We start from the raw sequence: 112,309 nt of genomic DNA on the forward strand, positions 1-112,309 counted from the left end.
CCGCACAACCACACGGGAGGACGCCGTGACCCGCGAAGCCGCCCCAGCCGTCTACACCACAGCCCCGCACTCCCCCTGGCGGGAGATCCTCAAGCACCGCTGGTCCGGCCGGCGCGACCGGGCACTCGTCCTGGAGACCAGGGGCGGCGCGTACCGCGTGCTCGGATCCCGGCGACGGCAGGACAGAGTGGAGACGGTGCTGGCCTCTCTGTCGGCGACGCGGGAGCCGGTCGCGGGGGAGTCGGCTGCCGCGGTCAGGCGGCTCGGCGGGTATGAGCGCGCCTTCCACGTGCAGCTCACCGAGCGGTCGGACGTCCTCCCCGTAGGCCTTCCGACGTCCTACGGCGCGGAGCCGGTCGATGCCCATGTGCTGTGGTGGGTGCACGATCCTGCCGAGGTCGTACGCAGCCGCACGGCCAACGGCTGGAATGCCGTACGCAGAGACCTCGAGCGGCGACTGCACCACCTGGAGGAGGCCCACGCCGCCCAGGGGCACAGCGTCGGGGCACCCGAGATGATGCACCACCTGGCTGCCCCGCATGCCTTGGAGGACAGCGGGATCACGTACCGGGTCACCGACGTCTGCGCCCGGGACAGGGGGGAGGAGTTCCTGTTCGGCCGCCAAGCGGACGGCGGCACGCCATACACCTGGTCGTCCGTCCGGAAGGAGGAGTACGACTTCTGCCTCCAGGCGGTACGCAGCGGACCGGTCTCCCTCGCCGCTCTCTGGCTGCTCACGCAGCCCGATCAGGTCAGCGACGTACTGAACTGGGTCGCGGGAAACTCGAACCTCCTCCGGGAGGAGACCACCTGGCAGGACGAGATGGCCGGTCTGCTCGGCAAGCTCACCGAGGAGGAGCAGACGGAACTCTCCCGGCTGCTGCGGGACCGGCTCGCCGCGCTCGGCCGGCCGGTGCCCGGCCAGGGACCGCTCCGCGCGGACATCCCGCAGCCGCCTGCCGGACTCAACGGCCGGCCGAGCGAGATGCCCAAGGGCTGGCCGCTATGACGCCGAGGACGCATCTGCAGCTCCACAGAGTGCGACGCGATCACCGTCGCCGCTCCACGGAGACTCCCCCCGCGGTTACCGGCCCCGAGCCGGAGACGGTGGCGGCCATGGAGCGCTTCCTGGCCGCGAACGGTGTCGAGATCGCCCGCGCGGACACGAAGGCCGCTGTGCTGCTCGGCTTCCTGGGCGCCGTGCTGGGTGCGTTCCTCACGGTCACCCACAAAGCAGGCGACGGAGCGGTCACCCAGCTGGGGAGGAGCGAAGTCCTCTGGTGGAGTGCCGTCGTCACCTCGCTGCTGGCCATCGTCTGCTTCGTCTGCGCCATCGCTCCCCGGCGACGGGGCGGCAGGCGCCACAGTACGGCCGGCCCCGGTTACTTCGAGCACATCGCGTCGGACATGGACGGTGACCGGCTCAGCCACGCGTTCGCACGCGTGGCGCACGATCCGACCCGCCCACTGCTGGCGTCCTTGCAGAAGACCAGTGAAATCATCCGCGCCAAGTACCGATGGATCGAGATGGGAACCGCGTTCCTGCTGGTCGCGCTTCCCCAGTTCGCTGCTGCCCTGCGGATGGGCTGACGGATGGAGGAGACAGGGATGACAGCTCACGTCAACGGCATCGACGTGCGATACCGGGTGGCCGGGGACGGGCCCGCCGTCGTGCTGGTGCACGGGCTGGGGGAGGACGGTGGGGCGTGGGAGCGGCAGCAGAGGGAGATGGCGGGGTGGCGGACGTACGCGTATGACCTGCGGGGGCACGGTGGGAGTGGGAGAGGGAACGGCGAGGGGAGTCTCGACCAACTCCGGGAGGACTTGCTGGAGTTCCTGCGGCAGGTGTCAGGTCCCGCTGTGTGTGTTGGGTTTTCGTTGGGTGGTGCGGTCGTGTTGGCTGCTGCGGCGGTCGCGCCGGATCTCGTCACGGGGGCCGTGGTGTTCGGTACTTCCACGGTGGTGGGGAAGGCCGCGGTGGAGTTCTATGAGGAGCGGATCCGGCTGGTGCGGAACGGTGACCGGCAGCGGCTGGCGGAGGTGATGCGGGCGGACACGGTGGCCGCGCTGCACCGCACGGACGTGGATGTCGACGCGGTGACCGCGCGGCGGATGGCGGCCGTCGGGGACGGGGCCGGGTATGCCAACGCGGCCGCCGCGATGGCCGGGCTGCGGGAGCGCCCGCTGACCCCGGCGCTTGCCGACATCACGTGTCCTGTTGTGGTCGTCGGGGCCGCGGAAGACGCCTTCTGTCCGCGCAAGGCTGCCGAGATCATGCTCGATGGGCTGCGGGGTGCGGCGTGCGAGGTGCGGTACGAGGAGATTCCGGGGGCGGGGCATTTGATGAATGTCGAGCGGCCGGGGGAGGTCACGGATCGGCTGGTGGCGGCGCTGGAGTCGATGGGGAGCGGAACCGGGTGACGGCCGCGCACCGGCCCCGCGTGACGAACGCGCACCGGCCCCGGGTGCCGGTGACGGCGCCCGGGGCCGGTGCAAGGGAACACGACAGCCGTGTGATCTGCGAGATCTACGAGATCTACGAGATCTTCGGCATGTCCCCCTTCGTCGTCCCCATGTCGATCACCGAGAAGCCCGCGCCCTGCTGGTCCGAGACGGCGGCGAAGCGGCCGAAGGGGCTGTCGTGCGGACCGAAGTGGACCTGGCCGCCAAGCTTGGTGATCTTGGCGATGGCCGCGTCGCAGTCGTCCACGGCGAAGTACGGGTTGATGTGCGAGGGCAGCCCGGCGGGGAAATCCTCGGTCATCTTCATCCGGCCGAGGGTGGTGTCCTCGCCGAGCTGGTAGAGCTTGAAGTCGACGGCCTCGTCCTGCATCTTCTTCGTGTCGTACGAGAAGAGCGCGGGGAAGAACGCGTCCGCCTGCTCGGCCTCGCGGGTGGTGATCTCGGCCCAGCAGTACGAGCCGGGCTCGCCCTGCTTCTCGAAGCCCTGGTGGGTGCCGGGCTGCCAGAGGGCGAAGGTGACGCCGGCGGGGTCGGTGGCGACCGTCATGTGCCCGAAGTCGGCGACGGCCATGGGGTCGATGACGATCCGGCCGCCGAGGTCACGGATCTTGTTCGTGGCGGCCTGGAGGTCGGCCGAGGCGAAGTACAGGCACCAGGCGGTGGGCCAGTCCTGGCCGGGCATCTTGGGCGCGAGGCCCGCGACCGCCTTGCCGTCGGAGAACGCCTGGGTGTAGTTGCCGTGCTCCGCCGAGCTCTCGCCGAAGGTCCAGCCCAGCACTTCGCCGTAGAAGGTCTTCGCTGCCTCCAGGTCGGGGAACGAAGCGTCGATCCAGATGGGTGTGCCCTCAGGTTTAACGGCCATGGCCTGCCTTCCTCCGTTTTCCGTCATGAGGTGCCTCTGTGTGCCTCTGGGGAGGTCTTGTCCGGCTTGCCACGGTATCCAGTGATCTTGGGTCCGTCCGGAGAAATATTCGAACGTATGGTCAATTCTCGAATTCACTCAGGCGGATCACTCGGGAGGATCACCCAGGAGGGTGCGTCCTAGCCCAGTTCCAGGCTCGTCACTCCGAAGATGTTCGCCGTGGCCACGGGGCGAGTGGGGCCGGTGTACATACGGGCGGTGGCGAAGGACGGGGTGAGGCCGAGGGAGGTGGCCAGTGCGGTGGCCTCCGGGTTGGCCTCGGGAACGTCGATCGCGAAGGGGGCGCCGTCCAGGTCGGCGGTGAGCCCGTCGAGCAGGGCCCGGGCGTCGTCGGCGGTGTCGGCGTAGAGCGGGCCGACGCGGTGTGCGTCGCGGCCGGGGCGGATCACGCCGTAGCCGGTCACTCGCCCGTCGACGACGCGGGTGAGCGCGCGATGGCCCTCGGCGGTGAGCCAGTTGCGCAGGAAGTGCGGACGGTCGGCGGGGTAGCGGGCGCTGTCGTACGCGATGACCGCGTCCAGTCCGGCGGCCTCGGCCGGGACGACGTGCGCGGGGGCCGGGTGGCCGGTCGGTCCGGAGCCGCCGTACCGGCTGGTGCGGTAGGCGAGTTCGAAGCCGGAGCGGCGGTAGTTGTCCTGCTGGGCCGGTACGCCGTCCAGGCCGACGGTGCGTTCGCCGGCGTGCGCGAGCGCGGTCTTCCAGGTGGTGAGGCCGTGGCCGCGGCCACGCTGGTCAGGGCGGACCAGGTAGAAGCCCAGGAAGGCGTAGTCCGGGCTGTAGTTGACGACCGAGATGGCGGAGACCGGTTCGCCGTCGATGCGGCCGAGGAAGAAGCCGTTGGGGTCCTGGGTGAAGAAGCAGGCGGCGTCGGCAAGTCCCGGGTTCCAGCCCTCGGCCGCTGCCCACTCGCTCACGAGCTTCCAGTCCTCCGGCGTGGCTCGCGTGACGATGAGCTGATCAGGGGCCTGACGGGGCATTGCGCATGTCCTTTCCGGCGGAGAACGGGCCGCGTGGCGGCCCACGGTGCGGGCCATCCTTCCCGATCCGTACGCCCGTATCCAGCGAGGGAGGTGGCCGTCGCCCTGCGCGAAAGAAGGGTCAAGTAGGGGAACGAGTAAGGAAAAGAAAGGGAAAGAGGGGGTCAAGTGCCTGGATTGGAGGGATTGCGATGTGCGGCGGGGCGGGGGTGAGCGCTAGCATGGGAATTGGTTGTCTGGGGCAACCAAATTCCCGGGGCGGGGGACGCTTGTGCCGGGTGCGGCGCCCTGCGCCGGACCGGCCCTGGGCACCCACCGACCGATGGAGTACCACCACCGGGGCGCGGGGACGAGCGCGCCGGTGTCAGGAGGACATTCATGCCTGCCGAGGCAGCCGCATCCCAGACCACCCCCACAACCCCCCACGAGAACGAGGGAAGTTCGAGCGACAGGCCCCTTCCCCCCACCGAAGACGCCGTGCCGGACACCGAATTCCGCACCTACGTCGAGGACATCCTCGACGCGCTGGCGGCCGACCCGGACCGTGAGCTCCTGGTGTACGGCGACCAGCGGCTGACTGCCGGTCAGTTCCACGACCTGGTGCACCGCACCGCGCACGCCATGGCCGCGCAGGGCATCGAGCGCGGTACCACCGTCACACTGCTCAGTGGCAACCTCCCCGAGGCCATCGCGGCCCGCTACGCCGCCAACCTGGCCGGCTGCCGGGTCAACCACCTCTACAACAAGCTCTCCGCCGATGTGCAGGCCAACATCGTGCGCGACGTCGAGACCCGCGCGCTGATCGTCGACCCGCGGCTGGCCGACCGCGCCGCCGAGCTGATCGAGCGCGCGCCCGTGCCGACCGTGCTCACCCTCGGCGAGGCCAAGCGCGAGATAGGCCGGGACGTGCTGGCGCTCGGCGCCGAGCAGCCCGCCGAGCCGTTCGCGACCCGGGCGCTGCCGGACGACATCTGCACCATCCGGCACACCGGCGGCACCACCGGCCACCCCAAGGGCATCGTCACCACCTTCGAGCAGTTCAACCGCATGCGCCGGATGATGCACGACGCGCAGGAGCCGGAGCACGCGCCGAAGCAGCTCGTGTGCACCACCATCGCGCACGCCGCCGGAATGCTGGCCGATGTCATGTTCCTCAGCGGCGGAACGGTCGTGCTGCACGACGACTTCGACCCGGCCGAGGCGCTCGCCACCATCGAGCGGGAGGGCATCACGCACCTCTTCCTGCTCCCGCCGCTGGTCTACCGGCTGATGGACCACCCGGACTCCGAGCGCCGCGACCTGTCCAGCCTGCGCGCCCTGACCTACGGCGGCTGCCAGTCCTCGCCCGCGCGCATCGCGGACGCGGTCCGCCGCTTCGGCAAGGTGCTCGTGCAGTTCTACGGGCAGAACGAGGCCGGCGGCATCAGCGTGCTGCCCGCCGAGGAGCACGACCCGGACAACCCGGAGCGGCTCCGCTCGGCCGGCAAGATCCTGCCCGGCGTCGAGGTGGCCATCCGCGACACCGACGGCAACGACCTGCCCGCCGGCGAGCTGGGCGAGATCTGCGTCCGCTCCGCCGGCACGATGACCGGGTACTGGAAGCAGCCCGAGCTGACCGCCGAGGTGCTGCGGGACGGCTGGCTGCACACCGGTGACGTGGGCTTCGTCGACGAGGAGAACTACATCACCGTCGTCGACCGGATCAAGGACATGATCGTGGTCGTCGGCGGCCATGTGTACACCACCGAGCTGGAGGACCTGCTCAACTCGCACCCGAAGGTGCTGCAGAGCGCGGTCTTCGGCGTGCGGGACGCGGACAACATGGAGCAGGTGCACGCCGCTGTCGTCGCCGCGCCGGACAGTGGCCTGGAGGCCGAGGAGCTGCGCGCGTCGGTACGCGAGGCGCGCGGCGCGATGTACGAGCCGGCCGCGATCACCTTCGTCGACGCGCTGCCGCTGACGGACGCGGGCAAGCCGGACAAGAAGCTGCTGCGGCAGCAGGCGGAGGCCGCCTAGGGGACCGCGCGGGCGGGTGCCGAGGCGTCCGCCCGCGCGGCTCTCACGCGTCCGGGTACACCGCCACCCGCACCGCGCGCGGCCCGTGCATTCCCTGGATCATCGCCGACTCGATGTCACCGGACCGGCTCGGCCCGGTGACCAGCTGCATGCCGGACGGCATCGGGTCGAGGCGGCCGAGCGCCGCGATCAGCTCGGCGTAGTCCGCGTACAGCCGCGAGAGCGGCACGACCGCGAGGTGGGTGCCGGGCAGGACGGCCGTGCCGCGCGGGCGGCCGGGCGCGGGGCCGAGCGCGAGGGTCCCGGTGTCCGCCGCCGCGCCGAGCACGCCGGTGATGCCGACCTCGGCGTCCCACGGGTCGGCGGGCCGCGCCCCGGCCACCTCCAGGCCCTTCAGGTCCGGGTGATCGTCGACGAGTACGGGGCGGTCGCCCGACCAGTGCCGGATCAGCGACAGCGCCTCGTCGTGCGAGGCGGCGAGCTCGGCCAGGCCGCCCGCCGCGGCCAGCCGGTCCCGGAAGAGCTCCGCCAACTCCCGCTTCATGCCTGCCTCCTGTCGCGGGCGCGGTTCTCTTTCCGGTCCCGGGTCTCTTCCCGACGCCGGAACCATCTGCGGAAGGCGCCAGCCTCCCGCAACGGCGGCAGTGTGCGGCCACCGGCCCACCCGCGGCCCGGCCCCGGCAGCCGGGCCAGCAAGCGCTCGGGGAGCAGCCGGCCCGCCAGCCGGGCCGCCGCCAGCGTGACGCGGAAGCCGGTCTCCGTACGCCACACAAGTGACCAGGCGCGCCAGCCGGCGCGGGCCGTCCGGGCATCGGGCCGCGCGCGTTCGTGCTCGGCGCGCAGGTTCACCAGCAGGTCGGGGATCGGGATCTTGACGGGGCAGGCGTCGAAGCAGGCACCGCAGAGCGAGGAGAGGAAGGGCAGGTCGGAGTCCTGGTTCGGCCGCTCGCCGAGCAGCGGGCCGAGGACGGCGCCGATCGGGCCGCCGTACACCGCGCTGTACGGGTGTCCGCCGCCCACCGTCCGGTACACCGGGCAGGCGATCTGGCAGTTGCCGCAGCGGATACACGCGAGGACTTCTTCCTGCGGTGTGCCGAGCGCCTTCGTACGGCCGTTGTCGAGGATGACCAGATGCAGCTGCTCCGGGCCGTCGGTCTCGCCCTCCCGGCGCGGCCCGTTGACGAGCGTCTGGTAGACGGAGACGCGCTGTTTGGTGGCGGCGTCGCAGAGCAGCGGGACGAGGACGCCGAGGTCGGCGAAGCGCGGGATCACCTTCTCCACGGTCATCACGGCGACGTGGATGCGCGGCTGGGAGGTCACCATGTCGGCGTTGCCCTCGTTGGTGACGATCGCGAGGGTGCCGGTGTCGGCGGCCGCGAAGTTGACGCCGCTGATGCCCATGCCGGCGGCCTTGAAGTCGGCGCGCAGCCGGGTACGCGCGAACGCCGCCAGGTCGTCCGGCTCTCCTGACACCACGTCACCGGCGAGCTGTCCGAAGAGGTCCGCCACGTCCTGCCGGGACTTGTGCAGCGCGGGCCCGACGATATGGCTGGGCCGCTCGTCGGCCAGTTGCACGATGTACTCGCCCAGGTCCGTCTCGACCACTTCGATGCCGTGCGCGGTGAGATGGGAGTTGAGGTGGATCTCCTCGGTGGCCATCGACTTGGACTTCACCACGAGGCGTACGCCGTTCTCGCGGGCGATCCGCTCGATGGCGGCACGCGCGTCGGCGGGGGTGGCGGCCCGGTGCACCACGCCGCCGTTGCGTTCGACGTTCCCGGTCAGCTGCCGGAGGTACTTCTCCAGGTCGGGCAGGGTCTCGCGGCGGATGGCCGCACCGCGTTCGCGCAGCTCGGCCACCTCGGGGGACCAGGTGCCGACGTGCCGTTGCTCGTTCAGGGCGGCGAGGCGGTCGTGGGTGGGGCGGGCGGTGGGGACGGTCAGCGCGTCGCGGGTGATGAGGGGGAGTGGGCGGCGGTGCGGCGGGATGTCGCCGGCCGCCCACTCGGGGCGGTCGGGGCGGATGCGCTCGCGGCCTGCGAGCGCCGAGGAGTGCTGCTCGGTCATGCGGGCACCTCCGTCGCGGCGCCCGGTCCCGCGGGCACCTCCGCCGGGACCAGCGCGTCGCGCACGATCTCCGCGAGGTGCCGGGTGTGGACCGGTGGCCCCGCCTTCCGTGCCCGGCCGCTCAGGTGCAGCAGACAGCCCGGGTCCGCCGAGACCAGCCAGTCGGCGCCGCTCGCCGCCGCCGTGCCGAGCTTGGTGTCGGCCATCGCCACCGACACGTCGGGGAACTTCGCCGCGAAGGTACCGCCGAAGCCGCAGCAGGTGTCGCAGCCCGCCATCTCCCTGACCTTCAACTCCTCGATGCGGGCGAGCAGTTCACGCGGTGCGCGACGCTCGCCGAGCGTGCGGGCCATATGGCAGGAGTCGTGGTACGTGACCGAGCCGCGCAGCCGGAGCCGCAGCCCGGCGCCGTACGCCACGACGAACTGGCTGAACTCGTAAGTGCGTTGGATGAGCGCGCGCTGCCCCGGGGTGGGCTCGCGGAGCCGGCCGAGGTGGTGGTGGAGGAAAGCGGCGCAGGAGCCGGCGGGGGTGACCACCGCGTCGTACGGTGCGAAGATCCGCAGCCAGCGGTCGAGCAGTGCGCCGGCCTCCGCCGGATACCCGGAATTCAGCGCGGGCTGGCCGCAGCACGTCTGGCCGCGCGGCAGCTCCACCGTGCAGCCCATCGCCTCCAGCACCTCCACCGTGGCCCGCGCCGGTCCGCCCGCCGCCAGGTCGCCCATGCACGAGGTGAACAGCGCGACCCGCGCGGGGCGAGGCCGGGCGCTCGTGTCCGCTTCCGTCATACGACTCCTCCAGTTCCGTACCGGTCGAGCTCAGGCCATCACCGACTCCACCCGCCGGGCCGTGTCCCGTACCGCGTCCGCCAGCGCCAGCACCTCGTCGCGGCTGATGACGAAGGTCACCGTGGAGACGCTGACCGCACCGACCGTGCGGCCGTCGGGGGTGTGGACGGGCGCCGCGAGGCAGCGCACGTTGGGTTCGTTCTCCTCGTCGTCCAGGGCGTAGCCCCGCTCCCGGACAGTGGCGAGGTCGGCGGCGAGCGCGTCGAGGGTGGTACGGGTGTGCTCCGTACGCCGCTCCAGGCCGGTGCGGCCCACCAGCTCAGCCAGGTCCTGCGCGTCGAGCCCGGCGAGGATGCACTTGCCGATGGCGGTGGAGTGCAGGGGCTGCTGCATGCCGACGCGGGACAGCATCGCGAACGGCTGCACGCCCTCGACCTTGTGGGTGTAGACGACGCGGTCACCGCTGCGCAGGCCCATGTGCAGGGTCTGGCCGATCTGCGACTGCAGCTCGACGAGGACCGCCTCGACGGTGGTGTGCCGGCGGCCCTGGCTCACCGCCGCGCCGATGCCGCTGGCGGTCGGGCCGATGCCGTACCGCCCGCCCGCGTACGCCACCGCCCAGCCCTCGGCGACCAGGGTGCCCAGCAGCCGGTGGGCCGTGGGCTTGGACACGGCGGCGCCCGCCGCCAGTTCGGCCAGCCGGAGGGGGCCCGGCGCGTGGCAGAGCACCTCGATGAGCCGCAGCGCCTTGCGCGGGCCCGCGCCGTCGTTGGCTTTGCCGGAACCCGTCCGTGCGGAACTCGCTGACGTTCGTGCAGAACTCGTTGATGTCCGTGCGGAACTCGTTGACACCTCTCCGAGGCTAGGGCTAGCTTCCCCCGTTGTTCCAGCCCCCTGAACGACGTTTCGCCAGGCTGAACGGCGGAACATTCCCCCCTGCCTGGACCATTCGTGCCGACGTCAGGAGAATCCATGACGACTCAGGCGGAGATCAGACAGCTTTCCGACCGCGCAGCGCAGCACGTCCTCAGCAAACAGGGCACCGACGCGGGGCGTCGCACCGGCTGGCTGATGATCTCTACGATCCTGATCGAGGCATGGGATCTGTACGCGATCTCCTTCCTGCTGCTGTTCGTCAAGAACGACCTGCACCCCAGCGCCGCGATGCTCGGACTCGCCTCCGGCGCCGTGCAGTTGGGCGCGCTCATCGGGGCGCTGGGCGGCGGCTGGGTGGCCGACCGGATCGGCCGGCGCAAGGTCTTCATCATCACGATGGCGCTGTTCGTGGTGCTCGCGCTGAGCCAGTCCTTCGTGACCAGCATGTGGCAGCTCGTGGCGGTCCGGTTCCTGCTCGGCATCCCGCTGGGCAGCGACATCTCGACGGGCTACGCGTACATCATGGAGACGATGCCGAAGGGTAAGCGGGAGGTGATGGGCAACCGCTGGCAGGGCATGTTCGGGCTCGGCGAGATCGCCGCCATCGCGGTCATCACGGTGATGTACCTCAGCGGCATGGACCACGGCCTGCTGTGGCGGATCGGCCTCGGCCTCGGCGCGCTGCCCGCGCTCGCGCTGCTCATCGGCCGGCTGGACGTGCCGGACACCGCGCTGTGGCTGGTGCAGCGCGGCAAGTTCAAGCAGGCCAAGGTCGTCGCGAAGAAGATGTTCAACGACGACCTGGACATGCTGCCAAACGAGGACTTCGTCATCGCGCGGCCGCGCACCCGTGACTTCCTCGCCGGCATCTGGCAGGACCCCATCCGCCGCAAGGCCAGCGTCTTCGCCTGGATCTCCAACGCCATGCAGGGCGCGGAGTTCGCCGCCTTCGCCTTCTACCTGCCCGTGATCCTCGTACTCACCGGGGTCTCCGGCATCGGCGCCACCAACTTCGTCACCGGCGCGATCTATATCATCGCCACCATCAGCGGCTTCGTGGCGCCGATGGTGACACCGAAGCTGGGCCACCGCGGCGTGTCCCGCTGGGGCTTCGGCATGGCCTTCGTGTCGCTGCTGCTGGCCGCGCTGTTTCTGCAGTTGGAGTGGCATGTGCTGGTGCCGCTGGCCGCCGCTGGTCTGATGTGGGGCCACTACTGGGACGCCTCGAACGGCATGACCATCGCCTCGATGGTCGCGCCGAGCCGGTACAAGGCCACCGCCTCCGGCTTCGGCTACCTCTTCGTCAAGCTCGCCGCGTTCGTGACCATCTTCTTCTTTCCGATCCTCTTCACCGAGCTGGGCGTGCCGCTGGCGACCGTGATCGTCTCGCTGCTGTCCCTGACCGGATACCTCGCGGCCACGTACATCCTCCCCGAGGTCTACGGCTACGTGGAGCAGGAGGAGGGTGCGGGCGTCAACTCCGGTACGGGGGCCGCCTGTTATGACTCCCGGGAGTCGGTCACGGACATATAACGGGAGAGCGTACAGCAGGTGAACGACTCGCGCTTCGTGCTATTGCGCCCGTATTTGCGCAGGTCAGTGCATGGGGCCGAGTGGGTAGCACGGCGCGGCGCATGAAATCGTGGGCACAGGGACGGTCCTGGTCACCGTCACCCCCCTCTCCCACGACCCCGCCCAGGGGTCTTGTTGACATGCACCGCGAAGAAAGGTGATGGCATGCCCATCGCACTGCTCCGGAGGAAGCGGGCCGGCCGTGGCCCGCGCGGAGCCGGCCTCCTGCACCCCGTCCCCCCGGGTGCGGGTGCCTTCAACTGTGAGGTGCTCGACCCGCTCGGAGAGCCGCTGCCCCAGGCCGAGGTCACCATCACCTCGGCACACGGCGGGCAGGTGGTGGCGAAGCTGACGACAGACCCGTACGGTCTGTTCTTCGTGACGCTGCCCGTCGGCCGGTACAGCGTTCTGATCTCCTCCGACGGTCTGCAGCCGAACCGGCAGACCATCGACGTCCGGGAGGGCGAGACCCTGCCGCTCTCGTCGATCCGGCTGGACTCCTCCGCACCCTTGGAGCTGCCCCAGCCCGGCACCTGGCTCTTCGACCCGCCGCACACCGCGATCCGGTTCGTCGCCAAGCACGTCGGCATGGCCAATGTGCACGGCCGGTTCACCCGCTTCCAGGGCGGCATCCGGATCGCCCCGGACATGGCCGACTCCCGCATCGAGGTACGCATCGAGGCGGCGAGCATCAACACCGGTAACAACACGCGCGACGGGCACCTGCGCTCGGCGGACTTCCTGGACGTCGAGAACTACCCGTACCTGCACTTCGCCTCCACCCGCTTCATCCACAAGGGTGGTCAGAAGTGGACCGTGCAGGGCGTCCTGGAGATGCACGGCGTCAGCCGTACCGTCAACCTGGACACCAACTACCTCGGCGCCGTCAACGGCGGCTACGGCGAGGAGCTGCGCTGCGCCGCCCGCGCCACGGCCGAGCTGCACCGCGAGGACTACACCCTGAACTGGCGCAACATGCTCGCCCGCGGCATCGCCATCGTCGGCCCCACCGTTCAGCTGGAGTTCGACATGCAGGCCATGTACCGCTGCGAGGACACCCCGACCCCGCCGGAATAGGCGGACGGGACATCCGTGCTGAAGGCCGCCTCCGCGCTGCGGGGGCGGCCTTTCGCGTACGGCGCCACGGCGCGGCCGCGCGCCGTGTACCGAGTTGCCCGCACACCCTTGCGGCCGGGGGCCGTGCTCGGAGATCGTTCCGCCATGAGGCAGAACGCGTACCCGACGGCCGAGCGCGATGCCGGGGGACCGGCCGCAGCCGCGCGCATCGGCGGGCCCGGCACGGTCCTCAGCGAGACGCAGGTGACGGAGTTCATCGCCGGACAGCTCGCCGGCGCGGAACTCGACGGCCGCAGCGTCTGTGTCGTCGTCCCCGACGGCACCCGCAGCTGTCCGCTGCCGCTGCTGCTCTCCGCGGTGCACGGCGCGCTCGCCGGACGGGTGAGCCGGCTGACCGTACTGATCGCGCTCGGCACCCACGCCGCGATGGAGGAGCCGCGGCTGGCCCGGCACCTGGGCTACCCGGAGGGTGGACTCGCGGCCCACTACCCGGGCATGACCGTACGGAACCACGAGTGGTGGGACCCGGACACCTTCGTCTCGCTCGGCACCATCTTCGCCGACCGGGTCGGCGAGCTGTCCGGCGGGCTGCTGCACCAGGCCGTCGACGTCCGGCTGAACCGCGCCGTCGTCGACCACGACGTCACCCTCGTGCTCGGCCCGGTCTTCCCGCACGAGGTCGTCGGCTTCTCCGGCGGCAACAAGTACTTCTTCCCCGGCGTCGCGGGCGCGGAGATCATCGACCTCTCGCACTGGCTCGGTGCTCTGATCAGCAGTGCGGAGATCATCGGCACCCGCGGCATCACGCCCGTACGCGCCCTCATCGACGAGGCCGCCGCGCTGATCCCCGGCCGCCGCCTCGCCCTCTGCGTCGTCGCGCAGTCCGGCACCGCGGGCGGGCTGCACTCCGTCGCGTACGGCACCCCGGAAGCCGCCTGGGCCGCGGCCGCCGAGGTCTCCGCCGAGACCCACGTCCGCTACCTCGACGCACCGGTGCAACGCGTGCTGTCGGTCATGCCCGAGAAGTACGAGGACATCTGGACCGCCGCAAAGGGCTTCTACAAGCTGGAGCCGGTCGTCGCGGACGGCGGCGAGGTCGTCCTCTACGCGCCGCACATCACACAGCTCTCCGCCATGCACCCGGAGATCGCCGACATCGGCTACCACTGCCGGGACTACTTCACCGAGCAGTGGGACCGCTTCCGGCACCTGCACTGGGGCGTACTGGCCCACTCCACGCACCTGCGCGGCGCGGGCACGTACGACGCGGCGACGGGCGAGGAACGGTGCCGCCTCACGGTCACCCTCGCCACCGGCATCCCCGAGGACGTCGTACGCGCCGCGAACCTGAACCACCTCGACCCGGCCGAGGTCGACCCCGACGCCTTCGCCGCCGACCCGGAGACCCTGGTGGTGCCGCACGCGGGCGAGATCCTCCACCGGCTGCGCACCCACTGAGGAGCCGCACATGACACTCCCGCACCTGCCTGTGCTGACCGGCCGGGATGCCGCCGCTGCCGATGAGGTGGCCGTACTGTTGCGCGGCGCCGCGCCGCTGGGCGTCGCCTTCTCCGGCGGCGTGGACTCCTCGCTGCTGCTGGCGCTGGCCGTACGTGCGCTCGGTGCCGAGCAGGTCGTCGCGGTACTCGGCGTCTCGCCCAGCCTCGCCGCCGACGAACGCGCCGGGGCCCACGAGGTGGCCGCCTTCATCGGCGCCCGGGTCGTCGAAGTCGCCACGTACGAGGGGGAGTCGGCCGCCTACCGCGCCAACGGACCGGACCGCTGCTTCCACTGCAAGGACGAGCTGTTCACCCGGATCTCGGACGAGGTCGCCGCTGAACACGGCCTCGCGGCGGTCGCGTACGGCGAGAACGCCGACGACGCCCGCCGCCCGGACCGGCCCGGCAGCCGCGCCGCCACCGAGCACCGCGTGCTGCGGCCGCTCGCCGACGCGGGCCTGGACAAGGCAGCCGTCCGCCGCCTCGCCCGCGCCCTCGGACTGCCCAGCGCCGACAAGCCCGCCGCGCCCTGCCTGGCCTCCCGCATTCCGCACTTCGAAGAGGTCTCGCCCGCCAAGCTCGGCCAGATCGAACGGGCCGAGAAGGCGTTGCGGGGGCTGGGGTTCGGCGACTGCCGGGTGCGGCACCACGGGGAGGTGGCGCGCGTCGAGCTGCCGGCCGAGGACATCGCGCGGGCCGCCTCCGGGGAGCTGCGCGAGGCGGTACTGAACGCGGTGCGCGCGGCCGGCTTCCGTATGGTCGCGGTCGACCTGGCGGGCATCCAGTCGGGCGCCTTCACACTGCCGCTGGTGAGTGCGACGGGGGGCGGCCGCCATGGCTGAGCCGGACCTCGCGGGCCTCGCCGAGCTGGACCACGGCCGGGCCGCCCGGCGCGGCTACCCGGAGGCCGTCTACTGCGAGGGGAAGACGCCGGACCAGGTCGCCGCCATCGCCACCGCCGTACGGGAGAAGGGCGCCGGCCCGGCCACCCTCTTCACCCGCGCGGACGACGGCCACGCCAAGGCCGTACTGGCCGAACTCCCCGAAGCCCGCCACGACACGGAGGCCCGGCTGCTCGCCTGGCCACCGGCGCCGCCCCCGCCGGCCGGCGGCAAGGTCGCCGTGGTCTGCGCCGGTACCTCCGACCTTCCCGTGGCCCGGGAGGCCCTGCTCACCGCCTCCTACCTCGGCCGGGAGACCGACCTCGTGGTGGACGTCGGCGTCGCCGGGCTGCACCGCGTTCTCGGCAAGCTGGACCTGCTGCGCGCCGCGCGGGCCGTCGTGGTCGTCGCCGGCATGGACGGCGCCCTCCCCAGCGTCGTGGCCGGCCTGATCGCCGCGCCGGTCGTCGCCGTCCCGACCTCCGTCGGCTACGGCGCCGCCTTCGGCGGCCTCGCTCCGCTGCTGACCATGCTCAACGCCTGTGCCCCGGGCGTCGCGGTGGTCAACATCGACAACGGGTACGGGGCGGGCCATCTGGCGGCCCAGATCGCGGCACCCGTCTGAGCACGGTCAGCCCCGGTCGGTCGGAAGTTCGGCGCCCGGTACCAGACCGTTCGCCACCGCCGCCGCGGCCGCCGCGTCCAGCACCGTGACGACCGGCTGACCCCGCGCCGCGGCGAGTGCCGCCACGTCCTCGAACTCGGGGGTGGCCCGCACGATCACCCCGCCGCGGTGGGCGACCTTGACCGGGACCTCTTCGTCGTCCGCCACGGGGACGCGTATCCACGTCCGCTCCAGCGCGGTCTTCCGTACGGCCGACTCGCGCACCCCGATCGTGCTGGTCTCCCGGAAGACCAGGTCGCGCAGCGCGTCGGCGCGCTGCCGCGGCGCCAGCACGCGGAGGGTGTGCGCCGGGCGGCCCTTCTTCATCAGGATCGGGACCAGCCAGGCGTCCGCGGCGCCGGCCGCCAGGAGCGAGGCGAGCACGCCGGGCCACAGCCGCGGGTCCAGGTCGTCGACATTGGCCTCCAGGACGACGGCGGTGGTCTCCTCGTCCGTCCCGGACGCGGCATCCGCCGGGGTGCCGATCACCACCCGTACGACGTTCGGGCGTCCGGGGGTGTCCTTCGTACCGGCACCCACCCCGGTCGCCTCGGCCCGCAGCCGCGGCAGGGCGCCGCACTCCGCGGCCAGCGCGGTCACCAGCGCCATGCCGGTCGGGGTGGCCAGCTCGCCCGTGCCCCCGCCCACCACGTCCCAGCCCGCGGCCAGTTCGAGCACGGCGGGCACCGGCACCGGGAGTTCGCCGTGTGCCGTGCGCACCCGCCCGGAGCCGAGCGCGACCGCGCTCGCGGTGAGGTGCGCGATCCCGAGGTCGTGCAGCGCGGCACAGACCCCCACCACATCCGCTATCGAGTCCCACGCGCCGACCTCGTGGAAGTGCACCTCCTCGACCGGCACGCCGTGCACCCGCGCCTCCGCCGCCGCGAGCCGGCCGAAGACCGCCAGGGCCCGGTCGGCCACCGGCGCAGGCAGCCCGGCCTCCTCGATACGGACCCTGATGGAGCGCCAGGTACGGTGCGGATGGTCCTCGGCCAGCGGCTCGACGCCGACCTTGGTGGCCCGCAGCCCGGCGCGGGTGACGGCCGCCTGCGTCAGCCGCACCGCGCCAGGTACTACGGCGTCGATCGCCTGCTGCACGGCCTCCGGCGCGGCACCGGCGTCGACCAGCGCGCCGAGCAGCATGTCGCCCGCGACGCCGGAGGTCACATCGAGCCAGGCCAGCCGGTGCGGATCGGTCATGCGGGGCTCTCCTGCGGTGCTGCGGGACGGGCGTGCGGACGCAACTCCTGATCCTAGGATCAGGAGTTGCGCGGCGTCTCGTCAGTGAAGATCTTGGTGACGAACGTCCCTTCCCCGGTGACCGCCGGGCGTGCGGCGCAGCGCCGCGGCCGCGTGGTCAGGATGCGGGGCAGCGCACGTCCGGGTTGAACGCCGCCAGCAGCCCGTCGGGATTGTGCTTGTACAGCCAGACGTGCAGGTCGTAGTGGATCGGCATCTCCGGCGCGTGGCCGGCCATCGGGCCGTCGAACCCGCGGCCGAACATCCGCGGCCGGTCGTCGTCGGTGTTCACATTCTTGTCGCGGTCCATGACGACGTACTCCAGGGCGCCCAGCTGACGCTTGCCGTCCTTGCCCGGGACGTAGACGAGCACCGCGGGCTTCGCAGGGTCGGTGGAGCCGATGTACGCCTCCTTGACGTAGTGGTACCCCATGCCGCCCTCTGTGGCACTGACGCACTCGTCGGTGCGCTTGTAGCCCGCCTTGAGGGCCTTCCGCTCGTCGGTGAACCGGGCGGTGGCCTTCCGGGCCTTCGCCAGGTCGTGCTTGACGTGCTCCGGGTGGTCGGAGTCCAGTCGTTCCTGGGCGGTGGCCGGGCCGGGGGCGGCGGCCAGCGAGGTGAGCGTGGAGAGGGTGAGCGTGGTGAGGGCGAGTGTCGCGGCCAGTCGGCGTGCGCGCATGGAGCGGTCCTGTCCGTAGGTGAGAAGACGTCAGATGTGACGTCAGACAGGAGCCTGCACGCGCTCCCACGGGACCGCACCCGGGGCTGGGCCGTTAGGGAAACACGCGGACAAAAGTCCAAGTCCTGCCCGACTCGACGGCATTGACGTACGTTCCCGCATGTCCGAGGCTTGCGGACGGTTCAGGCCCCCGTTCCGGTTCCCCCTGGGCCGTCCGCGTTCCGCTGTCCGTCCGCACCCCGGAGGCCACGTGACCGTCCTCTCCAGATCCCGCACCGGCGCGCTCGCCGTCCTGCTCGCCGCCGCCACGCTCGGCACGGCGCCCTCGGCGGGCGCGGCCCCGGAGCCCGCGGCCGCGCAGCCGCTGCCCGCGATCTCGCCGACACCCCAGCACATGTCCCGCGTCTCGGCCGACGTCCGGCTCGGCGGCCGCGCCGAGATCGTCGCCGGCAAGGACACCGACGCGGCCGCCCGGAAGCTGCTCACCGAGACGCTGCGCGCGCACGGCGTCCGTGACATCGATGTCACCGCCCGCGCCACGGGCCACGCCCCGCTCACCGTGCTGCTCGGCCCGGCCGGCCGCCCGGACGTGGCGGCGGCCCTGCGCGGCACCGACGTACCGACGCACGACGAGGGGTACGCGCTGCGGGTCGTTACGGCCCGTCAGGACCGCGCCACCGTCGCGCTCGGCGGCACCGACGCCGCAGGCCAGTACTACGCCGTCCAGACCCTGCGCGGCCTGATCACCAAGGGCCGGATCGCCGGGGCCGCCGTCTCCGACTTCCCGTCCATGCCGCTGCGGGGCTCCATCGAGGGCTTCTACGGCTCCCCGTGGACCAACGAAGAGCGCCTGGACCAGCTGGACTTCCTCGGCGAGGTCAAATCCAACACCTATGTCTACGCGCCGAAGGACGACCCGTACCACCGCGAGAAGTGGCGCGACCCCTACCCCGCCGACAAGCTCAACGAGCTCGGCGCCCTGGTGAAGCGCGCGACCGGCAACCACGTCCGCTTCACCTTCGCCGTCTCGCCCGGCAACTCCATCTGTTACTCCGACCCGGCCGACGTCAAGGCGCTCACCGCCAAGCTCCAGTCGCTGTACGACCTGGGCGTGCGCTCCTTCTCCGTCCCGCTGGACGACATCAGCTACACCAAGTGGAACTGCGTGGGGGACGAGCAGAAATTCGGCGCCCCGGGCCGCGGCCCCGCCGCCGAGGCACAGGTGGGCCTGCTCAACACCGTCCAGCGCGACTTCATCGCCACCCACGAGGGCACCAATCCGCTCCAGATGGTCCCCACCGAGTACGGCGACCTCACCGACACCGCGTACAAGCAGAAGCTGCGCTCGGCGCTGGACAAGGACGTCGAGGTGATGTGGACCGGCACCGAGGTCGTGCCGTCGGAGATCACCAACGACCAGGCTTCCAAGGCCGCCGAGCTGTTCGGCCGCAAGGTCTTCGTCTGGGACAACTACCCCGTCAACGACTACGGCCAGACCGCCGGCCGGCTGCTGCTCGCCCCGTACGACAAGCGCGAGGCGGGCCTCTCCGACCACCTCAGCGGCGTCGTCTCCAACCCGATGAACCAGGAAGCGGCCAGCAAGCTCGCCGTCTTCACCATCGCCGACTTCGCCTGGAACGACCGCGGCTACGACAAGGCCCGCTCGGCCCGGCAGTCCGCGCTGCACCTCGCGGGCGGCGACCCGCGCGTCGCCGACGCCGTACAGACCTTCGTGGACCTCAACCACATGGCGCCCACCTTCGGGGAGACGCCGTGGCAGCCGCAGGCACCGGTGCTCAGCGCCCGGCTGGCGGAGTTCTGGAAGGCGTACGACACCGACCCGGCGGCCGCCGTGAAGAAGCTGCGCCCGACGGTCGAGGGCATCGCGCGGACGCCGGGCGTGCTCCGCGCCGGCGTGCCCGACAAGCTCTTCCTGCACGACGCCGACCGCTGGCTGGACGCCACGGAGCTGTGGGGCTCGGCGATGCGGCACGGCCTCGCCACCCTGACGGCGGTACAGGACGGGGACACGGCGCGCGCCGCGAAGGAACGTGCCGCCATGGACCGCGATGCGGTCGCCGCCGGGAAGATCACCTCTGATCCCGAGGAGACCCGCCCGCACGGCCCGGTGAAGATCGGTGACCCGTTCATCGGTGACTTTCTCACCAAGGTGCGCGAGCTCCAGGACGCGGCTGAGTGAGTGGCGCGCGGGGGCCGCTCCCGCACGGGAGCGGCCCCCGCGCCGCCCTACTTCAGATACTCATTGGTATACGTCTTCTTCAGATCCACGTCCGCCTTCGCGATCTCCGGCGTGAAGGCGGCCAGCACCTTGTGCACCGCCTCCGCGCCGTCGGGCCGGATCAGCCCGTCCTTGGCGTAGGCGTCCTTGGCCTGCGCGATGGCCTGCTCATAGACCGCCGGGTCGTCACCGGCGTACTCGCGCGGCATCTTGGCCGCGATCTCCTTGGCGGAGTGCGTGTCGATGTACCGCAGCGCCCGGACGATCGCCTTGGCGAGCTTACGTGCCTGGTCGGGGTGGTCCTTCAGCCAGCCGCGGTCCGAGTACAGGACGGCGGCTGGGTAGGTGGACACACCGAAGTCCTCCTTGACGCCCCGCTCGCTACGGGTGTCGGTGAGGATCTTCACCCGCTTCGCCCCGGCCCGCTTCTGGAGCTGGGAGACGGCCGGGTCGAGCATGACGGCCGCGTCCACCCGGCCCTGCTCCATGGCCGCGACCGCGGTCGAGTCGCCCCCGATGCCCTGGACGCTCGCCGCGTCGGCCTTCATGCCGTGATCGGCCAGCAGCTTCTTGAGGAAGAAGTCCGTGGAGGAACCGGGCGCGGTCACGCCCACCTTGGCGCCCTTGAGGTCGTCGACCGAGTCGATCTTCTTGCTCGCCTTGGGCGAGACCGCCAGCACCAGCGACGGATAGCGCAGCATGTTCACGAAGGACACCACGTCCTTCTGCTTGGCCTGCATCTGGATCGTGTGGTCGTAGTAGCCGCTCACCACGTCGACGCTGCCGCCCTGCATCGCCTGCAGCGCCTTGGACCCGCCCTGCAGGTCCGCCAGCCTGACCTGCACGCCCTCCTTCTTGTAGTAACCCAGCTGCTGGGCGAGCGTGGTGGGCAGATAGACCAGCAGCGGCTGGCCGCCGACACCGATGCGTACGGCGTCGCCCCCGCCGGCGGACGAACAGCCGGAGGCGGCGGCGAGCGTGGCGAGGCAGGCCGCCGCGGCCACGACCGTCCGCAGCGGTCGCCTGAAGTGGTGCGCCATGGAACTCTCCTGGAGGTGTGGGAAGGGGATCAGCCGTGGGCGCGCTCGCGGGCGGGCTGCCAGCGCAGCAGGCGGCGTTCGACGCGGTTGACGAGCAGGTCGATGACCACGACCACGACGGAGAGCACGGCCATCCCGGCGAACACGCCCGTCGTGTCGAACGTCCCCTCCGCCTGCGCGATCAGATAGCCCATGCCTTCGGAGGCGCCGAGGTACTCGCCGACCACCGCGCCGACGATCGCGAAGCCGACACTGGTGTGCAGGCTGGAGAAGATCCACGACATCGCGCTGGGCAGCAGTACGTGCCGGATGAGCTGGCTCTCCTTCGCGCCCAGCATCCGGGCGTTGTCGACCAGTACCCGGTCCACTTCCCGTACGCCCTGGTAGGTGTTGAAGAAGACGATGAAGAACACCAGCGTCACGCCGAAGGCGACCTTCGACCAGATGCCGAGCCCGAACCAGAGCAGGAAGATCGGCGCCAGCACGACCCGTGGCAGCGCGTTGAGGACCTTGATGTACGGATCGAGCACGGCGGCCAGCGTCCGGGCGCGGGCCAGCAGGAAGCCGATGCCCAGGCCCAGCACCCCGCCGATGACCAGCGCGAGCGCCGCCTCCAGCAGGGTGGTCAGCAGATGCCCGGCGATCTCGCCACTGCCCAGCCACTCGCCGATGCGGCCCGCGACGGCGGCGGGGGAGCTGAAGAAGAACGGGTCGACGATGCCCGTACGGCTGCCCACCTCCCAGCCTGCGACGAACAGCACCGCGAGGCCGAGCTGCGCGGCGAGCACGGCGGGCCGCGCGGGGCCTGTGCGGCGGCGCCGCGGCCCGGCGGACCGGGACGGCGGCGCGGCGTCAGCCGGCGTCTTGGACAGCTCCGGCGCCCGCGGTCCCGTGGGAAGCGCGCTCATAGGTCCTCATCACCTCGTTCCTCAAGTCCGCCCAGATCGCGCCGTACAGCTCGGTGAAGCGCGGCGTGGTCCTGATGTCGAGCAGGTCGCGCGGCCGGGGAAGATCGACGGGATAGCGGCCGACGACGCGGCTGCCGGGGCCCGCCGACAGCAGCACCACCTCGTCCGACAGCGACACCGCCTCCTCCAGGTCGTGGGTGACGAAGAGGACGGTCTTGCCGCTGTCGGTCCACAGCGTCAGCAGCTCGTTCTCCATGATCTGCCGGGTCTGCACGTCCAGCGCCCCGAACGGCTCGTCCATCAGCAGGATGTCCGGGTCACCGATCCAGCTCTGGGCGACAGCGGTGCGCTTGCGCATCCCGCCGGAGAGCTGGTGCGGATAGGCGTTCTCGAAGCCGGCCAGACCGACCCGTACGACCCACTCATGGGCCCGCGCCAGGCGTTCGGCCTTGTCCACACCGGACAGTTCGAGGCCGAACGCCACGTTCTGCACAACGGTCTTCCAGGGCAGCAGGGCGTCCTGCTGGAACATGTAACCGGCCCTGCGGTTCAGGCCGTGCAGCGGCTCGCCGCCGATCAGCACCTGCCCGGCGGACGGCTCGCGCAGCCCGGCGACGGCGTTGAGCACCGTCGACTTGCCGCACCCGGTGGGCCCGACCACCGAGACGAACCGCCCCGGCGCCACCGTCAGGTCCACCTCCCGCACGGCCGTGTAATCACCCTCCGCGCCGTGGTACGTCATCGTGACGCCGCGCAGCTCCACAGCCGCGCTGTCGTCCTCCCCGTCAGCCACCGGCACCCTCCGATCAGCGGGATCTGAAGATCACTCGCTGAGCATGATTGGCCACGGTGCGGTGACAGCGCAACGGTCCCGCACGACGAAAGTTGGCCGGGGCACGTATGGCGCGGGCGGCGGGCCGCGGCGCACCGGGCAGTCAGGGCGTGATCGTCGGTGCGCCGCGGCCGGTCTGCGGCAGGCTCAACCGGCCTGCGAGAACGGGCTGTTGCCCGGATCGGTGAGAGGCATGCCGAGCTGGGCGCGCTCGGTGAGCCAGCGGGTGGGGCGGTAGCGCGGGTCGCCGGTCGTGCGGTGCAGCGCCTGCTGCAGGGTCAGCAGGCGGGGCGCGCCGATGGTGTCGCCCCAGGCGAGCGGGCCGTGCGGGTAGCCGAGGCCGGTGGTGACGGCGGCGTCGATGTCGGCGGGCGTGGCGAGGCCGCGCTCGGCGATGGACGCCGCGACCGAGACGATCGAGGCGAGCAGCCGCTGCGCGACGGAGCCCGCGGTGTCCCGTACGACGCTGACGGTGTACGGCTCCGCCGCTTCGTCGCCGGGAGCCGCGAGCACCGCGCGGGCGTCCGCCGCCACCTCCGGGTCCGTGGCCGGGGTGGCCGCGAGCACCCGGCGGCGGGTCGGCAGCGACAGCGGGTCCACGCCCAGCGTGCGGGCGGGCGGCAGGTCCAGTCCCGCCACGGCCTCGGCGGCGGTCGTGCCCCAGGTGGCCACCAGGACGGCCGAGCCGTCGCCCGGGAGTTCGGCGTCGTCGAGCACCGCGCCTCCCGCGACGAGCGCCGCGCGCAGCGCCTCGGTGCCGGGGCCGGTGCCGGCCACCCACACCGGCCGCTTGCCGTCACCGGCCACGGGCGGCTCCGGCGTGGCGGCCGGCGCCGGGTCCTCGGGACCGTACGCGTACCAGCCGCGGTCCGTCTTGCGGCCGTGCAGCCCGGCGGTCACCCGGTTCGGAGTGAGGAACGACGGGCGGAGCCGGTCGGAGTGGCGGAACCCGTGCCAGATCGTGTCGATGACCGCCGCGGTCACATCGAGCCCGGTCAGATCCATCAGCTCGAACGGGCCCATCTTCAGGCCGAGTACATCGCGCGCGATGCGGTCGATGCCCGGCGCGTCGGCGATGGTCTCCTCCAGCAGCGCCAGCGCCTCGGTCACCAGGCCGCGCCCCGCGTGGTTGACGAGGAAGCCGGGGGTGTCGGCGACGGTCACGGCGCGGTGGCCCGTCCCGCGTACCAGCTCGGCGAGCAGCGGCGGGATGTCCGCACGGGTCGCCGCGCCCGGTACCACCTCCACGATCTTCATCAGCGGTACCGGGTTGAAGAAGTGCAGGCCCGCCAGGCGCGACGGGTCACCCAGCGTGGCGGCGATCTCGGTGACCGAGAGGGAGGAGGTGTTGGTCGCGAAGACGGTGGACGCGGGCAGCGCCTCGGCCAGCTTCCCGAACACCTCGGCCTTGGTGTCCAGGTCCTCCCGGGCCGCCTCGATGACCAGCTCGACCTCGTCGCCGGGCGCCCAGGGGGAGTCCAGCGGCACAATACGGGCGAGCGCGTCCGCCGCCGCCTGCTCCGTCATCCGGCCCTTGGCGGCGGCCCGGTCGAGCATCCCCCGCACGAAGTCCACGGCCGCGCCGACCGCCTCCGTACGGATGTCGCCCAGCTCGACGGTGTGACCGGCGGTGGCGGCCCACTGGGCGATGCCACGGCCCATGACACCGGCGCCCACGATCCTGATACGCACGTCCGTAACTCCTTCTGATCAGCGCAGGTACACGCGGTCCGGGTCGACATCCTCGCGCAGCAGCCGCAGCTCCTCGGCGCTGGGCGGCTGCACGGTCTCCACCGTGTCGGCGACCGCGAGGTCCCAGCCGGTGTTCTCGCGTACCTGATCCACCGTCACGCCCGGGTGCACGGCGACCAGCTTCAGCTCCTCGCCGACCCCCTCGCGCGCCAGGATGCCCAGCTCGGTGATGACCCGGGTGACGCCCGTGCCGAGCGGCCGCACGCCCTCCTCCAGGGCGCGGTCGGGGCCCGGCGTGGTGCAGAAGTCCAGCTTCTCCGTGAAGGAGCGCGGGTCGTGGCGGCGCATCACCACGAACACCTCGCGGGAGTTGGCCATCACCTCGACCGCGCCGCCGGACCCGGGCAGCCGTACCTTGGGCGCGTCCCAGTCGCCGATGACGGAGGTGTTGAGATTCCCCCACTTGTCGATCTGCGCGGCGCCGAGGAACCCGACGTCGATATGGCCGCCCTGCAGGACGTACCCGAAGAGCGCGGGCATCGACAGCACCGCCTCGGCACCGGTGATCAGCACCGCGTCCGCGATGGTCTCGGGGAGGTGCGAGGGATGCGCCCCGCACACGCCCGACTCGTACACGATCTCCAGCCGCGGCGCGACCGTGAGATGCGCGAGCGAGGCGGCGAGCGTGGGCAGCCCGATCCCGGCGAACACGGTCCGCCGCCCGGCCAGTTCCCGCGAGGCGACCACGGACAGCCGCTCGGAAGAGGTCATTTCGGTGTTCACAGTGGTCTCGGTGCTCACAGTCGCCTCCCGTAGTTCACCGGCAGGCTGAGTGCCTCGCCGACCGCGAGGGAGTTCCAGAACTCCTCGCCGAGCTTGCTGACGTACTCCGCGTGGTCCGCGGTGTCGTACACCCACTCCTTCAGCCACGCCTGCAGTTGCTCGCGGTCCTTGCTGATGCCGGACCATGCGCGGTAGAAGGCGTTGTCGCGGTCGTAGTACCCCTGCGCGAAGGAGGGGTGGGCGCCGCGGGGGCAGGCCACGACCGCGTCCACGGCGTGTGCGGGGATCACCGTGCGGTTGGGATCGGAGCGGACGACCTCGTCGTCGACGATCTCCTCGACGACCACGACCGCCTTGTCCGCGGCGTAGACCGCCTCGGCCTGAACGCCCGTCAGCCCCCAGATCTGGGTGTTGCCGCTGCGGTCGGCGCGCTGCGCGTGGATGATCGTCACGTCCGGGTTGACCGGCGGGACGACGTACACCTGCTCGGGCTCGCCGTCCGGGCCCGGATAGGGCGAAGTCACCTTGCGCAGGCCGTCGTTGACCGAGGACAGGTCGCTGCCGCCGTACGAGCGCAGCGGGTAGAACGGCAGCCGCTGCGCGCCCGCGAGGTAGCGGCAGATCATGCCGTAGTGGCTGTACTCCTCGAAGACCAGCGGCTCGGGGTCGGCCTTCTCGATGCGGCGGCGCAGCTCACCGAGCGAACCGGCCGAGGAGTTGCCGACGAAGGAGGAGACGAGGCGGGTGACGCAGCCCGCGGCGAGCATCTGGTCCACGACGATGTCCGCGGTCATCCGGACCACGGTGAGGTCGCGGCGGCCCTGCCGGATGATCTCGTGCCCTGCGGCGGTGGGGATGAGGTGGGTGAAGCCTTCGAGCGCGACGGTGTCGCCGTCATGGACGAAGGAGGAGATGGCCTCCCGCATCGTCATGGTCTTGTCCACGGTGCTCCTCGGCGTGCGGGGTAGCGGATCCGGTCCCGGATACCGTTTCACCGGCCATTGATCTCCGTCCAATACCGAATTAAGGTCAGACTGATACGGGAGAATAAATAGTCGGGACGCAGGGACGGACGGAACAGGGATGGAGCTGCGGCATCTGACCGCCTTCGTCGCGGTCGCCGAGGAGCTGCACTTCGGGCGGGCCGCCAAGCGGCTGCAGATGGCGCAGCCGCCGCTGAGCCAGCAGATCCGGCAGCTGGAGAAGGAGCTGGGCGTCCAGCTCTTCGAGCGCAACACCCGCTCGGTGCGGCTGACCAGCGCGGGCCAGTCCTTCCTCGACCCGGTGCGCACCGTCCTCGCCGACCTGGACACCGCCACCCGCGCCGCCAAGGCCGCCGGGCGCGGCGAGTACGGCCGGGTCACCATCGGCTTCGCGGGCGCGTCCACGCACGAGACGCTGCCGCTGCTCACGCGTGCCGTACGGGCCGCGCATCCGGCGCTGGAGCTGGTGATGAAGGGCCAGACGTACGCCAATGTCGCGCTGGCCGGGGTCGCCGACGGCTCGCTCGACCTCGGCTTCGTCCGGCTCCCGGTCACCCAGCCCGGCGTCGCGACCCGGGTGATCGACGAGGAGGAGCTGGTCTGCGCGCTGCCCTCGGACCACCCGCTGGCCCGCCGCCGGCGCATCCCCATCGCCGCGCTGGCCGACGAGCCGTTCGTCAGCTTCCCCGCCAACGCCGGGTCCACGGTCCGGGACGCCACAGTACGGGCGTGCGAGGCCGCCGGGTTCAACCCGCGGGTGGTGCAGGAGGCGCCCGACTCGTACACGATCCTGGCGCTGGTCGGCGCGGGCGTCGGCGTCACCCTCACCGTCACCTCCTGTCAGCACATCCAGCAGACGGGGCTGGTGTACCGGCCGCTCGCGGGCCCGCCGATCCGGCTGCAGGCCGCGCTGGCCTGGCGTCCGGACAACCCCTCGGCTGCTCTGCGTACCGTCCTCGCGGTGGCCGAGGAGGCCCTGCCGACACCGGAAGGCAAGGCTCCGCCACGCGTCTGACCTGCGGTGACATCCGATTGATAAGTCTCGCGTCCGAATCCTCGCCGAATTGGATATTGGACCGGCTCAGTGGTCGGGTGGAAAAGTCACCGGGAAGCGTCCACCAGGAAAGGCCCGTGGCATGACCGACCCCACTGAAATCGTCCTCTGCGAACCGCTGCGCACCCCGATCGGCAAGTTCGGCGGCGCGCTCGCGGGGCAGCGTCCCGCCGCCCTGGCCGCCCGGCTGATCACCGAGATCGTGCAGCGCACCGGCGTCGCGCCGGAGAAGATCGACGAGGTCATCCTCGGGCACGCCTGGCCCACCTCCGACGCGCCGGCCATCGGCCGGGTGGCCGCCCTGGACGCCGGCCTGCCCGAGACCGTCACCGGCGTACAGGTCGACCGCCGCTGCGGCTCCGGCCTGCAGGCGGTGCTGGACGCGGCGATGCAGATCAAGGCCGGGTTCAGTGACGTGGTGATCGCGGGTGGCGTGGACGTCATGAGCGCCGCGCCGTACTACACGCACGAGGGCCGCTGGGGCATCAAGGGGCCGAACCTCCAGCTCCACGACTCGCTCAGCCGCGGCCGGGTCACCGCGGGCGGCGCGAACCACCCGATCCCCGGCGGCATGATCGAGACCGCGGAGAACCTGCGCCGGGCGTACGGGATCAGCCGCGAGGAGCAGGACGCGCTGGCGCTGCGCTCGCAGCAGCGGGCGGGCCGGGCCATCGAGGCGGGCCTCTTCGACGACGAGATCGTGCCGATCACGGTGCGCGGCCGCAAGGGCGACACCGTCGTGGCCGCCGACGAGCACCCGCGCCCGGACACCACCGCCGAGCAGCTCGCCAAGCTCAAGCCGATCATGGGCAAGCAGGACCCGGACGCCACCGTCACCGCGGGCAACGCCAGCGGCCAGAACGATGCCGCCGCTGCCTGCCTGGTCACCAGCGCCGCCACCGCCGAGCGGCTCGGCCTCACCCCGATCGTGCGGCTGGTCTCCTTCGCGCGTACCGGCTGCGCCCCGGAGACCATGGGCCTCGGCCCGGTCGGCGCCACCCGCTCGGCCCTGGACAAGGCGGGCCTCAAGCTCGCCGAGATGGACCTGATCGAGCTGAACGAGGCGTTCGCCGCACAGGTACTGGCCTGCACCAAGGAGCTGGGCCTCGGCGAGGCCGACCACGAGCGGCTCAACGTCAACGGCTCCGGCGTCTCGCTGGGCCACCCGGTCGGTGCCACCGGCGCCCGCATCCTGGCCACCCTCGCCCGCGAGATGAAGCGCCGCGAGGCCCGCTACGGCCTGGAGACCATGTGCATCGGCGGAGGCCAGGGCCTCGCGGCCGTCTTCGAGCGGGTCGCCTGAAGGTTCGTCGGATCGCCTGACGACTCGTCGGGTCGCCTGATCACGGCCTGACCCCTCGCACGGGGAGCCGTGCACGGACAAGTACACACAGCGCACCACCCGTACCACCCAGGGGCGCCGCTCGGACGACGCGGCGCCCCTGGTCTCCCCTTCCCTTGATCAAAGACGCCCAGGGAGTCCGTATGAGTGCGCCCACCGCGCCCACCGCACGCGACCGCACCAGAGCCGCCAACCGCGCCGGGATCGGCGCCTTCATCGGCTCCACCATCGAGTGGTTCGACTTCTACATCTACGGCACCGCCTCCGCCCTTGTCTTCGACAAGGTCTTCTTCCCCGAACTCGACGGCGCGCTCGGCACGTTGGTGGCCTTCGCCACCTTCTGGGTCGGCTTCCTCGCCCGCCCGCTCGGTGGCATTGTCTTCGGGCACTACGGCGACCGCCTCGGCCGCAAGAAGACCCTCGTCATCACCCTGCTGATGATGGGCGTGTCCACCACCGCCATCGGACTGCTGCCCGGCTATGCCTCCATCGGCGTCGCGGCGCCGATCCTGCTTGTGGCCATCCGGATGATCCAGGGCATCGGCCTGGGCGGCGAGTGGGGCGGCTCCGTACTCATCGCCTCCGAGTCCGCGCCGAAGGGCAAGTCCGTGCTGTACGGGGCCTTCGCGCAGCAGGGCTCGCCGGTCGGCAACACCCTCAGCACGCTGAGCTTCCTGGCCATCAGCCAGCTGCCGGACGACGCCTTCACCTCCTGGGGCTGGCGGGTGCCGTTCCTCGCCTCCGCGCTGCTGGTCATGGTCGGCCTCTTCGTCCGGCTGAAGGTCGCCGAGTCGCCGGCGATGGCCAAGCTGATCGAGAAGAAGGAGGTCGCGAAGCTGCCGCTGACCGAGGTGCTGCGCAGCCATCCGATGCTGATCGTCCTCGGCATCGGGGCCTGCACCATCGGCCTCTCCGCGACGTACTTCAAGTCCACCTTCGCGCTGTCCTGGGCCACCAGCGCCCTGGACTTCGACCGCAGCTCCTTCCTCACCATCATCCTGGTCGCCAACATCACCCAGATCATCGTGCAGCCCTTCGGCGCGGTCCTCGCCACGAAGATGAAGAGCTGGTCGCGCGCGGTGTGCGTGATGCTGATCCCCGAACTGTTCCTGATGCCGGTGATGTTCGTCCTCATCGGCACGGAGAGCTACGGCCTGGCGATGTTCGGCGTCGCGGTCGCCACCATCCCGCACTGCCTGTACTACGCCGCGCTGGCCGGCATGCTCGCCAGCCGCTTCCCCGCCCATCTGCGGTACACCGGCATCTCGCTCTGCTACCAGCTCTGCGGCACGCTGCTGGGCGGCACCACCCCGATCATCGGCCAGTCGCTGCTCAACTGGACCGGCTCGATCACCGCGGTCATCGTCTACGCCGTCTTCCAGGTCGCGCTGACCATGGGCTGCATGCTGCTGCTCCTGCGCCGCCCGAACCACGACGAGACGGCCGCCGAGGCCGCCCCCGCCGCCCGGTCCACCGCTCCGCTGCCCGGTTGAGCTGCACGAGGGCGACTCAACCACGAGTTGATGCCCGAGACGCCGGATAACGGTCACAGTGGGTAGGTGGACTGGTGCGTCCCGTTCCGCTCGTGAAAGGATGTGCGAAGCGGAGAGCGCGCGACTCAACTGTCCGTTGGGTGTGCGCGCTGCTTCGCTGTGGCTGGGACCAGGGCGAACGGGGATGGGACACCGATCATGGCACGAGGGGGCGACGGCGCGCCGAAGAGTGAGCACAGTCCGCTCGCGGAGCGGCTGAACCACCTCTTCGCGCACATGCACCCGCCCGGTGCGCCGTATACGAACGCCTATGTCGCCGAGGAGATCAGCGAGGGCGCCGAGTACGGCGACGTCACGCTCTCCGAGCAGTACCTCTCCATGCTCCGCAAGGGCAGACGCAGCAATCCGAGCCACGAAGTCCTGCGCGCGCTCGCCAAGTTCTTCGCGGTGCCGGTCGGCTATCTGGTGGGGGACCTCTCCCAGCCGCAGGCCGACCGGGTGGAGGAGGAGCTGCGCTTCCTCGCGGCCATGCGGGACCAGCGGGTGCGGACCATCGCGCTGCGTTCGGTCGGCCTGCCGCCCGAGGTGCAGGACAGCCTCACGACGATCATCTCCCAGTTCCGGCAGCAGATGGACCTGCCGCCGGACCCGCCGGCGACCAGCGGTGAGGCACCGCATGCCGGCCACTGACGAGCAGCTCTTCGCCACCTGGCGGCGGACGGGAATCGAGGACGGTACGGCCATGCGGGTACGGCGCACACGCCGGCGGTGCAAGCAGCTCGTACAGGAGCTGGCGCTGCCCGCCGCGACCGATCTGCCGGGCCTGTGCGAGGTCGTGGCGCGGCGCGTGGGCCGGCCGGTCCGGCTCGCGCCGATGAGCCTGGGCGGCGTGGTGTCCGGCATGACGGCGGGCACCGACGACGGCTGGTGGGTCTTCTACGAGCGGCAGACCTCGCCCTGGCACCAGACCCATATCGTCCTGCACGAGCTGAGCCACCTCCTCCTCGGGCACGAGCAGGACCCCACGGTCACCGAGGACGCGCTGAAGGTCTGGACGCCGAACATGGACGTCGCGACGGCCGCCCGGCGGATGGGCCTGACCGCCCGCTTCGCCCGCCACCACTGCTACGACAACGCCACCGAGCACGAGACCGAGGTGCTGGGCACGCTCCTGATGGCCCATGTGGTGCCCGCGACCGCCAAGGACGACCCGCCGCTGAGCGGCGACGCCGCCGAGATCGCGGCCGCGCTGGCCCCGGCGCTCAAGCACATCCGCCGCGAGCTGGACGGAGCTCCGGGCGCCGCTTCCGACGCCCCGGACACCGGCCCCGACGACGGGGGACCGCCCCGTGTTTGACGTCGTCTACTTCTGCTTCGCGGCCGTCGCCTGGACGCTCGCCGGGTACAAGTTCCGCGCCTGGCTGCGCGACCGGCGCAACGCCGACCTGGGCCTGACCAGCATGATGACGGCGGGCGTCGCCACGGTCTTCCTGTTCTCGGCGCCGAGCCTGTACCGCGCGTTCGACCGGCTCACCGGCGTCGCCAACCTCGCCATGGTCTTCCTGTACTCCTCCGTCGTGGTCTTCGCGGCCGGCGCCCTGGTGCTGCTGCTGCGCTGGACCGGAGGCGAGGACGAGGCGGGCCGCCGCCGGGCACGCTCCCGTACCCGTACGGTCCTCACGCTCGTCGTCGTGGCCTGGGCGGTCGCCGTCACGGGCTTCGCCGTCGGGCGCCCGGACGCCGTGGAGCACCCGCGCGACTTCAGCACCGCGTACACGGACGCGCCCGGCGTCATGGTCTTCCTGATGCTGTACCTCGCGATCTTCGGCGCCAGCCTGGCCGGGCTCGGCACGCTCTGCCCGCGCTACGCCACCAAGGTCGGCCCGTCCTGGCTCGCCCGCGGCCTGCGCGTGCTGGCTGCCGGCTGCTGGCTGGGCCTCCTGTACTGCGCCTGCAAGCTCGTCGGCTTCGTACTCTCCTGGGCCGGCAGCCCGGCGCTCTGGCTCTCCAACGGTGTGGCCCCGCTGAGCGCTTCGGTCGCCGCGATCCTCGTCCTCACCGGCTTCGCGCTGCCCGCCGCCGGGCCCCGCGCGTCCGCCTGGCGCCGGCTGCGCCGCCTCTCGCCCCTGTGGCGCGAGGCCACCGCGCAGGCCCCGGAGGTCACGATGGAGGGCTCCCGGCCCGGCCGCTGGCCCTTCGCGGACCTGGAGTGGCGGGCCAACCGCCAGATGGCCGAGATCCGCGACGTACAGCGCGGCATCCGCCGGTACGTCGAGTCCGACGCCGTCGGCGTGGCCCGCGAGCGGGCCCGCGCGGCGGGCGTCGGGCCGGCGCAACTGGCCGCCGTGGCGGAGGCCGTGGCGCTGCGCCGGGGCCTGGACAACCGGCAGGCGGGCCGGCTCCCGGAGCCGTACGCCGAATCCGTCGTCGTCACGACCGACATGGCGCCGGCCGCGGAGTACGAACATCTGGCGCTGGTCGCGGACATGTACCGCTCGTCCGTGGCCGAGACGGTGCTCGCCGAGCTACGGCAGCGCAGCGGCGTCGGGGAGCGCGGGGCCTAGCGGCGGCGCACACAGACCAGGTGGCTCGGTACGGGGGTCCGAACCGCCTTCGGCGCAGGGCGGCACGAGGCATTGGCCTCGTAGCCGCCCTGCGCCTTGTCATGCCCCGGATACGGAAGGCGGACCACCACCCCATAAGGTCGGGATTCATGCAGAACGCAGCTCATACAGGCTCGCCCGACCGTCCGGACCCGATCGACACGACGATGCTGCTCGACGACCCCTACGCGGGGTACGAGCGGCTGCGCGAGGCGGGCCCGGTCCACCGGATCACCGGTCCCGACGGGCAGCCCGCCTGGCTCGTCACCCGTTACGCCGATGTCCGCAGCGGGCTCGCCGACCCCCGGCTCTCCCTCGACAAGCGCAACAGCTCGACCGGCTACCGCGGCTTCTCCCTGCCGCCGGCCCTGGACGCCAACCTGCTCAACATGGACCCGCCGGACCACACGCGAGTACGCCGTCTGGTGGCCAAGGCGTTCACGCCCGGCCGCGTCGACAAGCTCCGCGCCCCCGTGGCGAAGGTCGCGCACGACCTGCTGGACGCCATCGAGGCCAAGGGCCGCGCCGACCTCCTCGCCGACTTCGCCGCGCCGCTGCCGATCATCGTCATCTGCGACCTGCTGGGCATCCCGGAGCGCGACCGGCTCGACTTCCGCGCCTGGTCCGACGCGCTGATCACGCCCGACCCGGCTCGTCCGGAGGCGGCCAAGGAAGCGGTCGGCGCCATGCTGCGCTTCTACACCGACCTGATCGCCACCAAGCGCGCCGAGCCGGGCGACGACCTGCTCTCCGACCTGATCGCCGTGCGTGACGAGCCGGACGGCGACGGGGGCGTGGCGGGGGACCGGCTCAGCGAGGACGAGCTGACCTCGCTGGCCTTCCTCATCCTCCTCGCGGGCTACGAGAACACCGTTCACCTCATCGGCAATTCGGTCCTCGCGCTGCTCGACCACCCGGAGCTGCTGGCCGAGTTGCGTGCCGATCCGGACCGACTGCCCGCCGCGGCCGAGGAGTTGGCGCGGTTCGACGGCCCGGCGCCGCTGGCGATCCGCCGCTTCCCGCTGGAAGACATCGAGATCGGCGGTGTGCGGATTCCGGCCGGGGAGAGCGTGCTGCTCTCGCTCGCGGCCGCCAACCGTGACCCGGAACGCTTCACCGATCCGACGAAGCTCGACCCGCGTCGCGAGAATTTCGGCCATCTCGCGCTCGGGCACGGCATCCACTACTGCCTCGGCGCCCCGCTCGCCCGGATGGAGACGCAGACCGCCCTCGACGCCGTGATTCAGCGGTTCCCCGGGCTCCGGCTGGACGTGCCGCGCGAGGAGATGCAGTGGCGGCGGAGCATCCGGGCGCGTGGCCTGATCTCGCTCCCCGTCGCCTGGTAACGCCGACTCGAACAGGCTTTTCCTGCATAACCGTTCCGGCATGCGGTAGAAAGGTTCTGAGCCCGCCCGGTGTGCATCCCCCGTCGCACCGGGCGGGTCTTTGCCTGTGACGTATGAGCCGTCTGGCGCAGCATGTACTGCGCGTGTCGTTCCGTGTCCCTAGCGTGGTTGCATGGGAACCGACGCTGCTTCGACCAGGACAATTGGCGCCCTGACGGCCATAGCCGTGGCGGGCGCCCTCGCCGCTCTGCTCGCCCCGGCGCACGCCACGTCGACGGACCGGGGCAGGGCCGCACCGGAACGATCCGCGACCGATACCGCGGCCCGGCCCGCCGCGGCGCCGCCCGGCGGGCTCACCGCCCGGGCCTGGATCCTCACCGACGCCGAGACCGGCCGCGTGCTGGCCGCGAAGGAAGCACATCGCCAACTGGCCCCGGCGAGCACCCTGAAGACCCTCTTCGCGCTCACCGTCCTGCCCAAGTTCCCCGCCGACATGGTCCGCACGGTCACCGCGGCGGACCTCAAGGGCGTGGGGGAGGGCAGCAGCCTCGTCGGCATCAAGAAGGGCCGCCAGTACAAGGTCGCCGACCTGTGGCGCGGCGTCTTCCTGCGCTCGGGCAACGACGCCGTGCACGTCCTCGCCAACATGAACGGCGGCTGGCGGGCCACCGCACAGGAAATGCAGCTCAAGGCGCGGTCACTGGGCGCGCAGGACACGGTGGTCAAGACACCGGACGGGTACGACGCGCCCGGCCAGGTCTCCTCCGCGAGCGACCTCGCCCTCTTCGCCCGCAAGGGCCTGGAGAACGCCGACTTCGCCCGCTACTGCGCCACCGTACGGGCGGCCTTCCCCGGCGGCTCCCGGGGCCCGTACGACATCGTGAACACCAACCGGATGCTGTCCGGTACGAAGGGCGTGCCGCGCTATCCCGGCGTCATCGGCGTGAAGAACGGCTTCACGAGCAAGGCCGGCAACACCCTGATCGCCGCCGCGAAACGGGACGGCCGCACCCTCGTGGCCACCGTGCTCGGCCCCAGCAAGAAGAAGAACGCGGTCTACAAGGAGGCCGCCACGCTCCTGAACTGGGGCTTCAACGCGAACTGACCCGCAGCCGGGGCGCGTGGGCAGCAGCGGGGACCGGGCCGCGCAGGCCGGCGGCCAGGTCCCCGGCCCAGCGGCCGAGCCCGGTGACGTCGATGCCGTACGGCGCTGCCTGCGCGTACGGCTCGATGGCGGCGGCGCCGCGGGTCAGCAGCGAGGTGGCGCCGGTGACGTTGCCGCGCGCGGCGTGCGTGAGGCCGACGGCGAGCTGGGCGAGGCCGCGCCACAGCTCACGCTCCCGCTCCGGCCCGGACTTCCAGGCGTCCTCCAGCACCTCGTGCGCGTGGAACGGCTTCCCCTCGTCCAGCAGCCGCTGCGCCTCGGTCAGCGACTCCAACGGTGTGCGGACCACGCCCTCGGGCTGCCGCTCGACGCCCTCGGCTCCGTACGCCAGCGGGCGGCCGAGCCCGTCCCGCGGCCGGGCGTTGCGCGCCCGGCCCTCCTCGTCCCGGTCCCGGCGCCGGGGCGCGTCCGGCACGCGCCGGGGCGCGGCGGCGCGGACCGGAGTCTCGCTGTCCGCCGCGCAGTGCGGACAGGGCGCGGCCGAGTCCTCCCGGATCCGGCCGCACTCGTCACAGACCCGGTCCAGCCAGCAGGCCGGGTCGCCGCCCTCGTCGTGGCCCTGGGTGCGCATCAGCCGTCGACGACCTCGGTCTCGTAGAAGCAGAAGTGGTCCTTGATCTCCGCCACGTCCTCCTTGGGCTCCGGATACGCCCACACGGCGTCCTCGGGCCCGTCCGGCAGCGACCAGTAGGAGGCCGTCCCCTTGAACGGACAGTACGTCTGCGTCCCGGACGGGACGAGCAGGTCCGTACGGACGTCCTCCGGCGGCAGGTAGTACCGGGCCGGGTACCCGGTCTCGCGGAGCACCAGCGGCCGGCTGCTGTCGGCGAGCACATGCCCGCCGTGTGCCACGCGGACGTGCTCGGTGCTCCGCTCGACGGTGATGCGGTGGCCTGTGGTCATGGATGGTCCTCCCGGTCGAGGAACGGTCCCTCCCAGGGTCTCATCCCGCGCGGCGGGGCCCCTGGAGCGGTGTCCGGGAGCCCCGCCGTTTCAGACCTCCCGGATACCCCGGCCCGCCCATTCGGGTGCGGGGCCGGTCAGCGCGGTGAGCCGGTCGCGCACCGCCTCGGGCAGCGTGGCCGAGCGGCCCGTGGCCTGGTCGACGTGGAGGGCGAAGAGCTCCTCCGTGGCGACCGGGTCGCCGTCCTTGTCACCCACGAACATCTCGTGCAGGAAGCGGACCTTCTTGGCGTCCGCGCCCAGCACCGTTGTCCGGACGACGAGTTCGGAGTCCCGGGCGACCTCGTTCAGGTACCGGACATGGGCCTCGACCGTGTACAGCGAGCAGCCGCTCGCCTCGCGGTATTCCGGGCCCAGCCCGGTCTCCGCCATCAGCGCGTCCGTGGCGAACCCGAAGACGAGCACGTAGTACGCCTCGCTCAGGTGGCCGTTGTAGTCGATCCACTCGTCCTTGACGGGCTGCCGGAAGAGCGGGAGCGCTGCCGCCGTCACTCGGCGGCCTTGCCGAGGCGGCCGGTCGCCCGCAGTACGTCGATGACGCCCTGGTCGCGCTCGGCCACCAGGTCCGCGTACGTACGGCCGTCCGCGGCCTCGTCGCAGCCCTCGACCACCGCGTCCCGCAGCGCGCGGTCCAGCTCCGGGGCCTCCAGCCGGGTCCACGGGGACTTCAGGGACGGGCCGAAGTGGTCGAGCATGTGCGCCATGCCGCCCTCGCCGCCGGCCAGCGCGAAGGTGAGCATCGGGCCCATGAACGCCCAGCGCAGACCCGGGCCCTCGGTGATGGAGTCGTCGATGTCCTTCACGGTCGCCTCCCCGTTGGCGACCATGTGCAGCGCCTCGCGCCACAGGGCCTCCTGCAGGCGGTTGGCGATGAAGCCGGGCAGCTCGCGGTCCATGGTGATCACGGACTTGCCCGCGATGTCGTAGAAGCGGGAGGCCCACTCGACGGCCGCGCGGTCGGTCTTCTCGCCGCCGACGACCTCGACGAGCGGGATCAGGTACGGCGGGTTGAACGGGTGACCGACGACGAGGCGGCCGTTGTCGGCGGCGTCGCTGTGCATGTCGGACATCGGGTAGCCGGAGGTCGAGGAGGCCACGACCACGCCGGGGCGGGTGGCGGCGGTCAGCTCGGCCAGCAGCGAGCGCTTGAGCTCCAGCTTCTCCGGGGCGCTCTCCTGCACGAAGTCGGCGTCGGCGACGGCCTCGGCGAGGGTGGGCGCGACGGTGAGGCGGTCCTTGGAGGCGCCGTCGGCGAGACCCATCTGCACGAGGGCGGGCCAGGCGGCGTCGACGAGGCGGCGCAGCTTCTCCTCGGCGTCGTCGGCCGGGTCCCAGGCGGTCACGTCGTAACCACGGGCGAGGAAGTGGGCGACCCAGCCGCCGCCGATGACGCCGGCGCCTATGCAGGCGACCTTGCGTACGTCTTCGGGGGCGAGGGGAGGGGTAGCGGTCATGCGGGGCTCCAAAGAGGTGGGACGTACGTCAGGCGCGCGGCTTCAGGCCGAGGCGGGCCCGGGCCTGGTCGGGGGTGGCGACCTTGGCGCCGAGGGTCTCGGTGATGGTCACGGCGCGCTCCACGAGCTGCGCATTGGTGGCCTTCACGCCCTTGGAGAGGTACAGGTTGTCCTCCAGGCCGACGCGGACGTTGCCGCCGAGCAGGATGGACTGGGCGACCCACGGCATCTGCATCCGGCCGAGCGCGAAGCTGGCCCACTGCGCGTTCTCCGGCAGCATGTTGACCATCGCCTGCAGCACGCCCGGGTCGGCCGGCGCGCCCCACGGGATGTCCATGCAGAGCTGGAAGATGGTCGGGTCGTCCAGCAGCCCCTCGGCGCGCAGCTGCTTGGCGAACCACAGCTGACCGGTGTCGAAGATCTCCAGCTCGGGCCGGACGCCCAGCTCCTGGATGCGCTTGGCGCCCTTGCGCAGCATCTCCGGGGTGGAGATGTAGAGGTTGTCGCCGAAGTTCAGCGACCCGCAGTCCAACGTGCAGATGTCCGGGAGCAGGTCCTCGACGTGCGGCAGCCGGTCCAGCCCGCCGACCAGGTCGGTGCCCGGCTGCGCGCCCTTCTCCAGCGGCTGGTCGGGGTCGAGCACCAGGTCGCCGCCCATGCCGGCGGTCAGGTTGATGACGACGTCGGTGCCGGTCTCCTTGATGCGCTCCACGACCTCCGCGTACAGCTTCGGGTCGCGCGAGGGGTCGCCGGTCTCGGGGTCGCGGACGTGGATGTGGACCACGGCGGCGCCCGCGTCCGCCGCCTCCACGGCGGACTTCGCGATCTGCTCCGGCGTCACGGGGACGTACGGGGAGCGGCGTACGGTGTCGCCCGCGCCGGTCAGCGCACAGGTGATGATGACCTCGTCGTTCATGACGGGAGTCCCTTCTGCGGGTGGTGGGGTGACGTGCCGTCAGGTGACGGCAGAGGGTGCGAAGAGGGGGTGTGCGGGCAGGCGTCGGCCACGCCTGCCCGCACACGATCGGGGGGCGGACGGTCTCGTCCGGGGGAGTGCCTTACGGGGCGGTCAGTTCGCTTTCCACGAAGGCGATCAGCGCGGCGTGCATGGAGTCGGGGGTCGTACTGCCGGGGGCCGTGGCCAGTACCTGCGTGGCCAGGCCGTCGATCAGCGCGGTCAGCCGGAGCGCGGTGAACTCCACGTCGACGGGGCGGAAGACGCCCTGCTCGACGCCGCGCCGCACGACGCCGGCGACGGTGTTCCGCCACTGCCGGTAGTAGTGGTCGTGCAGTCGTCCGACCTCGGTGGAGCGCGCCGCCTGCGCCCACATGTCCAGCCAGACCAGCCACTGCCGGCGCTGCTGCTCCGTACGCGGCGTCTGCAGCGCGATGAGGTGCAGCAGCTCCTCGCGGGCGTCGATCGCGCCGGCCAGGCCCTGCGCGCGGCGCTCGGTGTCCTCGTCCATGCACCAGCGGACGGCGGCCTCCAGGAGGTCGTCCCGGCCGGGGAAGTGGTAGTGGATGGCGGCCGTGCTCGTCCCGCAGGCGGCGGCGATGTCGGCGACGCGCACGGAGTGGAAGCCGTGCTCGGCGATCAGCCGGACCGTCTCGCGGACGATCTGCAGCGGCCGGCCGCCCTCGGGGAGCGCGGCGGGCCCGGCGTCGTCCCCCGGCGGCGCGGGCGCCTCGGCCCGGGAGCCCAGCAGCCGGCCCGCGTCCACCCCGCCGATCTCGGCGATGCGGACGATCTCGGCGACGGTGAAGCGCCGGGTCCCGCTGAGGGACCGGGACAGCTTGGACGGGTCCATCACGATCCGCCGGGCGAACTCACGGCGGCTGCAGCCCATGCCGTCGATCACCTGCTTGACGCGGTCCGTGAGGTCGCCGCTCTCGTCGGCGAGCCGGGTGCCGGGGTCTTCGTGCATGGCTCGGGACCGTAGCAGCGTGATGAGATCAGCGCAACGCCTTGCGCCAGAAAGAGGGCCTTCAAACGCCCATCAAACGCCGATATTCAGCGGGAAAACGCCACGTGATGAGGACTGACTGATGAGAAAGTCAGGGTTGCGGCCCAGTCGCACATGCCCGAGGCGCGGGCACCCCGTAAGGGCGGAAATGTGGCAAAGTGACGAACATGGCCGAACGGGGCGCGCAGCCGCCCCCTGCCGTGTCGGCACCGGAGCAGTGGCCCGCCCCGCCGGACCTGATCCTGGCGCTCAACGGAATGGGGGGCTTCGACTGGGACCTGAAGCGCGGGCGCATGCACATGGACGCCGCCGCGCTACGGGTCTTCGACCTGCGCCCCGGCGAGTACGACGGCCGCCCCGAGACGCTCGCCTGCCGCGTGCCGCCCGCCGAGTCCGCCCGCCTGGACTCCCTGGTCGCCCAGGCCATCAAGGAGGGCAGCGCCTCGTACGGCGCGTACTTCCGCGTCCGCTGCCGCGACGGCACGCTGCGCTGGACCCACACCCACGGCGCCATCCACCGGGACAGCACCGGGCGGCCGTACCGCATCATCGGCATCGTCCGCGACGCCCGCCAGGAACTGGCGCTCTCCCGCACCGCGAACCCGGCGAAGCAGGGGACCCAGCGCCGCCGCCGGCACAGCTCCGTCGTGGAGCGCACCACCGCGGCGCTCGCGCACGCCAGGACCGTCGGCGACGTCATCGCGGTCCTGGGCGACAGCCAGGGGCTGAGCCGGCTCGGCGCGGAGAACGTCATCGTCGGGCTGGTGGAGGCCGGCCACATCCGGCTCGTCTCCGAGGGACAGTCCGGCAGCTTCGTACCGGAGCACCGGTTCACCCGGGTGGCGGACGAGTTCCCGATGAGCGAGGTCGTCCGCACGCTCACGCCGCGCTTCGTCCGGTCCCGCGCCGAGTTCGCCGCCTGCTACCCGCGCCTGTGGCCGCACATCCAGCCCCTGGACATCGGCTCGGCGGCCTACCTCCCGCTGATCGCGCAGGCCCGCCCGATCGGCGTACTCGGCCTCTTCTACCGCGAGGAGAGCGACTTCGGCACCCACGAGCGCAGCATCCTCGTGGCGCTCGGCAGCAGCATCGCGCAGAGCCTCGCCCGGGCCATGCTCTTCGACCAGGAGCACGACCTCGCCGAAGCGCTCCAGCAGGCCATGCTGCCGCGCCGCATCCCCGCCGTCCGGGGCGCCCAGGTCGCGGTGCGCTACCGCGCGGCGCGGCTCGGCCGGGAGATCGGCGGCGACTGGTACGACGTGATCCAGCTGCCCGGTGGGCGGCTCGCCGTCGTCATCGGCGACGTCCAGGGCCATGACATCCAGGCCGCCACTGTCATGGGTCAGCTCCGCATCGTGCTGCGCGCGTACGCCGCCGAGGGCCACGCGCCCGCCACGGTAATGGCCCGCGCCTCCGCCTTCCTGTACGAACTGGACACCGAGCGCTTCGCCACCTGCCTCTACGCCGAGATCGACCTGACCACCGGCGCCCTGCAGATCGTCCGCGCCGGGCACATCGACCCGCTGCTGCGGCACGCCGAGGGCATCTGCCGCCGGCTGCCCGTGGGCGGCGGGCTGCCGCTCGGCCTGTCCGCCCAGTTCGGCCTCCTGGACTACCCGGTCACCACGGTGCGTGTCGCGCCCGGCGAAACGCTGGTGCTGTGCACCGACGGCCTGGTCGAGCGGCCCGGCGCCGACCTCGACGAGGGAATGGCCCAACTGGCCAGGGAGGTCCGCACCGGACCGCAGGACGTCCAGCAGCTCGCCGACCGGCTGTGCGCGCTGTCCCTCAGCGGCGACGGCGAGGACGACATGGCGCTCCTGCTCCTCCGCCGCAGCGGCACACCCCGCCCCCACCAGTAGCTGCCCTCTGCAGCCGGTAAGGGCTCAAGGTGGCCCCCGCCACATACAGTCCCCGTGCGCCGTGTTTTACTGCCGCGTGCCCACTGAGACCGCCCCCGCCGGCCTGCGCTCGCGCATATTCGCCGACCTCACACCGCTGCGTACCTCCGTCGACTACCGCCGTCTGTGGACCGGCAACACCGTCTCCTGGGTGGGCCAGCAGATGACCGCGCTCGCGGTCTCGCTCCAGGTCTACGACATCACCCACTCGACGTTCTCGGTCGGTCTGGTCGGCCTCTGCTCGCTCGTCCCGCTCGTCGTCTTCGGGCTCTACGGCGGCGCCATCGCCGACACCGTCGACCGCCGCACCCTGGGCCTGGCCAGCGCCCTCGGCGCCACCGCGATGTCCGTGGTGCTCGCCGCCGCCGCGCTGCTCCACGTACAGCAGGTCTGGCTGCTGTACGTCGTCGTCGCCCTCCAGGCCGTCTGCTTCGCGATGAACTCCCCGGCCCGCGCGTCGATGATCCCGCGCCTGCTGCCCACCGAGCAGCTCCCCGCGGCCAACGCCCTGAACTCCCTCACCAGCAACCTCGGCCTGATGGGCGGCCCGATGCTGGGCGGCGTCATCGTCGGCCTGTGGGGCTACCAGGCCGCGTACCTCATCGACGTCGTCGCCTTCTCCGCGTCCCTGTACGCGATGTGGCGGCTGCCCTCGATGCGCCCCGACCAGGAGCCGGGCGCGGACGGCGGCAAGCCCAAGCGCGCCTCGGTACTGGACGGCCTGCGCTTCCTCGCCACCCGCCCCAACCTGCGGATGACCTTCTTCGCCGACATGGCAGCGATGGTGCTGGCCCAGCCGCGCGCGCTCTTCCCGGCCGTCGCCGTGCTGTGGTTCGGCGGCGACGCCAAGACCGTCGGGCTGCTGGTCGCCGCGCCCGCCGTCGGCGCCGTACTGGGCGGGCTGTTCTCCGGCTGGCTGGGCGCGATCCGGAGGCACGGCCTCGCGATCCTGCTCGCCGTCGCGGCGTGGGGCGCCGCCATCGCCGTCTTCGGCCTCACCCGCAACCTCTGGCTCGGCCTCGTCTTCCTCGCGGTCGCGGGCTGCGCCGACACCGTCTCGATGGTCTTCCGCTCCACGATGCTGCAGGCCGCCACCCCGGACCGGATGCGCGGCCGGCTACAAGGCGTCTTCATCGTCGTGGTCGCGGGCGGGCCGCGGCTCGGCGACTTCCTCGCCGGCTCGGCCGCCGACCTCGCCACCCCGGCCGTCGCCGTGGTCGGCGGCGGCCTGGCGTGCGTCGTCGTGGTGGCCCTACTCGGCCTGAGCCGCCCCGCCTTCGCCCGGTACGACGCGCGGAACCCGCAGCCCTGACGCGCGGCACGGGCGCTTGGACACAGACGGTCAGTACCGCGTGATCGCCGTGTCCCCCGACCGCGTCCCGATCGCGATGTGCGGCCGCTTCTCCGGATCCGCCCAGGCCAGGACGCGGGCCATCGCGCCCGCCGGCACCGACACGCAGCCGGCAGTCGCGCCCTTGCCGTTGACGTGCAGGAAGATCCCGGCGCCGCGGCCGCGCACCGGCTTGTCGTAGTTGAAGCCGATGACCAGCGCCCGGTCGTACTGCGTCGGGTAGTCGGCCAGTCGCTCCGACTCCTTCGCGGCGCAGTCGGCGGGCAGCGGCTCGGCCCAGCGGTTGTACGACGCCGAGGCGTTGTCCTCGCACCACCAGGAGTTGTCGTGCACCCGGCGGTAGGAGACCTCCGTACCGGCCGGGGCCGCGCCGATCCCGAAGCCGTACGGCAGGTCGTACAGGCCGGTGGGTGTGGTGTTCGTGCCCTGCTTGCGGGTACTGCCCTCGGCCAGGCCCTTCGCGCCGAAACGGGCGGGCGCCGAGCCCGCCTGCCGCCACTCGCCGTGCCGCTTCTCCCACCAGATCAGCCGCCCGTGGGTGGACGAGGTCCGCGGCGCCTCGGCCGTGATGAGCTGCCGGCCGCCGCCGGTGTCCGCCATCCGGGCGGGCAGCGGCGCGCCCGTCCGGTCCGTCGTCGGGTGCCCGGGCTCTGCCGCGGCCGGGCCGGAGCCGGCCGTGCCGGCCAGCGCGAGCGCGGCCGCACCGGCTGCCATTGCCAGGAACGAACGCTTCATGACGGCACTGTAGGGCGGAATCCCACCGCGCGCGGTAGCGATAGCCGGGCCAGACTCGGGTACGGGGGCCAGGAGAGAAACCACCGCCGCGGGCGGACCGCCCGCGGCACGCACCACACCGTGAGATCCAGGAGGTCTTCCGTGGAACGGCAGCCGCACCCCGCGCGCGCTCACGACCCCGGCGGCCCGACACCGCCCAACCCGGGCCCCGGGCCGGTTCCGGACCCCGTGCCGGGCCCGCCCGACCCCGTACCGCCCACGCCCGAACCGTCCCCGGTCCCGCGCCCGCCAGGGCCGAATCCCGACCCGGTACCGGAACCGTCACCGCAGCCCAGCCCGCTGGGCTGACCCGCATGCCCTATTGACGCCGCACCCGCACCACCAGAAGGAGAGGTGCTTCCCATGGCCATCGCCACGGTGAATCCGGCCACCGGCGAGACCCTCAAGACGTTCGACGCGCTCAATGAAGGCGAGATCGAGGACCGGCTGGTCCGGGCGGAGCAGGCCTGGCAGGAGTACCGCACGACCGGCTTCGACCGGCGCGCCAACCTGCTGCGCAAGGCGGCGGAGCTGCTGGAGGCCGACGCCGACGACATCGCCCGCACGATGACCACCGAGATGGGCAAGCCGCTGGCGCAGGCCCGCGCGGAGGCCGCCAAATGCGTGAAGACGATGCGCTGGTACGCCGACCACGCCGAGGCGCTGCTCGCCGACGAGCACCCCCGGGCCGCCGACATCAAGGACTCCGGCGCGGCCCGCGCCTACGTGCGCTACCGCCCGCTGGGCCCGGTCCTCGCGGTCATGCCGTGGAACTTCCCGCTGTGGCAGGTGATCCGCTTCGCCGCGCCCGCGCTGATGGCGGGCAACGTCGGCCTGCTCAAGCACTCCTCGAACGTCCCGCAGACCGCCCTGTACATCGAGGACCTCTTCCGCCGCGCGGGCTTCCCCGACGGCGCCTTCCAGACGCTGCTGATCGGGTCCGGTTCGGTCGAGATGGTCCTGCGCGACCCCCGGGTGGCCGCCGCGACGCTGACCGGCAGCGAGCCCGCCGGCCGCTCGGTCGCGTCCATCGCCGGTGACGAGATCAAGAAGACGGTGCTCGAACTGGGCGGCAGCGACCCGTACTTGGTGCTGCCCTCGGCCGACCTGGAGAAGGCGGTGTCCACCGCCGTCACCGCCCGCGTGCAGAACAACGGCCAGTCCTGCATCGCCGCCAAGCGCTTCATCGTCCATACCGATGTCTACGACGAGTTCGCCTCCCGCTTCGCCGAGAAGATGGCCGCGCTCAAGGTCGGCGACCCGATGGCGGACGAGACCCATGTGGGCCCGCTCTCCAGCGAGCAGGGCCGCTCCGACCTGGAGGAGCTGGTCGACGACGCCACGATGCACGGCGCCACCGTGCTGTGCGGCGGAGGCCGGCCCAAGGGCCTGGACCGCGGCTGGTTCTACGAGCCGACCGTGCTCGCCGACGTCACCAAGGAGATGAAGATCTACTACGAGGAGGCGTTCGGGCCGGTCGCCACCCTCTTCCCGGCCGCCGGCCTGGACGAGGCGATCGAGATCGCCAACGACACCTCCTTCGGCCTCAGTTCGAACGCCTGGACCGAGGACGCGGACGAACAGGAGCGGCTGGTCCGCGACCTCCGGGCGGGCGGCGTCTTCTTCAACGGGATGACCGCCTCGCACCCGGGGATGCCGTTCGGCGGCACCAAGCGCTCCGGGTACGGCCGGGAGCTGGGCGACCACGGCATCCGCGAGTTCTGCAACATCACCACGGTCTGGTACGGCGCCAAGGGCTGACCGCCCATGACCGACGCCTCACGCGCTCCCGGGCGCGGGCACGGTGAACTCGCACCACAGCGCCTTGCCCGCGCCCCGGGCCTCCGCGCCCCACCGGTCCGAGAGCGCCTCGACGAGCAGCAGGCCGCGCCCCGAGGTGGCGGTCTCGCCGGGGCTGCGCCGCCGCGGCCAGTGGCTGGACCGGTCCTCGACCTCCAGCCGGACCCGGCCCGGCGGGCCGGACAGCAGCTCCAGCGAGACCAGCGCCCCGCTGTCGGTGTGCCGCAGCGCGTTGGTGATCAGCTCGCTGGCCACCAGCGTGACATCGCCCGCCACCTCCCCGGCCCGCCACTGGTCCAGCATCCGCCGCAGCTCGGCACGGACCTCGGACGGGCCCGCCGGGTCGGCCTGGTGGACGTGCAGCCGCAGGCGCGGCGTGGCCGGGCCGCCGGGCTCGGCCAGCCGGCGCAGCAGCAACAGGGCCATGTCGTCGGGGGAGCCCGGCTGCTCCCACAGCAGCTCCGAGAGGTGGTCGGCGAGCGCGTCCAGCTCGCCGGGGCCGTCCTGTACCGCGCTGGTCAGCGCCTTGATCCCGGCGAGGATGTCCAGGCCCGGCTGCTCGACCAGGCCGTCGGTGCACAGCAGCAGCGTGGAGCCCGGCTCCAGGAACAGCTGCGTCTCCGGATAGTGGTCCTCGCCGAAGACGGTGGCGAGCCCCAGCGGCAGCCCGCCGTGCACGGTCGGCCAGTGCACATGCCGCTCCGTGTCCGCGATCATCGGCTCCAGATGCCCCGCCCGGGCCACGTGCAGCACGCCCGAGGAGAGGTCCGCCTGGATGTACGTACAGGTCGCGAACCGCTCGGTCTCCAGCTCGGCCAGGAACCGGGAGGCCCGCCCCAGCACCGTCTGCGGCGGATGCCCCTCGCCGGCGTAGGCGCGCAGCGCGATCCGGAGCTGGCCCATCACGGCCGCCGCATGGGTGTCGTGCCCCTGCACGTCGCCGATCACCACCCCGGTACGGCCCTGCGGCAGCGGGATCACGTCGTACCAGTCGCCGCCCACGTCCCGGCCGGTGCGCGCCGCCTGGTAGCGGACCGCGACGTCGCCGCCGGTGATGGCGGGGACCCGGCGCGGCAGCATCGCTGCCTGCAGCCCGGTCGCGAACTCCCGTTCCTGGTCGAAGAGGGTGGCCCGCTGGAGGGACTGCGCGATGACGCCGGCCAGCGCGAGCGCCAGGTTCCGGTCCGCCGCCGTGTGCGTCCTCGGCTCGGTGTCGACCAGCCCGAGCGCGCCGATCACCTTGTCCTGGGCGACCAGCGGCAGGAACGCCGCGCCGCGGACGCCGATGCCCTCGATGTACGGCTCCAGCCGCGGGTAGCGCCGCAGCAGGTCCTCGCGGGAGGTGAGGAAGGCCGGCTCGCGGGTGAGCGCCGCCTCGGAGAGCGGCAGCGTGCGGTCCAGCGGGATGTGCAGCAGTTCGGGCACGCCCAGCGGCTCCGTGGCCGCGATGACGTCGAAGACGCCGTTGTCGACCAGGCCCAGGATCAGCGCGTCGGCGCCCAGCCGCAGCGGGCCGTCGCGGTCGGTGAGCACATCGGTGACGTCCTGGACCGACAGCGCCCGGGACAGCGCGGTGGTGGTCCACTGCACCAGCGTGGTCTGCCGCTCGCGCTCCTCGTCGGGGATGGCCAGCAGCGCCGAATCGGCCAGCTCGGTGGTGGCCTCGCGGACGATCCCGGCCATCCGGTACGGGCGGCCCGCCTCGCTGCGCAGGATCCGGCCCTGGAGGTGCGTCCACCGCGGTGTGCCGTCCCGGCAGCGGATGCGGAAGTAGACGCCGCAGGACCGCCGGCCCTGCTGGATCGCCTGCACGACGGCGTTGTCCAGGCGGTAGCCCTCCTCCTGCGGAACCCGCTGGAGCAGCGCCAGGCGCGTCCCGTCGAACTCCCGCGCGTGCAGGTCGAAGACCGCGAGCCCGCCCGCGTCCAGCGCGAAGGCACCGCTGTCCAGGTTCCAGTCGAAGGAGCCCATGCGGTTGAGCGCGAGCAGGTCGGGCAGATCGATCGGCGGCCGCTCCTCCATGCCGTCCCAGCTCCACTCCATATCGGGATCTTACGGTCATATTGGGTAAGGATGGGTACTGAGGACGGCGGGGTGTCCCGGACCGTACGCGGCGCCGTCACCCCGCGCGCACGGGCACCGCCGCCCGCCGCGGCCACCAGGACACCAGGGCACCCGAGAGGCGGTGCCCGCACCGACGGATCGAGGAGATCGTGAACAGCACCCTTCCCGTCATCGCCGGCGTCGACGGTTCGGTGAACAGCCTCCGGGCGCTGGACTGGGCGGCCGGCGCGGCCCGGCTCGCCGGGTCCCCGCTGCACGCGGTGCACGTCTGGCCGATCACCCCCATGCCCCGCGCGCTCGGCGACGCCCACCCGCACCCGGTCCCCGACCCGGGCGACCCCGTGCTGCAGGACGTCCGGAAACACCTCGCCGAGCGCGCCGACGCCCCCGAGACGCGGTACCTCTCCGCGCACGGCGCGTCCACCTCGACGCTGATCCGGCTGAGCGCACAGGCCCGGCTGCTGGTCCTCGGCTCGCGCGGCCGCGGCGGCTTCACCAGCCTGCTGCTCGGCTCGGCGGGCCGGGCCGCCGCCATGCGGGCCGCCTGCCCGGTCGTGGTCGTGCCCGACGAGCGGCGCGCGGAGCCGGGGGCCGGCACGCAGGGCCGGGTCGTGCTCGGGCTGCACCCGGAGGAGACCTCCGACGAGACGGTGGACTTCGCCTTCGCCGAGGCCGAGCGCCGCGACGCCGAGCTCCGCGTGGTCACCGCGTACCCGAACCCGTACCCGATGCTCATCGCCCCCGAGAGCCTGCCGCCCGGCAGCCCCACGGACGGCGAGCTGGCGGCGCACGCCTCCGTCCAGCAGGAGGAGCGGCTGCTCCCCTTCATCGAGCGGCACTACCCGAAGGTGACGGTCGACCCGGTCCTCGTGCAGGGCGACGTGGCCGGCCGCCTGGTCGCCGCGTCCCGCGCCGCCGACCTGGTCGTGGTCGGCCGGCACCGCCGCCGGCTGCGCGACGGCGGCCTGATGGGCTCGGTCGCCAACGCGGTACTGCTGCACGGCCACTGCCCGACAGCGGTGATCCCCGTACGGTGACGCCGTACGCCGGCCCGCTCAGCCGCGGACGGCGGTCGGCGCGTTCACCGGCGTACCGGTCCGTGTGCGGTGCGCGAGCTTCGCCGTGCGCGTCGCCACGTCCACCGTGTACGCGTCGATCGTCAGGCCCTTCGGGGACACCTTCAGCACCATGAAGCCGTGGCTCGCGAAGTCCTGCCACGCCGCGGGGACGTCGAAGTGGGCCTTGCCGTCGCCCGTCTTCGAGGCGGCGCCGCACACGACCTGGCGGGTGCCGCCGGTGCGTGCCGAGGGCTCCAGGACCTGCAGCGTGTGGTCGTGCCCCGACAGGATCAGATCGGCCCGCCCGCACACCACCTCCTCGTACAGCTCCTTGAGGTGGACGCCGCTCGTGTAGTGCCCGAAGGTGAAGCCGTCGTACGAACCGGCGCTGCCGTGCTCGCCGTTGTTCAGATACGGATGGTGGCCCAGCACGATCTTCCACTGCGCCCGCGACTCCTTCAGCGCGCCGTCCAGCCAGGCCCGCTGCTCGCGCATGTAGCGGCCGTCCCAGTGGAAGTAGGGGTCGGTCTGTACGACGTAGGAGGAGACGGGCGTGGTGTCCAGCGCGAAGAACTCCACGAGCGGATCGTCGCCCGCGCCCGAGCCTGTGGGCAGCGCCACGCTGTAGTAGCGGCTCGGCATGTACCACCGCTTCGAGGTCGTCGCGTAGGCCACCTCCCGGTCGCCGCGCGAGGGGTCGCCGCCGCTGCCCGGTATCACCCCCGAGCAGTCGTGGTTGCCCAGGACCATCAGCCACGGCACGTCGATGCCGGTGTTGGGCTTCTCGAACTTGTCCTGGAACTCGGAGTCGTGCGCCGACTCGGGTCCGTTCTCGTAGATGTTGTCGCCCAGCCCGACGGCCAGTCCGATCTGCTCGCTCGCCATCAGGTCGCGCGCCGCGGCGGCCACCGCGTACTGGCCTTCCTCGCCGGTCCCGGCGTCCCCGGTGACCAGCACGGCGAACTCCCCGTTGCCGTTGGGTGCGGTGGGGAAGGGGTACTTCCCGTCCGCCGCCCGGTTCTGCGCGGCGGCCGGTGCGGCCGCCCCGTACGGCAGCACGGCGAGCGCGGCGCCCGCGACGGCGCCACCCAGAAGCGTGCGCCGGTTCAGGTTCAGTAGGGGAGCGGTGCGCGTGGCGGCGGGGGTGGTCGGCTCCCCGCCGGGGACCGTGCCGCTCCGCACCCACTGGTCCTCGGTCATGTCCGCCTGCGGCGGAATCAGCTCACACATGCCAGGAGTTGTCTCATGACCTACTGGTCAGTTGGTGAAGATGTCATGAACGCGACGTAGACGTTCGGGTTGGGCGCAGGCCCTTACCGCACGAGCCTGCGCAGCGTGCGGCCGCAGTGCCGCGCGTACGCCCGCTGGAACACCGGGACCAACGGCCCGGCCAGCCGCGTGTACCAACTCGCCGCTCTGCTGAAGGCGGTGACGGTGAACCACACGGAGCCGTCGGACCGCAGCTCCGCGACGAACGACTCCTCGCCGCATTCGGGATGCCCCTCCAGCGTCCCGTAACCGAAGCCGATGCGGTCGCTGTCGTACGTGCTCCACACCACCCGGCACGGCGCGGTGATCCGCAGCGGGCCGACGCCGAGGCCGCTCTCGACCGGCACGCCCGGCTCGGCGACCTCGGCACCGGCCCGGATGCGGACGCCGGCCGCCCGGTGCATCCGGAAGGCCGTGATCGCCTCACCGGCCCGCTCGAAGACGGCCCGGCCGTGCCCGACCGGCACCTCGACGTGCAGATGTTTGTACCCGGCGGGCAGCGGGCCGTGCTGGGTGGCGCCGTGTTCGGGGTAGCTGAGTGCGGCGGTCATGCGCGCTCCTTCGAGCCGGTGGTGCGGTGGGCGGAGGCCGGCAGGCGGTGCCAGGCGAGCAGCGCGCAGAGCGCGAAGCCCAGCGCGTTGCCCACGCCGTGGGTCGCGGCCATCCAGGTCAGGTTCGGGTGCGGCAGCCCGCTCGCCTCGCCCAGCGCCCAGCTCAGCGCCAGCAGCATGGTCGCCACGAGGACCGCGGCCGAGACGGCGAGTAGCGCGCGGGTCGTGCGGTCGGCCGCGGCGGTCCGCAGATCGCGCCAGGTGACCAGCGCGACCAGCCACATGCCGCAGGTGAGCACCGCGGCCCCGGCGAACTCCACCCACTCGCCGGTGAAGTACCCGGCCAGCACCAGCAGCGTGCCGGCCGGGACGCTGAGCGCCGCGTACCGCGCGGCGGGCCCGCCGCCGGCCCGGCAGACCAGGCCCGCCACGAGAGCGGCGGCGAACCCGGCGAAGTGGAAGTGCGGCACAGTGAGCGACAGGATGCGCAGCCCGAATCCGAACAACTCGGTGCCGTGCCGCTCGGCGACCAGCGCGAGGCCCGCGATCGCCGGGGTGACCAGCGCGGTGAGCACGGCGATCTCGCGCGGCACGAGCGAGCGGGTGCGGAGCAGCCGCCGGGGCGCGAGCAGGGCGAGGGCGAGGGTGGCCGCGGCGTAACAGGCGGCGAGTGCGGTGGCGGCGGGGCCGCGCGGCAGCCACAGGCTCACCGCGCCGAGCGTAGCGGGCAGCCACCAGATCCGGCGCAGCCGCGCCGCGCCGGGCTCGCCGACCAGCGCGAGCCCCATCGGCAGCACCGCCAGCATCCCCACCATGACGACGATACGGACGATCACGTCCATGCCTGCCCCCTCCGTTTGAACGCGTTCAAGTAACGCTCATGGCAGACCGTACGCCGTGAGTTGAACTCGTTCAAGTGAGGGGTGCCGCCGGCTGGCCGGAAGTGCCCGGCCGTATGTGCGTTTCCGGGTGCCGGTCATGGCGGTCGGGCATCTTCAGTGGGCAACCGGCCGCATCCGGAAAGGCAGACCGTTGGCATCGACGTCCCAGCCCCGTGTACGTCTCGCAGTCCTGGCGGTGTCCACCGCCCTGCTCGGCGCCGCCGCGACCGCGTCGGCGCCCGCCCTCACTCCCGAGCCCGCCTCGGCGGACCGCCCGGCGGCGGGTGGTCCGGCGGCGGGCCGGCCGTACATCGAGACCAGTCTCTTCTTCGGCACCGCCCATCCGGACGGCAGCCCGCCCGTCACCGACAAGCAGTTCCGGGGCTTTGTGAACGAGTTCGTCACGCCCCGGTTTCCGGACGGGCTGACCGTCCAGGAAGGGGAAGGCCAGTACCGGGACGCGAACGGGACCATCGAGCGTGAGCGCTCCTACGAGCTGATCCTGTTCTACCCCACGGGCGAGGCAGGACCCAGCGGCCGCAAGATCGAGGAGATCCGCTCCGCCTACGAGAAGAAGTTCGACCAGGAGTCCGTGGCCCGGGTCGACGACCGCACCAGCGTCGACTTCTGACCCCCGATCCCACGGACACCGGTACTCAGACCTCCATGGCGCCGTGCCGCCCTGCGCCCGACGCGAAGCGCGCGGCGCCCTCGGCGGCGTGGGCCAGGGACTGCTGGCCGTACCGGAATTCGGCGGCCATCGCGTCCGCCTCCGTCATCCCGGCCTGCTCGGTCACCGAGGCCCGGTCGCCGCGCAGGCACTCCTGCGGGAAGCGGGCGAGCTCCGCCGCCAGCCGCTCGGCCTCCTCCCGGGCCCGCCCCTTCGGCACCACCCGGTTGGCGAGCCCCATCTCCAGCGCCTCGGTGGCGGGCACCGGGCGGCCGGTGAGGATCAGGTCCATCGCCCGGCTCTCGCCGATCAGCCGCGGCAGCCGGACCGTGCCGCCGTCGATCAGCGGCACGCCCCAGCGACGGCAGAACACCCCGAAGACCGCGTCCTCCTCGGTCACCCGCAGATCGCACCAGAGCGCCAGCTCCAGGCCGCCGGCCACCGCGTAACCACTGACCGCCGCGATCACCGGCTTGGACAGCCGCATCCGGGTCGGACCCATCGGCCCGTCGCCGTCCGGCGCCACACGGTTGCCGCGCCCGGTGCCCATCGCCTTGAGGTCGGCACCCGCGCAGAACGTGCCGCCCTCGCCCCACAGCACCGCCACCGACGCCGCCTCGTCCGCTTCGAACTCCCGAAAGGCGTCGGCGAGCTGACGAGCCATCACCCCGTCCACGGCGTTACGGGCCACCGGCCGGGACAGTACGACCGTGGTCACCGCGCCCTGCCGCTCGACCCGTACCGGGCTCAACCCGCCACCTCGGCGGGTGACTTGACGCGCGTCCTGGCCAGTACGGCGCCCAGGTCGGCGCCGGCCGGCAGGGTGCCGAAGGCGTGGCCCCACTCGCCGCCCAGCCGCGAGGCGCAGAACGCGTCCGCGACCGCCGGATCGCTGTGCCGGACCAGCAGCGCGCCCTGGAGTACCAGCGTCAGCCGCTCCGCGAGCGTACGGGCCAGCAGTTGGGCGCGCTCCGGATCGGCCAGCTCCGGCAGCATCGCCTTCAGCCGCGCCACCGCCGCGTCCAGCCGCGGGTCGGCACCCGCCGCCGACTCCACCTCGGCGAAGTACGCCTCCAGACCGGCCGGTTCCTTGGAAAGCGCGCGCAGCACGTCCAGCGCCGCGACATTGCCCGAGCCCTCCCAGATGGAGAGCAGCGGGGCCTCCCGGTACAGCCGGGGCATCCCCGACTCCTCGACGTAGCCGTTGCCGCCCAGGCACTCCAGGGCCTCCGCCGCGTGCGTCGCGCCGCGCTTGCACACCCAGTACTTGCCCGCCGCGAGGGCGAGGCGGCGCAGCGCGCCCTCGGCGGCGTCGCCCGCCTGTGCCCGGTCCACCGCCGCCGCCAGCCGCAGCCCCAGCGTCGTCGCCGCCTCCGACTCGATCGCGAGGTCCGCCAGCACCGACCGCATCAGCGGCTGGTCGGCCAGCTCCCGGCCGAAGGCCCGGCGGTGTGCGGTGTGGTGCAGCGCCTGCCGCAGCCCGGCCCGCATTCCGGCGGCCGAGCCGAGCACACAGTCCAGCCGGGTCATATTGACCATCTCCACGATGGTCCGCACCCCGCGCCCCGGCTCGCCCACCGGCCAGGCCACCGCCTCGTCGTACTCGGCCTCGGAGGAGGCGTTGGAGCGGTTGCCCAGCTTGTCCTTCAGCCGCATCAGGTGGAAGCGGTTGCGGGTGCCGTCCGGCAGCACACGGGGGAGGAGGAAGCAGGTCAGCCCCTCCTCCGTCTGCGCCAGCGTCAGGAACACATCGCTCATCGGCGCGGAGGTGAACCACTTGTGGCCGGTGATGCGGTATGTGCCGTCCCCGGTGGGCACCGCCCGGGTGGTGTTGGCCCGTACGTCCGAGCCGCCCTGCTTCTCCGTCATCGACATGCCGGCGATCAGCCCGGCCTTGCCCAGCGGCGGCCGCAGCCCGAAGTCGTACGTACGGGCCGCGAGCAGCGGCTCGTACTCAGCGGCCAGCGCGGGCGAGGCCCGCAGCGCCGGGACCGCCGCGTACGTCATCGAAATCGGGCAGCCGTGGCCCGGCTCGGCCTGCGACCACACGTAGAACTTCGCGGCCCGCACGAGATGGCCGCCGGGGCGGTTCTCGGCCCACGGCGCGGCGTGCAGGCCCTGCTCCACCGCCACGGTCATCAGCTCGTGCCACGCCGGGTGGAACTCCACCTCGTCCACCCGGTGGCCGTACCGGTCGTGCGTGTGCAGCTTCGGCGGCTGCTCCTCCGCCATCCGCGCCAGCTCCTGCACCTCCGCCGAGCCGGCCAGCGCGCCCAGCACCTGCACCTCGCGCTCACCCCACTCGGCACCCTCCCGGTGCAGCGCCGCCAGCAGGGCCGGGTCGTCCGCCGCGCTGAATCCGGTGAGCGGCGGCGCCTGATTCAGGACTTCATGGGTGTCCGTCATACGGCCGACATTACAGTTGCCGTACGTGTGATGGAAGAGTGTAAGGGCGCATGTCAGGATGGCTGCCATGGATCCACGCCTCGCCCTGCGGCCGCTCACCGCGCGCTCCGTCGTGCTGAGCACGCTCCTCGGGCACCACCCGCCCCGGCTGCCCGCGCGCGCACTGGTCCGGGTCGGCGAGCTCTTCGGGATCGCCGAGGGCACCGTCCGTGTCGCCCTCTCGCGCATGGTCGCGGCCGGTGACCTGCGGCAGAGCGACGGCTCGTACGGGCTGACCGCGCGGCTCCTGGAGCGCCAGGCCCGGCAGGACGAGAGCCGCGCACCGCGCACCGTGCCCTGGGCGGGCGACTGGGAGATCGCGCTGGTCGCGGGCGCCGAGCCGCGTACCGCCGCGGACCGCACCGCGCTGCGGCAGGCCATGGCGGCGCTCCGGCTCGGCGAGCTGCGCGAGGGGAGCTGGCTGCGGCCCGCCAACCTCGACCGGCCGCGGCCCGCCGTCGCCGTCGAGCAGTGCACCTGGCTGACCGGCACGCCCGACGGCGACCCCGCGGCGCTCGCCGGCCGGCTGTGGGATCTGGCCGGCTGGTCGGCGCGGGCCCGCGCCCTGCTCGCGGAGCTCGGCCGGGCCGCCACCCCCGCCGACCGTTTCACCGTCTCCGCCGCGATCCTCCGCCACCTCCTCGCCGACCCCCTCCTCCCGGGCGCGCTGCTGCCCGGAGACTGGCCGGGGCGCGAACTCCGCGCCCGCTACGGGGAGTTCGAGGCGGAGCTGAGCGAGCTGCTCCGCCGCCACGCAGAGGGCTGAGGGAGGAGGGAGGTCGGCGGTGCCGCTCACGGCCCCGGTGTCAGGCCGTCCGTACCGAACGTGAAGTCCAGGAACAGCGCGGCGGACAGTACCGCGTGGCTGCCGCGCGGGGTCAGCAGCGGGTCGCGCATCCGCAGGTGCAGCCGGTCCAGGGCCTCCTGGCCCGCCGGGCAGCCGTAGCCGCCGGCCCGCACCACGTCCCGGGCGTCCATCTGGACCGACAGCAGCGCCGCGGGCCCGCCCTCGTGCAGCAGGGCGGTGTCGTCGAGCGTCGCCATCAGCGTGAGCAGCGCGTCCATCCGCGCGGCGATCTCGGGCCTGCCGTGCGCCCGGGACTCGCGCAGCGCGGGCAGCGCCACCCGCCGCACGTGCGGGAATCCGGACCCGGCCTGGCCGGTCGCGCCCGGTACGTGGAAGTGCAGCCGGGCGCGGCCGCCCGGTGTCTCGATGGGCTTGGGTGTGCCGTCGTACGGCATCCGGGCCAGCGTCGCGGCCGCCGCGCAGGCGGTGTAGCCCGAGCGGCAGCCGGTGGCGGCGGCGCCCGCGACGAGCAGGCCGACGGCCCACAGCTCGCCCCGGTGCCCCGCGGCCTCTTCCGGGAGCTGTTCGCCGAGCCGGCCGAGCTCGGCGCGCAGGTGGCGGTCGAGGCGGCGGCCGTCGGCGGTCTCGGCCACCGCGGCGAAGACCGGGCGGAGCGCCGGTATGGAGCGGAGTTCGGCGGCGGGGTCGTGCGGCGCGCCCGCGTCGGGGATCCGTGGCAGCCGGGCGCGTGCCGTGCACGCGGCCACCGCGAGATCCGCGAGGAGGTGCGGGGTGACGGGGGGAGCGAGGCGGGCGGGCGAGGTCGGCGCTGGCCTGAGCATCGTCGGGGCCTTCCGTCGTACGGGTCGGTGGGTGGCGGGGCGCTGAGCGCGTCCCGAGCCTGTGATGCCGCCCGCGACGACCTGGTACGCGGGACTTTCGTCCCGGATGTCCGGCCCTTATGTCCCCCTTTCGCGGCGCTCGCGAGGAGCCCTCGCGTGTGTGATCTTGTGCGATCGCACTACCCGGCTCGCATCTGCTAAGCCCAAACCACAGTCTTCCTTGCAGGTGAGAGGGCATCTGCCATAGCGTGCCGCACATGCAGTCCTACACGATCGGCCAGGCGGCCCGGCTGCTCGGCGTCAGTGCCGACACGGCGCGCCGCTGGGCGGACGCCGGCAAGGTCCCCACCCATCGGGACGAGGCCGGCCGCCGGCTGATCGACGGCCGTGACCTGGCCGCGTTCTCCACCGAGCTCGCCAGGAGCGGCTCCGGCGAGGACGAGCCCGCCGCCACTTCCGTGCGCAACGCCTTCCCCGGCATCGTCACCGCGATCAAGCTCGGCGACGTCGCTGCGCAGGTGGAGATCCAGGCGGGCCCGCACCGCCTGGTCTCACTGCTGACCAGGGAAGCGGTGGAAGAGCTGGGGCTGGAGGTCGGCATGCAGGCCACAGCGCGCGTGAAGTCGACCAACGTCCACATCGACCGGGTCTGAGCCCCGAGGAGTCCGCCATGCCCCGCCCCCGTACGACCCGCTTCCGTACGACCGGCCGTCGGCGCACCGCCGCGGCCACCGCGCTCTGCGCCGCCCTGATCGTGCCCCTCGCCGCCGGCTGCGGCGGCGGCAAGAGCGACGAGGCGTCCGGCGGCGGCCAGAAGACCACGATCAAGGTGCTCGCCGCAGCCTCGCTCACCGACGTCTTCAAGAAGGCCGGCGCCGCGTACGAGAAGGCGCACCCCGACACGATCGTGAAGTTCTCCTACGCCGGCTCGCAGCAGCTGGCCGCCCAGGTCGAGCAGGACTTCCCGGCGGACGCGCTGGTCACGGCCGACACCAAGACCATGGACGGCCTCAAGGGCCGGACCGGCACCCCGGTCACCATCGCCCACAACCGCCTGGTCATCGCCACCGGCAAGGGCAACCCCAAGAAGGTGATGGAGCTCAAGGACCTCACCGACAGCAAGCTCAAGGTCGTGCTCGCCGCGCCCGAGGTCCCCGTCGGCCGCTACAGCCAGCAGGTGCTGGACAAGCAGCACCTCAAGGTGCAGCCGGTCTCGCAGGAGCAGGACGTGCGCGGCGTGCTCAGCAAGGTGGAGCTCGGCGAGGCCGACGCGGGCATCGTGTACGCCACGGACGCGAAGACCGCCCCCGACAAGGTCGACGCGGTGTCGGTCCCCGACGACCAGAACGCCGTCGCTGCCTACCCGGCCGCCACCCTCAAGGTCTCCGAACACAAGAAGCAGGCCGACTCCTTCGTGAAGTGGCTGCGGTCGGCGAAGGCGCAGCAGATTCTGCGCGACGCGGGGTTCCAGAAGCCATGAGACCCTCCGTGCGCCGGGCACCGCTCGCGCTGGCCGTACCCGCCGTGCTGGCCGTGGCGTTCCTGTTCGTCCCGCTGGCCGGCGTCCTGGCCCGTACGACCTGGTCCGACCTGGGTACACACCTGACGGCGCCCGGTGTCACGGACGCGATGTGGCTCTCGCTGACCGTCTCGTGCTGGGCGCTGGGGCTCTCGCTGCTGCTGGGCGTGCCGCTCGCCTGGCTGCTGGCCCGGGTGGACTTCCCCGGCAAGGCGCTGGTCCGCTCGCTGGTCCTGCTGCCGATGGTGCTGCCGCCGACCGTGGGCGGCGTCGCGCTGCTGCTCGGCTTCGGGCGGCGCGGACTGCTGGGCGGGGTACTGGAGGACTGGTTCGGCGTCCAACTGCCGTTCCACACCTCCGGCGCGGTCATCGCCGCGACGTTCGTGTCGATGCCGTTCCTGGTGATCAGCCTGGAGGGCGCGCTGGCCGGGCTGCACGCCCGGTACGAGGAGACCGCGGCCTCCCTCGGCGCGGGCCCCTTCCGCGTCTTCTGCACCGTCACCCTGCCCATGGTCGCTCCCGGACTGGCCGCCGGCGCCGCGCTCACCTGGGCCCGCGCGCTGGGCGAATTCGGCGCCACGATCACCTTCGCCGGCAACCTCCCGGGCGTCACCCAGACCCTGCCGCTCCAGGTCTATCTGCTGCTCCAGGACAGCCCGGAGGCCGCGACCTCGGTCTCGCTGCTGCTCCTGGCCGTCGCGATGGCCGTACTGGTCGCACTGCGCGGGCGCTGGTCGGTGGGCGCCACGGCGAAGGCACGTACCGGAACCGCCGAGCCGGGCACGGACACCCCGCCCGCCGACGCGCTGCCGGAGGTGCCCTCCGAGGAGCTCCCGGCGGACGCGCCCGCCTGGCCGCTGCACGCCGACGTCACTGGTTTCACCCGCCTCACGCTCGACGCCGGTCCCGGTACCACCATCGCCGTCGTCGGCCCCAACGGCGCGGGCAAGACCACCCTGCTGCGCGCGCTCCTCGGGCTCACCCCGCGCGCCCACGCCGCGCTGACCCTCGGGGACAACGACGTCACCGCCCTGCCGCCGCACCGCCGCGGCGTCGCCTGGGTGCCGCAGGACGGCGCGCTCTTCCCGCATCTCACCGCCCTCGGCAACACCGCGTACGGACTCCGCGCCCGCGGCGTACGCCGTGCGGAGGCCCGCCGCGCCGCCCAGCAGTGGCTGGACCGGCTCGGCGTCGGCCACCTCGCACACCGCCGTCCGGCCGGCCTGTCCGGGGGGCAGGCCGGCCGGGTCGCACTGGCCAGGGCACTGGCGGCCGGACCCCGGCTGCTCCTCCTCGACGAGCCGCTCGCCGCCCTCGACCAGACCACCCGCGCACACGTCCGGCACACCCTGCGGCAGCACCTCGCCGGCTTCCGCGGCGTCTGTCTGCTCGTCACCCACGACCCGGTCGAGGCGGTCTCGCTGGCCGACCGGGTACTGGTACTCCAGGGCGGCACCACCCTCCAGGACGCCGCGCCCGCCGAGGTCTCCCGGCACCCCCGCTCGCCCTGGGTGGCCCGGATGCTCGGCCGCAACGCCTGGCCCGGCACGGCCACCGCCGACGGCCTCGCCCTCGCGGACCGCCCCGGCCGGCTCACCGCGGCCGAGCCGCTGGAGAAGGGCACCGAAGCGCTCGCGATCATCGGCCCCGAGGCGGTGTCCGTGCACCGCGTCCGCCCCGGCGGCAGCCCGCGCAACGTCTGGCCCGGCCGGGTCCGTGAACTCACGGCCGCCGGCAGCCGGCTGCGCGTCCTCGTCGGCTCCCCGGAAGTCCCCGATCTCGTCGCCGAGATCACCCACCAGGCCGCCGCCGAACTGGACCTCCGCGACGGCACGGACGTCTGGATCAGCGTGAAGGCCACGGAGGTCACACTCGTACCGGTGTGACGTACCGTCATGTGTCCGCGAGTTTGGAGCGGCGGGCGGCGGAAACCCGCAACGGACGCCAGTCCACGACGCGGAGGTCAATCAACCATGACCAGCAGTCACGAAACCGGCGACGTCACCGGCACCAAGGACAAGAACTACAACCTGCTCTGGTACACGCAGACATGTCTGGACAACGCTCTGCGGATGGAGACGTACATCCAGGACGCGGAGCGGGACAAGGACACCGAGCTGGTGGAGCTGTTCCGTAAGGCGCAGGCCGACAGCCGCAAGGGTGCCGAACTGGGCAAGCAGCTGCTGAGCAGCCGGCTCGGCAGCTGAGGGCCGAGGACCACGGGCCGGGCGGTTCCAGGCGGGAACCGCCCGGCCCCACTACTGCAGCGGCAGTACGCACACCGGCATCGGCGCCTCGAACGGCTCGCCCGTGGGCCGCAGTTGACCCGAGCGCGGGTCGACGCGGAAGACCGTGACCGTATGCGAGCGCTGGTTTCCCGCGAACAGCAGCCGGTGGTCCGGCGAGAAGGCGATGTGGCGCGGGAAGTCGCCGCCGACCGGCACGGTGTCCAGCAGCCGCAGCCGGGCGCCGCGGTCCTCGACGGCATACCGGGTCAGGCTGTTGTGACCACGGTTGGCCAGGTAGCCGAACCGGCCGTCGGGGGTGACCAGGAACTGCGCCGGGTAACTGGTGCCGGGGCCGGTCCCGGTGGACTGCGGGGCGCCGGGCGTGAGCCGGCCGGTGGCGGGGTCGTACGCACACACCACCGCCGTGTTGTCGAGCTCGTTCGCGAGGTAGGCCCATCGGCCGCCGGGGTGGAAGGTGAGGTGGCGCGGGCCGGCGCCCGGGCGCAGCGACGCGGTGGACACCTGGCTCAGGGTGCCCGCGAGCGGGTCCAGCCGGTAGCTGTAGACGGTGTCGTTGCCCAGATCGACGGCGAGGACGTGGCTGCCGTCGGGGCTGGTGACGATCTGGTGCGCGTGCGGCCCGCCCTGCCCGGGGCCGGGCGGTGGCGCGGAATGCGTCACCAGGGCGGTGCGCTCGCCGAGCGCGCCCGTCGCCGGGTCGACGGGATGCACGGCGACGCTGCCGGAGAGGTAGTTGGCGCTCAGCAGCCAGCGGCCACTCGGATGTACCGACAGATGGCAGGGCCCGGCGCCGCCGGTGGAGCGGCTGCCCAGTACGCGGTGTGCGCCGTCGGCGGCGAGCCGGACCGCGGTGACCGCGCCGTCCGCGTTCTCCTGGACCGCGTAGAGGGTCCGCCGGTCGGGGGAGAGGGCCAGATAGGAGGGGTCGGCGACGCCGGTGAGCACGCCGGTGCCGGTGATCCTGCCGGTCACCGGGTGGTATGCCGCCAGCCCCACGCCGCTGCCGCCGCCCGGCTGCGAGGTGTACGTGCCGAGGAAGAGCGGGCGGGTCGCGGCGGCCGGTGCGGCGACGGCGCTCTGCTGACCGAGGGTGGCCGTCGCCCCCGCCGCCAGCGCACCGAGGAAGCCGCGGCGGCGGAGCCGCCCAGCGGGCCCGTGCTCCGACTCCGGCATGCGGTCATTCATGGCAACACCTCGGGATCTCATGATCGGGGCGCGGGACGGCAGCCAGAGTGGTCCATACCACCGGTGCTGACAAGACCCCGGCACCGCCCGGTCCGGAGCGGTTCGTTTGCCCGCTTCGCCGGGAAGCGTACGATCTTCCGTAGAGGGCTACCCGTGTCCGCAGGCGAGAGCACGCAAGCGAGAGAGCGGAAGGCAGTCCGATGACCTTCGAAGAATCGGTGTCCGTACCGGCCGGCGGCGCTGCCCTGACGGGCGACCTGCGGGTACCCGAACCGGCCCACGGGGTCGTCGTCTTCGCGCACGGCAGCGGGAGTTCCCGGCACAGCCCGCGCAACCGCGGCGTCGCCGCCTACCTGGAAGCATCCGGCCTGGGCACCCTGCTGATGGACCTGCTGACGGAAGAGGAGGACCGGGTCGACGAGGTGACCCGCGAGCACCGCTTCGACATCCCGCTGCTCGGCGAGCGGGTGGTCGCGGCGGTCGACTGGCTCGGCACCCACCCGGTCACCGAGCGGCTGCGGCCGCACCTCTTCGGCGCCAGTACGGGATCGGCCGCGGCCCTGGTGGCCGCCGCCGCCCGCCCCGAACGGGTGGCGTCGGTCGTCTCCCGCGGCGGCCGCCCCGACCTGGCGGGCGACGCACTCCAGCGAGTACAGGCTCCCGTCCTGCTGATCGTCGGCGGCCACGACGAATCCGTACTGGACCTGAACCGGCAGGCCGCCGCCGAGCTCTCCGCGCCGTGCCACCTTCACGTCGTCCCCGGCGCCACCCACCTCTTCCCGGAATCCGGTGCGCTCGACCAGGTCGCCGTCGCGGCACGGGACTGGTTCCTCGCCCCGGGGGAGGAACCGCGCGAGCTGGGCACCTGATGAGCACGGACCTCGCCGAGATCACCGCCCGCGCCCGGCCCCTGACCGGCCCCCAGTCACTGGACCCGCTGCTGGAGCGGATCGGCGACGCGCGGTACGTCCTGGTGGGCGAGGCGTCGCACGGTACGGCCGAGTTCTACCACTGGCGCGCCGAGCTGACCCGCCGTCTGATCACCGAGAAGGGCTTCTCCTTCGTCGCGGTGGAGGGCGACTGGCCGGACTGCCAGGACGTGCACTGCTCGGTCACCGGTGCGCCCGGCGCGCCCGCCGACCCGGCCGACGCGCTGGCGGAATTCCGCCGCTGGCCGGCCTGGATGTGGGCCAACACCGACGTGGCCCGCTTCGCCCGCTGGCTGCGCGCCCACAACGATGCGCTGCCGCCCGGCCGGCGCGTCGGCTTCTACGGACTGGACGTCTACAGCCTGTGGGAGTCCCTGGACGCCGTACTGGACCATCTGCGGGAGCACGACCCCGGGCAGGTGGAGCAGGCCCTGGAGGCGTACCGCTGCTTCGAGCCCTACGAGGAGGACCCGCAGAGCTATGCGCTGGCCACGCGCATGGTGCCCAGCGGCTGCGAGCCCGAGGTGATCCGGCTGCTGGTCGCGGTCCGCGAACGGGCGCAGCGGGCGAAGGCCGCGGACGGGAGCCTGGCCGACCTCGCGGCGCGGCAGAACGCCGAGGTACTGGCCGGGGCCGAACGGTACTACCGGGCGATGGTGCGCGGCGGCCCCGACTCGTGGAACGTGCGCGACCACCACATGGCGGACACCCTCGACCGCCTGATGGCCCATCACGGCCCGGACGCCAAGGCGGTGGTGTGGGAACACAACACACACGTCGGGGACGCCCGCGCCACCGACATGGCCGAGGCGGGGCTGGTCAACGTCGGGCAGCTGGTGCGCGAGCGACATGCGGCCGACGGCGTGGTCCTCATCGGATTCGGGTCCTACGAGGGCACGGTGACGACGGGCGAGAGCTGGGGCGCCCCGCCGCAGACCATGACGGTGCCCGCCGCCCGGCCCGGCAGTACCGAGGAGCTGCTGCACCGGGCCCTGCCCGGCGGCGCGGCGCTCTTCCTGCTCACCCCGGCGCCCGGCACGCCCGGCGAACAGCCGGCCGCGGGCCCCGGCCATTGGACGCGGCTGCCGCGCGACCACCGGGCCATCGGCGTGGTCTACCGCCCGGAGCGCGAGAAGTGGGGCAACTATGTCCCGACCGTGCTCGACGAGCGGTACGACGCGTTCCTCTTCCTGGACGCCACCCGGGCGCTCACCCCGCTGCCCCGGCAGCACCCGGCCGATACCGGCGAGGAGGAGACCTGGCCCACCGGCCAATGACCGCTCGTCACCCACCTAGTCCGACCGCCTCAGTCGTCAAGGAGACAGCCAATGCGCTTCACGGACCGAAGAGACGCCGGCCGGCAGCTCGCGCAGCGGCTGCGGCAGCACCTCACGGTGGACCGGCCCGACGCGCCGGACGGGCCCCTCGTACTGGCCCTGCCGCGCGGCGGGGTGCCCGTAGCCGCCGAGATCGCCCGCGACCTGGGTGCGCCGCTGGACGTCTTCATCGCCCGCAAGATCGGCGCCCCGGGCCAGCGTGAACTGGCCGTCGGCGCCCTCGCGGGCGAGGACCCACCGGTCTTCGACCGCCGCGCCCTGCAGTTCCTCGGCCTGGCCGAGGACGAGCTGGCCGCCGACGTCGCCCGCGAGCGCACCGAACTGCACCGCCGCGAGGACCTCTACCGCGGCAAACGCCCCGAACTCGTCCTCACCGGCCGCACGGTGATCCTCGTCGACGACGGCCTGGCCACCGGCATGACGGCCACGGCAGCCCTGCGCAATCTGCGCCGCCGCGGCCCCGCTCGCGTCGTCCTCGCCGTACCGGTCGCCTCCCCGACCACCGCCGCCGCGCTGTCCCAGGAGGCCGACGAGGTCGTCTGTCTGAGCAAGCCCCCGGACTTCCGCGCGGTCGGCGAGTGGTACGAGGACTTCACCCAGGTCTCGGACGAGCACGTCATCGAAGCGCTGCGGGCGGCCACATGAGGTCGGCGCGTGCGCCGTTGAGGTAGTGGGCGCCGATGTCCCGGAGGCGGTGAGCGGGGGAGCTGCGGGTGGTGAGGGCGCGGGCGTTGCGCCAGAAGCGGTCGAACCCGGGGTCGGTCGCGGGGGAGTGGGCCGGGGTTCCGGCGGTGAGTTCGAGGACGCGTGTGGTGATGTGCAGCGCCGACTCGGTGGCGACGGCCTCGGCGGCGGCCACGAGGAAGGCGATCTCCGCGCGTTCGTCGGGGCCGAGCCCCGGGCCGATCAGGAGACCCTGCGCCATCGCGTCCGTCGCGTGGCCGACGACGGACGACGCGCTGTGTGCCGAGGTCGCCAACTCGCCGTAGGCGAGCAGCAGATAGGGGTCCTCGCCGGGCGCCGTCGCGTACTCGCCGCTGCCGGTGTCGGTGTACGGATGGACGCCCGGCGCCACCCGGCTGATGTCCCGCGCCTCGGCCAGGGCACCCTCGGCATTGCCCAGCCCGACGTGCAGCAGGATGAGGCGGAGGGCGAGCGGGGCGAGCGCGGTGTAGGGGGAGACGGTGTACTCGTCGCCCGGGACGGTGCCGAGCACCTGCCCGGCCGCCACCGGCACGTCCTCGAAGCCCACGGTGGCGGCCCCGGTGAGCCGCTGGCCGAGCCGCCCTTCGGGAGCCTCCGGACACACGGTGGTGAACGCCGGGTCCACGACCACGATCACCGACTCGCCACTGTCGGCATGCACTGCCGACAGGAGGAGCCGATCGGCGACACCCGCGCCGGCAGCAAGGCCACGCTGCCCATTCAGTACGTACTTCCGCCCCGCCTTCTTCCCCACGGGCGTGAGCAGCAGCCCGGCACCGGCCGGTGTGCCGGGCGCCTCGGTGCTGCCGGCCCAGAGCCACCGCTCGCGCGCCGCCCGGGACTCGACGCGGGCTGCGTGCTCCGGCGAGCCGAAGAGCCGCGGGCCCCAGGACAACACGTAGTGGCGGGCGAGGAGTTCGGCGACGGAACTGTCGGCCGCCGCGATCTCCCGTACGGCAGCGCACGCGGTACCCCAGTCGGTGCCGCGCCCGCCCGGGCCGGGTGGCGCGAGGAAGCCCGGCAGTCCGGCCTCGCGCAGCCGGGAGACCTCCTCGAACGGCGGCTTGCCCGCCCGGTCCCGGGCGCTCGCGTCGACGGCGAGGTCGTCGGCGAGCTCCCGGACGGCGCGCGGCCAGATGCCGTCGCCGTCCTGCTGCCCGGTGGCCGGCGGCGGCGCGACGGCACACCGGGCGGAGTACGGAGCCATCGCGCCGGTCACCGTCCCGTCGTCGTACCGGCTTCGGCGGGCCGGACATCCGCCGTGTCCACCGCTTCCTTCGCGTCCGCCGTGTCGGCCGCGGGCCGAGGTGCGGTCGATGCGGTACGGCGGTGCTCCTTGACCGAGTACCCGACGGCGGCCGCCCACAGCGCGTAGACCAGGCCGTACACCGTCCACTGGACCGCGTCACCGGCGCCGAGCCAGTCGCTCCGCAGCAGGGTGCGGATGTTGGTGAGCACGATGAGTCCACCGACCGCGGAGCCGAGGATGCGCGGCGGTACGTGGCGGACCAGCCAGGCGGCGATCGGCGCGGCGACGATCCCGCCGGCCAGCAGGGCCACGGCCCAGAGCCAGTTGACGCCCTCGGAGCCGAGGCCGACGAGGAAGCCGAGGCTGGCCGCGACCGCCACCAGGAACTCGCTGGTGTCGATGGAGCCGATGACCTTACGGGGTTCGAGGCGGCCGCTGGCCAGGATCGCCGGCGTGCCGACCGGCCCCCAGCCGCCGCCCCCGGTGGCGTCCAGGAAGCCCGCGACCAGCCCGAGCGGGGACAGGAACCGCTTGCGCAGCGGCTTGTCGAGGTTCCCGGTGGGCAGCCCGGAGAGGGTGAACCGGGTCAGCACGTACAGGCCGAGCCCCAGCAGGAGGAGGGCCATCACCGGCTCCGCGAGCTCGGTGGAGAGCGCGGAGAGGAAGGTCGCGCCCGCGAAGGCGCCGACGGCCCCGGGGATACCGATCTTCAGCACGACGCGCCAGTCGACGTTGCCGAAGCGCCAGTGCGCCGCACCCGAGGCGAGGGTGGTGCCGATCTCGGCGAGATGGACGGTGGCCGACGCGGCCGCGGGGTTGGTGCCCACGGCGAGCAGCAGGGTCGTGGAGGTGACGCCATAGGCCATGCCCAGGCTGCCGTCCACGAGTTGGGCCCCGAGCCCGGCCAAGGCCAACAGGATCAGCGTACGCACGGCTACCTCACAGATTCCCTATGTTTCCCACTGGATTGGTAGGGATACTGGACGCGAAAGTCTTCAGTAGCAAGGGGCTGTTCACTTTATGGACTGACGAGTCTCTCTATATGAGACGACGTGCGCCGCTTGCAGACCCCTCAGGGGTTCGTCCACGCCTCCGGCGACTCGGTCAACCCCAGTACTTCCGGCGGGAGTTGGGCCGACGCGACGTCGGCCAGGGATACCCCGTCCAGGATCTGACGGACGTTGGCGCGCAGCGCGACCCAGAGCGGCAGCAGTGACTCAGCGGGGCCGGTGTACGACAACTCCGGCGGCCGGACACCGCGCACCGACACCAGCGGCCCCTCCACCGCGCGGATGACCTCCGCGATGCTGATCTCCCCGGCTGGCCTGGCCAGCCGGTAACCGCCGTTGCCACCGCGCTGGCTGCGGACCAGCCCGCTGCGGCGCATGTCGTTCAGGATGCCTTCGAGAAACTTGTGCGGGATCTCCTGGGCGGCGGCGATGGCCTCGGCCTTCAGCGGGCAGTCGTCGGTGGATACGGCGAGCTGCAGCGCGGCCCGTACCGAGTAGTCCGCCCTGGCTGAGATGCGCATACCCGCATTATCCCGCACGGCCGGAGGCGCGCCGGGCGGCCCGTCGCCGGTGTGGGGCGCCCCGCGTCCTACGATCGCTGGGTGGCGCATGCGAACGATGACGGATACCTCCTCGACAACCAGCAGTCCGAGGCGGGACAGCGCTTCGACGCGCTGTCCGAGCTCTTCGACCCGGTCACCTTCCGGCACCTGACGGCCGTGGGCGTGGCCGAGGGCTGGCACTGCTGGGAGGTCGGGGCCGGCAGCCCCGCCGTCCCGGCCTGGCTGGCCGCGCGGACCGGGCCGGCCGGCCGCGTACTGGCCACCGACATCGATACGTCCTGGATGCCACCGGACGCCGCGTTCGAGGTGGTGCGGCACGACGTGGGGACGGAGGAGCCGCCGACCGGACCGTTCGACCTGGTGCACGCCCGGCTGGTCCTCGTGCACGTACCCGAGCGCGCGGCCGCCCTCGAAGCGATGGTGCGCGCACTGCGGCCGGGCGGCTTGCTCGTACTGGAGGACGCCGACCCGGCGCTGCAGCCGCTGAGCTGCCCGGACGAATACGGGCCCGAGCAGCGGCTGGCCAACCGTATGCGGCGCGGCTTCCGCGAACTGCTCGCGCGGCGCGGCGCGGACCTGGCGTTCGGCCGCACCCTGCCGCGGCTGCTGCGCGAGTCGGGCCTCACCGAGGTCGCGGCCGACGCGTACTTCCCCATCGCCTCGCCGGCCTGCAGCGCCCTGGAGGCCGCGACGGTACGGCAGCTCCGCGACCGCCTGACCGACGCGGGACTCGCCACCGACGAGGAGATCGAGACCCACCTCGCGAACATCGCCACCGGCGAACTCGACCTGACAACGGCACCGCTGATCTCGGCGTGGGGGCGCAAGCCGACCGGCTAAGCGCTGGTACCGCCGTGGCGGCGTGCGTGGTCGGTCAGGAGCTCCTCGATGACATGCCGGGCGATGGCCGCCATGACCGGATTCGTGACCCGGTAGTACCGCAGCTCGGCGAGGGCGACCGACAGCGCCCAGCCGCGCCCCCGCGCCCAGGCCGCGTCGTCGGCCGCGACGGCGGTACGGAAGACGTCGCGCGCGTCGGCGGGCAGGAGGTACCACGCCGCGATCAGGTCGACCGCCGCGTCGCCCAGTCCCAGGCACCCGAAGTCGATGACGGCGCTCAGCCGCCCGTCCTCGACCAGGACGTTCCCCGGCTGCAGATCCGCGTGGATCCACACCGCGGGCCCGTCCGGCGCGGGCGCCCGCAGCGCCTCCTCCCACGCGGCGACCGCCGTCTCCGTATCGATGACCCCGCGCAGCGCTTCCACATCACCACGCGTCGCGGCGTCCCGCGCCGCCAGGGGCTCACTGCGATAGGAGGGCGGCCCACCGACGGTGTCGATCCGGCGCAGCGCACCGACGAACTCGGCCAGGTCCTTGGCGAAGAGGCCCGAATCGTGCCCGAGTCCAGGGGTGGACTCGGTGCGGCCCGGGAGCCACCGGTAGACGGACCAGTGCCAGGGATACCCCTCGCCCGGCACCCCCTTGCCCAGCGGTACCGGAACGGCGACCGGCAGCCGCGGGGCGAGCCGCGGCAGCCACCGGTGCTCCTTCGCGACATCGTCGGCGGAACCCGCGGCGCGCGGCAGCCGCACGACCATGTCCCCGCCGAGCCGGTACATGGCATTGGACGTACCCGCCGAATCCACCGGCTCGACGGCAAGCCCCGCCCACCGCGGGAACTGCGCACCGACCAGCCGCCGCACGAGCCCCACATCGATCCCGCCCCCGCCGTCCCGCATGCGCCCCCCTCGGGCTTCACCGATATCGCCAATACCGCCGACGGCAATGGCAGCGCTGCCCGCCCCGAATCGTCAACTCATTTGCCCGGGGCGGGAATCGAGGTGGCTTCCCGCCGCGTTCGGCCAACTATGTCAACGTCAGAGATCGATGCCCTCGTGTTCGATGTACTCGGCACGCTCGTCGACGAGCCCGCCGGTATCCGCGCCGGCATCCGCGCACTCGACCCGTCGCTCGACGAGCCCAGGATCGAGCAGCTGTTGGCACTGTGGCAGCAGCACATCGAACGCGAGCAGCGTCGCATCCTCGACGGCGCCCGCCCCTACCTCACCAGCGACGCCCTCGACCTGGAAGCCGCCCGGCTCGTCGCCGACGCCGCCGGAGTCGACGACCCGGCCGCCGTGGCGGCGCTGGCCCGCTCGGTTCGCCGGCTCCCACCGTGGCCCGACACCGTGACGGGCCTCGCCTTGGTCGCCGCCCACGCCTGGGACCTGCGCGCAGCGCAGCACCACGGCCTGCGCACCGCCTGCATCGCCCGCCCCGTAGGCGACCCGCCCACCCCCTCGGACCGATTCGACCTCCACGCCGCCGACCTGCCCGACCTGGCCGACCAACTCGGCAACGCCTAGCCCCGGCCCGGCCCTCGTAGGCCAGGTGACCGGGCGAGCGCTGCAACCTCACCCGGTTGGTGGATTCCGCCGGTGCACCGGCCAACACTCGTGGAGGGACAGAGCCACGCGGCAGCCACGTGAAGCACACTGGCCGCATGGACCACATCAGTCAGCCGGGGGCGGGACCCTCGCAGAGGTTTCCTCCGCAACCGGAGAGTGTGGCGCTGGCGCGGCGTTTCGTGCGGACCGTTCTGGCGGATGTCGGCTCTGAGACGGTGGACACAGCCGAGCTGCTGGTCAGCGAGCTGATGACCAACGTGGTGCTGCATGCGCGCACGGAGGCCGAGGTGTCGGCCTGGACGCGGGACGATACGGTCCATGTACGGGTGAGCGATCATCGGCCGTCCTACGGCGTGGTGCCACAGGGGGGCCTGCCCTACCCCGGTCCGGGACAGGGACTGGCCGTGGTCGAGAAGCTGGCATCCCGGTACGGCGTCGATACCGGCGAAGAGCGCAAGACGGTGTGGTACGAACTATGGCTGGACGGACGACCGCCACCGCCTTCCGAGTGGCAGACCTCTGTGCCGCCGTCCGGTGCCACCCGCCCCGTCACGCTGGTCGACCTGCCCAGCGCTCTCTACCTGGCCTCCCAGCAGCACCGGCACGCGCTGCTGCGCGAGCTCACTCTTGCCGCGGCCGCCGGTGAGCGCTTCGGTGTGCGTCCGGAAGACCTCGCCACCGCGCACGACGTGAGCAACATGATCAGCGCGTGCATGACGGCCGAACTGGCGAAGCAGCCTCCGGCCGCGCACATCCACTCGCTGCGCCTGTCCCTCCCGGCGGACGCCACGAGGGCCGTACTCACCCTGCGCCACGTGCTCGACCTGGCCGAGGAGGCGGCCCGGGACGAGCGGCTCCTCACCTGGCCGGCACTCCCGCAGAACCGCGTCTTCCGCCAGTGGCTCTTCGACCAGATCATCAGCCAGCTCACCGGCGGGTCCCCCACCGCATGGACCGTGGTGCCCCGGGAGCCGAGCGCCAGCCCCTCGGAGCTGGTGCCCTGCGACGTCAGCCACGTATGGGCCAGCCGGGTCCCCACCATCGCCGCCGACGACGAGAACCGGATCATCGCCGTGAACGGACCGGCGGCCGACATGCTCGGCTGGCAAGCGGACGAACTGGTCGGCCGCCGGCTCACCGTCCTCATCCCGGAGCACTTGCGGGAACGCCACGTGGCGGCGTTCAACTCGCTCCTGCTCACCGGCCAGTCGCGCATTCTGGGCCGCTCCGTACCCATCCCGGCACTGCACCGGGACGGCCGGTTGGTCCCCATCCGTCTGTTCATCCAGACCCAGGGGACGACCGACGGCCGCACCGTGTTCGTCGCCCAGCTCGCCCCCAGGACAGCTCCCCCCGCCCCCTCGCCGCACCGTTCCGAAGAGCCCCGGCAGGTGGCGCCGCAGGAGCCGGGCGGTCCGGAACTGCCGGACGTCACGGAAATCCTCACCACGACGGGCAGTGCGGAAGCCGGCGGGTCGGCGCCGGCACAGCGGCTCTCCCTGCTGACCGACATCGGGGAGGCACTCAGCAGCGCCTCGAACCTCGACGAGGGACTGCACCGGGTGTGCAAGATCCTGACTCAGCGGCTGGCCGACTGGTGCGTGGTGGACCTGCTCGACGAGTCCGGCCGGTTGGAGCGGGTCTGCGTCACCCACCGCGGCCCCCGGGCACTGCCCGCCGAGGCATACGCCGGCCGGCTCCCGCCGGTGACCGAGGCCGCGCGGGGGCCGCTGGCCCGGGTGCTGCGCGGAGCCGGCCCACTGCTGCTCACCGAGGCCCCACCACCGAGCCAGGTCGAAAGCTCTCTCGACACCCGCTACTACCAGCTGTTCGAGCGGATGGGCGCAAGCAGTGCCATGGTCACTCCGCTCCGGGTCCGCGGTGCGGTCTTCGGCGCCCTGACCCTGGCCCGTACCGGCGAGGGCCGCTCGTTCACCGATGAAGACCTGCCCCTGATCGAGGGCCTGGTCCGCAGCCTCTCCATGGGAGTGGAAAACGCCCGCCTGTATCAGGAGACCCGGCAGATCGCCGAGCGCCTCCAACGCTCCCTGCTGCCCGTACTGCCGGACATCGACCACCTGCAGATGGCCGCCCGGTACGCGCCCTCCTCCACCACCGCGCAGATCGGCGGCGACTGGTACGACGGCTTCGTCCTCCCCAACGGCCGGACCGCCCTGGTCATCGGCGATGTCACCGGGCACGACCTGGAGGCGGCCGTTGCCATGAGCCAACTGCGCAGCATGCTGCGGGGCATCGCCATCGACCGCCAGGAGCCCCCGGGAGAGGTCCTGCGCCGCCTGGACATGGCGAACCACAGCTTGTACCGAGAGGCCACCGCCACCTGCATCTACGCTCTTGTCGCAGGTCCCGAGAACGGCCCCTGGGAGCTGAAGCACTCCTCCGCCGGGCACCTGCCACCGCTGCTGACCACCAGGGAAGGCGGCACCCGCTACCTGGAGAGGGGCGCCGGTCTGCTGCTCGGGATGGAACCCGACATGCCCCGCCCCGTGGCCACGGATCCGCTCCCGGCCCACTCGACCGTGCTGCTGTACACCGACGGCCTCATCGAACGCCGCGACGAATCCCTCGACGACGCCATGGCCAGGCTCTCTCGGCACACCGCCGCCCTGGCACGCGAACCCCTCGATGTGTTCTGCGACGAACTGCTCATCGCGCTGAGCGCCGACAGCGCCGATGACATCGCCCTTCTCGCCCTCCGCCCAGTGCCCCGAACCTGACCGGCAGTTGCTGTCCCCACGTGCCACGGGCCTCCGTTCCTCCCTGCCGGGCGTCCCGTCCGGCGTATCGTGTGTGCCCCGACAGGCGGCCGTGGGACGGGTGCGATGGCAGTCGAATTCAGCCGGCGCTGTGGCGGTCTTCCTGCCGAGCTGACCGGTTTTGTGGGCCGCAGGGAGGAACTCGCCCAGGTGCGCGGGATGCTGGCCGAGTCGCGGCTGGTGACGCTCATGGGGCCCGGCGGCGTCGGCAAGACGCGGATCGCGCTGCGCACGGCCGCCGCCGTCAGGGCGGACTTCGCCGACGGGCTCTGCGTGGCCGAGCTGACCGCCCTGCGCGACCCCGAGCTGCTGCCCGGCGCTCTGTGCACGCTGCTCGGCGTCCCGCCGCTGTCCGCCGCCGAGCCCCTGGACGCCCTCGTCGAGCATCTGCAGGAGCGGCGGCTGCTGCTGATCCTGGACACCTGCGAGCACCTGGTCGACGCCTGCGCGATGCTCGCGGACATCGTGCTCGGCGAGGCGCCCGGGGTGACCGTGCTCGCCACGAGCCGTCAGCCGCTGGACGTACCCGGCGAGCACGTCCTTCCCGTACCGCCGCTGCCCCTCGATACGGCCGTCGAGCTGTTCGCGCAGCGTGCCGCGGCCGTCGTCCCCGGTTTCACCGTCACGGACGGGAACCGCCCGGACGTCGCGGCCCTGTGCCGCCGGCTGGACGGCATTCCGCTGGCGATCGAGCTGGCGACCGTGCGGCTGCGGGCCGTGGGACTCAAGCATCTGGTGGCCCTGCTGGAGGAGCGCTTCCGGGTGCTGACCGGCGGCCGCCGCACCGCGCCGGCGCGCCATCAGACGCTGCGGACGGCCATCGGCTGGAGCCATGAGCTGTGCACGGACGCCGAACGGCTGCTGTGGGCGCGGCTGTCGGTCTTCGCGGGCTCCTTCGACCTGGAGGCCGTACGGCAGGTGTGCGCGGGCGGTGCGCTGCCCGGCCATACGGTGATCGAGACGCTCATCGGGCTCGTCGACAAGTCCGTCGTCGTCCGCCTGGACGGCCCCGAGGGGGAAGACGTCCGCTACCGGCTCCTCGACACGATCCGTGAGTACGGCGCCGACTGGCTCGCCGGGCTCGGCGCGGACGAGGAAACCGCCTGCCGGGAGCGGCACTTGGCGCACTACTGGGCGCTGGCGCGCCGCTTCGAGGACCGCTGGTGCACCAGCGAACAGGTCGAGCTGTTCTGGACGGTGGACCGCGAGCGCGCCAACGTACGGGCCGCACTCGAATACGCCTGCCGCCGGACGGGCCAGGCACGCGAGGCACTGTCCTTTGCGGTCGCGCTCGGACACTACTGGGGCTTCGGCTCGTATTTCCGGGAAGGGCGGCGCTGGCTGTCGCGCTGTCTGGAGCAGGTGCCCGAGCCGGTGCCGGAGCGGGCGGACGGGCTGCGGCTGCTGTGCTGGTACGCCATCCGGCAGGCGGACCGGGAACAGGCACGGGCTGCGGCACAGGAGTCACGCGCCATCGCCGAGCTGCTGGGCGATGAGCGCCTGCTGGCCTTCGCCGCCCAGTACACGGGAAGCCAATGCCTCATCTGTGGGGAAGTGGCCACCGCCATCGCTTCCTATGAGAAGGCCTGCGAGCGGTTTCAGCACCTGGGCGACCGCCCCGGGCTGACGCTGGCCTTGATGGATTCGGGCATTGTGCACGGCATGGCCGGGGACCCTGACAAGGCGCTGGTCTTCGCCGATCAGGCCTTGGACCTCTTGGCCGAGCATCCGGGAGAGTGCTGGGTTCGCGGCTATGTGTTCGTCGCTCAGGGCCTTGCGCACTGGCGTCGCGGAGATATCGCGGCGGCCTCCGGTGTCATGCGGGCGGCGGCCCGGCAGAAGTACCGGATGGCCGACAAGGACGGCGTCGTCGTCTGCCTGGCCGGCCTGGTCTGGCTCGCCGCCGGCCAGGGGCGGTACGGCCGTGCTGCCTGGCTGGTGGGGGTGGCCGAGAAGCTGGCGGAGGACGTGTCGGCCCGCTTGCTCGGGATCGAGAGCTTGGCCGACGCCTACGCCCGCGCTCGGGCCGAGGCCGGCAAGGCGCTGGGCGAAACGCGCTTCGACCGGCTGCGCCGGCACGGCGCCGAGCTGCCCGTCCAGGAGGCGGTCGACCTGGCCGAGGCGGACGCGGACACCCCCGGTACAGTGCCGCCCGCCGCCGACGCGGGGCGCGCCGGCGACGTGCTGACCCGCCGCGAGCGCGAGGTCGCCGAACTGGTCGGCCAGGGCCTGTCCAACCGCGAGATCGCCGAGCGCCTGGTGATCTCCAAGCGCACCGCGGATGCCCACGTCGAGCACATCCTCGGCAAACTCGGCTGCTCCTCCCGCACGGAGATCGCCCCCGCCCTCACGGAGCTGGGCCTCTAGCGACAGCCCGGTCCCGGGTCAGTGATTGCCGGGTGTCCCCGTCCCGGTGAGGCGGATGTCGCGGGAGGAGGAGCCGACGTATACCGAGCGGTGGGCGGTGGGGAGTATCCAGCGTTGCTTGCCGGTGTCCCAGTACGAGAGTTGGCGGGCGGAGACGCGCAGGGTGACGCGGCGCGACTCGCCGGGGGCCAGGTCGAGGCGGTCGAAGCCGACCAGGGACCTCGGTGCCATCTCGACGGGCGCGCCGTCTGCGGGGCCGACGTAGACCTGGGGCACCTCGGCGCCCCTGCGCCGGCCGCGGTTGGTCACGGTGAAGGCGACCTCCAGGCCGTCGCCCGCGCCGCGCACCGACAGACGGTCGTAGCCGAACTTCGTGTAGGACAGGCCGTGGCCGAACGGGAAGAGCGGTTCGATGCCGTCCCGGTCGAAGTGCCGGTAGCCGACGAAGATGCCCTCGCTGTACGTGACGGTGTTGTCGACACCGTAGTAACGCTCGGGGTGAGCGGGGTCGAGTACGGGATGGTCCGCTTCCCGCCGCGGATAGGTGACGGTGAGCTTTCCGCCGGGTACCGCCTTGCCGAGCAGCAGGTCGGCCGTGGACCAGCCGCCTTCCTGGCCGACGTAACCCGCCAGCAGGATCGTGCCGACCTTGTCCCGCCACGGCATGGTGACCGGGTCGCCGACGTTGAGGACGACGATGACGTTGCGGTTCGCCGCGGCGACCGCCTCGATCAGCTCGTCCTGGTGCGCGGGCAGGGTGAGGGTGGTGCGGTCGCCCGAGCCGCCGGTGGTGCCGCCGGAGCCGTTGAAGGCGAAGACCACCGGAGTGTGCACCTTCTTGGCGAGCCGCGCCGCGGCCTTGATGTCGGCGGCGCGCTGCTCGGGCGTGACCCACGCGAACCGCACCTGCACCGGGCCCCGGCCGTGGACGTCCTTCGCCCAGCCCGTGGCGGTGATCTCGACCCTGTACTCCTTGCCGGCCTCCAGCCGCGCCGTGCCTTCGCCGTTGTCGAGGCCGTCCGCGGTCGGCACGATGCTCGACCACTTGCGGGCGAAACCGTCGCGCGCGGTGCCCGCCGCGGTGATCTCGCGGCCGTCCAGGGTGAGTTTCGCCGCCGCGCCCCACGCCTGGATCCGCAGCGCGTACTCGCCACTGCTCGGCGGCGTCAGCGTGCCGGTCCAGGAGTACGCGGAGCCTGCCGGGAGCGCCGCGTCGCCGGTGAAGTCGACGGCCGGGTCCACGGTCCGGTCCACGACGGCCTCGCCCTCGCCGCCGTCCGCCGGCTTGCGGGTCAGGCCGTGTCCCTCGCCACCGGCCGGGGTGAGGACCGAGGCCGGTACGGCGGTGCCGGTGAGATCCACACCGACCGAGTACTGGATGTCATGGCCGCCGTGGCCGTCGCCGAGCGTCTTCTTCAGCGCGTCGAGCGGGCTGACCATACGGTCCTCGAAGCCATAGGCCCGCTCGCCGGCCACGGAGACCGCTACCTGGGCGGCCGTCGGGCCGATCAGCGCGAGCGAGGCGAGCGCGGACCGGCTCAGTGGCAGACCGCCGTCGTTCGCCAGCAGTACGGCGCCCTGGGCCGCGACCTTGCGTGCGGTGCGGGCGCCGGCCTCGACGTCGATGGCCGGCGGGGCCGGCTTGCGGGTGCCGTCCAGCATGCCGAAGCGGTCGTACTGACCGAGGATGCGGCCGACGGCGGTGTCGAGAGCCGACTCGGGGATGGTGCCGTCCTGGATCGCCTTCTTCAGCGGGGCGCCGAAGAAGGAGCCGTTCGGCATCTGCATGTCGAGGCCGTCCTCGATCGAGATGCTGTGCGTGGCGCCCCAGTCGGAGGTGACGAAGCCGTCGAAGCCCAGCTCGCCGCGGAGGATGCCGGTGAGGGTCGTCCTGTTCTCGGCGTTCCACTCGCCGTTGAGGTGGTTGTAGGCCGCCATGATGGAAGCGACACCGGCTTGCACCACGGCTTCCCAGGCGGGCAGATAGATCTCGTGCAGGGTGCGGTCGTCGACCCGGAAGTCGAAGTTGACCGCCGGGTCGTCGGGCCGGGTCCGGTCGAACTCGCCGTAGCGCTGGTTGTTGGCCAGGTAGTGCTTGGCCTGGGCGAGCATGTCCTGGGCCTGGATCCCCTGGACCTGCGCAGCGGCGAGCTGTCCGTTGAGGTACGGGTCCTCGCCCGTCTGGTCCTTGTTGCGGCTGAAGTACGGCGCGCGGGACAGCTCCATCTGCGGGGCGAGCTGGAGGTCCAAGCCCAGGGTGCGGCCCTCACGGCCGAGCAACTCGCCGTATTCGCGGGCCAGTTCGCGACTGAAGGAGGCGGTCAGGGTGGCCACCGGAGGCAGGCCGGTGGCGGAGGCGACGACATTGACGCCGGCCGGTCCGTCGGTCAGCCGGAGCTCGGGTATGCCGAGGCGCGGCACGCCGGGGAGGTACCCGGCCTGGCCGAGCCGTTCGGGGTCGGTCGCTCCGTGGACGAGGGAGATCTTCTCGTCGAGGGTGAGTCTGCCGAGCAGCTTCTTGATCTTGCGGTCGGCGGCGGTCGCCGCGGCAGCCGGCGCGGCCGCGCCGAGTGGCCCCATGGCGGCGAGCAGGGCGACGGCGGCCGCGGTGCCGCCGAACTGCTTGAGGAGATCGCGGCGGCTGTGCCCGGAACCGGCAGGCGTGGCCGGTGACGGGGTGTGGTCCGAGGGGGCAGGCACGGGGAGGTCTCCTTCACAACGCGGCTCGTTGAGTACGGCTTCGCGCCACGCGTGCCTCGCTGCGGGCGTCGTTGCCCGCGTGGCGATGAATCCGGGCTCCCGCGATCCCGGACAGGGGTATTGGCCCCTGCTGTTGCTTCAGATGCTTCTGTTGCTTCAGAACTTCTTCAGAACTTGAAGCATCCGAGTGCCGCAGCAGGGCTTGATTAGCGGTGATTGTTGAGGCTTTGACGAAAGCAGTCAATACCTTGCGCAGAATCGGGCTGATCGGCCCGGTGGAGGTTCACTACTTGAACACCTCGGCCCGCAGGCCACCCGCCGGGAAGCTGGCGCACCGTCAAGCTGATGCACCGTCAATTCAGGCTTGCAAGGCCGCCCGGGATACCGCGAGTGCCTGTTCGGCGTAGCCGCGGCCGAAGAGCGCCGTGTGCACCAGCAGGGGGAAGAGCTGATGCAGGCCGATGCGGTCCGTCCAGCCGTCGGCGAGGGGTGCCGCGTCCTGGTAGCCGTCCAGTACCCGGTCCAGGTGCGGGCAGCCGAACAGGTGGAGCATGGCCAGGTCGGTCTCGCGGTGTCCGCCGTGGGCGGCCGGGTCGATCAGCCAGGCGTGGCCGTCGGCGCCCCACAGCACGTTGCCGTTCCACAGGTCGCCGTGCAGCCGGGCGGGCGGCTCGGCCGGGCCCGCGAGGTCGGGCAGCCGCTCCACCACGCACTCGATCACGGCTGCCTCGGTGGGGCGTACCGTGCCGTCGTCGACCGCGCGGCGCAGGTAGGGCAGCACCCGGTACTCGCCGTACCAGCGCGGCCAGTCGGTGCCGGGGACGTTGCGCATCGGGGCCAGTCCGATGGTGGCCTCCTCGGGCCCGCCGGGCGGCGGCGCGCCGAACGCGGGTGCGCCGGCGGCGTGCAGGGCGGCCAGGTCGCGGCCGAAGCGGTCCGCGGCCGCCGCGCTCGGCCGGCCGGCCGCCACGCGGTCCATCACCAGCCAGCGCCCGTCCTGCCCGTGCACCGCAGGGAGCCGGACCGTACCGGCCTCGGCCAGCCAGCGCAGCCCGGCCGCCTCGGCCTGTGCCGCGCCGGGGTCGTCGCCGCGCTTGACCATCACCGTCCGCCCGCCGTCGAGCGCGACCTCGGCGAGCGCGGAGGACAGCCGCCGTTCACCGGCCACCGACTGCCCGGTGAGCCGGGCCGCCACGGCCCCCGGGCCCTCGTCACCCGCGGCCGTCGGACCCCCGGTCATGGTCATGCGTCGTCCAGGCGCTCGCGCTCCGAGTCCAGGCGCTCGCGCACCCAGGCGAGCAGGCCGGGCGTCGCGGCTTCGATCATGGCCAGCATCTCGTCGAAGCCCTCGGGGCCGCCGTAGTACGGGTCGGGTACCTCCCGATCGCCCGCGGCCTGCGGGTCGAAGGACCGCAGCAGCCGGATACGGGACGGCTCCGTCACCATCCGGCGCAACGCCTTTTCATGGCTGCGGTCCATCGCCACGAACAGATCGGCGTCCAGATGCTCGGCGCCGGTCTGAGCCGCGATGTGCTGGGTCGGATAGCCGTGCCGGGCCAGCACGTCGCCCGCCCGCTCGTCGATCGGTTCACCGACGTGCCAGGGGCCGATGCCGGCGCTGGTGACTCGTACCGCGTCGTCCAGCCCCGCCCGGCGCAGCTGCTCGTTGAAGACCAGCGCGGCCGAGGGGGACCGGCAGATGTTCCCGCTGCAGATGAAACAGATGTGCACGGCTCCAGGGTACGGCCGCTGTTCCCGGTACCGCCTTAGGGCGTGTCCGGCGAATCATGGACGGTCGCGAATCGGGTCGATCACCCTGGACCGGATCCGGTGCCGAACCGATAGTGCTTGCGCCGCCGGTCCGCCGTTTTGCATGGCAGGCACAGATCTTGTCATTCCCTGTACTGCCACAGTCCGCTTCCGGCGTTGTAGAGCACTCTCTCTCCAACTGCACGTGGCATGGCTGAGGGCGGCAGACTGTGTGCCCAGCCCTGCGCGGGCGAGTGCAGATGGGAGAAGGGCGAGCGTGGCCGTGGGCGAGCGGCAGGTGGGCAATCTGCCGGCGGGGAAGACGAGGATGGTGGGCCGCCGTACCGAGCTGGCGGAGATCGGGCTGCTGTTCGCGGGGGCGGCGCGGTTGGTGACGCTCACGGGGGTCGGCGGGGTGGGTAAGACCCGGCTCGCGCTGGAGGCCGCAGCCGGGCTGCAATCCCGCTTCCGGGACGGGGCGTGGCTGGTGGAACTGTCGCCGCTGCGCCGGGGTGGGCTGCTGCCGCACCTCATCGCCGAGGCGTTGCCGCTGGCCGACCAGACTGCCCGTCCGGTGATCGATGTCCTGGCCGACTATCTGGCGGACCGGGAACTGCTGCTGGTCCTGGACACCTGCGAGCATCTGACCGACGCCTGCGCGCTGACCGTACAGGCGCTGGCGCGGGCCGCGCCGGGCCTGCGCATCCTGGCCACCAGCCGCCGCACCCTGAACGTCCCCGGCGAGGAGGTGCTCACGGTCGAGCCGCTGCCGATCCCAGAGACTGACGACCCCGCGGCGGCGCAGGCGGACGCGGTGGTGCTGCTGGGCGAGCGCGCCGCCGAGCACGTCCCCGGCTTCAAGGCCACCGACGCCGGCCGGGCAGAGCTGATCGCCCTGGGCCGGCGCCTGGAGGGTCTTCCGCTCGCCATCGAACTGGCCGCGGCACGCCTGGGCGAGCTGCCCGCAAAGGAGTTGACCGAGCGGCTGGACGACCGATTCGCCGTCCTGGGCGAGACCGACGAACTGGTCTGTGGGGCCGATCCTCCCTGGCACCAGGCCCTGCGGACCGCGATCGGCTGGAGCCACCAGCTGTGCAGCCCCGCCGAACGACTGCTGTGGGCACGCCTTTCGGTATTCGCCGGTACCTTCGACGCCGAGGCGGCCCGGCAGATGTGCGCGGACGCGCATCTGGCCGCCGAGCGCATCACCGACCTGCTGGCCGCGCTGGTCGACAAGTCGATCCTGACCTGGCAGCCCACCGGCGGCGGCGAGCGGTACCGGATGCTGGACACTTTGCGCGAATACGGCGCCGACTGGCTGCGCCGCCTGGGCGAGGAGGATGAGCTCCGCCGCCGTCACCGGGACCACTACCGGGCGCTGGCCCACCGGGCGGATGCCGGCTGGATGGGTCCGGACCAGATCGCCTGGTACGACCGGACGGTCGCCGAGCACGCCAACCTCCGCACCGCTCTGGACTTCTGCCTCGCCGAAGAGGACGGACACTCCGCGCTGGATATGGGCGGCGCGCTGTGGTTCTTCTGGCTCGCCTGCGGTTACTTGGGGGAAGGCCGCCACTACCTCGACCGAGCCCTGCAGCGGTGCCCGGCATCGGGTCCGGTCCGCAGCAAAGGGGTGTGGACCGGCGGCGTGATCGCCATGGGGCAGGGCGACTCCGACGCCGTCGCGCGGATGGCACAGGAGTTCCGGGCCGGCGCCGAGGCGGCAGCCGACCCGGCCTCGCTGATCGCCGTCGCCCACCTCGAAGGCACGCACCTGCTGCTGTGTGGGGAACCCGCGCAGGTCGCCACGGTCTTCGATGCGGTGCCGTACACCCAGGAGCACGGCGGTGCGTACACCGGGGCGCGCTTCCTGGCATGGATGGTGCGCACGTACGTCCACACCAGCTTGGGGGAGTTCACGGAGGCCGCCGCGGCAGCCGCCGCTCTGCGCGCGGAGTGCGTCAAACGCGGCGAGCGGTGGATCCGGGCCTTCGCCGACTATGTACAGGGGCTGGCGGAGTTGGGTCTGGGCCGACTGGACGAGGCCGCCACGCACACCCGAACCGCCCTGAAGGGCAAGGCCGTGCTCCACGACAGCATCGGCATCGCCATGGCCCTCGACCTGCTGGCTTCGGTGGCCGCCGCCACCGGACAAGGCGAGCGGGCGGCCCGCCTCCTGGGCATCGGCCAGCGGATCTGGGACACCATCGGCCGGTCGCAGGCCGGCCTTCCCGACCGCCTCGCCGCCCGCGAAGCCTGCGAACGCCAGGCACGCAAGACCGCCGGGGACTCCGGGTACGAGGCGGCCTTCCGCAAGGGCGTGGAGGACAGCATCGACGACGGCCTCGCCTACGCCCTGCACCAGACCTGATCGCGCAGCCGAACGCCCGCCCGGGCCGGGCGGGGCCCATCCTTCCGATCGCGATGCTCGACGCGCCGGCGGCATGCTGGTGAGCCCGGCAGACAGTCGAGTCCACGCCGACCATGGACCAGTCGATCCCTCCCTCGGCGTCCGCGACAGCCTGAAGGGCCCACCGACTCGCCAGACACGCCCTAGGGCGTGTAGGGACGGGCTTCGTGCCGGCGCTGGGTGGCGTGGAGGGAGCCGAGCAGATGGAGGGACTGGGCGCTGGGGGTTCCTGGCTCGGCGTGGTAGATGACGAGCTGCTGGCCGGGAGCGTCGCGTACGTCGAAAGCCTGGTAGGTGAGGGTCAGCGGGCCGACGTCCGGATGGTGGAGGTGCTTGGCGTCCTGGCTCTTGCCGCGCACGGTGTGGGCGTTCCAGAGGCGGGTGAAGTCCGCGCTGTGCTCGGTGAGTGTGCGGACGAGTTCGCGCAGCCGTGGGTTGTCCGGCGCGAACCCGGCTGCCGCACGCAGGTTGGCGACGGTGGCCTGGGCCGCCCGGTCCCAGTCCGCGTAGAAGTGCCGGCCCGCGGGATCGAGGAAGGTCATACGGGCCAGGTTGTCCGCCGGGCCGAACGGGGCGTAGAGGGCATCGGCCAGAGCGTTGGCGGCGAGGAGGTCCAGGGTCCGGTTCATGACGAATGCCGGGGTGTTCGGGTAGCCGTCCATCAACTGGCGCAGCGCGGGGCTGACCTGCTCGACGGCGTGTACCGAGGTCCGGTCGTCCGGTGCGACCCCTGCCAGCCGGTACAGGTGTGCCCGGGCATCCGCGTCGAGGCGCAGCGCGCGGCTCAGTGCGTCGAGTACCTGGGATGAGGGGTTGCGCTCGCGCCCCTGTTCCAGGCGGGTGTAGTAGTCGGCGTTCACCCCGGCCAGGACGGCGACCTCTTCACGGCGCAGTCCGGCGACTCTGCGGGTCCCGTAACTCGCCATGCCGACGTCCTCCGGCTGCAGGCCGGCGCGGCGTGCGCGCAGGAAGTCTCCGAGGTGGTTGTCGTCCATGCGGCCAGGCTAGGCGGTGGCTCGGTGCGTTGCCCGGGTGTGCTGCACCCAGGCAGGACGGGTCCTGGTTGACGGCCGCTGACCTGCGCAGACTCGGTCGAGCGGAGCATCCCGAAGGTTCCCGAAGGTTCCCGAAGGTTCCCGAAGGTGAAGCTCCGCCCCGACACGTACCGCCGGAACACGCACGAGCAGAGAGCAACCCGATGACGACGACGCCGCCGCGAACCGATGCATCCGATCCACCGCATGGCACCTCGACCTCTATGGCTACCTCCACCTCCACTTCCCCCTCCGCCGCCGACGGCGCGGTGCCGAAGGCGCCGACCGCACCCGGCCCCCTGGCACTACTGGTCCTGTGCGCCGCCCACTTCATGGACGCCATCGATCTGTCCGACGTGGGCGTGGCCCTGCCCGCCATCCAGCACGACCTGGGCATGACGTCGGCCTCCCTGCAGTGGATCGTCTCCGCCTATGCGCTCGGCTACGGCGGGTTCCTGCTGCTGGGCGGCAGGGCAGCCGATCTGCTCGGCCGACGGCGCACCTTCCTGGCCGCCGTCGCCGTGTTCGCCGTGGTGAGCGTGCTGGGCGCCATCGCCCCGAACGGCGGCCTGCTGATCGCGGCCCGCCTGGTCAAGGGTGTTGCCGCGGGCTTTCTCGCCCCGGCGGCGCTCTCCCTCATCACCACCGGCTGGCCGGAAGGCCCGCAGCGTGGCCGCGCCCTGGGCTGGTACGCCACCGCCGGTGCCAGTGGCTTCGTCAGCGGCCTCGTCCTCGGCGGTGTGCTCACCGAGATGTCCTGGCGGCTGGTCTTCGTGCTGCCGGTGCCCATCGCCATGGCGGCGCTCATCGCCGGACGCCGTCTCCTTCCAGCGGATCCTCCTTCGCCCATGCGGGACAAGACCGATGTACCGGGCGCCCTCACCGCGACCGGTGGCCTCGTGGCCTTGGTTTACGCCATCGCGCAGGCGCCGGAACACGGCTGGGGATCCGTCCGTACCGTCATCCTGTTCGCCGCGGCAGCTCTGCTCCTCGCCCTGTTCCTCGGCATCGAGGCGAGGGCCGAACGCCCTCTGGTACCACTGTCGTTCCTGACCCGGCGCAGGACCGCGGGAACGAATCTGACCATCTTCGCGATGTGGGGCGCCTACACCTCCTTCGCGTTCCTCGCCACGCTGTACCTCCAGAACGTGCTGCACTGGACGCCGCTGCAGACCGCCGGCGCCTTCGTCCCCCTCGGCCTCGTCAACGGCGCGCTGGCGCCTTTCGCGGGACGGCTCGCGGCGCGGTTCGGCGCCCACCGGATGATCGCGGCCGGCATGCTGCTGCTGGCGCTGTCCTACGCGCTGTTCTTCCGCATCGGACCCGACGCCTCCTTCCTCTCCGTGGTCCTGCCCGTCATGGTCCTCAACGGGCTCGGCACCGCGGCGACCTTCCCCGCCCTGAACATGAGCGCGGTGGCCGGTGTGCCCGATCGGGACCAGGGTCTGGCCGGCGCGCTGCTCAACACCTCCATGCAGATCGGCGGCGCTGTGGTCCTCGCGGTCGTCACCGCGGTGGTCGAGGCCGGGCAGCAGGCGAACGGCGGCGGTGACCCTCTCGCCGGCTACGCCCCCGGTACCGGCGTCATCGTCGCCGCCGTACTCGCCGGCCTGAGCGCCACGCTCCTCATCCGGCACCGCCGCCCCTACGAAAGGAACGCAACGTGACCCCCATAACTCCGCCGGCCGGGATCGCCGGGATCGCCGGGATCACCGGGACCGCCGGGACCGCCGGGACCGCCGGGACCACCGAGGCCGCCGACGCCTCCGAGTTCGCCGGAAAGGTGGCCCTCGTCACCGGGGCCGCGCGTGGCGTGGGCAAGGAGACCGTGGCGCTCCTCCATGCCCGCGGCGCCCGCGTTGTCGCCGTCGACCTGCGCCCCGACGTCCGGACCCTGCCGGACGAGTTCCCCGGCGTCCTGCCGATGACCGGCGACATCACACAGGAAGAGACCGCCGCCCGAGCGGTGCAGTCGGCCGTCGACACCTTCGGCGGACTGGACGTCCTGGTGAACAACGCCGGACGCACCCTGAACAAGCCCGTCACCGAAACCACCGCCGAGGACTGGGACGCCGTGATGGCGGTCAACGCCCGCGGCTCCTTCTTCTTCGCCCGTGAAGCCTTCCGGGCCATGAATGCCCGAGGCGGCGGAGCCATCGTCAGCACCGGCTCCTACACCTGTACCGTCGCCCTGCCCGAAGGCGCCGCCTACAGCGCGTCGAAGGGTGCTCTGGCCCAGCTGACCAAGGTGCTCGCCGTCGAGGGCGGCCCGCTGGGCATCCGCGCCAACATCGTTGCCGCAGGTGTCATCGAGACCGATTTCCTCGACACCTTCCGCACCGACAGCCGTGCGTACCTGGCGTCCTTCGCCGACGCGCAACCTCTGGGCCGGGTGGCACAGCCCGAAGAGATCGCCGAGGTCCTGTGCTTCCTCGCCTCCCCACGCGCCGCCTTCATCACAGGAGCCGTGCTCGCCGCGGACGGCGGCTTCACCGCGGTCTAGGCGGTATGAGGGAGATCACAAAGGGCTTTGCCCCTCCCGGCCGCTTCATGCCCGGCCCGGAGGCGGTACGCGCAGGGCGCGGAAGTAGTCGTACGAGACGTGTGCCGTGCGGACCGGGTCGGGCTGCTCGTCGCGCTCGATGACGTAGTGGTGGTGGGGCAGGCTGCGCAGGTGCGCCAGGATGCCGGGGAAGTCGACCGTCCCCTCGCCCAGGTCGGTCTCGACGCCCTCCCGCGGCACACCGTCCTTGATGTGCAGCATCGGGAAGCGCTTCTCGTACGACCGCAGATACGGCGCGGGGTCGACGCCCGCCCGGAGGATCCAGTACAGGTCCATCTCGAACCAGACCAGGTCGGGATCGGTCTCCGCCAGCCACACATCGAACAGCGGCCGACCGCTTTGCGGGTCGGTGTGGAACTCGTTGTCGTGGAGATGCGCGTACCAACGCAGCCCGTGGGATCTGGCGGCCTCGCCCCACCGGTTCATCTCGCGGGCCATGGCGCGGTAACCCTCGGCCGTCTGGGGGCCGTCCATGTACGACACGCCGACGTACTGCTGCCCGAGGGCAAGCGCGTTGTCGAACGTCTGCTGGGCCCGGGCGCCCCGGAAGTCGTCCGGCGCGTGATGGCTGCCGATGACCCGCAGCCCGTTCGCCTCGGCGATCCGGTGGAACTGCGCGGCGGTGCGCCCGCCGTAGGTGTACGCGGGCTCGATCTCCGCATATCCGGCCTCGGCGACCATGGCGAGGGTGCCTTCGGGGTCGGCGGCGAGCATGTCGCGCACCGTGTAGAGCTGGAAGCCGATGCGCTCCGTCGGGATGCGCCGGCCCGCGGCTCCGGCGGACGGTGCGCCGAAGGCCGGCGAGGCGTACGAACCGACGGTCAGAGCGGCGGCGGACGCGACCGCGCCCCGGAGAAAACGACGGCGACCGGCAGACTTTCCATGAGCTGAGTACATCTTTGTCCCCCTCACAGCGAAAGTTGACCGGATGCTATTGAGGGCGCGTACAGCGGCACAAGACCCGTGCCGTGACCACCGTTCCGCCCGAGGGCACGAAAAACCGGCGCCGACCCGACGCAGAACTTCAATAGACTGGCGGAGCGATGACGAAAACGGGGGCAGGGGCTGTGGACACCGTGCAGGTGACGCTCAGGGGGGACCGCAAGCAAGGGGCGGCGACAGCCATCGCGTAATTTCGGACCCACCGCAGTGAGCGGAAGCGTCCCGTCGCGACGGAGGTTGTGCTGAACGCCGACCCCGGCGCCCGTCCCCGATGACTGAGCTACGAATTCCAGTGAGGTGTGCCCGACCATGATCGAACCCACGAACGCCGGGGGCGTGGACTCTCCGCCCGGCAGTTCCCCCGCGCGCGCTCCCGTGCGCGCTTCCGTACTCATAGCCGTGCTGGTCGTCTCGGCCTTCGTGATGATCCTCAATGAGACGATCCTGAGCGTCGCCCTGCGCGACCTCACCGTCGACCTGGGCATCTCCACCACGACGGTGCAGTGGCTGACCAGCGGCTTCCTGCTGACCATGGCCGTGATCATCCCCATCACCGGCTTCCTGCTGGAGCGCTTCACCGCGCGCCAGGTCTTCCTGGCCTCGCTGACACTGTTCAGCGTGGGCACGCTCGTCAGCGGCCTCGCGCCCGGGTTCGGGGTGCTGATGGCCGGGCGCGTGGTGCAGGCGTGCGGCACCGCCGTCATGCTGCCGCTGCTGATGACCTCGGTGATGCGCCTCGTACCGTCCGAGAAGCGCGGCGCGACGATGGGCACGATCAGCATCGTCATCGCGGTCGCCCCCGCCGTGGGGCCGACGGTGGGCGGTGCGGTGCTCGCCTCGCTGGGCTGGCGCTGGATGTTCTGGATCGTGCTGCCGCTCGCCGTGGCCGCGCTGGCCCTCGGGGCGGTCCTGATGCGCCTGGACAGCGAGACGCGCAAGGTGCCGCTGGACCTGCTTTCGGTACTGCTGTCCGCCGTCGGCTTCGGCGGCGTCCTCTACGGCCTGGCGACCGTCGGAGAGTCCGGCGGCGGGGAGCACGCGCTGTCGCCGTGGATCCCGATCGTGGTCGGCCTGGCGTCGCTGGGCGTGTTCGTCGTACGCCAGCTCAGCCTGCAGCGTGCGGACCGCGCCCTGCTCGACCTGCGCCCGTTCAAGACCCGTTCGTTCACTGTCGCGCTGGTCCTGTCGGCGCTGCTGTTCATGTGCCTGCTGGGCGTCGGGTCGATCATGCTGCCGCTGTACCTCCAGACCGTGCTGCACACCAGTACGTTCGTCAGCGGTCTGGCGGTCCTCCCCGGCGGGCTCCTGCTCGGCCTCCTGGGCCGCCCGGTGGGGCGGCTGTTCGACCGCTTCGGCGCCCGCCCGCTGGTGATACCGGGCGCGCTGGCCCTCGCCGTATCGATGTGGCTCTTCACCTTCCTCGGCGCCGGCTCTCCGCTGGCCGCGGTCATCGCCATCCACATCCTGCTGATGGCCGGGCTCGGGCTGATGATGACGCCGCTGATGACCGAGTCCCTGAGCGCCCTGGACGACCACCTTCACTCCCACGGCAGCGCGATCCTCGCCACGCTTCAGCAGGTCGCGGGCGCGTTCGGCACGGCCGTCTTCGTCACCGTCGCCTCCCTGAGCACCTCCGACCCGTCGGGCGCACCGGACGCCGGCGGCCTGCGCACGGCGTTCATGGTCGCCGGAGTCATCGGTGCGCTCGCGTTCCTCGTGTCGCTGTTCATCAGCCGCACGACACGTCCCGCCCTGGTGCACTCCACCCCGGCCGCCGACAGCGAAACCGGTACGGAAGCGAAAGCGGAAGCCGACGTCGTCGGCCGCACGCCCTAGTAGTACGCCGCCGGGCTGACGGGGCATGGCCCCTGCTCTGCCGGGACGACGGCGAGCGGGGGCAGTCCACAGCGAACCCGTCCTGCCCCAACAAGAAAATACCTGGTCACATCGGTCATAAGCCGCCGAACAGGCGTACTATAAAAAGTACCGGGAGTATTTCGCACACCAGCTTCCATGCGGGTGTCATTTCCGGCGACCACGAAAACCGGGCTGCCGACGAGCAGCCCGGGGGCAGGTCGGCAACCATGACCACCACCCTCGACCGGACCACGCCCCGCGACGTCGCCGCAGAGCTCCCGGCGCGCCTGGCGCTCACTCCGGCGACCACTCTCGCAGGCCAGCTCGACGGAGCTTGGTGGCCCTACTCACGCGACCTCGAAGCCGAGCTTCCGCCGCTCGCGGTCGCGCTCGACGAAGCCTGGGGCGGCCGCATCACACGCGTCACCGTGAACCCCACCCGTTGGCCCGTCGTCCCGCGCACGGTTCCCGTGGCCGGGCACACGCTGCACGTGGGCTGGTTCACCGAACAGCACCCCGACAAGCTGATCCTGCTCTCCTACACCATCGGCCGCTGGGACCTGCTGGTGATCCCGCCCGAGACCGAGCCCTCGGCCGCGGCCCGGCTGATGGCCGCCGCCGCGATCCCGGGCAGCGTCCTGACCGCAGGCGTGCTGATGGCGGACGAAGCCGTCATCGGGCAAGGCATCCGGGACGCCCGACGCCAGGAAGCCACCTGGGAAACCGAGGGCGGGGCCTGTATGTCCCCCGCCGGGTTCCCGATGGCCGAACGCGCCCGCCCGCTGCCCGGAAGCACCGGGAGGTGAGCGGCATGGAGATCCTCGTCCTCATCGCGGCGATCATCCTTGCGACCGGCATCGGAATGCGCGTGATCCACCTGCTCAACGCGCAGCACGACGCACGGATCGCGTCCTACCGCTTCAGTGACCCCCTGCCCAGGCCCCCCGGCCAGACAGCGGGCGAGGCGCCGCAGCCCCCGCGCCGGCTTCTCGTCCACTCCGAAGGGAACACCCCCGCATGAAGTACATCGAGACCCAGCCGATGCCGTCGCTCGGACATGCCGAGGTCCGGATCGTCGCGCACACACCCGAAGCCGCCCGCGCGGTCGCGCAGGCGCTCCGCTGCCGCTTCGACGCAGCGGAACAGCGCAGCTATCCCGGCCTCGACGGCGACACCCGGCTCCACCTCACCGTGGACACGGCGACCCCCGCCCGCCCCGCCCGGTCTTGGCTGGACGCCGGCAGAACCCCCACCGGCCTCGGCGCCCACTCCGATGAGATCTGAGAGCCCCTGTCTGAACCCGGTCGCAGCCCGGGCCCGGCACCTCGCCCCCGGAAGGGGCACGATGGCATCATCCGGCGCGGATGAGCGCGCTGAGTTCAGTGCTTCGTCGCAAGCTGAGTTCAGCGCTTCGTCGCAAGAGGTGCGCGAGCGCATCCGCGAGCTGATGGAGCGTACTTTCCTGCAGCGCGAGGCGGCTCGGCGGATGCGCGAGGATGCCCGCCGCATGCTGGCAGAGGACGAGGACGGTCAGGCGCTGGACACGTTCCGGTTCTTGCAGCAACGCATCGCTTCCGTCGGTCTGGAGGCCCTCGAACTCGACGGTGACCCCGCCGATTCCCCGGGCACCACTGCCGGCGGGGCGGCAATGCCGAATGAGGGTTACGAGAAGTACCTCGAAGCTCTCCGCGACGGTGCTTCTCCCCAGGACCGCGGAACGCCGATCACCTACGCGCTGGTGAATCCGGACGGTTCCCTGGAGTTTCGCACCGAGACCGCCCGGGCGATGCGCGACAAGGTCGGCTCGGCGGGCAGTGGCACGGTCGACCGGGTCGGGCTGCCGGATCCGCCCACGGTGCACGCCTATGTCGCCGAGTTGCCGCCGGCCACGGCAGAGCTCGCCAACCCGGTAGCGAACGAGATGCTCAGCCTGCTCGGCAGCTGCGCAGGACCGTTCTTCGGACCGATCTCGTTCTTCGGCGTCCACCCCGACCAGCCCGGCCCCGGCAGTCTGGACGACGCACACCAGGACCTGCTGCGAGCCGCCCACCAGGTGGCCCAAGCACGGAGCAGCGACCTTCAATGACCCGGGCGCCGGCGGTCGGCCGGTGACGGTGAAGGCGTTGTAGGGGGCAGGTCGGCAGGTCCGCCCCCTAGGGGACGCCCCGTACATCTCCAAGATGATCGCCCAGCCCTTCGTACATCCCCCGGTGGACACCGATAACCGCAGGTGGAGGGACGAATGGCCGGTCTCGGGCCGCATAGCGTCATGGCGGATGACCGACATGACCAGGAGGCTCGCGATGTACGGGAAGGCATTCGCTCCGGAGTATCAGGGGGAGCTGGGGGCGGAGTTGAGTGTGAACTCCTCGTACGAGGAGGTGCTCGTCGCGGCGCGGAGAGTGCGGGGCGCGGCCGGGACACCGGGGGACGCCGCGCGGGCCGCGCTCGCGGAGGCGGAGGCCGGGCGGCGGCTCGGGCGGGTGGCGGAGGCGGGGGACGCCTGGCGGGCCAGTTACCGCAGCGCGCGGGCCGCGCAGGACGCCGGTGGGATGGCATGGGCGTTGTGGAGCGGCGGTACTCTCGCCCGCCAGTGCGGGCGCCTCGCGCTCGCCCGTCGGCTGCTCGCGGCGGCCGTCGAGCTCGCCGATCATGGCGGCGACCGCCTCGCCCACGGGTACGCGCTGGCCGGGCTCGCCGAGACCGGGCGGATACAGGGCGACTACGAGGCCGTCGCCGAGCTGCACGAAGAGCTGTTGGCACAGGCCAGGGCGCACGGCGAGGCCCGGCACATGGTGTGGGCGATGTCGGGGATCGCGCAGATGCACCGCAACAAGGGGGAGTACGAGAAGGCGTTGGAGCTGTTCGAGGAGTCGGCGCGGGTCGCCGAGGGGGCCGACGACGTGCGGGGGCTCGCGTGGTCGTTGCGGGGCGTCGCCGATGTGCGGTCCGTACTGGGGGAGACCGAGGAGGCGTTGCGGCTGCTCAGCAAGGGGGAGGCGTTGTGCCGGGGACTCGATCTGGCCGGGGCGCTGGCGTACAACCGCAAGATGCGCGGGAACGTGTTGTACCGGGCCGGGCGGTACGAGGAGGCCGGTGCGGTCTACCGCGGCGCGCTGGAGGAGTTCCGGGCCATGTCCGAGCCGCGCGGCAGCGCGCTCGCACGGCTGGGGCTGGTGAAGTCCCGGGCGCACCTGGGATGGCCGTACGACGAGGTGGTTGCCGAGCTGGACGACGTCGAGCGCGAGGTCACCCGGATCGGGCTGCGGCACGCCCGCGACATGGTCAGGGCCTTTCGCGCAGAGCTGTCGGCGGGAAGAACTGCCGTACCGGCTCCCGGTGCCACCACGCGCCGGTCTCCCGCAGTTCCCGCCAGGTCGTGAAGCGGTAGCGGTAGAACAGCGCCCGTACGTGCCGGGGCGGCGCGTCGGGGAAGGGGTTGCGGCGCAGCAGGCGCAGCGTGTCGCGGTCGTTTTCGAGGAGGCGTTCCAGGAACGGGCCGAACCAGCGGCCCGCGTAGCCCGGCGACAGCGCCGCGAACCACATCAGCCAGTCGAGGCGGAGGTGGTACGGCGCGAAGGGGCGCGGCATGCGGCGTACGTCCCCCGGCTTGCCCTTGAAGTCGTACTCGCGCCACTCCGTGTCCTCGGTGATCACCTCGTCCGTCGTGCCCTCGATGACCACCTCGTGCCGGACGCGGGTGATGGAGCCGAACGCGCCGTACGCGTTGACCAGGTGCAGCGGCTCGAAGGAGGTGTTCATCCGCTGCTGATGAGAGAGCAGGTTGAGCGCCGGGCGGTAGCTCAGGTACAGCACCCCCGCGGTCGCGGCGATGACCACGATTTCGTACCAGAGCGGGGGAGGGGCGAGGTCCGCCGGCGGGCCCACGAGGCCGCCGAGGCCGACCGCCGAGGCGTCCACGACGGACACCGCGATCACGATCGTCGCCCAGTTCAGCCAGGCGAAATTGCCCGAGAGCACCAGCCAGAGCTGGGTGGCGATCATTGCCAGCGCCGCCCAGGTGGCGATCGGCTGCGGGGTGAAGAGGAGGACGGGCGCGAGGAGCTGCGCCACGTGGTTCGCGGCCGTCTCGACGCGGTGCAGCGGCCGCGGCAGACGGTGGAAGAACCAGCTCAGCGGGCCCGGCATGGGCTGCGTCTCGTGGTGGTAGTACAGGCAGGTCAGGTCGCGCCAGCACGGGTCGCCGCGCATCTTGATCAGCCCCGCGCCGAACTCCAGCCGGAAGAGCAGCCAGCGCAGCAGCCACAGGACGAGGACGGGCGGCGCGGTGCGCGCGTTGCCCAGGAAGACCGCCAGCGCGCCCGTTTCGAGGAGCAGCGTCTCCCAGCCGAAGCCGTACCAGGTCTGCCCGACGTTGACGATCGAGAGGTACATCGCCCACAGCACGGCCCACCACACCATCGACGCCCACAGCGGCACGGCGTCGGCGGCACCCGCCAGCACGGCCGCCGCCAGCAGCGCCCCCGCCCACGCCCAGCACGCGAAGAAGCGGTCCGAGAAGCGCCAGTGGAAGACCGAGGGCGCCACCCGGAACGGCACGCGGCGCACGAAGTCCGGCACCGGGGTCATGCCGCGCTCCCCGATCAGCGCCCTGAACTGCAGCGCAGCCGATACGAACGCGATGATGTACAGCGCGGCCAGGGCCCGCTGGAAGACCAGCCGGCCCAGCCAGTACTCGGGCGCCGAGAACCACTCCACATGCCTATCCGTAGCATCGTGGCCGGTGCCGGGGTGGCTGAAACGGGCCGTACGGGGGCACTTTCTCCGGCCTGTAACCCTATCGACGGTAATTACCGCGCAGCGGGGAACTCATGTCGTTAGGCTGAGGGGCGACGGACGACCTGTCTGGGAGATGCCGACATCCTCGGCCCGTCGCGGGATGCGCCACGAACCATGGCCGAACTCCCGGTTATGACATACGGCGCCACCGCGTCAAGTACCTCATCCCTTTGGCTAAGGAGTGCGTGGTGGCACCGGAACAGACGATCAGCAAGCAGCCCCGACCGAAGCAGGCAGAGCGCCAGGGGCGCATCCGGGAGGTGCGCAACCTCGAGGTCTGGAGCCGCTGCGCCCCGGTCCACCTGGCGGGCTGCGACGACGAATCGACGGCTGAGCAGCACATCTTCCGCGGCATCGACTGACGCGTACAGCTGCTGCCGCGTACGGCTGCTGACGCGTACGGCCGGCCGGGTGACCCGGCCGGCACCCCTTCCGGCCGCCGCCTACGGACGGCGGCCGAGCAGGCAGAGCAGCCGGGTCTGGTCGTCGGCGCCCGGCGGCGGCTCGACCGGCGGGGCGAAGAGCCCCGATTCGCTCAGCTCCTTCGCGTACGGCTCGACCTCCCGCAGTGCCGCGGTCACCAGCTCCTTCGGCAGCTCCTCGGACGCGCCGACCGCCCGTGACAGATCCCAGGCGTGCACGACCGCGTCCATCGTCATCTGACTGCAGTACGCGGCCGCGCCGGTCAGCCCGTACGACAGATGGACCTGCCGGTCCAGCGCGCCCGGCTCGGTGAACGCCGCGACCGCGGCCACCGCGGCGCGGTCCCAGGTCGCGACCGGGTCCTCGCCCAGCACGTCGCCGCCGAAGTCCTCGCCGACGTCCTCGATGGTGGCACCGTCCCGCACCAGCCGTGGCACCCACAGCTGCTCGGCGGTGAGGTGGTTCACCAGGTCGCGCACCGTCCAGTTCGTACACGGTGTCGCGGCGTCCCATTGGTCGTCGCCCACGGCGTGGACGCGGTCCCCGAAGAGATCGATGGCCTCGCCGTGCCGGCGCAGAATGTCGTTGGGCTTCATGCCTCCTCAGCATAGGAGCGGGCCCCCGCGACGGCCCCCCGACGCGCGCCCGTCCTGCTTTCGTTCGCCTCGCTGACGTGCCGTCAGCACTCTGGTCAACCTCCCGTGCGGTTGGTTGGATGTGCGCGAGCCGAAAATCATTGGAGGCTGCATGGATCTCGCGTCTGCACCCGCCGCCATCCGCTCCGCCGGCCACGAACGCCTCTACCCCACCTTCCACGACCGCACCGCCCGCATCGCGACCGGGCTGCGCGCCCTCGGTATCGCGTCGGGTGACCGGATCGCGGTCGTGATGCGCAATGAACCGGCCTATTTGGAGGTCACCACGGCCGCCGCCCAGGCGGGCATCTCGGCGGTCCCCGTCAACTGGCACTTCCGCCACGACGATCTGCGCCATGTCCTCACCGACAGCGGCAGCCGCGCCGCCTTCGTCCACACCGACATGCTGCCCGCCGTCACCGCCCACCTCCCCGCCGGCGTACACGTCATCGAGGCGCCCGTGCCCGAAGGGGTCGCCGCGGCCTGCGGTTTCACGGCGCCACCGGTCAGCGGCGCGCATCCGGTACTGGACGACTGGCTGGCCGGCTTCGCGCCGCTGGCCGACCCGGCCCCCGACCGCCCCTCGACCGTGATCTACAGCTCCGGTACGACGGGCCGCCCCAAGGGGGTGCTGCGCGACCCCGTACGCGCCGCCGACCTGCCCGACGCCGTGGCGAACTTCCTCTCCTACTTCGCCGTGCGCCCCGGCGGCCGCACCATGATCCCGGCGCCGCTCTACCACGCGTCGCCCAGCCAGCACGCCGTCCTCGCGGTCGCCTGCGGCCTGGACATCACCCTCATGCCGCGCTTCGACGCGGAGGAGTTCCTGCGGCTGATCGAGGCGCACCGAGTCGAGCAGGTGCAGGTCGTCCCGACCATGCTGGTCCGCCTCCTCCGCCTCCCCAAAGAGGTCCGCGAGCGGTACGACCTCTCCTCCCTCACCTCGGTCGTGCACGCGGCCGCGCCCTGCCCGCCGCACGTGAAGCACGCGATGATCGACTGGCTCGGGCCGATCCTGCGCGAGTACTACGGCGGCAGCGAGACCGGGGCCGTGACCTGGTGCGACAGCGAACAGTGGCTGGCCCACCCGGGCACGGTGGGGCGCGCCGAGGGCACCTGTGGGGTGGCGGTGCTCGGCCCCGACGGCCGGGTGCTGCCGCCCGGCGAGACCGGCACGGTCTACCTCAGACCGGCCGACACCTGGCCGCGCTTCACCTACCTCGGCGACCCCGCCAAGCGCGCCGCGATGGAGTCGGCGGCGCTCCCCGGCTATGTCACCATCGGCGACGTCGGCCACCTCGACGAGGACGGCTACCTCTATCTCAGCGACCGGCTGAACGACATGGTGATCTCCGGCGGCGTCAACATCTACCCGGCCGAGATCGAGGGGTGCCTGTTGGCGCTGGACGGCGTGCGGGACGCCGCGGTGTTCGGCATCCCGGACGCCGAGTACGGCGAGACGCTGGCCGCGCACATACAGGCCGACCCCGCCGCCGGCCTCACCGCCGAGGCCGTCCGCGCTCATGTCGCGGCCCGGCTGGCCAAGTACAAGGTCCCCGGGACCGTCGTCTTCGAGGAGACGCTGCCCCGCGACCCGTCCGGAAAGCTCTTCAAACGCCGGCTGCGCGAGCCGTACTGGGAAGGGCACGGCTCGAAGATCTAGAAGCAAGTCCCCTTCCGTCGGCGGGAGTTGGCGTGCCATTCTGTGCGCCGCATGGGTGAACTCCGTTCACGTGCATGACTCGTGCGGCTCGCGTGACCTACGTGGCTTCCGTCGGCGGAAAGGGCGTACGCATGAGAGACCTGGGGCACCTCGGAGAACCTGTGGGCCGGCGGCGCGTCCTCGCCGCCGGCGCCGCGCTCGCCGCCGGACCGGCCCTCCCCGCCACCGCCCGCGCGGCGGCGGCCCGCACGCCGTCCGGGGCGCTCCCCTCCAGGGCGGAGATCACCGCCGTACTGCGCCGGGTCGCCGACCACTGGATCGGCGCGCACGCCGACCCCGGCGACAACAAGTGGGCCCGCGCCACCTTCTTCAGCGGCCTGATGGCCCTGTACCGGCTCACCCGCGACGCCCGCTACCTCCGCTACGCGCGCGGCTGGGCCGAAGGCCACGACTACGCGCTGAACAGCGGTGTCACCACCCGCCACGCCGACGACCACTGCGCCGGGCAGACCTATCTCGACCTGTACGAACTGGAGCCCGAGCAGGGGAAGATCGCGGCCATCGAGGAATCGCTCCACCGGATGGTCTTCACCGACCGGCCGGAGAAGAACGACGACTGGTGGTGGGACGACGCGCTGCACATGGCGATGCCGCCGTTCGCCCGAATAGGCCGGCTGCGCGCCGAACCCGCCTACTGGGACAAGCTGTACGCGCTCTACACGCACACCAAGTCGGCCGAGGGCGGGCCCGGCCTGTACGACCCGGAGTCCGGCCTCTGGTACCGCGACAAGCGTTTCCTGCCCGGCGGGATCCTCTCGCCGGACGGCAAGCCGGTCGTGTGGTCGCGCGGCAACGGCTGGGTGGCCGGCGGCCACGTCAAGACGCTCAAGACGCTGCCGGCGGGCGCCCGGCACGTACCCGAGTACCGCGCCACCCTGGTAGGGGAACTGGCCGCGCTCCGCGCCGTCCAGCGCGCCGACGGGTTCTGGAATGTGAACCTCGCCGACCCCGCGCACCTCCCCGGCCCGGAGACCAGCGGTACGTCCTTCTTCCTGTACGCCACCGCCTACGCCCTCCGCGCCCGCCTCGTCCCGCGCACGCAGTACTTCCCGGTCGTGACGCGCGCCTGGCACGGCCTGACCACGACGGCCGTGCACCCCGACGGCTTCCTCGGCTACGTCCAGGGCGTCGGCGACCGCCCCGAGTCGAGCCAGCCCGTCGGATACGACACCACGGCCGACTTCGGCGTGGGCGCCTTCCTGCACGCGGGCTGCGAACTGGCGGAACTGGCCGTCTCCCGGACCGGTCCCGCTTGACCTTGACACAGTGACAAGGTCTTCACTGTTGCCGAGGAGGTGGTCCTCATGATCACGCCGAGAGAGGACACGAACGCGATGCGAGCTCTCCAGGGGCTGGAGGACGACAGCTCGTCGGTTCGGCTGCAGTCGGCGCTGGCGGTCGGCACGGCCCCGGACCCGGGATTCATCGGCAAGCTCATCGAGCGCTGCGCGATCGAACCCGAGTTCTACGTGCGCGAAATGCTGACGTGGGCACTGACCCGCCACGCGGCATCGATGACGGTCCCGGTGCTCGTCGACGAAGTCCGCTCGGGGCGTGCGCAGGCACGGAGCCAGGCGTTGCACACGCTGTCCAAGATCGGGGACCGGCGAGCGTGGCCGGCGATCACACCGGCGTTGCTGTCCGACGCCGACGACGAGGTGGCCCGGAGCGCCTGGCGGGCAGCGGTCGTGCTCGTGCCCGAAGGCGAGGAGCACGAGTTGGCCGTAGCGCTGGCGGCACAGCTCGGGCGCGGCGAACGCGAGACGCAGCTGAGCCTCAGCCGGGCGCTGATCGCGCTCGGTGAGGTGATGCTGCCGACGCTGGGCGCCGCGACGACGGATCCCGACCCTCGCGTACGCGCGCACGCGGTCGCCACGGAGCGGCTGTGGCGCGATCCGGACGCCGGCTTCGAGTTCGCGATCGAGGAGGCGAAACGCGTCGTAGCCCTCGGCGGGGCCGGCCAGGAGGGGCGGTAAGCAGTGCTGATCGGTGACGTCGCGCGACGCTCCGGGGTCAGCGCCCGCATGCTCAGGCATTACGAATCGCTGGGCCTGGTGCGGCCGACGGGTCGTACCGGTTCCGGCTATCGGGAGTACTCCGGCGAGGACATCCGGCGGATCTTCCACATCGAGAGCCTGCGGTCACTGGGCCTGTCGCTGCGCGACGTCGGGCGCGCGCTCGATGACCCCGGCTTCGCGCCCGCGGAACTCGTCGACGACCTCATCCGCCGGACGCGAGACCGCATCGCGGCGGAGACGGAGCTGCTCACGCGACTTCGTCGGATCGGTGCCGCGGAACCCGCCGGCTGGGAGGACGTCCTCCAGACCGTCGCGCTCCTCCAGGCGTTGGGGTCGAAGAACGAGGGGGCACGGCAGCGCGCGGCCCTGTCCGCGGTCGAGGACGTTCCCGTACCGGTGGAAGCACTGGTCGAGGCCGTGCTGAGCGAGTCGGACCCGAACGTCGCCGGAGCCCTTCGCTGGGCTCTGGCGCGATCGGGCGGGGACGGGCCGGCACTGCTGGCGGAGGGCCTCGTCTCACCCGCGGCCGAAGTGCGGAAACGTGCCGTCCAGTCCATCGCCGAGTTCCCGAACGACGAGGCGACCGCACTGCTGCGGGACGCCCTCACGAACCCCGACATCGTGGTCCGCGGGTACGCGGCTCTGGCGCTCGGGGCACGGGGAGTGGCCGACGCGGTCCCGACACTCCTCGACATGATCGTCGAGGAGCGGGACGACGCCGGCGCAGCCGATGCGCTGAGCGCGCTGGCGAGTGATCCCGCGCTGGCGGATCGGATCGCCACCGGGCTCGTCGACTCCCTCGCCCGCCCCACCACGGGATCGGCTGCGCGTCGACGGCTGACACAGGCGCTGGCGGACATCCCGGGGACCACGGCGTCACGTGCCCTCGAAGCTCTGTCACATGACGAGGACCGTGTTGTTGCGCTCACCGCGACATGCATTCTCCAGCTGCGCAGCGCGCGAGAGTGAAGGGCGGGCAGAGGCTGAGGCCGGACGGGCAGGGGCCTCAGGGCCGTCGCCGGGGGCGCGTCAGGCGGGCGTCTTGTCCGGGACGATCTGGAGCTTGCGGCCCGTGCCGCGTTTGAAGGTCTCCAGGGCCTCGGCGTACTCGTCCAGCGCGAACCGGTGGGTGATCATTGTTTCGGAGTCGATGAAGCCCTTGCCGAGCAGCTCCACGGCACGCCCGTAGCTGTGCAGGATCGCCATCGAGCCGACGATGCGGATCTCGTCGTTGTAGATCCGGAACGGCGAGAACTTCGCCAGCTCCTGGTCGGGGGCGCAGCCGAACTGCTGGAACGTGCCGCCGCGGATCGGCCGGGTCAGCCCGTCCTCGATGGCCTTGATGTTGCCGGTGCAGTCCGTGACGACCTCCCAGCCCAGCCGCCGCTCCAGGTCGTCCGCGCTGGTGGCGACGTGGTCCGCGCCCAGCTTCTTCGCCACCGCGAGGCGGTCCTCGTTGATGTCCACGACGGAGACGGAGCCGGCACCCGCGCGCTGGGCGACCTGCATGTACAGCAGGCCCATGGTGCCCGCGCCGTAGATCAGGAAGTTGTCGCCGAGCTTGGGGTCGACGATGTCGAAGCCGCGCACGATCGTCGACAGCGGCTCGATGAGCGGGGCGTGCCGCAGTTCCACGGTCTCCGGCAGCCGGTAACAGTTGCGGGCCGGCACCTTCACGTACTCGGCGGCGGCGCCGTCCACGGTGATGCCGATCGTGCCCCACTGCTCGCAGAGGTTGCCGCGGCCGATGGCGCAGAAGTGGCAGGCGCCGCAGTAGATCGCCGGGTCGGCGGCGATCTTGTCGCCCTCGGCGAAGGCGGTGACGCCCTCGCCCACCGCGACGATCTCACCGGAGAACTCGTGCCCCGGGATCACCGGGTACCGGGTGGGCCCGAACTCGCCCGCCAGCATGTGCACATCGGTACCGCACAGCCCGGCGGCGGTGACCTTGACGACGACCTCGCCGTGGCCCGGCGTCGGGTCCGGCACGGTGGTCACGGAGAGCTTGTGCGGTTCCTCGATGACGACTGCGCGCATGGTGCTCACACCTTTCGGAGGGAGGGGCGGGGGAGCGGCGGTTTCAGGCGGGGATGGCGCGGTTACGGGACTCGACCTGCTTGATCTTCTCCACCTTGGGCGCCGAACCGCCGCCCGCGAAGTCGGAGACCAGCCAGTGGTCCAGGCATACCAGTGCGGCGTGCACGCCCATGGTGCGGCTGCCGAAACAGGCGATCTGTGCGTCGTTGGACTTGCGGGCCCGCTCGGCGCTGTAGCTGTCCGGGATCTGCGCGGCGCGGATGCCGGGCACCTTGTTGGCGGCGATGGCCATGCCGATGCCGGTGCCGCACACGAGGACGGCGCGTTCGTGCTCGCCCCGGGCGACGCTGCGCGCGACCCGCTCGGCCACGTCCGGGTAGTCCTCGTCCGCGGTGGCGCTCAGGTCGGTGACCGGGTAGCCGCGCTCGGTGAGATGCGCGATCATCGCGTCCTTCATCTCGAAGGCGGCGTCGTCGCAGCCGATGGCGATGCGGTACGTCATGGGTGTTCTCCCTGGGAGCGGTCAGACCGGTTCAGAGTGGTTCGGGGCGGTTCGGACGGGTGCGATCTCGTCGAGGACGCGGCGCAGGCCCTCGGTGTCGTGCGCGAGCCGGCCGAGGAACAGGCCGTCGACGGGGCCGGCGGAGAGCCGGGCGTACGTACCGGGCCCGGCGGTGCCGCCGTAGATCAGGCGGCCGCGTACGTCGTGCTCGTCCAGGCAGGCGCGGATCGCGGCGGCCACCGCGAGGACGTGATCGGCGGGGGCGGGGTCGGCGGCGCCGATGGCCCAGACCGGTTCGTACGCGATGACCACCTCGCTGCCGGGCACGGCGCCCGCCAGCGCGGCCCGCACCTGCTGACGCGTCTCCTCGACGGCCGCCCCGAGATCGGCGCCGTCCCGCTCGCCCGCGCAGACGACGGGAACCAGCCCGGCGGCGGTGGCGGCGCGGGTCTTGGCGCGCACGGTCTCGTCGGTCTCGCCGAAGTACGCGCGCCGCTCGGCGTGCCCCACCTCGACGTACGTGGCGCCGGCCTCGGCGAGCATCCCGGCGGACACCTCGCCGGTCCACGGGCCGGACTCGGCCCAGTGCACGTCCTGCGCGCCGAAGGCCACGCCGGTGCCGGCCAGCAGCTCGCGGGCGTCGGCCAGGGCCGGGAAGGCGGGGAGGACGAAGAGGTCGACGGCGCGTGCGCCGAGCGCGGCGGTGCCGGCCAGCGCGGCGACGTCCGCGAGCCACTTCCGGGTCTCGGCGAGACCGAAGTACAGCTTCAGCGAGACGCCGATCACGGGGCGGCGGTCAGGGATCACGTCATTCATGATGCTTAAAACAAAAGCACCTGTGAAGTTCACAAGTCAAGGCGTGAACTTCACGAGATCGGTGTTATTTCGGCCGGGTCGTGTCGCTGAGGTGAGGTGACGCGCGGAGGGTGCGCGAAGGTGCGGAATAGCTGCGAGCCCGCTACGGTTGGGCGGTGTAGTTCACGATTCAACTAACGCAGTGCATTCAACCAACGCAGCGCACGGAGGCGGGCACCATGCAGTTCGGGATCTTCACCGTCGGAGACGTCACCACCGACCCGACGACGGGCCGGACGCCGACCGAGCACGAGCGGATCAAGGCGATGCTCGCCATCGCGCTCAAGGCCGAGGAAGTGGGCCTGGACGTCTTCGCCACCGGCGAGCACCACAACCCGCCCTTCGTGCCGTCCTCGCCGACCACCATGCTCGGCTACATCGCGGCGCGCACGGAGAAGCTGATCCTCTCCACGTCCACCACGCTGATCACCACCAACGACCCGGTGAAGATCGCCGAGGACTTCGCGATGCTGCAGCACATCGCCGACGGCCGGGTGGACGTGATGATGGGCCGCGGCAACACCGGCCCGGTCTACCCCTGGTTCGGCCAGGACATCCGCCAGGGCATCCCGCTCGCCATCGAGAACTACGCCCTGCTGCACAAGCTGTGGCGCGAGGACGTGGTCGACTGGGAGGGCAAGTTCCGCACCCCGCTGCAGGGCTTCACCTCGACCCCGCGCCCGCTGGACGGCGTACCGCCCTTCGTGTGGCACGGCTCCATCCGCAGCCCGGAGATCGCCGAACAGGCCGCGTACTACGGTGACGGCTTCTTCGCCAACAACATCTTCTGGCCCAAGCACCACTTCCAGCAGCTCATCCGCCTCTACCGGCACCGCTACGCGCAGTACGGGCACGGCACCCCCGAGCAGGCGATGGTCGGCCTCGGCGGCCAGGTGTTCATGCGGAAGAACTCCCAGGACGCGGTCCGCGAGTTCCGCCCGTACTTCGACAACGCGCCCGTCTACGGGCACGGCCCCTCCCTGGAGGAGTTCACCGAGCAGACCCCGCTGACCGTCGGCAGCCCGCAGCAGGTCATCGAGAAGACCCTTGCCTTCCGCGAGTACTTCGGCGACTACCAGCGCCAGCTGTTCCTGATGGACCACGCGGGTCTGCCGTTGAAGACCGTGCTGGAGCAGCTCGACATGCTCGGCGAAGAGGTCGTCCCCGTGCTCCGCAAGGAGTTCGCCAAGAACCGCCCGGCCGAGGTGCCGGACGGGCCGACGCACGCGGCGCGCGTCGCCGAGCGCGACGCCGCGGCCCTGGAGGAGGTGGCGGAATGAAGCCGCTGAAGATCGTGGCCGTCTCGGCGGGGCTGGGCGTCCCGTCGTCCACCCGCCTGCTGGCCGACCGGCTGTCGGAGGCCACCCGGCAGCGCCTGGCGGGTGACGAGCCGGCCCGCGTGGTCGAGGTACACGTCGTCGAACTGCGCGACCTGGCCACCGACATCGCGCACAACATGGTGACCGGCTTCCCGTCGCCCGCGCTGGCCGAGACGATCGAGGCGGTGACGGAGGCGGACGGCCTGATCGCCGTCACGCCGATCTTCACCGCCTCCTACAGCGGGCTGTTCAAGTCGTTCTTCGACGTGATCGACAACACCGCGCTGACCGGCAAGCCCGTACTGATCGCGGCGACCGGCGGTACGGCCCGGCACTCGCTCGCCCTGGAGCACGCGCTGCGCCCGCTCTTCGCGTATCTGCGCGCGGTGGTCGTACCGACCGCCGTGTACGCGGCGTCCGAGGACTGGGGCACGGGCGGCAGCGGCCCCGGCGGCGCGCTCACGGAACGCATCGACCGGGCGGCGGGGGAGCTGGCCGCCCTGGCCCTGGGGCGGGCGGCCACGGCACCCGCGGCCGAGCCGGCCGACGACGCCTTTGACGTCGTGCCCTTCGCCGAACAGCTGGCCGCGCTGCGGGCCAACTGACCTGCGCGGCACGGCGTACCGCAGGTCCGCCATGACCTCCGAGGTCATCGACGCGCTGACCCGGGCCTGGAAACGTACGGGTCAGCGCGGGCCGCACGGAGCGGCCGCCGGCCATTCGGGCCTTCGGGCCCTGAGGCAACCAGAGGGGACTGCCATGAGCGCGTACGCCGTGGGTCACATAAAGGGCGAGAGCCGGCACGAGGACGTGCTGTCCTACATGGAGCGCATCCAGGAGACGCTCGACCCCTTCGGGGGCCGCTTCCGGGTGCACGCCGCCAAGGCCGAGGTCCTTGAGGGCACCTGGCCCGGCCACCTGGTCCTCATCGAGTTCCCGGACCTGGAGCAGGCCCGTGCCTGGTACGACTCGCCCGCCTACCAGGAGCTCATCCCGCTGCGCACCCGCCACCTCGACGCGGACATCCTGCTGGTCCCGGGCGTCCCGCCGGGCTATGAGGCGGCGCAGACGGCAGCCGCCCGACGCGCGGCGGTCTAGAACCTGTGTCGGAGCGCCGGCCGGCGTGGCGCGCGGTTCACAGACCGGCGACCTCCGCGAGGACCCTGGCTTCCATCAACTCCTCGCCCCCGCCCGGTACATCGTCGTGCGCGGCGGCCCACAGGGCGCTCTCGACGGAGCGGGCCACGCCCCAGGCCGCCGCGCGCTCGGGCGGTATGCCGAGCCGGTCGGCGAGCAGCCGCAGCCGGGTGCGCAGCAGTGCCTCCGGTGCGTCGTACTCGAACGGGTCGTCGAGCTGGGTCAGCAAGGGCCAGGGGTCGTACCCCGGGTCGCCGGTCATCGGCTTCGGGTCGATGGCGAGCCAGCCCCGCGGGCCGTCGGCGGCCAGCACGTTGCCGGGGTTGAAGTCGCCGTGCACGACGACCTCGCGGCGGGCGGTCGCGGGCAGCTCGCGCAGCAGGGACGCGCCGAGCTCCACCAGGCCGGGATCGTACGGCGGCCGGAGCCGGTCCATCCGTTCGCGTACCTGGTCCGACCATTCGGCGCAGACCGCCGCCACGGTTTCCAGCTCGCCGTCCGGAGGCCGGGGCGCGCGCCACAGCGCGTCCAGTACATCGGCGGCGCGGTCCAGCCCCGCCTCGGGGGAGAGGGTGGCGTCGGCGTGCCGGTCGGCTTCCGGTACCGCGTCGAGCAGCGTGGTGCCCGGTACGCAGCGTTCGAGGAGCAGCGCGTGCCGTGCCGGGTCGTGGGCGAGCAGCCGGACCGCGCCGTGGCCGCTCCAGGCGCGCAGCGCGGCGGCCTCGCCCGCGGCCTCCCGGTGCGGCCAGGTCACCTTCAGTACGGCCGGGTCGCCGTCGGGCAGCCGCACCGGGGCCACCCAGGAGCAGCTGCCGCCGTGGAACGGGGGCGACAGGCGCAGCTCCCACCGTTCGGCGGCCTCGCGGACCAGTCGCGGCAGCCGGGCCAGCCAGGCCCGGCCGGAGGCATGCGCGGTCACGGTCCCGGCCACGGGGAGGCCGGGCGGGAAGAGCTCGGGCCGCCAGGGGGCGGTCTCGGCACCGGCGTACGGGGGCTGAGGCATGGCCGCACGGTAGCGGTTGCCGGGGCTGCGCGGTGGCCGCGCGGTGGGGTGCGGGACGAGGTATGAAATTGTTGAGTGCCCGCCAGGACGAGAAAGAGGCGTACGGCGCATGACGGAGAGCCCGGCCGCACGGCCCAGGAACCCGCGCGGCCAGGGTGACCGGCTGCGCGAGGAGCTGCTGAGCGCCACGGAACGGCTGCTGGAGCAGGTCGGCAGCGAGGACGCGCTGTCACTGCGCGCCGTGGCCCGCGAGGCGGGCGTCGCGGCGCCCAGCATCTACCGGCACTTCGCCGACAAGACCGAGCTGGTCTGGGCGACGATGCAGGTCAGCTATGAGCGGCTGGTCGAGGACATGGCGGCGGCCGGCGCGCTGGTCCCGGAAGGGGACCCGGTGGCCCGGCTGCGTGCCCGGCTGCGCGCCTACTGCACGTACGCCATCGACCATCCGGCGAAGTACCGCCTGCTCTACGAGACCCGGCAGTCCCCGGTCGGCCCCGAGCGGCTGGCGCAGCACCCGGCGGGGCTGCTGGTGCGCGGCCTGCACGACGCACTGGCGGCGTGCGAGGAGGCGGGCTGGCGGGTGCGCGGCTCCCGGGAGGAGGCGCCGTACGTCCTGTGGTCGGCGGTGCACGGCCGGGTGATGCTCTGGCAGGTCCTGCCCGCGACGAAGAATCCCGAACGCCTGCACCGTTTCGTGGACGAGATCCTGGAGCTGTTGCTGGAGCGCTGATCTTCGCGTATCGATCTGCGGTCTGTTTCGTGAGGACCTTGAGTTGTAATTAGCACCTAACCGCCGCTTCAGCCTCGCTCAGGCACCCCCCCGGCTCGTTTGCCTGCCTATTACGCATGTAAGTTTACGGTTGTTAGGCGAAGCCCCACCGCGGCGCACGTCCTTGCGGTACGTGCCTTCTAGGAGCGACATGACCGTCACTTCCCCCCATGCCCCGCTGCCCGTGGAACCCCCCACCGGCTGCCCGTTCGACCCGCCCGCCGAGCTCGGCCGGATGCGGATCGAGGAGCCGATCAAGAAGATCTCGCTGCCCGACGGCAGCTGGGCCTGGCTCGTCACCCGGTACGCGGACATCCGAGCGATCCTCGGCGACACCCGCTTCAGCTCCGACACCCTCACCCCGGGCTACCCGCTCAGCGGCATGACCGGCGGCGCCACCACCGAGAACCGCGGCTTCATCCGCATGGACCCGCCGGAGCACACACGGCTGCGCCGGATGGTCACCCGCGAGTTCATGGTCAAGAAGGTCGAGGCGCTGCGCCCGGAGATCCAGCGGATCACCGACGAGCTCTGCGACGCGATGCAGACCGCCAAGCTGAACGGCGCGGACTCCGTCGACCTCGTCGAGGCGCTCGCCCTTCCGGTGCCCTCTCTGGTCATCAGCGTGCTGCTCGGCGTCCCGTACGAGGACCACACGGTCTTCCAGGACCTCACCGGCAAGCTGCTCTCCCGCACCATCCCCAAGGCGGAGGCCGACGCCGCCCGCGAGGAGCTGCGCGCGTACCTCGACGGCCTGGTCACCGCCAAGGAGGCGAACCCGGGCGACGACATCCTCAGCCGGCTCATCGTCGAGCAGCAGCAGGCCGGGGAGATCACCCACGACGACGTCATCGGCTTCGCCGCGCTGCTGCTGGTCGCCGGGCACGAGACCACCGCCAACATGATCGGCCTGTCCGCGCTGAGCATGATGGGCGAGCCGAAGACCGCACAGCAGCTGCGCGAGGACCCGTCGCTCATCCGTGGCGCCGTCGAGGAACTGCTGCGCTTCCACAGCATCATCCGCAACGGCCCGCGCCGCGCCGCCACCGAGGACATCGAGATCGGCGGGCAGCTCATCCGTGCCGGCGAGGGCGTCGTGGTCGCCGTGCCGTCCGCCAACCGCGACCCGGAGACCTTCGAGGACCCGGACAAGCTCGACGTCTGCCGCCCCAACGCCCAGCACCACGTCGCGTTCGGCTACGGCATCCACCAGTGCCTCGGGCAGGCGCTGGCCCGCGTCGAGCTGCAGGTCGTCCTCGGGACCCTGCTGCGCCGCTTCCCCACGATGCGGCCCGCCGTGCCGATCGAGTCCATCCCGTTCCGCACGGACATGGCGATCTACGGCTGCCACGAGCTGCCGGTCACCTGGTAATCCCGTCCTCCCACCACCCCACAGGAACCCCCACAGGAGTCAGCAGCCATGAACATCACCCTCGACATCGACAAGTGCTGCGCCGCCGGCCAGTGCGTGCTCGTCGCCCCGGAGGTCTTCGACCAGCGTGACGAGGACGGCATCGTCGTCCTGCTCGACGCCCAGCCGCCCGCCGAGCAGCACGCCGCGGTCCGCGAGGCCGCCGCCATCTGCCCCGCCGCGGCCATCCAGGTCGACGCATGACCGTCGGACGCATTGCCGTCGTCGGCGCCTCGGCGGCCGGCCTCGCCGCCGTCGAGGCGCTGCGCCGGGGCGGCTGGACCGGCGAGCTGACGCTGGTCGGCGACGAGCCGCACCTGCCGTACGACCGGCCGCCGCTCTCCAAGCAGCTGCTGAGCGGCGACTGGGACACCGACCGGCTGGGGCTGCGCACGGCCGACCAGCTCGACGCGCTGGACCTGGACGTCCGGCTCGGTACCAAGGCCACCGCGCTGGACGCCGGGACGCGCACGCTGACGCTGGACGACGGCGACCGGCTGGCCGCCGACGGCGTGATCGTCGCCACCGGCGTCCGGGCCCGCACCCTGCCGGGCCTGGCCCGCCTGGACGGCGTCCACACGCTGCGCACGCTCGACGACGCGCTCGCGCTGCGGACCTGGCTGTCGGGCGCGCCCCGGCGGCTGGTCGTCGCCGGCAACGGCGTGCTCGGCTCCGAGGCCGCAGCGGTGGCCCGCGAGCTGGGCCACGAGGTCACGCTCGTCGGCCGCGACCCGCTGCCCATGGGCCGCCTCGTCGGCGAGGGCGTGGGCGCGCTGCTGGCCGCCGAGCACGAGCGGCACGGCGTACGGCAGTTGACCGGCGCTCTGGAGGGCGTGGAGACCGCGGAAGGACGGGTCACCGGCGTACGGCTGGCCGACGGCACGGCCCTCGACGCCGACACCGTCCTGCTCGCCATCGGTTCCGAGCCGGCCGTGGACTGGCTGCGTGCCGACGCGGCGCTGGACACCGCCGACGGGCTGCGCTGCGACGAGTACTGCGCCGCGGCGCCCGGTGTCTACGCCGCCGGTGACGTGGCCCGCTGGTACCACCCGGGCCACGGCCGCCACCTGCGGATCGAGCACCGGATGAACGCCACCGAGCAGGCCATGGCCGCGGCCAAGAACCTGCTCGTGGAGCTGGGCGTATCGGAGGACGAGCGCCGCCCGTTCGCGCCGGTCCCGTACTTCTGGTCCGACCAGTACGGCATGAAGCTCCAGGCGTACGGGGTGCTCGCGGGCGCCGACCGGGCCGAGACGGTGCTGCTGGACAAGGAGCAGCGGCAGGTGGCCGCGCTGTACGGCCGCGACGGGCAGGCCACCGGCGTGCTCGCCGCCGGACTGCCGCCCCGGCAGATCCGCGGCCTGCGCGCGGTGATAGCCACGCCGGGGCCGTGGGAGGAGGCGCACCAGCGCCTGCTCGCGGCCGTCGGCGCGGAGTGAGACGGGGGACGCCGGCCGGCCACCTCCCCGCCGGCCGGCCGGCGTCCCCGATCATGGAGGGCATGACCGATTCGTACGTACGGGTGCGCGGCGCCCGTGAGCACAACCTCCGCGCCGTCGACGTGGCCATCCCGCGGGACGCCTTCTGCGTCTTCACCGGTGTCTCCGGCAGCGGCAAGTCCTCGCTCGCCTTCGGCACCCTCTACGCCGAGGCGCAGCGCCGGTACTTCGAATCGGTCGCGCCCTACGCCCGGCGGCTGATCCACCAGGTCGGCGCGCCCAAGGTCGAGGAGATCACCGGGCTGCCGCCGGCCGTCGCCCTGGAGCAGCGCCGCTCGGCCCCCACGTCCCGCTCCTCCGTCGGCACCGTCACCACCCTCTCCAACAGCCTGCGCATGCTCTTCTCGCGCGCCGGCGACTACCCGGCGGACAGCACCGGACGCCTCGACTCCGACGCCTTCTCGCCCAATACGGCGGCGGGTGCCTGCCCCGAGTGCCACGGCCTCGGCCGCGTCCACCGCGTCACCGAGGAGTCCCTCGTACCCGACCCCTCCCTCTCCGTCCGCGACGGCGCCATCGCCGCCTGGCCCGGCGCCTGGCTCGGCAAGAACCTCCGCGACATCGTCGCCACGCTCGGGTACGACATCGACCGCCCCTGGCGCGAGCTGCCGCAGCGGGACCGCGACTGGATCCTCTTCACCGAGGAACGGCCGGTCGTCACCGTGCATCCGGTACGCGAGGCGGGGCGCATCCAGCGGCCGTACCAGGGCCAGTACCAGAGCGCCCGGCACTACGTGCTGCACACCTTCGCCGACTCGCAGAGCGAGACGCAGCGCAAGCGCGTCGCGCAGTTCCTGGTGTCCGAGGCGTGCCCGGCGTGCGACGGGCGGCGGCTGCGGCCCGAGGCGCTGGCGGTCACCTTCGCGGGGCACGACATCGCCGCGCTGGCCGGGATGCCGCTGGCGGCGCTCGCCGCACTGCTGCGGCCGACGGCGGAAGGCACGGACGGCACGAGCGGTATGGGCGGTACGAGCGGTTCGGCCGAGGAGAGCGTGGCGGGCACCCTCGCGCGCGACCTCGTGGCCCGCATCGAGGTGCTGACCGAACTCGGCCTCGGCTACCTCAGCATGGACCGCCCCTCACCCACCCTCTCCGCCGGCGAGCTCCAGCGGCTGCGCCTCGCCACCCAGCTCCGCTCCGGCCTCTTCGGCGTCGTCTACGTCCTCGACGAGCCCTCCGCGGGCCTGCACCCGGCCGACACCGAGAGCCTGCTCACCGTGCTCAACCGCCTGAAGCAAGCGGGCAACTCCCTCTTCGTCGTCGAGCACGACATGGACGTCGTCCGGCGGGCCGACTGGCTCGTGGACGTGGGACCGCACGCCGGGGAGCACGGTGGCCGCGTACTGCACAGCGGACCGGTCGACGGCCTCGCGGACGTGACCGAATCCCTCACCCGCCGCTACCTCTTCGGCGGGCCCGGCGGCGACGGCGCGCGCGAGCCGCGCAAGCCCTCGGGGACCGTGCGCCTCTCCGGCATCCGGCTGCACAATCTCCGGGGGCTGGACGCGGAGTTCCCCCTCGGGGTCTTCACGGCCGTCACCGGCGTCTCCGGGTCGGGCAAGTCGACCCTGGTCACGCAGGTACTCGCGGACGCCGTACGGGAGCGACAGGGCGGCCCGGGCCCGGAGGACGACGACGAGGCGCGCCCGACGGCCGAACTGGCCGCCGTCGAGGGCCTGGACGCCGTGGACCGGCTCGTCCGCGTCGACCAGAAGCCCATCGGCCGCACCCCGCGCTCCAACCTCGCCACGTACACCGGACTGTTCGACGCCGTAAGAAAGGTCTTCGCAAGCACCGACGAGGCGCGCGCCCGCGGCTACAAAGCGGGCCGCTTCTCCTTCAACGTCGCCTCCGGGCGCTGCGAGACCTGCCAGGGCGAGGGCTTCGTCGCCGTCGAACTGCTCTTCCTGCCGGGCACGTACGCGCCCTGCACGGCCTGCCACGGCGCCCGCTACAACCCCGAGACCCTGGAGATCACCTACCGGGGCCGGAACATCGCGGAGGTCCTGGAGATGACCGTGGACGCGGCGGCCGACTTCCTCACCGAGGTCCCCGCCGCCGCCCGCAGCCTGCGCACACTCCAGGATGTCGGGCTGGGCTACCTCCGACTCGGCCAGCCCGCGACGGAACTCTCCGGCGGCGAGGCGCAGCGCATCAAGCTCGCCACCGAACTCCAGCGCACCCGCCGCGGTCACACCTTGTACCTGCTGGACGAGCCCACCACCGGACTGCATCCGGCCGACAGCGAAGTACTGCTGCGCCAGCTGCACGGGCTGGTGGACGCCGGGAACACGGTGGTCGTCGTGGAGCACGACATGGGCGTGGTCGCGGGCGCCGACCACGTCATCGACCTGGGGCCGGGCGGCGGCGCCGACGGCGGCCGGATCGTGGCGTCCGGCCCGCCGGCCGAGGTGGCGACGGCGCAGGACAGCCGCACGGCGCCGTACTTGGCACGCGCGCTGGCCCGCCTTGGCGAGGACGGGGGACGGCCATGACCGGCCTTTGGTGACGGTCGGTTAATGTACCCGGGTCGGTTACCCACACGACACGACAACAGCACCGCATGAAGGGGGCACCCCGTGGCAGACATCGAGCAGGCCAAGGCCGCATTCGCACGATTCGACGCGAACGGCGACGGCAAGGTCACGGCCGAGGAGTTCAAGCACGCGATGGCCGAGATGGGCGACGCCTACGTCACCGGCCCCGTCGCCGAGGCCGTCATCAACGCCCGCGACACCAACCACGACGGCCTGATGTCCTTCGACGAATTCTGGACCGCCCTCCAGAAGTCCTGACCCCCAAGCCGAGCCCCAGCCGCTCGGCCGCCCCCTCAAACGCGCCCGCGCCCCGGACACTTCCGGCGCGCGGGCGCGTTTCTGCTTTCCGGTATTTCTCGGCGTTACTTGTGCACGGTGATGCAGGACTTGTACCGCTTGTTCACGCTCCACACATTGCAGAGCCTCGTGCCGTCCCGGTACTTCCTCGGCAGCTTCCCGGGAAAATTCACCGCCAGGCGCTTAGGGGCTCCCGTGTATTTCTTCACGGTGTGCACCCGCTTTCCGTTGACGTAGAAGCGGGCGTACACATTCTGGCCGCCGAGTGAGGAGTACGTCGAGGTCTGCCACCTGTTGACCCGCAGGCCCGTACCTTCGACCGTCGTGCAGGTCTGGTACGAGTCGTTCGTCCCGTTGCCGCCGACGCAGTCGCTCGCGCTGGCGTACGACGGGGAGGACAGCGCCGCGGAAAAACTCACCACGAGGACCGCCGTCAGGGTCGAACGGATTGTCTTGCGCATATGTGTTTCGTCTTTCGTCCGCTGTTCTTCCGCAGCGGCACGTCCAAAACAGCACCGGACGGCTCTGCTTGATCGGTGAGGAGATTAGCGGCAGGAGCGCTGGGCGGTCCAATTACCACGCTAATCGGCTATCCGTATCGTTTTTTCGGACTGGCGGATTGCGAACTCACAGCCGCCCTTCGCGGTCCTCCAGGTCGGCGATTTCGCGCTGTGCCTTGCCGAGCTCGGAGCGGCGGTAGGAGTACGCGAAGTAGATGACCAGGCCGAGCGCGAACCACACGGCGAAGCGGGCCCAGGTCTGCCACTCCAGGAAGGTGATCAGCCAGATGGAGAAGACGACTCCTATGGCCGGGACGATCGGGACGCCGGGGCACTTGAAGGCGCGGGGCAGGTCGGGGCGCTTGTAGCGGAGCACGATGACCGCGATGCAGACCACGACGAAGGCCAGCAGGATCCCGATGTTGGTGAGTTCGGCAGCCTCACGGATCGGCAGGAAGCCCGCGATCAGAGCCGATGCCGCGCCGACGATCCAGGTGACTCGGGTCGGCACATGCCGGGTCGGGTGGGTTTTGGCGAACCACTTCGGGAGGAGGCCGTCGCGGCTCATGGAGAACCAGACGCGGGTCACGCCGAGCATGAACGTGAACATGACGGTCAGGATGCCGATGATCGCGCCGACCGCGATCATGTCCGCCAGGCTGCCCAGGCCGACCGACTTGAACGCCGTGGAGAAGCCGCTCTCCGGGTCGATCTTCGTGTAGTTCTGCATGCCGGTCAGCACCAGGCAGGCCAGGACGTACAGGACCATCGAGATCAGCAGCGAGTACAGGATCGCCTTGGGCATATGGCGCTGGGCGTCCTTGGACTCCTCGGCCGCTGTCGACATCGCGTCGTAGCCGAAGACGGCGAAGAAGACCGTGGCCGCGCCCGCGAACGCCCCGCTGAGGCCGTGGGGGAAGAACGGGGAGTAGTTCCCGGTGTTGATGTGGAAGAAGCCGACGGCGATGACGACCAGGACGACCAGGACCTTCAGGCCGACGACGATCGTCTCGAAGCGCGCGGCGTTCTTGATGCCGAGGGTGAGGAGATAGGCGATCAGAAGGCAGAGGGCCGCGGCGAAGAGGTCGACGCGGTGGCCGTCGCCGGTGCCGGGCGCGCCCAGCATCCACGCGGGCAGTTCGACGCCCAGCTCGCCCAGCAGGAAGCTGAAGTAGCCGGAGATGCCGATCGCCACCACGGCGACGATCGCGGTGTACTCCAGCAGCAGGTCCCAGCCGATGAACCAGCCCGCCAGCTCGCCGAGGACCGCGTACCCGTAGGTGTACGCGGAGCCCGCCTTCGGGATCATCCCGGCGA

The 112,309-nt window shown here is 72.1% G+C and carries 104 protein-coding genes and 2 pseudogenes (2 of these 106 cut by a window edge); 59 read left to right on the top strand and 47 right to left on the bottom strand.

Features of this window, described 5'->3' with window-relative positions:
• From IF04_RS0109215 to IF04_RS0109230, 4 genes are all read left to right on the top strand, one after another.
• Positions 1-29 carry the 3' portion of a hypothetical protein gene (locus IF04_RS0109215; RefSeq protein ID WP_063829452.1) on the top strand. 2,233 nt of this gene lie to the left of the window's left edge, so 29 of the gene's 2,262 nt are visible here — the last part of the coding sequence; the start codon falls outside the window, past its left edge; its stop codon occupies positions 27-29.
• Positions 26-1,009 (top strand): hypothetical protein, encoded by a 984-nt coding sequence (locus IF04_RS0109220; RefSeq protein WP_078600050.1) that lies wholly within the window; start codon positions 26-28, stop codon positions 1,007-1,009. The genes IF04_RS0109215 and IF04_RS0109220 overlap by 4 nt, the downstream gene beginning before the upstream one ends.
• A gap of 107 nt (positions 1,010-1,116) precedes the next feature.
• On the top strand, positions 1,117-1,590 hold the full coding sequence (locus tag IF04_RS36550) for a Pycsar system effector family protein (RefSeq protein ID WP_051830949.1): 474 nt from the start codon (positions 1,117-1,119) through the stop codon (positions 1,588-1,590).
• Between the two features lie 18 nt (positions 1,591-1,608).
• Complete coding sequence (locus IF04_RS0109230) at positions 1,609-2,421, top strand: alpha/beta fold hydrolase (protein ID WP_211259781.1); 813 nt, start codon at positions 1,609-1,611, stop codon at positions 2,419-2,421.
• Between the two features lie 115 nt (positions 2,422-2,536).
• Here the strand turns inward: IF04_RS0109230 and IF04_RS0109235 are convergent, their stop codons facing one another.
• A complete protein-coding gene (locus tag IF04_RS0109235) occupies positions 2,537-3,325 on the bottom strand; it encodes a VOC family protein (protein ID WP_030253371.1) in 789 nt (262 codons plus the stop codon).
• 179 nt (positions 3,326-3,504) lie between these two features.
• Positions 3,505-4,362, bottom strand: coding sequence for a GNAT family N-acetyltransferase (locus IF04_RS0109240; RefSeq protein WP_030253373.1), 858 nt, complete (start codon positions 4,360-4,362; stop codon positions 3,505-3,507).
• Positions 4,363-4,740: 378 nt separating this feature from the next.
• Between IF04_RS0109240 and IF04_RS0109245 the strand changes: the two genes are divergently transcribed.
• Entirely contained in the window at positions 4,741-6,378 is a 1,638-nt protein-coding gene (locus tag IF04_RS0109245) for an AMP-binding protein (protein ID WP_078600052.1), read from the top strand.
• A gap of 43 nt (positions 6,379-6,421) precedes the next feature.
• Here IF04_RS0109245 and IF04_RS0109250 read toward each other — a convergent pair whose 3' ends face one another.
• Genes IF04_RS0109250 through IF04_RS0109265 form a run of 4 tightly spaced genes read right to left on the bottom strand, consistent with a single transcriptional unit; the run spans position 6,422 to position 10,163 of the window.
• Positions 6,422-6,922: an LUD domain-containing protein gene (locus IF04_RS0109250; RefSeq protein WP_051830951.1), complete on the bottom strand. Its 501-nt coding sequence runs from the start codon at positions 6,920-6,922 to the stop codon at positions 6,422-6,424.
• A complete protein-coding gene (locus IF04_RS0109255; protein ID WP_051830953.1) occupies positions 6,919-8,445 on the bottom strand; it encodes a lactate utilization protein B in 1,527 nt (508 codons plus the stop codon). Before IF04_RS0109255 ends, IF04_RS0109250 begins: the two co-directional genes overlap by 4 nt.
• A complete protein-coding gene (locus IF04_RS0109260; protein WP_030253381.1) occupies positions 8,442-9,233 on the bottom strand; it encodes a (Fe-S)-binding protein in 792 nt (263 codons plus the stop codon). The genes IF04_RS0109255 and IF04_RS0109260 overlap by 4 nt, the downstream gene beginning before the upstream one ends.
• 30 nt (positions 9,234-9,263) lie before the next feature.
• Positions 9,264-10,163, bottom strand: coding sequence for an IclR family transcriptional regulator (locus IF04_RS0109265; protein ID WP_078600054.1), 900 nt, complete (start codon positions 10,161-10,163; stop codon positions 9,264-9,266).
• A 42-nt stretch (positions 10,164-10,205) separates the two neighbouring features.
• On the opposite strand from IF04_RS0109265, the gene IF04_RS0109270 reads away from it, so the two are divergent.
• The 5 genes from IF04_RS0109270 (at position 10,206) to larB (ending at position 15,763) form a co-directional block, all read left to right on the top strand.
• On the top strand, positions 10,206-11,642 hold the full coding sequence (locus IF04_RS0109270) for an MFS transporter (RefSeq protein WP_063829453.1): 1,437 nt from the start codon (positions 10,206-10,208) through the stop codon (positions 11,640-11,642).
• Between the two features lie 204 nt (positions 11,643-11,846).
• Positions 11,847-12,758, top strand: a complete 912-nt coding sequence (locus IF04_RS0109275; RefSeq protein ID WP_030253387.1) for a YceI family protein — start codon at positions 11,847-11,849, stop codon at positions 12,756-12,758.
• Positions 12,759-12,902: 144 nt separating this feature from the next.
• The gene (locus IF04_RS0109280) at positions 12,903-14,216 is read left to right on the top strand and encodes a lactate racemase domain-containing protein (RefSeq protein ID WP_030253389.1); all 1,314 of its coding nucleotides are present in this window, start codon (positions 12,903-12,905) and stop codon (positions 14,214-14,216) included.
• A 10-nt stretch (positions 14,217-14,226) separates the two neighbouring features.
• The gene (larE, locus tag IF04_RS0109285; protein ID WP_037958861.1) at positions 14,227-15,099 is read left to right on the top strand and encodes an ATP-dependent sacrificial sulfur transferase LarE; all 873 of its coding nucleotides are present in this window, start codon (positions 14,227-14,229) and stop codon (positions 15,097-15,099) included.
• Positions 15,092-15,763, top strand: coding sequence for a nickel pincer cofactor biosynthesis protein LarB (gene larB, locus IF04_RS0109290; RefSeq protein WP_030253393.1), 672 nt, complete (start codon positions 15,092-15,094; stop codon positions 15,761-15,763). The genes larE and larB overlap by 8 nt, the downstream gene beginning before the upstream one ends.
• A 6-nt stretch (positions 15,764-15,769) precedes the next feature.
• Here the strand turns inward: larB and larC are convergent, their stop codons facing one another.
• On the bottom strand, positions 15,770-17,002 hold the full coding sequence (larC, locus tag IF04_RS0109295; RefSeq protein ID WP_030253395.1) for a nickel pincer cofactor biosynthesis protein LarC: 1,233 nt from the start codon (positions 17,000-17,002) through the stop codon (positions 15,770-15,772).
• A gap of 157 nt (positions 17,003-17,159) precedes the next feature.
• Entirely contained in the window at positions 17,160-17,720 is a 561-nt protein-coding gene (locus tag IF04_RS0109300; RefSeq protein ID WP_030253397.1) for a hypothetical protein, read from the bottom strand.
• A 250-nt stretch (positions 17,721-17,970) separates the two neighbouring features.
• On the opposite strand from IF04_RS0109300, the gene IF04_RS0109305 reads away from it, so the two are divergent.
• Positions 17,971-19,920, top strand: a complete 1,950-nt coding sequence (locus IF04_RS0109305; protein WP_030253399.1) for a glycoside hydrolase family 84 protein — start codon at positions 17,971-17,973, stop codon at positions 19,918-19,920.
• A gap of 47 nt (positions 19,921-19,967) precedes the next feature.
• Here IF04_RS0109305 and IF04_RS0109310 read toward each other — a convergent pair whose 3' ends face one another.
• From IF04_RS0109310 to IF04_RS0109335, 6 genes are all read right to left on the bottom strand, one after another.
• Positions 19,968-20,999, bottom strand: a complete 1,032-nt coding sequence (locus tag IF04_RS0109310) for an ABC transporter substrate-binding protein (RefSeq protein WP_030253401.1) — start codon at positions 20,997-20,999, stop codon at positions 19,968-19,970.
• 29 nt (positions 21,000-21,028) lie between these two features.
• Positions 21,029-21,907 (bottom strand): ABC transporter permease, encoded by an 879-nt coding sequence (locus tag IF04_RS0109315; RefSeq protein WP_078600058.1) that lies wholly within the window; start codon positions 21,905-21,907, stop codon positions 21,029-21,031.
• Positions 21,852-22,649 carry an ABC transporter ATP-binding protein gene (locus IF04_RS0109320; RefSeq protein ID WP_051831059.1) on the bottom strand — a complete coding sequence of 266 codons (798 nt, stop codon included), beginning with the start codon at positions 22,647-22,649 and terminating at the stop codon, positions 21,852-21,854. Before IF04_RS0109320 ends, IF04_RS0109315 begins: the two co-directional genes overlap by 56 nt.
• A 237-nt stretch (positions 22,650-22,886) precedes the next feature.
• On the bottom strand, positions 22,887-24,431 hold the full coding sequence (locus tag IF04_RS0109325) for a 3-hydroxyacyl-CoA dehydrogenase (protein ID WP_030253407.1): 1,545 nt from the start codon (positions 24,429-24,431) through the stop codon (positions 22,887-22,889).
• Between the two features lie 18 nt (positions 24,432-24,449).
• Positions 24,450-25,202: a CoA-transferase subunit beta gene (locus IF04_RS0109330; RefSeq protein WP_037799927.1), complete on the bottom strand. Its 753-nt coding sequence runs from the start codon at positions 25,200-25,202 to the stop codon at positions 24,450-24,452.
• Positions 25,203-25,228: 26 nt separating this feature from the next.
• A complete protein-coding gene (locus IF04_RS0109335; protein WP_030253412.1) occupies positions 25,229-26,146 on the bottom strand; it encodes a CoA transferase subunit A in 918 nt (305 codons plus the stop codon).
• Between the two features lie 151 nt (positions 26,147-26,297).
• On the opposite strand from IF04_RS0109335, the gene IF04_RS0109340 reads away from it, so the two are divergent.
• From IF04_RS0109340 to IF04_RS0109375, 8 genes are all read left to right on the top strand, one after another.
• Entirely contained in the window at positions 26,298-27,212 is a 915-nt protein-coding gene (locus IF04_RS0109340; RefSeq protein ID WP_030253414.1) for a LysR family transcriptional regulator, read from the top strand.
• Positions 27,213-27,333: 121 nt separating this feature from the next.
• Positions 27,334-28,554 (top strand): acetyl-CoA C-acetyltransferase, encoded by a 1,221-nt coding sequence (locus IF04_RS0109345; protein WP_030253417.1) that lies wholly within the window; start codon positions 27,334-27,336, stop codon positions 28,552-28,554.
• Between the two features lie 182 nt (positions 28,555-28,736).
• Positions 28,737-30,086 carry an MFS transporter gene (locus IF04_RS0109350; protein ID WP_030253419.1) on the top strand — a complete coding sequence of 450 codons (1,350 nt, stop codon included), beginning with the start codon at positions 28,737-28,739 and terminating at the stop codon, positions 30,084-30,086.
• A 198-nt stretch (positions 30,087-30,284) separates the two neighbouring features.
• On the top strand, positions 30,285-30,776 hold the full coding sequence (locus tag IF04_RS0109355; protein WP_037799860.1) for a helix-turn-helix domain-containing protein: 492 nt from the start codon (positions 30,285-30,287) through the stop codon (positions 30,774-30,776).
• Entirely contained in the window at positions 30,763-31,443 is a 681-nt protein-coding gene (locus IF04_RS0109360; protein WP_051830958.1) for a hypothetical protein, read from the top strand. Before IF04_RS0109355 ends, IF04_RS0109360 begins: the two co-directional genes overlap by 14 nt.
• Positions 31,436-32,650, top strand: a complete 1,215-nt coding sequence (locus IF04_RS0109365) for an MAB_1171c family putative transporter (protein ID WP_030253427.1) — start codon at positions 31,436-31,438, stop codon at positions 32,648-32,650. Before IF04_RS0109360 ends, IF04_RS0109365 begins: the two co-directional genes overlap by 8 nt.
• Before the next feature lie 149 nt (positions 32,651-32,799).
• The gene (locus tag IF04_RS0109370; protein ID WP_030253429.1) at positions 32,800-34,035 is read left to right on the top strand and encodes a cytochrome P450 family protein; all 1,236 of its coding nucleotides are present in this window, start codon (positions 32,800-32,802) and stop codon (positions 34,033-34,035) included.
• A 172-nt stretch (positions 34,036-34,207) separates the two neighbouring features.
• On the top strand, positions 34,208-35,140 hold the full coding sequence (locus IF04_RS0109375; protein ID WP_078600060.1) for a D-alanyl-D-alanine carboxypeptidase family protein: 933 nt from the start codon (positions 34,208-34,210) through the stop codon (positions 35,138-35,140).
• Here the strand turns inward: IF04_RS0109375 and IF04_RS0109380 are convergent.
• The 6 genes from IF04_RS0109380 to IF04_RS0109405 all read right to left on the bottom strand — a co-directional run bounded on the left by IF04_RS0109380 (position 35,127) and on the right by IF04_RS0109405 (position 39,542).
• Positions 35,127-35,615, bottom strand: coding sequence for a DUF309 domain-containing protein (locus IF04_RS0109380; protein ID WP_030253433.1), 489 nt, complete (start codon positions 35,613-35,615; stop codon positions 35,127-35,129). The two genes, IF04_RS0109375 and IF04_RS0109380, sit on opposite strands and share 14 nt — an antisense overlap.
• Before the next feature lie 155 nt (positions 35,616-35,770).
• Complete coding sequence (locus IF04_RS0109385) at positions 35,771-36,103, bottom strand: DUF427 domain-containing protein (RefSeq protein ID WP_030253435.1); 333 nt, start codon at positions 36,101-36,103, stop codon at positions 35,771-35,773.
• Positions 36,104-36,193: 90 nt separating this feature from the next.
• The gene (locus IF04_RS0109390) at positions 36,194-36,655 is read right to left on the bottom strand and encodes a thioesterase family protein (RefSeq protein ID WP_030253437.1); all 462 of its coding nucleotides are present in this window, start codon (positions 36,653-36,655) and stop codon (positions 36,194-36,196) included.
• Entirely contained in the window at positions 36,652-37,617 is a 966-nt protein-coding gene (locus IF04_RS0109395; RefSeq protein ID WP_030253439.1) for a 3-hydroxyacyl-CoA dehydrogenase NAD-binding domain-containing protein, read from the bottom strand. The genes IF04_RS0109390 and IF04_RS0109395 overlap by 4 nt, the downstream gene beginning before the upstream one ends.
• Before the next feature lie 28 nt (positions 37,618-37,645).
• Positions 37,646-38,533, bottom strand: coding sequence for a beta-keto acid cleavage family enzyme (locus tag IF04_RS0109400; protein ID WP_030253442.1), 888 nt, complete (start codon positions 38,531-38,533; stop codon positions 37,646-37,648).
• A 142-nt stretch (positions 38,534-38,675) separates the two neighbouring features.
• Positions 38,676-39,542, bottom strand: coding sequence for a TetR/AcrR family transcriptional regulator (locus IF04_RS0109405; RefSeq protein ID WP_030253444.1), 867 nt, complete (start codon positions 39,540-39,542; stop codon positions 38,676-38,678).
• 206 nt (positions 39,543-39,748) lie between these two features.
• On the opposite strand from IF04_RS0109405, the pseudogene IF04_RS0109410 reads away from it, so the two are divergent.
• Together IF04_RS0109410 and IF04_RS0109415 are read left to right on the top strand one after the other, a co-directional pair.
• Positions 39,749-41,428: pseudogene (locus IF04_RS0109410) on the top strand (SpoIIE family protein phosphatase); the annotation flags it as partial.
• Positions 41,429-41,519: 91 nt separating this feature from the next.
• Complete coding sequence (locus IF04_RS0109415) at positions 41,520-42,794, top strand: MFS transporter (protein ID WP_030253446.1); 1,275 nt, start codon at positions 41,520-41,522, stop codon at positions 42,792-42,794.
• 30 nt (positions 42,795-42,824) lie between these two features.
• Here the strand turns inward: IF04_RS0109415 and IF04_RS0109420 are convergent, their stop codons facing one another.
• The gene (locus tag IF04_RS0109420; RefSeq protein ID WP_030253447.1) at positions 42,825-43,568 is read right to left on the bottom strand and encodes a L,D-transpeptidase family protein; all 744 of its coding nucleotides are present in this window, start codon (positions 43,566-43,568) and stop codon (positions 42,825-42,827) included.
• A gap of 402 nt (positions 43,569-43,970) precedes the next feature.
• Here IF04_RS0109420 and IF04_RS0109425 point away from each other — a divergent pair, with 402 nt between their 5' ends.
• Positions 43,971-45,368 (top strand): NADP-dependent succinic semialdehyde dehydrogenase, encoded by a 1,398-nt coding sequence (locus IF04_RS0109425; protein ID WP_030253448.1) that lies wholly within the window; start codon positions 43,971-43,973, stop codon positions 45,366-45,368.
• Positions 45,369-45,386: 18 nt separating this feature from the next.
• Here IF04_RS0109425 and IF04_RS0109430 read toward each other — a convergent pair whose 3' ends face one another.
• Entirely contained in the window at positions 45,387-47,450 is a 2,064-nt protein-coding gene (locus tag IF04_RS0109430) for a SpoIIE family protein phosphatase (RefSeq protein ID WP_245654344.1), read from the bottom strand.
• A gap of 170 nt (positions 47,451-47,620) precedes the next feature.
• On the opposite strand from IF04_RS0109430, the gene IF04_RS0109435 reads away from it, so the two are divergent.
• Entirely contained in the window at positions 47,621-48,508 is an 888-nt protein-coding gene (locus IF04_RS0109435) for a universal stress protein (RefSeq protein WP_030253452.1), read from the top strand.
• Positions 48,509-48,526: 18 nt separating this feature from the next.
• Here IF04_RS0109435 and IF04_RS0109440 read toward each other — a convergent pair whose 3' ends face one another.
• From IF04_RS0109440 to IF04_RS0109450, 3 genes are all read right to left on the bottom strand, one after another.
• Entirely contained in the window at positions 48,527-49,759 is a 1,233-nt protein-coding gene (locus IF04_RS0109440; RefSeq protein ID WP_030253454.1) for a metallophosphoesterase, read from the bottom strand.
• Between the two features lie 83 nt (positions 49,760-49,842).
• Positions 49,843-50,349: a DUF1990 domain-containing protein gene (locus tag IF04_RS0109445; protein ID WP_030253456.1), complete on the bottom strand. Its 507-nt coding sequence runs from the start codon at positions 50,347-50,349 to the stop codon at positions 49,843-49,845.
• Positions 50,346-51,191: a YndJ family protein gene (locus IF04_RS0109450; protein ID WP_030253458.1), complete on the bottom strand. Its 846-nt coding sequence runs from the start codon at positions 51,189-51,191 to the stop codon at positions 50,346-50,348. The genes IF04_RS0109445 and IF04_RS0109450 overlap by 4 nt, the downstream gene beginning before the upstream one ends.
• Before the next feature lie 235 nt (positions 51,192-51,426).
• Here IF04_RS0109450 and IF04_RS0109455 point away from each other — a divergent pair, with 235 nt between their 5' ends.
• Positions 51,427-51,861, top strand: a complete 435-nt coding sequence (locus tag IF04_RS0109455) for a DUF3574 domain-containing protein (RefSeq protein ID WP_245654345.1) — start codon at positions 51,427-51,429, stop codon at positions 51,859-51,861.
• A 25-nt stretch (positions 51,862-51,886) separates the two neighbouring features.
• Here the strand turns inward: IF04_RS0109455 and IF04_RS0109460 are convergent, their stop codons facing one another.
• Together IF04_RS0109460 and IF04_RS0109465 are read right to left on the bottom strand one after the other, a co-directional pair.
• Positions 51,887-52,651 (bottom strand): crotonase/enoyl-CoA hydratase family protein, encoded by a 765-nt coding sequence (locus IF04_RS0109460; protein ID WP_030253460.1) that lies wholly within the window; start codon positions 52,649-52,651, stop codon positions 51,887-51,889.
• Positions 52,648-54,306 carry an acyl-CoA dehydrogenase family protein gene (locus tag IF04_RS0109465; protein WP_030253461.1) on the bottom strand — a complete coding sequence of 553 codons (1,659 nt, stop codon included), beginning with the start codon at positions 54,304-54,306 and terminating at the stop codon, positions 52,648-52,650. The genes IF04_RS0109460 and IF04_RS0109465 overlap by 4 nt, the downstream gene beginning before the upstream one ends.
• Before the next feature lie 67 nt (positions 54,307-54,373).
• Between IF04_RS0109465 and IF04_RS0109470 the strand changes: the two genes are divergently transcribed.
• On the top strand, positions 54,374-55,111 hold the full coding sequence (locus IF04_RS0109470; RefSeq protein WP_245654346.1) for a PaaX family transcriptional regulator C-terminal domain-containing protein: 738 nt from the start codon (positions 54,374-54,376) through the stop codon (positions 55,109-55,111).
• A gap of 26 nt (positions 55,112-55,137) precedes the next feature.
• On the opposite strand, the gene IF04_RS0109475 is transcribed toward IF04_RS0109470, so the two are convergent.
• On the bottom strand, positions 55,138-55,974 hold the full coding sequence (locus IF04_RS0109475) for a triphosphoribosyl-dephospho-CoA synthase (RefSeq protein ID WP_051830963.1): 837 nt from the start codon (positions 55,972-55,974) through the stop codon (positions 55,138-55,140).
• Between the two features lie 257 nt (positions 55,975-56,231).
• Here IF04_RS0109475 and IF04_RS0109480 point away from each other — a divergent pair, with 257 nt between their 5' ends.
• The 4 genes from IF04_RS0109480 (at position 56,232) to IF04_RS0109495 (ending at position 59,700) form a co-directional block, all read left to right on the top strand.
• Complete coding sequence (locus IF04_RS0109480) at positions 56,232-56,627, top strand: TOBE domain-containing protein (RefSeq protein ID WP_030253464.1); 396 nt, start codon at positions 56,232-56,234, stop codon at positions 56,625-56,627.
• A 17-nt stretch (positions 56,628-56,644) separates the two neighbouring features.
• Positions 56,645-57,454, top strand: coding sequence for a molybdate ABC transporter substrate-binding protein (gene modA, locus IF04_RS0109485; protein WP_030253465.1), 810 nt, complete (start codon positions 56,645-56,647; stop codon positions 57,452-57,454).
• Positions 57,451-59,379, top strand: a complete 1,929-nt coding sequence (locus tag IF04_RS0109490; RefSeq protein WP_030253466.1) for an ABC transporter permease — start codon at positions 57,451-57,453, stop codon at positions 59,377-59,379. The genes modA and IF04_RS0109490 overlap by 4 nt, the downstream gene beginning before the upstream one ends.
• A gap of 87 nt (positions 59,380-59,466) precedes the next feature.
• Complete coding sequence (locus IF04_RS0109495) at positions 59,467-59,700, top strand: hypothetical protein (protein WP_030253467.1); 234 nt, start codon at positions 59,467-59,469, stop codon at positions 59,698-59,700.
• A 51-nt stretch (positions 59,701-59,751) separates the two neighbouring features.
• On the opposite strand, the gene IF04_RS0109500 is transcribed toward IF04_RS0109495, so the two are convergent.
• Entirely contained in the window at positions 59,752-60,927 is a 1,176-nt protein-coding gene (locus IF04_RS0109500; protein ID WP_245654347.1) for a lactonase family protein, read from the bottom strand.
• 200 nt (positions 60,928-61,127) lie between these two features.
• On the opposite strand from IF04_RS0109500, the gene IF04_RS0109505 reads away from it, so the two are divergent.
• Genes IF04_RS0109505 through IF04_RS0109515 form a run of 3 tightly spaced genes read left to right on the top strand, consistent with a single transcriptional unit; the run spans position 61,128 to position 63,838 of the window.
• A complete protein-coding gene (locus tag IF04_RS0109505; RefSeq protein WP_030253471.1) occupies positions 61,128-61,796 on the top strand; it encodes a dienelactone hydrolase family protein in 669 nt (222 codons plus the stop codon).
• Positions 61,796-63,133, top strand: coding sequence for an erythromycin esterase family protein (locus tag IF04_RS0109510; RefSeq protein WP_078600066.1), 1,338 nt, complete (start codon positions 61,796-61,798; stop codon positions 63,131-63,133). Before IF04_RS0109505 ends, IF04_RS0109510 begins: the two co-directional genes overlap by 1 nt.
• A gap of 51 nt (positions 63,134-63,184) precedes the next feature.
• Positions 63,185-63,838, top strand: a complete 654-nt coding sequence (locus IF04_RS0109515) for a phosphoribosyltransferase (protein ID WP_030253476.1) — start codon at positions 63,185-63,187, stop codon at positions 63,836-63,838.
• Here the strand turns inward: IF04_RS0109515 and IF04_RS0109520 are convergent.
• The 3 genes from IF04_RS0109520 to IF04_RS0109530 all read right to left on the bottom strand — a co-directional run bounded on the left by IF04_RS0109520 (position 63,810) and on the right by IF04_RS0109530 (position 66,678).
• On the bottom strand, positions 63,810-65,105 hold the full coding sequence (locus tag IF04_RS0109520; RefSeq protein WP_051831062.1) for an acyl-CoA dehydrogenase family protein: 1,296 nt from the start codon (positions 65,103-65,105) through the stop codon (positions 63,810-63,812). The genes IF04_RS0109515 and IF04_RS0109520 overlap by 29 nt on opposite strands.
• Positions 65,106-65,113: 8 nt before the next feature.
• Positions 65,114-66,061 (bottom strand): sulfite exporter TauE/SafE family protein, encoded by a 948-nt coding sequence (locus IF04_RS0109525; protein WP_245654348.1) that lies wholly within the window; start codon positions 66,059-66,061, stop codon positions 65,114-65,116.
• Between the two features lie 158 nt (positions 66,062-66,219).
• Positions 66,220-66,678, bottom strand: a complete 459-nt coding sequence (locus IF04_RS0109530) for an RrF2 family transcriptional regulator (protein ID WP_030253482.1) — start codon at positions 66,676-66,678, stop codon at positions 66,220-66,222.
• 81 nt (positions 66,679-66,759) lie between these two features.
• Here IF04_RS0109530 and IF04_RS0109535 point away from each other — a divergent pair, with 81 nt between their 5' ends.
• Positions 66,760-67,560 carry a methyltransferase domain-containing protein gene (locus tag IF04_RS0109535; protein ID WP_030253483.1) on the top strand — a complete coding sequence of 267 codons (801 nt, stop codon included), beginning with the start codon at positions 66,760-66,762 and terminating at the stop codon, positions 67,558-67,560.
• On the opposite strand, the gene IF04_RS0109540 is transcribed toward IF04_RS0109535, so the two are convergent.
• Positions 67,557-68,459, bottom strand: coding sequence for an aminoglycoside phosphotransferase family protein (locus IF04_RS0109540; RefSeq protein WP_030253484.1), 903 nt, complete (start codon positions 68,457-68,459; stop codon positions 67,557-67,559). The genes IF04_RS0109535 and IF04_RS0109540 overlap by 4 nt on opposite strands.
• Positions 68,460-68,588: 129 nt before the next feature.
• Here IF04_RS0109540 and IF04_RS0109545 point away from each other — a divergent pair, with 129 nt between their 5' ends.
• From IF04_RS0109545 to IF04_RS0109555, 3 genes are all read left to right on the top strand, one after another.
• Positions 68,589-69,086: an HAD family hydrolase gene (locus IF04_RS0109545; RefSeq protein ID WP_030253485.1), complete on the top strand. Its 498-nt coding sequence runs from the start codon at positions 68,589-68,591 to the stop codon at positions 69,084-69,086.
• A 137-nt stretch (positions 69,087-69,223) separates the two neighbouring features.
• A complete protein-coding gene (locus IF04_RS0109550; protein WP_078600068.1) occupies positions 69,224-71,866 on the top strand; it encodes a SpoIIE family protein phosphatase in 2,643 nt (880 codons plus the stop codon).
• A gap of 105 nt (positions 71,867-71,971) precedes the next feature.
• The gene (locus IF04_RS0109555; protein ID WP_030253489.1) at positions 71,972-74,272 is read left to right on the top strand and encodes an ATP-binding protein; all 2,301 of its coding nucleotides are present in this window, start codon (positions 71,972-71,974) and stop codon (positions 74,270-74,272) included.
• 18 nt (positions 74,273-74,290) lie between these two features.
• Here the strand turns inward: IF04_RS0109555 and IF04_RS0109560 are convergent, their stop codons facing one another.
• The 3 genes from IF04_RS0109560 to IF04_RS0109570 all read right to left on the bottom strand — a co-directional run bounded on the left by IF04_RS0109560 (position 74,291) and on the right by IF04_RS0109570 (position 78,703).
• Positions 74,291-76,972 carry a glycoside hydrolase family 3 protein gene (locus IF04_RS0109560; RefSeq protein WP_051830965.1) on the bottom strand — a complete coding sequence of 894 codons (2,682 nt, stop codon included), beginning with the start codon at positions 76,970-76,972 and terminating at the stop codon, positions 74,291-74,293.
• A gap of 358 nt (positions 76,973-77,330) precedes the next feature.
• Positions 77,331-78,218: a fructosamine kinase family protein gene (locus IF04_RS0109565; RefSeq protein WP_037958869.1), complete on the bottom strand. Its 888-nt coding sequence runs from the start codon at positions 78,216-78,218 to the stop codon at positions 77,331-77,333.
• The gene (locus IF04_RS0109570; protein WP_030253496.1) at positions 78,215-78,703 is read right to left on the bottom strand and encodes a low molecular weight protein-tyrosine-phosphatase; all 489 of its coding nucleotides are present in this window, start codon (positions 78,701-78,703) and stop codon (positions 78,215-78,217) included. The genes IF04_RS0109565 and IF04_RS0109570 overlap by 4 nt, the downstream gene beginning before the upstream one ends.
• Positions 78,704-78,998: 295 nt before the next feature.
• On the opposite strand from IF04_RS0109570, the gene IF04_RS0109575 reads away from it, so the two are divergent.
• Complete coding sequence (locus tag IF04_RS0109575) at positions 78,999-81,092, top strand: ATP-binding protein (protein WP_157847629.1); 2,094 nt, start codon at positions 78,999-79,001, stop codon at positions 81,090-81,092.
• Between the two features lie 61 nt (positions 81,093-81,153).
• On the opposite strand, the pseudogene IF04_RS37245 reads toward IF04_RS0109575, so the two are convergent.
• Positions 81,154-81,252: pseudogene (locus IF04_RS37245) on the bottom strand (IS5/IS1182 family transposase); the annotation flags it as partial.
• Between the two features lie 22 nt (positions 81,253-81,274).
• Positions 81,275-82,126, bottom strand: coding sequence for a helix-turn-helix transcriptional regulator (locus tag IF04_RS0109580; protein WP_030253500.1), 852 nt, complete (start codon positions 82,124-82,126; stop codon positions 81,275-81,277).
• Between the two features lie 263 nt (positions 82,127-82,389).
• Here IF04_RS0109580 and IF04_RS0109585 point away from each other — a divergent pair, with 263 nt between their 5' ends.
• Together IF04_RS0109585 and IF04_RS0109590 are read left to right on the top strand one after the other, a co-directional pair.
• Positions 82,390-83,832 carry an MFS transporter gene (locus tag IF04_RS0109585; RefSeq protein ID WP_051830967.1) on the top strand — a complete coding sequence of 481 codons (1,443 nt, stop codon included), beginning with the start codon at positions 82,390-82,392 and terminating at the stop codon, positions 83,830-83,832.
• Between the two features lie 41 nt (positions 83,833-83,873).
• A complete protein-coding gene (locus IF04_RS0109590) occupies positions 83,874-84,668 on the top strand; it encodes an SDR family NAD(P)-dependent oxidoreductase (RefSeq protein WP_030253504.1) in 795 nt (264 codons plus the stop codon).
• Positions 84,669-84,713: 45 nt separating this feature from the next.
• On the opposite strand, the gene IF04_RS0109595 is transcribed toward IF04_RS0109590, so the two are convergent.
• The gene (locus tag IF04_RS0109595) at positions 84,714-85,625 is read right to left on the bottom strand and encodes a sugar phosphate isomerase/epimerase family protein (protein ID WP_030253506.1); all 912 of its coding nucleotides are present in this window, start codon (positions 85,623-85,625) and stop codon (positions 84,714-84,716) included.
• A 354-nt stretch (positions 85,626-85,979) separates the two neighbouring features.
• Between IF04_RS0109595 and IF04_RS0109600 the strand changes: the two genes are divergently transcribed.
• The 6 genes from IF04_RS0109600 to IF04_RS0109625 all read left to right on the top strand — a co-directional run bounded on the left by IF04_RS0109600 (position 85,980) and on the right by IF04_RS0109625 (position 90,910).
• Positions 85,980-87,506 carry a DHA2 family efflux MFS transporter permease subunit gene (locus tag IF04_RS0109600; RefSeq protein WP_051830969.1) on the top strand — a complete coding sequence of 509 codons (1,527 nt, stop codon included), beginning with the start codon at positions 85,980-85,982 and terminating at the stop codon, positions 87,504-87,506.
• 248 nt (positions 87,507-87,754) lie between these two features.
• Positions 87,755-88,333 (top strand): DUF5994 family protein, encoded by a 579-nt coding sequence (locus IF04_RS0109605; RefSeq protein ID WP_030253510.1) that lies wholly within the window; start codon positions 87,755-87,757, stop codon positions 88,331-88,333.
• A 5-nt stretch (positions 88,334-88,338) separates the two neighbouring features.
• Positions 88,339-88,548 (top strand): hypothetical protein, encoded by a 210-nt coding sequence (locus IF04_RS0109610; RefSeq protein ID WP_157847630.1) that lies wholly within the window; start codon positions 88,339-88,341, stop codon positions 88,546-88,548.
• On the top strand, positions 88,545-88,811 hold the full coding sequence (locus tag IF04_RS0109615) for a hypothetical protein (protein WP_030253514.1): 267 nt from the start codon (positions 88,545-88,547) through the stop codon (positions 88,809-88,811). Before IF04_RS0109610 ends, IF04_RS0109615 begins: the two co-directional genes overlap by 4 nt.
• Before the next feature lie 61 nt (positions 88,812-88,872).
• On the top strand, positions 88,873-89,613 hold the full coding sequence (locus tag IF04_RS0109620; RefSeq protein ID WP_157847631.1) for a hypothetical protein: 741 nt from the start codon (positions 88,873-88,875) through the stop codon (positions 89,611-89,613).
• A 217-nt stretch (positions 89,614-89,830) separates the two neighbouring features.
• On the top strand, positions 89,831-90,910 hold the full coding sequence (locus IF04_RS0109625) for a tetratricopeptide repeat protein (RefSeq protein ID WP_030253519.1): 1,080 nt from the start codon (positions 89,831-89,833) through the stop codon (positions 90,908-90,910).
• On the opposite strand, the gene IF04_RS0109630 is transcribed toward IF04_RS0109625, so the two are convergent.
• Positions 90,813-92,246, bottom strand: coding sequence for a lipase maturation factor family protein (locus IF04_RS0109630; RefSeq protein ID WP_030253521.1), 1,434 nt, complete (start codon positions 92,244-92,246; stop codon positions 90,813-90,815). The two genes, IF04_RS0109625 and IF04_RS0109630, sit on opposite strands and share 98 nt — an antisense overlap.
• Positions 92,247-92,515: 269 nt before the next feature.
• Between IF04_RS0109630 and IF04_RS38645 the strand changes: the two genes are divergently transcribed.
• On the top strand, positions 92,516-92,689 hold the full coding sequence (locus IF04_RS38645; protein WP_157847632.1) for a hypothetical protein: 174 nt from the start codon (positions 92,516-92,518) through the stop codon (positions 92,687-92,689).
• 81 nt (positions 92,690-92,770) lie between these two features.
• Here the strand turns inward: IF04_RS38645 and IF04_RS0109640 are convergent, their stop codons facing one another.
• Positions 92,771-93,346, bottom strand: coding sequence for a TIGR03086 family metal-binding protein (locus IF04_RS0109640; RefSeq protein WP_030253522.1), 576 nt, complete (start codon positions 93,344-93,346; stop codon positions 92,771-92,773).
• Positions 93,347-93,497: 151 nt separating this feature from the next.
• Here IF04_RS0109640 and IF04_RS0109645 point away from each other — a divergent pair, with 151 nt between their 5' ends.
• The 4 genes from IF04_RS0109645 to IF04_RS0109660 all read left to right on the top strand — a co-directional run bounded on the left by IF04_RS0109645 (position 93,498) and on the right by IF04_RS0109660 (position 98,095).
• Positions 93,498-95,048, top strand: a complete 1,551-nt coding sequence (locus IF04_RS0109645) for an AMP-binding protein (protein WP_030253524.1) — start codon at positions 93,498-93,500, stop codon at positions 95,046-95,048.
• Between the two features lie 131 nt (positions 95,049-95,179).
• On the top strand, positions 95,180-96,364 hold the full coding sequence (locus IF04_RS0109650; RefSeq protein ID WP_051831064.1) for a glycoside hydrolase family 88/105 protein: 1,185 nt from the start codon (positions 95,180-95,182) through the stop codon (positions 96,362-96,364).
• Positions 96,365-96,412: 48 nt separating this feature from the next.
• Positions 96,413-97,084 carry a HEAT repeat domain-containing protein gene (locus IF04_RS0109655; RefSeq protein WP_030253528.1) on the top strand — a complete coding sequence of 224 codons (672 nt, stop codon included), beginning with the start codon at positions 96,413-96,415 and terminating at the stop codon, positions 97,082-97,084.
• A gap of 3 nt (positions 97,085-97,087) precedes the next feature.
• Positions 97,088-98,095 carry a HEAT repeat domain-containing protein gene (locus tag IF04_RS0109660; protein WP_030253530.1) on the top strand — a complete coding sequence of 336 codons (1,008 nt, stop codon included), beginning with the start codon at positions 97,088-97,090 and terminating at the stop codon, positions 98,093-98,095.
• A gap of 60 nt (positions 98,096-98,155) precedes the next feature.
• Here the strand turns inward: IF04_RS0109660 and IF04_RS0109665 are convergent, their stop codons facing one another.
• From IF04_RS0109665 to IF04_RS0109675, 3 genes are read right to left on the bottom strand one after another with little or no spacing between them, the layout of a single operon-like run.
• A complete protein-coding gene (locus IF04_RS0109665) occupies positions 98,156-99,163 on the bottom strand; it encodes a zinc-dependent alcohol dehydrogenase family protein (RefSeq protein WP_030253532.1) in 1,008 nt (335 codons plus the stop codon).
• A gap of 43 nt (positions 99,164-99,206) precedes the next feature.
• On the bottom strand, positions 99,207-99,665 hold the full coding sequence (locus tag IF04_RS0109670) for an RpiB/LacA/LacB family sugar-phosphate isomerase (RefSeq protein ID WP_030253535.1): 459 nt from the start codon (positions 99,663-99,665) through the stop codon (positions 99,207-99,209).
• 21 nt (positions 99,666-99,686) lie between these two features.
• Positions 99,687-100,472 carry a triose-phosphate isomerase family protein gene (locus IF04_RS0109675; RefSeq protein WP_063829460.1) on the bottom strand — a complete coding sequence of 262 codons (786 nt, stop codon included), beginning with the start codon at positions 100,470-100,472 and terminating at the stop codon, positions 99,687-99,689.
• 227 nt (positions 100,473-100,699) lie between these two features.
• Here IF04_RS0109675 and IF04_RS0109680 point away from each other — a divergent pair, with 227 nt between their 5' ends.
• The 3 genes from IF04_RS0109680 to IF04_RS0109690 all read left to right on the top strand — a co-directional run bounded on the left by IF04_RS0109680 (position 100,700) and on the right by IF04_RS0109690 (position 102,937).
• The gene (locus IF04_RS0109680; protein ID WP_030253539.1) at positions 100,700-101,800 is read left to right on the top strand and encodes an LLM class flavin-dependent oxidoreductase; all 1,101 of its coding nucleotides are present in this window, start codon (positions 100,700-100,702) and stop codon (positions 101,798-101,800) included.
• Entirely contained in the window at positions 101,797-102,444 is a 648-nt protein-coding gene (locus tag IF04_RS0109685; RefSeq protein ID WP_030253541.1) for an FMN reductase, read from the top strand. Before IF04_RS0109680 ends, IF04_RS0109685 begins: the two co-directional genes overlap by 4 nt.
• 154 nt (positions 102,445-102,598) lie before the next feature.
• Positions 102,599-102,937 (top strand): DUF1330 domain-containing protein, encoded by a 339-nt coding sequence (locus IF04_RS0109690; protein ID WP_030253543.1) that lies wholly within the window; start codon positions 102,599-102,601, stop codon positions 102,935-102,937.
• Positions 102,938-102,974: 37 nt separating this feature from the next.
• On the opposite strand, the gene IF04_RS0109695 is transcribed toward IF04_RS0109690, so the two are convergent.
• Positions 102,975-103,979: an aminoglycoside phosphotransferase family protein gene (locus tag IF04_RS0109695; protein WP_051830973.1), complete on the bottom strand. Its 1,005-nt coding sequence runs from the start codon at positions 103,977-103,979 to the stop codon at positions 102,975-102,977.
• Between the two features lie 109 nt (positions 103,980-104,088).
• On the opposite strand from IF04_RS0109695, the gene IF04_RS0109700 reads away from it, so the two are divergent.
• From IF04_RS0109700 to IF04_RS0109725, 6 genes are all read left to right on the top strand, one after another.
• Complete coding sequence (locus IF04_RS0109700) at positions 104,089-104,709, top strand: TetR/AcrR family transcriptional regulator (RefSeq protein ID WP_030253548.1); 621 nt, start codon at positions 104,089-104,091, stop codon at positions 104,707-104,709.
• Positions 104,710-104,899: 190 nt separating this feature from the next.
• Entirely contained in the window at positions 104,900-106,120 is a 1,221-nt protein-coding gene (locus IF04_RS0109705; RefSeq protein ID WP_030253550.1) for a cytochrome P450, read from the top strand.
• A gap of 48 nt (positions 106,121-106,168) precedes the next feature.
• On the top strand, positions 106,169-106,363 hold the full coding sequence (locus IF04_RS0109710; protein ID WP_030253553.1) for a ferredoxin: 195 nt from the start codon (positions 106,169-106,171) through the stop codon (positions 106,361-106,363).
• A complete protein-coding gene (locus tag IF04_RS0109715) occupies positions 106,360-107,598 on the top strand; it encodes an NAD(P)/FAD-dependent oxidoreductase (protein WP_030253556.1) in 1,239 nt (412 codons plus the stop codon). Before IF04_RS0109710 ends, IF04_RS0109715 begins: the two co-directional genes overlap by 4 nt.
• A 62-nt stretch (positions 107,599-107,660) precedes the next feature.
• Entirely contained in the window at positions 107,661-110,153 is a 2,493-nt protein-coding gene (gene uvrA / locus IF04_RS0109720) for an excinuclease ABC subunit UvrA (protein ID WP_106975573.1), read from the top strand.
• Between the two features lie 84 nt (positions 110,154-110,237).
• Positions 110,238-110,453: an EF-hand domain-containing protein gene (locus IF04_RS0109725; RefSeq protein ID WP_030253560.1), complete on the top strand. Its 216-nt coding sequence runs from the start codon at positions 110,238-110,240 to the stop codon at positions 110,451-110,453.
• Positions 110,454-110,557: 104 nt separating this feature from the next.
• Here the strand turns inward: IF04_RS0109725 and IF04_RS0109730 are convergent, their stop codons facing one another.
• Together IF04_RS0109730 and IF04_RS0109735 are read right to left on the bottom strand one after the other, a co-directional pair.
• On the bottom strand, positions 110,558-110,953 hold the full coding sequence (locus IF04_RS0109730) for a hypothetical protein (RefSeq protein ID WP_030253563.1): 396 nt from the start codon (positions 110,951-110,953) through the stop codon (positions 110,558-110,560).
• 166 nt (positions 110,954-111,119) lie between these two features.
• Positions 111,120-112,309: the 3' portion of an amino acid permease gene (locus IF04_RS0109735; protein WP_030253564.1), read on the bottom strand. 262 nt of this gene lie beyond the right edge of the window; the window shows 1,190 of its 1,452 coding nt (coding positions 263-1,452); its start codon lies off the right edge, out of view — the gene reads right to left on this strand; the stop codon is at positions 111,120-111,122.

Origin of the sequence: Streptomyces violens (genome assembly GCF_000717745.1) — a bacterium.
Classification (GTDB): Bacteria; Actinomycetota; Actinomycetes; order Streptomycetales; family Streptomycetaceae; genus Streptomyces; species Streptomyces violens.

Coding starts and splice junctions, on each gene's coding strand:
- IF04_RS36550 (WP_051830949.1), top strand. CDS start 1,117: ATGGAGCGCTTCCTGGCCGCGAACGGTGTCGAGATCGCCCGCGCGGAC.
- IF04_RS0109230 (WP_211259781.1), top strand. CDS start 1,609: ATGACAGCTCACGTCAACGGCATCGACGTGCGATACCGGGTGGCCGGG.
- IF04_RS0109235 (WP_030253371.1), bottom strand. CDS start 3,325: ATGGCCGTTAAACCTGAGGGCACACCCATCTGGATCGACGCTTCGTTC.
- IF04_RS0109240 (WP_030253373.1), bottom strand. CDS start 4,362: ATGCCCCGTCAGGCCCCTGATCAGCTCATCGTCACGCGAGCCACGCCG.
- IF04_RS0109245 (WP_078600052.1), top strand. CDS start 4,741: ATGCCTGCCGAGGCAGCCGCATCCCAGACCACCCCCACAACCCCCCAC.
- IF04_RS0109250 (WP_051830951.1), bottom strand. CDS start 6,922: ATGAAGCGGGAGTTGGCGGAGCTCTTCCGGGACCGGCTGGCCGCGGCG.
- IF04_RS0109255 (WP_051830953.1), bottom strand. CDS start 8,445: ATGACCGAGCAGCACTCCTCGGCGCTCGCAGGCCGCGAGCGCATCCGC.
- IF04_RS0109260 (WP_030253381.1), bottom strand. CDS start 9,233: ATGACGGAAGCGGACACGAGCGCCCGGCCTCGCCCCGCGCGGGTCGCG.
- IF04_RS0109265 (WP_078600054.1), bottom strand. CDS start 10,163: ATGTTCCGCCGTTCAGCCTGGCGAAACGTCGTTCAGGGGGCTGGAACA.
- IF04_RS0109270 (WP_063829453.1), top strand. CDS start 10,206: ATGACGACTCAGGCGGAGATCAGACAGCTTTCCGACCGCGCAGCGCAG.
- IF04_RS0109275 (WP_030253387.1), top strand. CDS start 11,847: ATGCCCATCGCACTGCTCCGGAGGAAGCGGGCCGGCCGTGGCCCGCGC.
- IF04_RS0109280 (WP_030253389.1), top strand. CDS start 12,903: ATGAGGCAGAACGCGTACCCGACGGCCGAGCGCGATGCCGGGGGACCG.
- larE (WP_037958861.1), top strand. CDS start 14,227: ATGACACTCCCGCACCTGCCTGTGCTGACCGGCCGGGATGCCGCCGCT.
- larB (WP_030253393.1), top strand. CDS start 15,092: ATGGCTGAGCCGGACCTCGCGGGCCTCGCCGAGCTGGACCACGGCCGG.
- larC (WP_030253395.1), bottom strand. CDS start 17,002: ATGACCGATCCGCACCGGCTGGCCTGGCTCGATGTGACCTCCGGCGTC.
- IF04_RS0109300 (WP_030253397.1), bottom strand. CDS start 17,720: ATGCGCGCACGCCGACTGGCCGCGACACTCGCCCTCACCACGCTCACC.
- IF04_RS0109310 (WP_030253401.1), bottom strand. CDS start 20,999: ATGGCGCACCACTTCAGGCGACCGCTGCGGACGGTCGTGGCCGCGGCG.
- IF04_RS0109315 (WP_078600058.1), bottom strand. CDS start 21,907: ATGAGCGCGCTTCCCACGGGACCGCGGGCGCCGGAGCTGTCCAAGACG.
- IF04_RS0109320 (WP_051831059.1), bottom strand. CDS start 22,649: ATGACGTACCACGGCGCGGAGGGTGATTACACGGCCGTGCGGGAGGTG.
- IF04_RS0109330 (WP_037799927.1), bottom strand. CDS start 25,202: ATGACCTCTTCCGAGCGGCTGTCCGTGGTCGCCTCGCGGGAACTGGCC.
- IF04_RS0109335 (WP_030253412.1), bottom strand. CDS start 26,146: ATGACGATGCGGGAGGCCATCTCCTCCTTCGTCCATGACGGCGACACC.
- IF04_RS0109340 (WP_030253414.1), top strand. CDS start 26,298: ATGGAGCTGCGGCATCTGACCGCCTTCGTCGCGGTCGCCGAGGAGCTG.
- IF04_RS0109345 (WP_030253417.1), top strand. CDS start 27,334: ATGACCGACCCCACTGAAATCGTCCTCTGCGAACCGCTGCGCACCCCG.
- IF04_RS0109350 (WP_030253419.1), top strand. CDS start 28,737: ATGAGTGCGCCCACCGCGCCCACCGCACGCGACCGCACCAGAGCCGCC.
- IF04_RS0109355 (WP_037799860.1), top strand. CDS start 30,285: ATGGCACGAGGGGGCGACGGCGCGCCGAAGAGTGAGCACAGTCCGCTC.
- IF04_RS0109360 (WP_051830958.1), top strand. CDS start 30,763: ATGCCGGCCACTGACGAGCAGCTCTTCGCCACCTGGCGGCGGACGGGA.
- IF04_RS0109370 (WP_030253429.1), top strand. CDS start 32,800: ATGCAGAACGCAGCTCATACAGGCTCGCCCGACCGTCCGGACCCGATC.
- IF04_RS0109375 (WP_078600060.1), top strand. CDS start 34,208: ATGGGAACCGACGCTGCTTCGACCAGGACAATTGGCGCCCTGACGGCC.
- IF04_RS0109385 (WP_030253435.1), bottom strand. CDS start 36,103: ATGACCACAGGCCACCGCATCACCGTCGAGCGGAGCACCGAGCACGTC.
- IF04_RS0109395 (WP_030253439.1), bottom strand. CDS start 37,617: ATGACCGCTACCCCTCCCCTCGCCCCCGAAGACGTACGCAAGGTCGCC.
- IF04_RS0109400 (WP_030253442.1), bottom strand. CDS start 38,533: ATGAACGACGAGGTCATCATCACCTGTGCGCTGACCGGCGCGGGCGAC.
- IF04_RS0109405 (WP_030253444.1), bottom strand. CDS start 39,542: ATGCACGAAGACCCCGGCACCCGGCTCGCCGACGAGAGCGGCGACCTC.
- IF04_RS0109420 (WP_030253447.1), bottom strand. CDS start 43,568: ATGAAGCGTTCGTTCCTGGCAATGGCAGCCGGTGCGGCCGCGCTCGCG.
- IF04_RS0109425 (WP_030253448.1), top strand. CDS start 43,971: ATGGCCATCGCCACGGTGAATCCGGCCACCGGCGAGACCCTCAAGACG.
- IF04_RS0109430 (WP_245654344.1), bottom strand. CDS start 47,450: ATGGAGTGGAGCTGGGACGGCATGGAGGAGCGGCCGCCGATCGATCTG.
- IF04_RS0109440 (WP_030253454.1), bottom strand. CDS start 49,759: ATGTGTGAGCTGATTCCGCCGCAGGCGGACATGACCGAGGACCAGTGG.
- IF04_RS0109445 (WP_030253456.1), bottom strand. CDS start 50,349: ATGACCGCCGCACTCAGCTACCCCGAACACGGCGCCACCCAGCACGGC.
- IF04_RS0109450 (WP_030253458.1), bottom strand. CDS start 51,191: ATGGACGTGATCGTCCGTATCGTCGTCATGGTGGGGATGCTGGCGGTG.
- IF04_RS0109465 (WP_030253461.1), bottom strand. CDS start 54,306: ATGACGGACACCCATGAAGTCCTGAATCAGGCGCCGCCGCTCACCGGA.
- IF04_RS0109470 (WP_245654346.1), top strand. CDS start 54,374: ATGGATCCACGCCTCGCCCTGCGGCCGCTCACCGCGCGCTCCGTCGTG.
- IF04_RS0109475 (WP_051830963.1), bottom strand. CDS start 55,974: ATGCTCAGGCCAGCGCCGACCTCGCCCGCCCGCCTCGCTCCCCCCGTC.
- IF04_RS0109480 (WP_030253464.1), top strand. CDS start 56,232: ATGCAGTCCTACACGATCGGCCAGGCGGCCCGGCTGCTCGGCGTCAGT.
- modA (WP_030253465.1), top strand. CDS start 56,645: ATGCCCCGCCCCCGTACGACCCGCTTCCGTACGACCGGCCGTCGGCGC.
- IF04_RS0109490 (WP_030253466.1), top strand. CDS start 57,451: ATGAGACCCTCCGTGCGCCGGGCACCGCTCGCGCTGGCCGTACCCGCC.
- IF04_RS0109495 (WP_030253467.1), top strand. CDS start 59,467: ATGACCAGCAGTCACGAAACCGGCGACGTCACCGGCACCAAGGACAAG.
- IF04_RS0109500 (WP_245654347.1), bottom strand. CDS start 60,927: ATGAATGACCGCATGCCGGAGTCGGAGCACGGGCCCGCTGGGCGGCTC.
- IF04_RS0109505 (WP_030253471.1), top strand. CDS start 61,128: ATGACCTTCGAAGAATCGGTGTCCGTACCGGCCGGCGGCGCTGCCCTG.
- IF04_RS0109510 (WP_078600066.1), top strand. CDS start 61,796: ATGAGCACGGACCTCGCCGAGATCACCGCCCGCGCCCGGCCCCTGACC.
- IF04_RS0109515 (WP_030253476.1), top strand. CDS start 63,185: ATGCGCTTCACGGACCGAAGAGACGCCGGCCGGCAGCTCGCGCAGCGG.
- IF04_RS0109520 (WP_051831062.1), bottom strand. CDS start 65,105: ATGGCTCCGTACTCCGCCCGGTGTGCCGTCGCGCCGCCGCCGGCCACC.
- IF04_RS0109530 (WP_030253482.1), bottom strand. CDS start 66,678: ATGCGCATCTCAGCCAGGGCGGACTACTCGGTACGGGCCGCGCTGCAG.
- IF04_RS0109540 (WP_030253484.1), bottom strand. CDS start 68,459: ATGCGGGACGGCGGGGGCGGGATCGATGTGGGGCTCGTGCGGCGGCTG.
- IF04_RS0109545 (WP_030253485.1), top strand. CDS start 68,589: ATGTCAACGTCAGAGATCGATGCCCTCGTGTTCGATGTACTCGGCACG.
- IF04_RS0109550 (WP_078600068.1), top strand. CDS start 69,224: ATGGACCACATCAGTCAGCCGGGGGCGGGACCCTCGCAGAGGTTTCCT.
- IF04_RS0109555 (WP_030253489.1), top strand. CDS start 71,972: ATGGCAGTCGAATTCAGCCGGCGCTGTGGCGGTCTTCCTGCCGAGCTG.
- IF04_RS0109565 (WP_037958869.1), bottom strand. CDS start 78,218: ATGACCATGACCGGGGGTCCGACGGCCGCGGGTGACGAGGGCCCGGGG.
- IF04_RS0109580 (WP_030253500.1), bottom strand. CDS start 82,126: ATGGACGACAACCACCTCGGAGACTTCCTGCGCGCACGCCGCGCCGGC.
- IF04_RS0109585 (WP_051830967.1), top strand. CDS start 82,390: ATGGCTACCTCCACCTCCACTTCCCCCTCCGCCGCCGACGGCGCGGTG.
- IF04_RS0109595 (WP_030253506.1), bottom strand. CDS start 85,625: ATGTACTCAGCTCATGGAAAGTCTGCCGGTCGCCGTCGTTTTCTCCGG.
- IF04_RS0109600 (WP_051830969.1), top strand. CDS start 85,980: ATGATCGAACCCACGAACGCCGGGGGCGTGGACTCTCCGCCCGGCAGT.
- IF04_RS0109605 (WP_030253510.1), top strand. CDS start 87,755: ATGACCACCACCCTCGACCGGACCACGCCCCGCGACGTCGCCGCAGAG.
- IF04_RS0109610 (WP_157847630.1), top strand. CDS start 88,339: ATGGAGATCCTCGTCCTCATCGCGGCGATCATCCTTGCGACCGGCATC.
- IF04_RS0109615 (WP_030253514.1), top strand. CDS start 88,545: ATGAAGTACATCGAGACCCAGCCGATGCCGTCGCTCGGACATGCCGAG.
- IF04_RS0109620 (WP_157847631.1), top strand. CDS start 88,873: ATGGCATCATCCGGCGCGGATGAGCGCGCTGAGTTCAGTGCTTCGTCG.
- IF04_RS0109625 (WP_030253519.1), top strand. CDS start 89,831: ATGTACGGGAAGGCATTCGCTCCGGAGTATCAGGGGGAGCTGGGGGCG.
- IF04_RS0109640 (WP_030253522.1), bottom strand. CDS start 93,346: ATGAAGCCCAACGACATTCTGCGCCGGCACGGCGAGGCCATCGATCTC.
- IF04_RS0109645 (WP_030253524.1), top strand. CDS start 93,498: ATGGATCTCGCGTCTGCACCCGCCGCCATCCGCTCCGCCGGCCACGAA.
- IF04_RS0109650 (WP_051831064.1), top strand. CDS start 95,180: ATGAGAGACCTGGGGCACCTCGGAGAACCTGTGGGCCGGCGGCGCGTC.
- IF04_RS0109655 (WP_030253528.1), top strand. CDS start 96,413: ATGATCACGCCGAGAGAGGACACGAACGCGATGCGAGCTCTCCAGGGG.
- IF04_RS0109665 (WP_030253532.1), bottom strand. CDS start 99,163: ATGCGCGCAGTCGTCATCGAGGAACCGCACAAGCTCTCCGTGACCACC.
- IF04_RS0109670 (WP_030253535.1), bottom strand. CDS start 99,665: ATGACGTACCGCATCGCCATCGGCTGCGACGACGCCGCCTTCGAGATG.
- IF04_RS0109680 (WP_030253539.1), top strand. CDS start 100,700: ATGCAGTTCGGGATCTTCACCGTCGGAGACGTCACCACCGACCCGACG.
- IF04_RS0109685 (WP_030253541.1), top strand. CDS start 101,797: ATGAAGCCGCTGAAGATCGTGGCCGTCTCGGCGGGGCTGGGCGTCCCG.
- IF04_RS0109690 (WP_030253543.1), top strand. CDS start 102,599: ATGAGCGCGTACGCCGTGGGTCACATAAAGGGCGAGAGCCGGCACGAG.
- IF04_RS0109695 (WP_051830973.1), bottom strand. CDS start 103,979: ATGCCTCAGCCCCCGTACGCCGGTGCCGAGACCGCCCCCTGGCGGCCC.
- IF04_RS0109700 (WP_030253548.1), top strand. CDS start 104,089: ATGACGGAGAGCCCGGCCGCACGGCCCAGGAACCCGCGCGGCCAGGGT.
- IF04_RS0109705 (WP_030253550.1), top strand. CDS start 104,900: ATGACCGTCACTTCCCCCCATGCCCCGCTGCCCGTGGAACCCCCCACC.
- IF04_RS0109710 (WP_030253553.1), top strand. CDS start 106,169: ATGAACATCACCCTCGACATCGACAAGTGCTGCGCCGCCGGCCAGTGC.
- IF04_RS0109715 (WP_030253556.1), top strand. CDS start 106,360: ATGACCGTCGGACGCATTGCCGTCGTCGGCGCCTCGGCGGCCGGCCTC.
- uvrA (WP_106975573.1), top strand. CDS start 107,661: ATGACCGATTCGTACGTACGGGTGCGCGGCGCCCGTGAGCACAACCTC.
- IF04_RS0109730 (WP_030253563.1), bottom strand. CDS start 110,953: ATGCGCAAGACAATCCGTTCGACCCTGACGGCGGTCCTCGTGGTGAGT.